General features: G+C 62.8%; 108 protein-coding genes and 1 tRNA gene (2 of these 109 cut by a window edge). 38 read left to right on the top strand and 71 right to left on the bottom strand.

The window, feature by feature from the left end; all coding sequences use genetic code 11:
* Both I3253_RS06105 and I3253_RS06110 read left to right on the top strand, forming a co-directional pair.
* Window positions 1-242, top strand: the 3' portion of a protein-coding gene (locus I3253_RS06105) for an ArnT family glycosyltransferase (RefSeq protein ID WP_197916757.1). Its footprint begins 1,216 nt before the window's first position; the window shows 242 of its 1,458 coding nt (coding positions 1,217-1,458); the start codon falls outside the window, past its left edge; its stop codon occupies window positions 240-242.
* Entirely contained in the window at window positions 239-928 is a 690-nt protein-coding gene (locus tag I3253_RS06110) for a phosphatase PAP2 family protein (RefSeq protein WP_197916758.1), read from the top strand. Before I3253_RS06105 ends, I3253_RS06110 begins: the two co-directional genes overlap by 4 nt.
* Before the next feature lie 9 nt (window positions 929-937).
* Here the strand turns inward: I3253_RS06110 and I3253_RS06115 are convergent, their stop codons facing one another.
* Window positions 938-1,420 (bottom strand): RNA pyrophosphohydrolase, encoded by a 483-nt coding sequence (locus tag I3253_RS06115; protein ID WP_197916759.1) that lies wholly within the window; start codon window positions 1,418-1,420, stop codon window positions 938-940.
* A 121-nt stretch (window positions 1,421-1,541) separates the two neighbouring features.
* On the opposite strand from I3253_RS06115, the gene mutL reads away from it, so the two are divergent.
* The 3 genes from mutL to I3253_RS06130 all read left to right on the top strand — a co-directional run bounded on the left by mutL (window position 1,542) and on the right by I3253_RS06130 (window position 5,145).
* On the top strand, window positions 1,542-3,395 hold the full coding sequence (gene mutL / locus I3253_RS06120; protein ID WP_197916760.1) for a DNA mismatch repair endonuclease MutL: 1,854 nt from the start codon (window positions 1,542-1,544) through the stop codon (window positions 3,393-3,395).
* 84 nt (window positions 3,396-3,479) lie between these two features.
* Window positions 3,480-4,631, top strand: coding sequence for a DNA recombination protein RmuC (locus I3253_RS06125; protein WP_197916761.1), 1,152 nt, complete (start codon window positions 3,480-3,482; stop codon window positions 4,629-4,631).
* 187 nt (window positions 4,632-4,818) lie between these two features.
* Complete coding sequence (locus I3253_RS06130; protein WP_197916762.1) at window positions 4,819-5,145, top strand: DUF3775 domain-containing protein; 327 nt, start codon at window positions 4,819-4,821, stop codon at window positions 5,143-5,145.
* 137 nt (window positions 5,146-5,282) lie between these two features.
* On the opposite strand, the gene I3253_RS06135 is transcribed toward I3253_RS06130, so the two are convergent.
* The gene (locus tag I3253_RS06135) at window positions 5,283-5,861 is read right to left on the bottom strand and encodes a TetR/AcrR family transcriptional regulator (RefSeq protein WP_197916763.1); all 579 of its coding nucleotides are present in this window, start codon (window positions 5,859-5,861) and stop codon (window positions 5,283-5,285) included.
* Window positions 5,862-5,971: 110 nt separating this feature from the next.
* On the opposite strand from I3253_RS06135, the gene I3253_RS06140 reads away from it, so the two are divergent.
* On the top strand, window positions 5,972-6,565 hold the full coding sequence (locus I3253_RS06140; RefSeq protein WP_197916764.1) for an NAD(P)H-dependent oxidoreductase: 594 nt from the start codon (window positions 5,972-5,974) through the stop codon (window positions 6,563-6,565).
* A gap of 98 nt (window positions 6,566-6,663) precedes the next feature.
* Here the strand turns inward: I3253_RS06140 and I3253_RS06145 are convergent, their stop codons facing one another.
* From I3253_RS06145 to chvE, 8 genes are all read right to left on the bottom strand, one after another.
* Window positions 6,664-7,806, bottom strand: coding sequence for a saccharopine dehydrogenase family protein (locus I3253_RS06145; protein WP_197916765.1), 1,143 nt, complete (start codon window positions 7,804-7,806; stop codon window positions 6,664-6,666).
* Between the two features lie 13 nt (window positions 7,807-7,819).
* Window positions 7,820-8,875 (bottom strand): saccharopine dehydrogenase, encoded by a 1,056-nt coding sequence (locus I3253_RS06150; protein WP_197916766.1) that lies wholly within the window; start codon window positions 8,873-8,875, stop codon window positions 7,820-7,822.
* Between the two features lie 128 nt (window positions 8,876-9,003).
* Entirely contained in the window at window positions 9,004-9,921 is a 918-nt protein-coding gene (locus I3253_RS06155) for a dihydrodipicolinate synthase family protein (protein ID WP_197916767.1), read from the bottom strand.
* A gap of 91 nt (window positions 9,922-10,012) precedes the next feature.
* On the bottom strand, window positions 10,013-10,942 hold the full coding sequence (locus I3253_RS06160; RefSeq protein WP_197916768.1) for a Gfo/Idh/MocA family protein: 930 nt from the start codon (window positions 10,940-10,942) through the stop codon (window positions 10,013-10,015).
* Window positions 10,942-12,684, bottom strand: coding sequence for an L-arabinonate dehydratase (araD, locus tag I3253_RS06165; protein WP_197916769.1), 1,743 nt, complete (start codon window positions 12,682-12,684; stop codon window positions 10,942-10,944). Before araD ends, I3253_RS06160 begins: the two co-directional genes overlap by 1 nt.
* Before the next feature lies 1 nt (window position 12,685).
* The gene (mmsB, locus tag I3253_RS06170) at window positions 12,686-13,921 is read right to left on the bottom strand and encodes a multiple monosaccharide ABC transporter permease (RefSeq protein ID WP_197916770.1); all 1,236 of its coding nucleotides are present in this window, start codon (window positions 13,919-13,921) and stop codon (window positions 12,686-12,688) included.
* Between the two features lie 11 nt (window positions 13,922-13,932).
* Entirely contained in the window at window positions 13,933-15,453 is a 1,521-nt protein-coding gene (gene mmsA / locus I3253_RS06175) for a multiple monosaccharide ABC transporter ATP-binding protein (RefSeq protein ID WP_197916771.1), read from the bottom strand.
* 66 nt (window positions 15,454-15,519) lie between these two features.
* On the bottom strand, window positions 15,520-16,572 hold the full coding sequence (chvE, locus tag I3253_RS06180) for a multiple monosaccharide ABC transporter substrate-binding protein (RefSeq protein WP_197916772.1): 1,053 nt from the start codon (window positions 16,570-16,572) through the stop codon (window positions 15,520-15,522).
* Window positions 16,573-16,733: 161 nt separating this feature from the next.
* On the opposite strand from chvE, the gene I3253_RS06185 reads away from it, so the two are divergent.
* On the top strand, window positions 16,734-17,657 hold the full coding sequence (locus I3253_RS06185; protein ID WP_332255674.1) for a LysR family transcriptional regulator: 924 nt from the start codon (window positions 16,734-16,736) through the stop codon (window positions 17,655-17,657).
* 63 nt (window positions 17,658-17,720) lie between these two features.
* Here the strand turns inward: I3253_RS06185 and I3253_RS06190 are convergent, their stop codons facing one another.
* The 7 genes from I3253_RS06190 to I3253_RS06220 form a co-directional block, all read right to left on the bottom strand.
* Complete coding sequence (locus I3253_RS06190) at window positions 17,721-18,467, bottom strand: SDR family NAD(P)-dependent oxidoreductase (protein WP_197916774.1); 747 nt, start codon at window positions 18,465-18,467, stop codon at window positions 17,721-17,723.
* A gap of 329 nt (window positions 18,468-18,796) precedes the next feature.
* Window positions 18,797-19,540, bottom strand: coding sequence for a FadR/GntR family transcriptional regulator (locus tag I3253_RS06195; protein WP_197916775.1), 744 nt, complete (start codon window positions 19,538-19,540; stop codon window positions 18,797-18,799).
* A complete protein-coding gene (locus tag I3253_RS06200; protein ID WP_197916776.1) occupies window positions 19,516-20,232 on the bottom strand; it encodes a ribonuclease activity regulator RraA in 717 nt (238 codons plus the stop codon). Before I3253_RS06200 ends, I3253_RS06195 begins: the two co-directional genes overlap by 25 nt.
* 79 nt (window positions 20,233-20,311) lie before the next feature.
* A complete protein-coding gene (locus tag I3253_RS06205; protein WP_197916777.1) occupies window positions 20,312-21,595 on the bottom strand; it encodes a TRAP transporter large permease in 1,284 nt (427 codons plus the stop codon).
* A gap of 2 nt (window positions 21,596-21,597) precedes the next feature.
* Window positions 21,598-22,128, bottom strand: coding sequence for a TRAP transporter small permease (locus I3253_RS06210; RefSeq protein WP_332255675.1), 531 nt, complete (start codon window positions 22,126-22,128; stop codon window positions 21,598-21,600).
* A gap of 72 nt (window positions 22,129-22,200) precedes the next feature.
* Window positions 22,201-23,196: a TRAP transporter substrate-binding protein gene (locus I3253_RS06215; RefSeq protein ID WP_197916778.1), complete on the bottom strand. Its 996-nt coding sequence runs from the start codon at window positions 23,194-23,196 to the stop codon at window positions 22,201-22,203.
* 330 nt (window positions 23,197-23,526) lie between these two features.
* On the bottom strand, window positions 23,527-24,321 hold the full coding sequence (locus tag I3253_RS06220) for an NAD-dependent epimerase/dehydratase family protein (protein ID WP_197916779.1): 795 nt from the start codon (window positions 24,319-24,321) through the stop codon (window positions 23,527-23,529).
* A gap of 165 nt (window positions 24,322-24,486) precedes the next feature.
* Between I3253_RS06220 and I3253_RS06225 the strand changes: the two genes are divergently transcribed.
* The 4 genes from I3253_RS06225 to I3253_RS06240 all read left to right on the top strand — a co-directional run bounded on the left by I3253_RS06225 (window position 24,487) and on the right by I3253_RS06240 (window position 28,239).
* A complete protein-coding gene (locus tag I3253_RS06225; RefSeq protein WP_197916780.1) occupies window positions 24,487-25,227 on the top strand; it encodes a FadR/GntR family transcriptional regulator in 741 nt (246 codons plus the stop codon).
* A gap of 107 nt (window positions 25,228-25,334) precedes the next feature.
* Entirely contained in the window at window positions 25,335-26,240 is a 906-nt protein-coding gene (kdgD, locus tag I3253_RS06230; RefSeq protein WP_197916781.1) for a 5-dehydro-4-deoxyglucarate dehydratase, read from the top strand.
* On the top strand, window positions 26,237-27,370 hold the full coding sequence (locus I3253_RS06235) for a mandelate racemase/muconate lactonizing enzyme family protein (RefSeq protein WP_197916782.1): 1,134 nt from the start codon (window positions 26,237-26,239) through the stop codon (window positions 27,368-27,370). Before kdgD ends, I3253_RS06235 begins: the two co-directional genes overlap by 4 nt.
* Entirely contained in the window at window positions 27,367-28,239 is an 873-nt protein-coding gene (locus I3253_RS06240; protein ID WP_197916783.1) for an amidohydrolase family protein, read from the top strand. Before I3253_RS06235 ends, I3253_RS06240 begins: the two co-directional genes overlap by 4 nt.
* Before the next feature lie 57 nt (window positions 28,240-28,296).
* Here the strand turns inward: I3253_RS06240 and I3253_RS06245 are convergent, their stop codons facing one another.
* The 3 genes from I3253_RS06245 to I3253_RS06255 all read right to left on the bottom strand — a co-directional run bounded on the left by I3253_RS06245 (window position 28,297) and on the right by I3253_RS06255 (window position 31,347).
* Window positions 28,297-29,811 (bottom strand): tripartite tricarboxylate transporter permease, encoded by a 1,515-nt coding sequence (locus tag I3253_RS06245; RefSeq protein ID WP_197916784.1) that lies wholly within the window; start codon window positions 29,809-29,811, stop codon window positions 28,297-28,299.
* Window positions 29,812-29,815: 4 nt separating this feature from the next.
* The gene (locus tag I3253_RS06250; protein WP_197916785.1) at window positions 29,816-30,298 is read right to left on the bottom strand and encodes a tripartite tricarboxylate transporter TctB family protein; all 483 of its coding nucleotides are present in this window, start codon (window positions 30,296-30,298) and stop codon (window positions 29,816-29,818) included.
* Window positions 30,299-30,363: 65 nt separating this feature from the next.
* Window positions 30,364-31,347, bottom strand: a complete 984-nt coding sequence (locus I3253_RS06255) for a tripartite tricarboxylate transporter substrate binding protein (RefSeq protein ID WP_232236938.1) — start codon at window positions 31,345-31,347, stop codon at window positions 30,364-30,366.
* A 109-nt stretch (window positions 31,348-31,456) separates the two neighbouring features.
* On the opposite strand from I3253_RS06255, the gene I3253_RS06260 reads away from it, so the two are divergent.
* From I3253_RS06260 to I3253_RS06275, 4 genes are all read left to right on the top strand, one after another.
* On the top strand, window positions 31,457-32,122 hold the full coding sequence (locus I3253_RS06260) for a response regulator transcription factor (protein ID WP_197916787.1): 666 nt from the start codon (window positions 31,457-31,459) through the stop codon (window positions 32,120-32,122).
* Window positions 32,115-33,494 carry a sensor histidine kinase gene (locus tag I3253_RS06265; RefSeq protein WP_197916788.1) on the top strand — a complete coding sequence of 460 codons (1,380 nt, stop codon included), beginning with the start codon at window positions 32,115-32,117 and terminating at the stop codon, window positions 33,492-33,494. The genes I3253_RS06260 and I3253_RS06265 overlap by 8 nt, the downstream gene beginning before the upstream one ends.
* Window positions 33,473-34,480 (top strand): ABC transporter substrate-binding protein, encoded by a 1,008-nt coding sequence (locus tag I3253_RS06270; protein WP_197916789.1) that lies wholly within the window; start codon window positions 33,473-33,475, stop codon window positions 34,478-34,480. Before I3253_RS06265 ends, I3253_RS06270 begins: the two co-directional genes overlap by 22 nt.
* Before the next feature lie 197 nt (window positions 34,481-34,677).
* On the top strand, window positions 34,678-35,583 hold the full coding sequence (locus I3253_RS06275) for a LysR family transcriptional regulator (protein WP_197916790.1): 906 nt from the start codon (window positions 34,678-34,680) through the stop codon (window positions 35,581-35,583).
* Between the two features lie 73 nt (window positions 35,584-35,656).
* Here I3253_RS06275 and I3253_RS06280 read toward each other — a convergent pair whose 3' ends face one another.
* The 4 genes from I3253_RS06280 to I3253_RS06295 form a co-directional block, all read right to left on the bottom strand.
* The gene (locus I3253_RS06280; RefSeq protein WP_197916791.1) at window positions 35,657-36,556 is read right to left on the bottom strand and encodes an OmpA family protein; all 900 of its coding nucleotides are present in this window, start codon (window positions 36,554-36,556) and stop codon (window positions 35,657-35,659) included.
* 80 nt (window positions 36,557-36,636) lie between these two features.
* Window positions 36,637-37,209: a peroxidase-related enzyme gene (locus tag I3253_RS06285; RefSeq protein ID WP_197916792.1), complete on the bottom strand. Its 573-nt coding sequence runs from the start codon at window positions 37,207-37,209 to the stop codon at window positions 36,637-36,639.
* An 11-nt stretch (window positions 37,210-37,220) separates the two neighbouring features.
* Entirely contained in the window at window positions 37,221-37,952 is a 732-nt protein-coding gene (locus I3253_RS06290) for a GNAT family N-acetyltransferase (RefSeq protein ID WP_197916793.1), read from the bottom strand.
* Complete coding sequence (locus I3253_RS06295) at window positions 37,949-38,668, bottom strand: competence/damage-inducible protein A (RefSeq protein WP_197916794.1); 720 nt, start codon at window positions 38,666-38,668, stop codon at window positions 37,949-37,951. Before I3253_RS06295 ends, I3253_RS06290 begins: the two co-directional genes overlap by 4 nt.
* Window positions 38,669-38,717: 49 nt before the next feature.
* Between I3253_RS06295 and sfsA the strand changes: the two genes are divergently transcribed.
* Together sfsA and map are read left to right on the top strand one after the other, a co-directional pair.
* A complete protein-coding gene (gene sfsA, locus I3253_RS06300; RefSeq protein ID WP_197916795.1) occupies window positions 38,718-39,428 on the top strand; it encodes a DNA/RNA nuclease SfsA in 711 nt (236 codons plus the stop codon).
* A gap of 142 nt (window positions 39,429-39,570) precedes the next feature.
* Window positions 39,571-40,377 carry a type I methionyl aminopeptidase gene (gene map / locus I3253_RS06305; protein ID WP_197916796.1) on the top strand — a complete coding sequence of 269 codons (807 nt, stop codon included), beginning with the start codon at window positions 39,571-39,573 and terminating at the stop codon, window positions 40,375-40,377.
* A gap of 22 nt (window positions 40,378-40,399) precedes the next feature.
* Here the strand turns inward: map and I3253_RS20580 are convergent, their stop codons facing one another.
* The 3 genes from I3253_RS20580 to I3253_RS06320 all read right to left on the bottom strand — a co-directional run bounded on the left by I3253_RS20580 (window position 40,400) and on the right by I3253_RS06320 (window position 43,221).
* Window positions 40,400-41,260 carry a DUF2189 domain-containing protein gene (locus I3253_RS20580; RefSeq protein ID WP_197916797.1) on the bottom strand — a complete coding sequence of 287 codons (861 nt, stop codon included), beginning with the start codon at window positions 41,258-41,260 and terminating at the stop codon, window positions 40,400-40,402.
* Between the two features lie 192 nt (window positions 41,261-41,452).
* Window positions 41,453-42,016: a 16S rRNA (guanine(966)-N(2))-methyltransferase RsmD gene (rsmD, locus tag I3253_RS06315; RefSeq protein WP_197916798.1), complete on the bottom strand. Its 564-nt coding sequence runs from the start codon at window positions 42,014-42,016 to the stop codon at window positions 41,453-41,455.
* A complete protein-coding gene (locus tag I3253_RS06320; RefSeq protein ID WP_197916799.1) occupies window positions 42,013-43,221 on the bottom strand; it encodes an NAD(P)/FAD-dependent oxidoreductase in 1,209 nt (402 codons plus the stop codon). Before I3253_RS06320 ends, rsmD begins: the two co-directional genes overlap by 4 nt.
* Window positions 43,222-43,309: 88 nt before the next feature.
* Between I3253_RS06320 and I3253_RS06325 the strand changes: the two genes are divergently transcribed.
* Entirely contained in the window at window positions 43,310-43,798 is a 489-nt protein-coding gene (locus I3253_RS06325) for a peroxiredoxin (RefSeq protein WP_197916800.1), read from the top strand.
* A gap of 61 nt (window positions 43,799-43,859) precedes the next feature.
* On the opposite strand, the gene I3253_RS06330 is transcribed toward I3253_RS06325, so the two are convergent.
* From I3253_RS06330 to I3253_RS06355, 6 genes are all read right to left on the bottom strand, one after another.
* Entirely contained in the window at window positions 43,860-44,150 is a 291-nt protein-coding gene (locus tag I3253_RS06330) for a 4a-hydroxytetrahydrobiopterin dehydratase (protein ID WP_197916801.1), read from the bottom strand.
* Window positions 44,147-45,334, bottom strand: a complete 1,188-nt coding sequence (locus I3253_RS06335) for a GNAT family N-acetyltransferase (protein WP_197916802.1) — start codon at window positions 45,332-45,334, stop codon at window positions 44,147-44,149. The genes I3253_RS06330 and I3253_RS06335 overlap by 4 nt, the downstream gene beginning before the upstream one ends.
* A 68-nt stretch (window positions 45,335-45,402) precedes the next feature.
* Complete coding sequence (locus I3253_RS06340; protein ID WP_197916803.1) at window positions 45,403-46,164, bottom strand: glycerophosphodiester phosphodiesterase family protein; 762 nt, start codon at window positions 46,162-46,164, stop codon at window positions 45,403-45,405.
* A 3-nt stretch (window positions 46,165-46,167) separates the two neighbouring features.
* Window positions 46,168-46,629 carry a RidA family protein gene (locus I3253_RS06345; RefSeq protein ID WP_197916804.1) on the bottom strand — a complete coding sequence of 154 codons (462 nt, stop codon included), beginning with the start codon at window positions 46,627-46,629 and terminating at the stop codon, window positions 46,168-46,170.
* 81 nt (window positions 46,630-46,710) lie between these two features.
* Window positions 46,711-48,012: an HlyD family type I secretion periplasmic adaptor subunit gene (locus I3253_RS06350; RefSeq protein WP_197916805.1), complete on the bottom strand. Its 1,302-nt coding sequence runs from the start codon at window positions 48,010-48,012 to the stop codon at window positions 46,711-46,713.
* Window positions 48,009-49,742: a type I secretion system permease/ATPase gene (locus I3253_RS06355; RefSeq protein WP_232236939.1), complete on the bottom strand. Its 1,734-nt coding sequence runs from the start codon at window positions 49,740-49,742 to the stop codon at window positions 48,009-48,011. The genes I3253_RS06350 and I3253_RS06355 overlap by 4 nt, the downstream gene beginning before the upstream one ends.
* 187 nt (window positions 49,743-49,929) lie before the next feature.
* Here I3253_RS06355 and I3253_RS06360 point away from each other — a divergent pair, with 187 nt between their 5' ends.
* Window positions 49,930-50,706: an MlaA family lipoprotein gene (locus tag I3253_RS06360; RefSeq protein ID WP_232236940.1), complete on the top strand. Its 777-nt coding sequence runs from the start codon at window positions 49,930-49,932 to the stop codon at window positions 50,704-50,706.
* Entirely contained in the window at window positions 50,696-51,301 is a 606-nt protein-coding gene (locus tag I3253_RS06365; protein WP_197916956.1) for an MlaC/ttg2D family ABC transporter substrate-binding protein, read from the top strand. Before I3253_RS06360 ends, I3253_RS06365 begins: the two co-directional genes overlap by 11 nt.
* A gap of 63 nt (window positions 51,302-51,364) precedes the next feature.
* On the opposite strand, the gene I3253_RS06370 is transcribed toward I3253_RS06365, so the two are convergent.
* Entirely contained in the window at window positions 51,365-53,527 is a 2,163-nt protein-coding gene (locus I3253_RS06370; protein ID WP_197916806.1) for a transglycosylase domain-containing protein, read from the bottom strand.
* 256 nt (window positions 53,528-53,783) lie between these two features.
* Between I3253_RS06370 and I3253_RS06375 the strand changes: the two genes are divergently transcribed.
* Together I3253_RS06375 and I3253_RS06380 are read left to right on the top strand one after the other, a co-directional pair.
* A complete protein-coding gene (locus I3253_RS06375) occupies window positions 53,784-54,122 on the top strand; it encodes a P-II family nitrogen regulator (RefSeq protein ID WP_197916807.1) in 339 nt (112 codons plus the stop codon).
* 25 nt (window positions 54,123-54,147) lie between these two features.
* A complete protein-coding gene (locus I3253_RS06380; RefSeq protein WP_197916808.1) occupies window positions 54,148-55,488 on the top strand; it encodes an ammonium transporter in 1,341 nt (446 codons plus the stop codon).
* A gap of 58 nt (window positions 55,489-55,546) precedes the next feature.
* Here I3253_RS06380 and I3253_RS06385 read toward each other — a convergent pair whose 3' ends face one another.
* A complete protein-coding gene (locus I3253_RS06385; protein ID WP_197916809.1) occupies window positions 55,547-55,828 on the bottom strand; it encodes a hypothetical protein in 282 nt (93 codons plus the stop codon).
* Window positions 55,829-56,064: 236 nt separating this feature from the next.
* Here I3253_RS06385 and hemP point away from each other — a divergent pair, with 236 nt between their 5' ends.
* Window positions 56,065-56,211: a hemin uptake protein HemP gene (hemP, locus tag I3253_RS06390; protein ID WP_232236941.1), complete on the top strand. Its 147-nt coding sequence runs from the start codon at window positions 56,065-56,067 to the stop codon at window positions 56,209-56,211.
* Window positions 56,212-56,300: 89 nt separating this feature from the next.
* Here the strand turns inward: hemP and I3253_RS06395 are convergent, their stop codons facing one another.
* The 3 genes from I3253_RS06395 to smpB form a co-directional block, all read right to left on the bottom strand.
* The gene (locus I3253_RS06395; RefSeq protein ID WP_197916811.1) at window positions 56,301-57,485 is read right to left on the bottom strand and encodes an amino acid aminotransferase; all 1,185 of its coding nucleotides are present in this window, start codon (window positions 57,483-57,485) and stop codon (window positions 56,301-56,303) included.
* Window positions 57,485-58,342, bottom strand: coding sequence for a 3-mercaptopyruvate sulfurtransferase (gene sseA / locus I3253_RS06400; RefSeq protein ID WP_197916812.1), 858 nt, complete (start codon window positions 58,340-58,342; stop codon window positions 57,485-57,487). Before sseA ends, I3253_RS06395 begins: the two co-directional genes overlap by 1 nt.
* Window positions 58,343-58,434: 92 nt before the next feature.
* Window positions 58,435-58,914 (bottom strand): SsrA-binding protein SmpB, encoded by a 480-nt coding sequence (smpB, locus tag I3253_RS06405; RefSeq protein ID WP_197916957.1) that lies wholly within the window; start codon window positions 58,912-58,914, stop codon window positions 58,435-58,437.
* 130 nt (window positions 58,915-59,044) lie between these two features.
* On the opposite strand from smpB, the gene I3253_RS06410 reads away from it, so the two are divergent.
* A complete protein-coding gene (locus tag I3253_RS06410; protein WP_197916813.1) occupies window positions 59,045-61,978 on the top strand; it encodes an error-prone DNA polymerase in 2,934 nt (977 codons plus the stop codon).
* Between the two features lie 90 nt (window positions 61,979-62,068).
* Here the strand turns inward: I3253_RS06410 and I3253_RS06415 are convergent, their stop codons facing one another.
* A complete protein-coding gene (locus tag I3253_RS06415; protein WP_197916814.1) occupies window positions 62,069-63,175 on the bottom strand; it encodes a THUMP domain-containing class I SAM-dependent RNA methyltransferase in 1,107 nt (368 codons plus the stop codon).
* Between the two features lie 66 nt (window positions 63,176-63,241).
* Window positions 63,242-63,895: an RluA family pseudouridine synthase gene (locus tag I3253_RS06420; protein ID WP_197916815.1), complete on the bottom strand. Its 654-nt coding sequence runs from the start codon at window positions 63,893-63,895 to the stop codon at window positions 63,242-63,244.
* Window positions 63,896-64,003: 108 nt separating this feature from the next.
* Between I3253_RS06420 and I3253_RS06425 the strand changes: the two genes are divergently transcribed.
* Together I3253_RS06425 and I3253_RS06430 are read left to right on the top strand one after the other, a co-directional pair.
* Window positions 64,004-64,414 carry a nuclear transport factor 2 family protein gene (locus I3253_RS06425; RefSeq protein ID WP_197916816.1) on the top strand — a complete coding sequence of 137 codons (411 nt, stop codon included), beginning with the start codon at window positions 64,004-64,006 and terminating at the stop codon, window positions 64,412-64,414.
* Between the two features lie 12 nt (window positions 64,415-64,426).
* Window positions 64,427-65,167, top strand: coding sequence for an SGNH/GDSL hydrolase family protein (locus tag I3253_RS06430; protein WP_197916817.1), 741 nt, complete (start codon window positions 64,427-64,429; stop codon window positions 65,165-65,167).
* Here I3253_RS06430 and rarD read toward each other — a convergent pair whose 3' ends face one another.
* The 13 genes from rarD to I3253_RS06495 all read right to left on the bottom strand — a co-directional run bounded on the left by rarD (window position 65,168) and on the right by I3253_RS06495 (window position 78,913).
* Window positions 65,168-66,073: an EamA family transporter RarD gene (gene rarD, locus I3253_RS06435; protein WP_197916818.1), complete on the bottom strand. Its 906-nt coding sequence runs from the start codon at window positions 66,071-66,073 to the stop codon at window positions 65,168-65,170. It lies immediately after the preceding gene.
* 100 nt (window positions 66,074-66,173) lie between these two features.
* A complete protein-coding gene (locus I3253_RS06440) occupies window positions 66,174-68,624 on the bottom strand; it encodes a GcvT family protein (RefSeq protein ID WP_197916819.1) in 2,451 nt (816 codons plus the stop codon).
* Window positions 68,617-69,696: a zinc-binding dehydrogenase gene (locus I3253_RS06445; RefSeq protein WP_232236942.1), complete on the bottom strand. Its 1,080-nt coding sequence runs from the start codon at window positions 69,694-69,696 to the stop codon at window positions 68,617-68,619. The genes I3253_RS06440 and I3253_RS06445 overlap by 8 nt, the downstream gene beginning before the upstream one ends.
* On the bottom strand, window positions 69,693-72,146 hold the full coding sequence (locus tag I3253_RS06450) for a GcvT family protein (protein ID WP_197916820.1): 2,454 nt from the start codon (window positions 72,144-72,146) through the stop codon (window positions 69,693-69,695). Before I3253_RS06450 ends, I3253_RS06445 begins: the two co-directional genes overlap by 4 nt.
* Before the next feature lie 11 nt (window positions 72,147-72,157).
* A complete protein-coding gene (locus tag I3253_RS06455) occupies window positions 72,158-72,784 on the bottom strand; it encodes a LysE family translocator (RefSeq protein WP_232272121.1) in 627 nt (208 codons plus the stop codon).
* 10 nt (window positions 72,785-72,794) lie between these two features.
* A complete protein-coding gene (locus I3253_RS06460; protein WP_197916821.1) occupies window positions 72,795-73,367 on the bottom strand; it encodes a helix-turn-helix domain-containing protein in 573 nt (190 codons plus the stop codon).
* A 133-nt stretch (window positions 73,368-73,500) separates the two neighbouring features.
* Entirely contained in the window at window positions 73,501-74,388 is an 888-nt protein-coding gene (locus tag I3253_RS06465) for a lysophospholipid acyltransferase family protein (RefSeq protein WP_197916822.1), read from the bottom strand.
* Window positions 74,389-74,423: 35 nt separating this feature from the next.
* On the bottom strand, window positions 74,424-74,702 hold the full coding sequence (locus tag I3253_RS06470) for an HPr family phosphocarrier protein (protein ID WP_197916823.1): 279 nt from the start codon (window positions 74,700-74,702) through the stop codon (window positions 74,424-74,426).
* A 4-nt stretch (window positions 74,703-74,706) separates the two neighbouring features.
* On the bottom strand, window positions 74,707-75,099 hold the full coding sequence (locus I3253_RS06475) for a PTS sugar transporter subunit IIA (protein WP_197916824.1): 393 nt from the start codon (window positions 75,097-75,099) through the stop codon (window positions 74,707-74,709).
* A complete protein-coding gene (gene rapZ / locus I3253_RS06480; protein WP_197916825.1) occupies window positions 75,096-76,034 on the bottom strand; it encodes an RNase adapter RapZ in 939 nt (312 codons plus the stop codon). Before rapZ ends, I3253_RS06475 begins: the two co-directional genes overlap by 4 nt.
* A complete protein-coding gene (locus tag I3253_RS06485) occupies window positions 76,027-76,461 on the bottom strand; it encodes an HPr kinase/phosphorylase (protein ID WP_197916961.1) in 435 nt (144 codons plus the stop codon). Before I3253_RS06485 ends, rapZ begins: the two co-directional genes overlap by 8 nt.
* Before the next feature lie 32 nt (window positions 76,462-76,493).
* The gene (locus I3253_RS06490) at window positions 76,494-78,179 is read right to left on the bottom strand and encodes a sensor histidine kinase (RefSeq protein ID WP_197916960.1); all 1,686 of its coding nucleotides are present in this window, start codon (window positions 78,177-78,179) and stop codon (window positions 76,494-76,496) included.
* A gap of 32 nt (window positions 78,180-78,211) precedes the next feature.
* A complete protein-coding gene (locus tag I3253_RS06495) occupies window positions 78,212-78,913 on the bottom strand; it encodes a response regulator transcription factor (RefSeq protein ID WP_197916826.1) in 702 nt (233 codons plus the stop codon).
* Between the two features lie 372 nt (window positions 78,914-79,285).
* Here I3253_RS06495 and I3253_RS06500 point away from each other — a divergent pair, with 372 nt between their 5' ends.
* The 5 genes from I3253_RS06500 to speB all read left to right on the top strand — a co-directional run bounded on the left by I3253_RS06500 (window position 79,286) and on the right by speB (window position 86,304).
* Window positions 79,286-80,884, top strand: coding sequence for a phosphoenolpyruvate carboxykinase (locus I3253_RS06500; RefSeq protein ID WP_197916827.1), 1,599 nt, complete (start codon window positions 79,286-79,288; stop codon window positions 80,882-80,884).
* 179 nt (window positions 80,885-81,063) lie between these two features.
* A complete protein-coding gene (gene speA, locus I3253_RS06505; RefSeq protein ID WP_197916828.1) occupies window positions 81,064-82,953 on the top strand; it encodes a biosynthetic arginine decarboxylase in 1,890 nt (629 codons plus the stop codon).
* 23 nt (window positions 82,954-82,976) lie between these two features.
* Window positions 82,977-84,188 carry a saccharopine dehydrogenase family protein gene (locus I3253_RS06510; RefSeq protein ID WP_197916829.1) on the top strand — a complete coding sequence of 404 codons (1,212 nt, stop codon included), beginning with the start codon at window positions 82,977-82,979 and terminating at the stop codon, window positions 84,186-84,188.
* A gap of 101 nt (window positions 84,189-84,289) precedes the next feature.
* Window positions 84,290-85,459, top strand: a complete 1,170-nt coding sequence (locus I3253_RS06515; RefSeq protein ID WP_197916830.1) for a carboxynorspermidine decarboxylase — start codon at window positions 84,290-84,292, stop codon at window positions 85,457-85,459.
* On the top strand, window positions 85,456-86,304 hold the full coding sequence (speB, locus tag I3253_RS06520; RefSeq protein ID WP_197916831.1) for an agmatinase: 849 nt from the start codon (window positions 85,456-85,458) through the stop codon (window positions 86,302-86,304). Before I3253_RS06515 ends, speB begins: the two co-directional genes overlap by 4 nt.
* 187 nt (window positions 86,305-86,491) lie before the next feature.
* Here speB and I3253_RS06525 read toward each other — a convergent pair whose 3' ends face one another.
* Window positions 86,492-87,637, bottom strand: a complete 1,146-nt coding sequence (locus I3253_RS06525; protein ID WP_197916832.1) for an alpha-D-ribose 1-methylphosphonate 5-triphosphate diphosphatase — start codon at window positions 87,635-87,637, stop codon at window positions 86,492-86,494.
* 54 nt (window positions 87,638-87,691) lie between these two features.
* Between I3253_RS06525 and I3253_RS06530 the strand changes: the two genes are divergently transcribed.
* Together I3253_RS06530 and I3253_RS06535 are read left to right on the top strand one after the other, a co-directional pair.
* Window positions 87,692-88,378 carry a DUF1045 domain-containing protein gene (locus I3253_RS06530; RefSeq protein ID WP_197916833.1) on the top strand — a complete coding sequence of 229 codons (687 nt, stop codon included), beginning with the start codon at window positions 87,692-87,694 and terminating at the stop codon, window positions 88,376-88,378.
* A 494-nt stretch (window positions 88,379-88,872) separates the two neighbouring features.
* Window positions 88,873-88,949: transfer RNA gene (locus tag I3253_RS06535), tRNA-Met, on the top strand.
* A gap of 55 nt (window positions 88,950-89,004) precedes the next feature.
* On the opposite strand, the gene I3253_RS06540 is transcribed toward I3253_RS06535, so the two are convergent.
* Together I3253_RS06540 and I3253_RS06545 are read right to left on the bottom strand one after the other, a co-directional pair.
* Complete coding sequence (locus I3253_RS06540; protein ID WP_232236943.1) at window positions 89,005-89,514, bottom strand: RidA family protein; 510 nt, start codon at window positions 89,512-89,514, stop codon at window positions 89,005-89,007.
* A gap of 33 nt (window positions 89,515-89,547) precedes the next feature.
* On the bottom strand, window positions 89,548-92,970 hold the full coding sequence (locus tag I3253_RS06545; RefSeq protein ID WP_197916834.1) for an indolepyruvate ferredoxin oxidoreductase family protein: 3,423 nt from the start codon (window positions 92,968-92,970) through the stop codon (window positions 89,548-89,550).
* Between the two features lie 126 nt (window positions 92,971-93,096).
* Between I3253_RS06545 and I3253_RS06550 the strand changes: the two genes are divergently transcribed.
* Together I3253_RS06550 and aroQ are read left to right on the top strand one after the other, a co-directional pair.
* Window positions 93,097-93,540, top strand: coding sequence for an Lrp/AsnC family transcriptional regulator (locus tag I3253_RS06550; protein WP_197916835.1), 444 nt, complete (start codon window positions 93,097-93,099; stop codon window positions 93,538-93,540).
* A gap of 62 nt (window positions 93,541-93,602) precedes the next feature.
* A complete protein-coding gene (aroQ, locus tag I3253_RS06555; RefSeq protein WP_197916836.1) occupies window positions 93,603-94,040 on the top strand; it encodes a type II 3-dehydroquinate dehydratase in 438 nt (145 codons plus the stop codon).
* A gap of 43 nt (window positions 94,041-94,083) precedes the next feature.
* Here aroQ and I3253_RS06560 read toward each other — a convergent pair whose 3' ends face one another.
* From I3253_RS06560 to modA, 4 genes are all read right to left on the bottom strand, one after another.
* Window positions 94,084-96,408 (bottom strand): Tex family protein, encoded by a 2,325-nt coding sequence (locus tag I3253_RS06560; RefSeq protein WP_232236944.1) that lies wholly within the window; start codon window positions 96,406-96,408, stop codon window positions 94,084-94,086.
* A gap of 228 nt (window positions 96,409-96,636) precedes the next feature.
* Window positions 96,637-97,710, bottom strand: coding sequence for a molybdenum ABC transporter ATP-binding protein (modC, locus tag I3253_RS06565; protein ID WP_332262116.1), 1,074 nt, complete (start codon window positions 97,708-97,710; stop codon window positions 96,637-96,639).
* Between the two features lie 8 nt (window positions 97,711-97,718).
* Entirely contained in the window at window positions 97,719-98,414 is a 696-nt protein-coding gene (gene modB, locus I3253_RS06570) for a molybdate ABC transporter permease subunit (protein ID WP_197916839.1), read from the bottom strand.
* Window positions 98,411-99,199 carry a molybdate ABC transporter substrate-binding protein gene (gene modA / locus I3253_RS06575; RefSeq protein WP_197916840.1) on the bottom strand — a complete coding sequence of 263 codons (789 nt, stop codon included), beginning with the start codon at window positions 99,197-99,199 and terminating at the stop codon, window positions 98,411-98,413. Before modA ends, modB begins: the two co-directional genes overlap by 4 nt.
* A gap of 136 nt (window positions 99,200-99,335) precedes the next feature.
* Here modA and I3253_RS06580 point away from each other — a divergent pair, with 136 nt between their 5' ends.
* Window positions 99,336-100,619 carry a flavin-dependent oxidoreductase gene (locus I3253_RS06580; RefSeq protein ID WP_197916841.1) on the top strand — a complete coding sequence of 428 codons (1,284 nt, stop codon included), beginning with the start codon at window positions 99,336-99,338 and terminating at the stop codon, window positions 100,617-100,619.
* On the opposite strand, the gene I3253_RS06585 is transcribed toward I3253_RS06580, so the two are convergent.
* The 5 genes from I3253_RS06585 to I3253_RS06605 form a co-directional block, all read right to left on the bottom strand.
* A complete protein-coding gene (locus I3253_RS06585) occupies window positions 100,616-101,617 on the bottom strand; it encodes an ABC transporter ATP-binding protein (protein WP_197916842.1) in 1,002 nt (333 codons plus the stop codon). The genes I3253_RS06580 and I3253_RS06585 overlap by 4 nt on opposite strands.
* A complete protein-coding gene (locus tag I3253_RS06590) occupies window positions 101,614-102,612 on the bottom strand; it encodes an ABC transporter ATP-binding protein (RefSeq protein WP_197916843.1) in 999 nt (332 codons plus the stop codon). Before I3253_RS06590 ends, I3253_RS06585 begins: the two co-directional genes overlap by 4 nt.
* Window positions 102,609-103,763 carry an ABC transporter permease gene (locus tag I3253_RS06595; protein ID WP_197916844.1) on the bottom strand — a complete coding sequence of 385 codons (1,155 nt, stop codon included), beginning with the start codon at window positions 103,761-103,763 and terminating at the stop codon, window positions 102,609-102,611. Before I3253_RS06595 ends, I3253_RS06590 begins: the two co-directional genes overlap by 4 nt.
* 4 nt (window positions 103,764-103,767) lie before the next feature.
* The gene (locus I3253_RS06600; RefSeq protein WP_197916845.1) at window positions 103,768-104,772 is read right to left on the bottom strand and encodes an ABC transporter permease; all 1,005 of its coding nucleotides are present in this window, start codon (window positions 104,770-104,772) and stop codon (window positions 103,768-103,770) included.
* A 126-nt stretch (window positions 104,773-104,898) separates the two neighbouring features.
* Window positions 104,899-106,938, bottom strand: coding sequence for an ABC transporter substrate-binding protein (locus tag I3253_RS06605; RefSeq protein ID WP_197916846.1), 2,040 nt, complete (start codon window positions 106,936-106,938; stop codon window positions 104,899-104,901).
* 476 nt (window positions 106,939-107,414) lie between these two features.
* Between I3253_RS06605 and I3253_RS06610 the strand changes: the two genes are divergently transcribed.
* Window positions 107,415-108,197 carry a DeoR/GlpR family DNA-binding transcription regulator gene (locus I3253_RS06610; protein WP_197916847.1) on the top strand — a complete coding sequence of 261 codons (783 nt, stop codon included), beginning with the start codon at window positions 107,415-107,417 and terminating at the stop codon, window positions 108,195-108,197.
* Window positions 108,198-108,204: 7 nt separating this feature from the next.
* On the opposite strand, the gene I3253_RS06615 is transcribed toward I3253_RS06610, so the two are convergent.
* Genes I3253_RS06615 through I3253_RS06625 form a run of 3 tightly spaced genes read right to left on the bottom strand, consistent with a single transcriptional unit; the run spans window position 108,205 to window position 111,792 of the window.
* Complete coding sequence (locus tag I3253_RS06615; protein WP_197916848.1) at window positions 108,205-109,740, bottom strand: sulfatase-like hydrolase/transferase; 1,536 nt, start codon at window positions 109,738-109,740, stop codon at window positions 108,205-108,207.
* Between the two features lie 16 nt (window positions 109,741-109,756).
* Window positions 109,757-110,950, bottom strand: a complete 1,194-nt coding sequence (gene kynU / locus I3253_RS06620) for a kynureninase (protein ID WP_197916849.1) — start codon at window positions 110,948-110,950, stop codon at window positions 109,757-109,759.
* 2 nt (window positions 110,951-110,952) lie between these two features.
* Complete coding sequence (locus I3253_RS06625) at window positions 110,953-111,792, bottom strand: tryptophan 2,3-dioxygenase (RefSeq protein WP_197916850.1); 840 nt, start codon at window positions 111,790-111,792, stop codon at window positions 110,953-110,955.
* A 257-nt stretch (window positions 111,793-112,049) separates the two neighbouring features.
* On the opposite strand from I3253_RS06625, the gene I3253_RS06630 reads away from it, so the two are divergent.
* On the top strand, window positions 112,050-113,705 hold the full coding sequence (locus tag I3253_RS06630; protein ID WP_197916851.1) for a U32 family peptidase: 1,656 nt from the start codon (window positions 112,050-112,052) through the stop codon (window positions 113,703-113,705).
* A 39-nt stretch (window positions 113,706-113,744) separates the two neighbouring features.
* Here I3253_RS06630 and I3253_RS06635 read toward each other — a convergent pair whose 3' ends face one another.
* The 3 genes in view from I3253_RS06635 to I3253_RS06645 are tightly spaced (each overlapping or abutting the next) and all read right to left on the bottom strand, a layout consistent with a single transcriptional unit that may run on beyond the window.
* Window positions 113,745-114,221, bottom strand: a complete 477-nt coding sequence (locus I3253_RS06635) for a class I SAM-dependent methyltransferase (RefSeq protein WP_197916852.1) — start codon at window positions 114,219-114,221, stop codon at window positions 113,745-113,747.
* Window positions 114,218-114,973, bottom strand: a complete 756-nt coding sequence (locus I3253_RS06640) for a polysaccharide deacetylase family protein (protein ID WP_197916853.1) — start codon at window positions 114,971-114,973, stop codon at window positions 114,218-114,220. The genes I3253_RS06635 and I3253_RS06640 overlap by 4 nt, the downstream gene beginning before the upstream one ends.
* On the bottom strand, window positions 114,970-115,343 hold the end of the coding sequence (locus I3253_RS06645; protein WP_197916854.1) for a glycosyltransferase family protein. The gene runs 769 nt beyond the window's last position; 374 of the gene's 1,143 nt are visible here — the last part of the coding sequence; its start codon lies off the right edge, out of view; it ends in the stop codon at window positions 114,970-114,972. Before I3253_RS06645 ends, I3253_RS06640 begins: the two co-directional genes overlap by 4 nt.

A 115,343-nucleotide genomic window follows, 5' to 3' on the forward strand; every position in this document is an offset into this window, starting at 1 on the left:
GCGCCGATAGCGGGCTGGCCTTTTACGCCGCCCCGCCCAAGGGCGCGCCTCGGCATTATTACGAACAGGAAAAACCCTTGCCGCCAGATGTGACCGGGCCGGTTCTGTATGTCGGCTACAACGACACGCTGAACTGCGGCGGCACGCCGGTTGTTCCCGTCGCCTCGCTGACCCAAGAGGTTGGCAGCTGGGCCAACAAGGCCCTGCCCGCCTATATCGTCAACGCCGAGTGTCTGCGATGAGCCGCAATCGCAAGGCGCTGCAAGAGGTGATCATTGCCATCGTGGTTCTGGCGATGGTCTTCTCGATCTGGCCGGCGCTGGATATCTATGTGTCGCGCCAGTTCTACGCCGATATTCATGGCTTCTGGCTGAACCGGCAGCCCGCCGTACAGGCCCTGCGCGAGATGATCTGGGCCCTGATCCTGCTTACCTTCCTTGTCGCACTGGCCGGGCTGGTGTTTTCGCGGATCTTCCGCACCACCGCGCCGGCGATGAACAAGGTCTGGGAGGTCATCGTGATGACCTACCTGCTGGGTCCGGCGCTGCTGGTCGATGGGATCCTCAAGGCACAGTGGGGCCGCGCACGCCCGGCCAACATCACGGAATTCGGTGGCCCGCAGGAGTTTTCGCCGGCCCTGCGCCTGTCCGATCAATGCCCGTCGAACTGCTCTTTCGTGTCCGGCGAAGGTGCGGGGGCGACGGCCATGCTGATCGCGGTCATGCTGGTGCTGCGCAACCAGAAATCCGGGCGTTATTCACGGCTGGCCGGGCGGATCGCGATCGCCATAGCCGTGACCGGCCTGGGCCTGCGCATTGTCATGGGGCGGCATTTTCTTTCGGACACATTGTTTGCCGTGCTGTTCGTCACCCTGATCGCGCTGCTGCTGTTGCAGTTGAAACGCTACCGCAACATTCGCCTTTTCTAGGGTCAGGCATCACAGCCTGTCGGCAAACTCTGCCAGCACCTGCTCGTAGACCGCGCGTTTGAACGGCACGATATTGGCCACAAGCCGATCGGCGGGCAACCAGCGCCAGGTCGAAAACTCGGGGTGGTCGCTGTCAATCCGTACCTGATCGTCGCGCCCATGAAACCGCAGCAGGAACCATTTCTGCTCTTGGCCCTTGTAGCGCCCTTTCCAGATGCGCGGCACGATGTCGTGGGGCAGGTCATAGGCGATCCAGCCTTCGGTTTCGGCCTCGACCGTCACCAGATCGCGCGAAACGCCGGTTTCTTCCTCCAACTCGCGCAACGCCGCCTCTTGGGCGGTTTCGCCCTTGTCGATCCCGCCCTGAGGCATCTGCCAGGCGGGTAATTCGGTATCGATCCGCTGCCCGACAAAGGCATGGCCCTCACGGTTGACCAGCATCACACCGACATTGCGGCGATAGGGCAGTTTGGCGATGTCTTCGGGTGTCATGGCGGCTCGCAAATGTTGGAATGTGCCACAGACCTACCCAATGCCGCCGCCCCGCGCAATGCGGCAAAGCCCGCCGGAAGATGGTGGCAGAATCAAACTGGAACGTGCTAGGTTTTGCGCCATGCCACTTACAGACCCCAAGATAAGCCAATCCCACCCCGTCATCCGCCAACTGGATGACGCCGCGATCAACCGCATCGCGGCTGGTGAGGTGATCGAACGCCCGGCCTCTGCCGTCAAGGAATTGATGGAGAACGCCATCGACGCTGGCGCGCGGCGGATTGACGTGGCCGTGGCCGATGGCGGCAAAACCCTGATCCGCGTCACGGATGACGGCTGTGGGATCGAGGCAGACGCGCTGCCGCTGGCGCTGGCGCGTCACGCAACATCCAAGATTGACGGCTCGGACCTGCTGGATATCCACACGTTCGGTTTCCGGGGCGAGGCCCTGCCCAGTCTGGGCGCGGTCGGGCGGCTGACCATCACCTCGCGGGTGCAGGGCACTGACGCGGCCACGATCAAAGTGGAGGGCGGGCGCATGGGGCCTGTCAGGCCGGCCGCGCTTTCCGGCGGCACTATCGTGGAACTGCGCGATTTGTTCTTTGCCACACCCGCGCGGCTGAAATTCATGCGCTCGGACCGGGCCGAGGCGCAGGCGGTGGGCGACGTGGTCAGGCGGCTGGCCATGGCGGAGCCGTTTGTCGGCATTACCCTGCGCGACGTTTCCGGCGGCGGCGAAGGCCGCGTGACATTCCGCGCCGAGGCGGAAAACGGCGATCTGTTTGATGCGCTGCACGGGCGGCTGGGGCGCATCCTGGGCAACGAATTCGCGGAAAACGCCTTGCGCATCGATGCAACCCGCGACGGGCTGCGGCTGATCGGGTATGCCGCGCTGCCAACCTACTCGCGTGGGTCTTCGGTGGCGCAATACCTGTTCGTCAACGGGCGCCCGGTGCGTGACAAGCTGCTTTACGGGGCGCTGCGGGCGGCCTATTTCGATTTCCTTAGCCGCGACCGGCACCCGGCGGCGGCGCTGTTCATCGATTGTGATCCGCATCTGGTGGACGTGAACGTGCACCCCGCCAAATCCGAGGTGCGGTTTCGCGATCCCGGACTGGCGCGTGGCCTGATTGTCAGCGCGCTGCGCCATGCGCTGGCCGAGGCCGGGCACAGGGCCTCTACCACCGTGGCCGGGGCCGCGCTGGGGGCGTTTCGCCCCGAACCGACCGGGCCGGGCCGCGTCTATCAGATGGACCGCCCCTCAGCCGGCGCGCGCATGGCTGCCTATCAGGCCCAGGCCCCCGGCTTTGCCGATTTGTCCGACAGTTACAGCGCCCGCGTGGAACCCGTGACCGGGGACGCGGCGCAATCGGTTGATCCGGCCATGGACCAACACCTGCCGCTGGGCGCCGCGCGGGCGCAAGTGCACGAGAACTATATCATCGCGCAGACGGAAACCGGCATGGTGATCGTCGATCAGCACGCCGCCCATGAACGGCTGGTTTACGAGAAACTCAAGCACCAGATGGCCGAGAACGGCGTGGCCGCGCAGGCGCTTCTGATCCCGGAAATCGTTGATCTGTCCGAGGGAGACTGCACCCGCCTGCTGGCGGTGGCCGGGGAATTGTCGCGGCTGGGCCTGACAATCGAGCCATTCGGCGGCAGCGCCGTGGCGGTTCGCGAAACCCCCGCCGTTCTGGGCGAGGTCAACGCGCGCGCCATGGTGCTGGACATTCTTGACGAACTGGACGACCAGGGCGAAAGCAATCTGGTGCAGGCCCGGATCGAGGCCATTCTGAGCCGCGTGGCCTGTCATGGCTCGATCCGCTCGGGGCGCCGGATGCGGGCGGATGAAATGAACGCCCTGCTGCGCGAGATGGAGGCGACGCCGCATTCCGGCCAGTGCAATCACGGGCGGCCCACCTATGTGGAGCTGAAACTGTCCGATATCGAACGCCTGTTCGGGCGCACATGACACGTGTCCCCTGCCCCCGCGAAGGGGCCGGGGGACACGGCCCGACCAGAGGGCCGGGCGGACACAACGCAGAGGGATCAGCGTATGATCGCAATTGGAGACACAATCCTTGGCCCCCTCGAACTGACCGCGCTTGGCATTGCCGCGCTGGTCCTTGTTCTGTTGCTGATGACCGTGCGTGCGGCGGGGCGATCGGCCCGCATGGCCGAACCGCTGGCGCATCAGATGGGCGCGCTGGGGCAGCGGGTACAGGCGCTGGGGGACGGGCAGCAACAGCTTGCCGGCGGGTTGAATCAGGTGGTCGAAAGCCAGGCCGCCGCACAGGCCAACCTGTTGCAGCACCTGGAAAAACGCCTGGCCCAGGTAAACCAGCAGATGGGAGAGAACCTGCAAGGATCCGCGCGCCGCACCGCCCATTCGCTGGGCGAATTGCAGGAGCGGCTCAAGACCATCGACAAGGCCCAGGAAAACATCACCCGCCTGTCGGGTGACGTGCTGAGCCTGCAAGACATCCTGTCCAACAAACAGACCCGCGGCGCCTTTGGCGAGATCCAGCTGAACGATATCGTGTCCAAGGCGCTGCCCGCTGACAGCTACAAGCTTCAGCATACGCTGTCCAACGGCAAGCGCGCGGATTGCCTGATCCATCTGCCCAACCCGCCGGGACCGATCGTGATCGACAGCAAGTTTCCGCTAGAGGCCTATGAGGCGCTGCGCAATGCCGGGAACCAGGCGCAGCTGAACGAGGCCGCGCGCCTGTTGCGCACATCGGTCAAGAAACACATCAAGGACATCTCGGATCGCTACATCCTGGAAGGCGAAACCGCCGATGGTGCGCTGATGTTCCTGCCCTCCGAGGCGGTTTATGCCGAGCTGCACGCGAATTTTCCCGAGCTGGTACGCGAAGGGTTTGCCGCGCGGGTGTGGATCGTTTCGCCCACCACCTGCATGGCCACGCTGAACACGATGCGGGCGATTCTCAAGGATGCGCGGATGCGCGAACAGGCCGGGGCGATCCGGCGCGAGCTGGGCCTGCTTTATTCCGATGTCGAGCGGCTGGGCACCCGTGTCGAGAATCTTGACCGGCATTTCGGACAGGCGGCAAAGGATATTTCGGATATCAAGATCAGTGCCGACAAGGCCGGGCGCCGGGCGCGGCGGCTGGATAATTTCGATTTCGAGGAACTGGCGCCCGAAGAAAACAAGATCGTCCCGCTGACCAAGCCTGACAGTTAGCCACAGTTACAAATGGCCCTGCGGCGCTTGCGCATGGCCCGTCGGGGCATGTGAGCACGCCTGAGGGGATCGGCGGCGGAGCGCGGTCGGTTTCGGGCTGGTGCAAGATTTGAATTGCGCAAGATCAAGGACGGTGCGCACAATAGCGGATGAGATAGGGCCCGGAATGCAATTTAGGAGGCGCGACATGCTGGAAATCACCCCTTGGAAAGTAGCGCAGGTGGTGTTGATGTCCCGGGAGCTGAACCGGGCCGAAGGCGAGCTGCGCGGGTTCATCGAGCGGCTGAACGAGGATGAACAGGCCAGCCTTGTCGCGATCATGTGGATCGGACGGGATGCGTTCGCAGCGGACGAGCTGGCCGAAGCGATCAACACCGCCAAGACCGAGGCCACCACGCCAACAGCCGATTACCTGTTGGGCACGCCGCACCTGTCGGATCATCTTGAGAACGGCATGGAAGAGCTGGGCATTTCCCTGTCGGATGAAGAGGATGATCTGGTGCGGCGCGGCTAGGGGCGCGAATCACGGTTAACGCCCCGAAATCGCTGAAAAATACCGGATCGGCATTGCGTCGGTATCACGTCGGTATTGCGTCGGTGTAGCAGCGCGGAAATCGCGGGATTAACGGCCCGCGCGCCTGTCGTTGCATTTTATCGCGCCGGCATCAGCCAGGCATCGAGATACTGTGCCAGCCGGGCGCGCAGGTCGGTGTCGTTATGCAGCGCGCAGAACTTCAGCGCCATTGCCTGCACCGCGAAGGCCTGGATACCCTCGGCCAGCAGGTCGCCCGCCACGTCCTTGCGGAACGGGCCGCGTTCCAGCCACGGTATCATGATCTCGATCTGGCGGCCGAACGTGGTGGCGATGGGGCCGATTTCGGCGCGGGCCGCGGCCCCCGAATGGCGCAGGATCACGTCAAACACATAGCGTTCGCAGGTCATGAACCGCAGCAACGGCATCAGCGCATCCGTCACCTGAGCGGCGGTGCGCGGCGGGTCAGAGGTAACCATACGGTCAAGAATGGAATCCATCCGCGCCCCGATCAGCAGGTCCATCAGCGCATCCTTGTCCGGGAAATGCGCAAAGAACGTGCCCTTGGCCACCCCGGCCTGCTGTACCACCTGTTCCACGCGCAGCCCCTCGAAACTGCCCGCATCAATCACCTCTTGCGCCGCGGCGACCAGGCGGGCGCGGGTTTCCAATCTGCGTTTCTGAACGGCTCTGGCCATGCCCCTGACTGGCACAATTTCTGACCGTGGTCAAATTTAATATTGACCGTGGTCACTTTTTGCGTCACTTAAATTGACCACGGTCACTTTAATGAGTCGAGGAGAGAGACATGACCCCCAAACGGATTTTTGTACTGGACGGGCATCCGGCCGCCAGTTCGCTGACGCGCAGTCTTGCCGAAAGCTATGCCAACGCCGCGCGCGGCGCCGGGCATCAGGTTCGGCTGACCCATCTGCATGATCTGGAGTTCGATCCGGATTACGGCTTTGGCGGCTACGTGAACCAGAAGCCGCTGGAACCGGGGCTGGAACAGGTCTTGCAGGATATCGAATGGGCCGAGCATGTGGTGATGGCAACCCCGGTCTGGTGGGGCGGGTTCCCGGCCAAACTCAAGGGGTTGATCGACCGGGCATTCCTGCCGGGGCGGACGTTTGATACCCGAAAAACCACGGCGATCGGCCTGCCTGCTCCGCTATTGACGGGGCGCACGGGACGGGTGCTGATGCTGTCGGACACACCGAACTGGGTGTTCCGGCTGTTCTATCGCAACGCGCTGATGGTGCAGTTGCGCGGTCAGGTGCTGGGCTTTGTCGGGATCAGGCCGCTGAAGATCACCCAGTTCGCGGGCGCCAGTCATCCCAGGGACGGGGTTGTGCAAAAATGGTTGCAAAGGGCCGCGGCGATCGGGGCGATTGCCGGGTGATGCCGCCGGGGGGCGGGCGGCCAGGGACGTACCGATCGCCGCAATCTGGTGCCGGGGCGAACGCGCGCGAAGCCGCGGGCGCTCGTATTCAAGTCCGCTCAGGCGGTGTGATCCACCACCTCAAGATGCTGCGCCAGTTTGGCGACCTCGGCCAGCCAAGCGTTGACCAGCGCCGGATCGCTGGGCGCGGCGTGCACGCCGGGGGCGATGTCGCCGTTCAGCACCGCCTCGACCGCCAGCGAGACAGGCACCGACACCAACCGCGCCATGGCGGTACCGGCCTCGTCGCCCCAGGCATCCATCACGTAGGTCTTGTGCCAGACGCTTGCACCGCCCTTTTCGGCCTTGAGGCCCACGCACAGAACCACGCGGTCCGGCTCGCCCTCGTCATAGGCGTTTTCGGCCCAGAACTGATCGGACATGTCCTTGAGGCGGGCGTCGCCCTGTGGTCCCGACAGGGTTTCGATCTCGCGGAACACGTCGGCCCACGCCCTGGCCCAGCCATTCAGGCGCAGGGTGCCGCGCACGAATTCCTTTACGGTCCAATCGGGGGCGAATTTGTAGTCTTCCATGAAAGGGATCGAATCGCGGTTGGGGTAAACCTCGAAACTTTCGGGCGTGGGCAGCGGGGCCGCATAGCTGCTGATTGCATCCCAGGGGCGGGCCACGTCCAGCGGCTTGTGATCGCGGATCGAGCGCGAGGGCGAGCGCAGCGCCTTGAGCACGCCAAGCGGCGACCAGCTGAACTTGTAGCGGAACGGGTTGGGGTGTTTGGGGATGCCCCCGCAATAAGAGATGAACGACAGGGTGTTGTCCGCCGCGAAAACGCCCGAGGCGCGGTAATCGGCAACCAGCGCGTGGGCCATCAGGTGGTCGATACCCGGATCAAGGCCCACTTCGTTGACACAGGCGACACCGGCGGCGTCTGCCCTGTCGGCAAGCGCCTTCATCTCGGGGGCGATATAGGACGAACTGACAAAATTGGCGCCTCTTGCGATGCACAGCTCGGCCAGCGGCACGTGCCAGTCGCCGGGCAGCATGGACACCACCACGTCGCCCGTGTTCAGCGCCGCGCCCAGCGTGTCGATATCAAAGGCGCGAATGTCATCGGTCAGGTCGCCCACGGTTTCACGGGCCTTTTCGACGGTCCGGTTCCAGACGGTAACGGGGTGGCCCGCCGCGATCAGGCGGCGCAGGCCGGGAATGGCCGAGAGGCCGGTGCCACACCAGTGAATGGTCATATGCGCGTTCCTTTCAGAGGTCTTTGGAGTGCGTGATGAAATCGGCCCTGGCGCGGGTCCAGACGCCCGAGGCGAGGTCATCGAGGCTCAGCAGCGTGTCGAGCAACTGCCCGGCGTAATCCATCGAGGATTCCACCGGCAGCATCGAGGGCAGGTTGTCGATGGCCATGACATCCAGCACCGGATCGGTGGCCACGCGCAGGGCGGGTGCGTCCCAGGTCGTGGCGCGGTCATAAACCGGGACAGGGTTGTAATCGCTGTCCGGGTCACAGGCCACATCGCCAATCGCGCTGAGCGCGCGTGGGGCGGTCAGGGCCTCGCGGGGTACGAAGACAGGCGTGCCGGGGCGGGCAAGGATACAGTTCAGGAACAGGTTGTGATCCAGGATTTCGGGGAACGGGCCACCGGTGGCGGTTTCGGCCATGTCCCATTTGGTGACGGCACAGCCCATGGCGGTCAGCAGGTCGGCGGCGCCGCTGCCCACGCGCCCCAGCGCGCCGATGACGATGGCGTTGGGGCGGGCGGTGTTCAGCGCGTCCAGCTCGGCGCCAAGATCGGCCAGAAGCGCGTCCTTGCCCGCGTAAACCCCGACAGGGCCGCAGATTTCGCCGCGCCGCTGGGCGGCCCATGTCTTGAGCGTGACCGCCGCGCCGGCATAGCCCGCCCAATAGCCAAAGGCCGCAACGCGCCGCCCGGTTTCGTCAACGAGATATTCGAGATCGTAAAGCGTGCCGCCGCCGGCCCTGAAACGCGCAAGCAGCGCCTTGCCGGAATGCTGACCCTTGAAGGCATGGCCGAACATGATGTGGCGATGGGGCAGCGGGGTGCCGTCCTCGGGCAGTTCCTTGAGGCCGAAGATGATCGCGTCGCGCGGCGCATCGGGCCAGCTGTTTTCCGGCGCGATGGCACAGCCGGCATCGCGATAGCCGTCAATCGGGATCGCTCGCACCGCGCTTTGCTCGACCGTGACGCGGATGCCCTTGTCCAGCAGCGCCCTGGCGCCTTGCGGGGTCAGCCCCACGCGCTCTTCGTTGGGCCGTTGTTCGGCCCGCACCCACAAATGTGTCATCCGCCTGTCCCCGACTGATTTCGCGCCCACCGGTAGACCAGCCGCGCAGCCGGAAGGCAAGACCCTGGCATGGCCAGAAGCATCGGGTCTGGCGCGGATGTCTTCCGCGCCAGACGGGGCGTCTTGGGCTATTTGCCCCAGCGCAGCGCGATCAGGTCAAGCTCGCCAGCCAGTTGCAGCAATCTGTCCCGGGTGCGCGCGGTCATCGGTTTCAGAGGATGGCGCACATGGTCCGACCCGATGACCCCCCCGGCCATCATCACGGCTTTGGCCGCGCGCAGGCCGCATTGCCGGTTTTCGTGGTTGATCAGCGGCAGGCACAGCTTCCATTGCGTCAGCGCGCCGTCATGATCGCCCGCCAGATACCGGGTCACGATGGGCCTGATCCGCTCGGGTTGCAGCGCCGAGGTCATGGTTCCGGTTGCCCCGGCATCGAGATCGGCCAACAGTGTCGCCGCCTCTTCGCCGTCGAAAGGGCCGACGATATCGTCGCCCCCCGCCGCGATCAACGCGGCCAGCTTGTCGGCGGCGAACGGTGTTTCGATCTTGAAATAGCTCAGGTTCTCGATGTCGCGCGCCATTTTCACCAGCGTGGGCACCGGCAATGCCACGCCCGAGAGCGGCGCGTCCTGCACCATGATCGGGATGGTGATCGCATCGGACACGGCCTGAAAATGCTCCAGGATACCGGCCTCGTTCGGGACCAGCCCGACCCCGTGATAGGGCGGCATCATCATCACCATCGCGGCGCCCATTGCCTGCGCCTGCCGCGCGCGCGCCACCACGATTTCGGTTGCGAAATGGCTGATCGTCACGATTACCGGAACCCGTCCGGCCACATGTTCCAGGCTGATCCGGGTCAGCGCGGCACGCTCGTCATCCGACAAAAGGAACTGTTCGGAATAATTGGCAAGGATACAGATCGCATCGACCCCCTGATCGATCATGCAATCAAGAACACGGCGCATGCCGTCCTCGTCAACCCGCCCATCGGCATGGAACGGTGTGGGGGCAACTGGCAAGATACCGGTCAGTCGGCCTTTCATTTCAGGTCTCCTTGTGCGTCCTTCTGGGACATGGGGGATGCACGACTCCGGTCGCGATCTCGTCAGGGTCTGTGCGGCTGTCGGATCGCCGTCACTCGATAAAGGGCGCGGTATTTACCCGCCGACCCAGGCAAAGCGCATCAAAGACATGGCGCATGGGCGACAAATCCACATCCATGGCCCCGTCTTTCACAAGCCGGGCCATCCTGGCGTACAGGCGCGGATATTCACCGGTCAGGGTCAGCCCGGCATCCTGAGCAACCTCTTGCCCATCGATCCAGAGCTGCGCGCCGCCACCGGTCAGCACCAGCATGCCCTGATCGGTCTCCGCGGAGATGGTCCAGGTTTGTTCGCCTTCTTGCCGGAAATCCAGCTCTGCCGATATCTCCGCGCCACCGGGATGATGGAATGCGACCGATGCCGCGATCGGTGTCTGGCAGTTTTCAGGAATCTCAAGCCGGGCGCTGCTGACGTGAATCGGATCTGGCAGAATGTCCGTGACGATGGAAAGTGCATTGATGCCCGGATCGAAAACACCCATCCCGCCCGGCTGCCAGATCCAGTCCTGTCCGGGATGCCAGCGACGCACGTCTTCTTTCCATGTCACGCTCAGACGACGCAGGGTCTTGTCCGCCAGCCACGCCCGGGCACCGGCCACGCCCGCCGCCTCGCGCGAGTGCCAGGTGGCGAACAGCGAGACGCGGTGTTTGCGGGCCAGAGTTTCCAGCGCATGGCATTCGGACAGCGTTGCGCCCGGTGGCTTTTCCAGCATGACGTGGCGCCCGGCCCGGATGGCCCTGGCGGCCGCCTCATAGCGCGGCACCGGCGGCAGGCAGAAGGACACAACGCGGATATCGCTGCGCTGTGCCAGCATGTCGTCGATATCAGTAAAGGCCTGAACCCCGTCGACCGTGCCATGGCGCGATGTTGTCGCAGCCAGTTCCCAATCCGGCGACGCAATGATCGCCGGCACATGTTGATCCAGGGCGATCTTGCCGATGCCCACAAGTGCCACCTTCATCAATGTGAATCCTTTCCGACCGGCGCCCCGCGGCACCCTTTGAGAAAATCGAGGTCCGCGCCGGTATCGGCGCCTTCGACATGGGCCTGGTGAAGCCAGGCATAGCCGCTTTCCGGCGTTTCGACCGAGGGGCGCCATTCCTTCAGGCGTGCGTCCAGCTCGTGATCCGGGATATCCAGGTGAAGCCGGCGGTTTGGCACGTCAAGTTCGATCATGTCCCCGTTGCGGACCACCGCCAATGGCCCGCCGGCGGCGGCCTCGGGCGACGTGTGCAATACCACGGTGCCATAGGCCGTGCCCGACATGCGCGCATCGGAAATGCGGATCATGTCGGTGATGCCCTTTTTCAGCACCTTGGGGGGCAGGCCCATGTTCCCGACCTCGGCCATGCCGGGATAGCCCCTGGGGCCGCAATTCTTCAGCACCATGACGCAGGTCTCGTCGATGTCGAGCGCATCGTCGTTGATGCGCGCCTTGTAGTCGTCGATATCCTCGAACACCACGGCCCGGCCGCGATGCGACAACAGATGCGGCGAGGCAGCTGACGGCTTGAGCACCGCCCCGTTCGGGGCAAGGTTGCCTTTGACCACAGCGATGCCACCCTGTTGGGTCAGCGCCCGATCGACCGGCAGAATGACATCGGTATTGTGGTTCACGGCATTGCGCACCTCGTCCCAGATCGCGGTACCCGACACGGTCAGCGCATCCTTGTGCAGCAATCCCGCGTCGCCCAGATGCCGCAGCACCACCGGCAGCCCGCCAGCATAGAAGAATTCTTCCATCAGGTATTTTCCGGACGGCATCAGATTGACGATGGTCGCCACGTCACGGCCGCAGCGATCCCAGTCATCCAGCGTGAAATCCACCCCCACCCGTCCGGCGATGGCCAGAAGATGCACGACTGCATTGGTTGACCCGCCGATGGCTCCGTTGGTGCGGACCGCGTTTTCAAACGCATGCCGTGTCATGATGTCGGACGGTTTCAGATCATCCTTGACCATCTGCACAATGCGCCGCCCCGAAAGCTGTGCCATGACCCGGCGCCGGCTGTCCACCGCCGGAATCGCGGCATTGCCCGACAACGCCATGCCCAGCGCCTCGGCCATTGACGCCATGGACGAGGCCGTTCCCATCGTGTTGCACGAGCCCGAAGAGCGCGACATGGATTGTTCGGCTTCGAGAAAGTCTTCCTGGGTCATGTCCCCGGCTTTCACCGCCTCGGAGAACTTCCACAGATGGGTGCCCGACCCGATCCGCTCGCCGTGGAAATAGCCGTTCAGCATCGGCCCGCCTGTCACCACGATGGACGGCAGGTCGGTAGAGGCGGCGGCCATCAACAGGCTGGGCGTGGTCTTGTCGCAGCCCACGAGCAGCACCGCGCCGTCAATCGGCTGGCCACGCATCTGCTCTTCGATCGACAGCGCCGCAAGGTTGCGGAACATCATCGCCGTGGGCCGGAACGTATTTTCGGAGGCCGAGAAAACCGGCACTTCGACAGGGAAGCCGCCTGCCTCCCAGATCCCGGCCTTCACCTTTTCGGCCAGTTCCCGCAGGTGGCCGTTGCAGGGGGTCAGATCGGACCAGGTATTGAGGATGCCAATCACCGGGCGACCGTCGAACAGATCATCGGGATAGCCCTGGTTCTTCATCCAGCCGCGATGGTAGATCGTGTCGCGCGACGTGCCGGCATACCATTCCTGGCTGCGCAGCCTGCGAGGCCAAGTTGCGGGTTTGAAGCTCATCTCAGGCCTGCTTTGATTTGTTGTAGACATCGAAGATCACGGCCGCGAGCAGCACCAGGCCCTTGATGACCTGCTGATAATCGATGCCGATCCCCATGATCGACATGCCGTTGTTCAACACCCCCATCAGGAAGGCGCCGACCACGGCGCCGACGATCTTGCCGACCCCGCCGGACATGGACGCGCCGCCGATGAACACCGCCGCGATCACGTCCAGTTCCAGGGCAAACCCGGCCTTGGGCGTTGCCGAGTTCAGGCGAGCGGCGAACACCATGCCCGCCACTGCCGCCAGCACACCCATATTGGCGAAGGCAAGGAAGGTCAGGCGCTCGGTCTTGATGCCCGACAGTTTGGCCGCCTTTTCATTGCCCCCAAGCGCATAGATGCGCCGCCCCATGACCGTGCGCTCGGTGAAGAACGCGTAGATGATCGCCAGAACGCCCATGGTCAGCAGGACATTGGGCAATCCCCGGAATGTGGACAGCTTGTAGAAGATGAAGATCAGTGCCAGCGAGGTGATCCCGATCCGGGCATAGAAAAACGCCAGCGGTTCGAGATCCATGCCATAGGCGCGGTTCTGTGCCCGCGATTTCATCCCCATCCATGTGATCAGCCCGGCCGCGACCAGCCCGGTGGACAGGGACAGCATGTTCACCCGCCTGGCCCCCAGAAGATCGGCCACGCCCTGAGACAGGCCGGAGGGAAAGATGTCCGGCACGAACCCGTTGGCGATCATCTGGAATTCGCGCGGAAACGGGCCAAGCGACTGCCCTTCAAGCAACCAGAGCGACAGGCCGCGAAACACCAGCATCCCCGCCAGCGTGACGATGAAGGACGGGATCTTCCAATAGGCGATCCAATACCCCTGGGCGGCGCCGATCAGGCCGCCGGCAACAAGGCAAGTCACCACGGTCACGGCGATCGATTGCTCCCACTCCACGATCATGACCGCCGCCAGGGCCCCGACAAAGCCCATGACGGACCCGACCGAAAGATCGATGTTGCCGCTGACGATGACGATCAGCATCCCCAGGGCCATGATGATGATATAACTGTTCTGCAACAGCAGGTTGGTCACATTGACCGGCTTGAGCAGCGTGCCATTGGTGACGATCTGAAAGAACACCATGATCGTGATCAACGCGAACAGCAGGCCGTATTCCCGCAGGTGGCGCACAAGGTATTCGCCAATGCCCAGCCTTTTGGGGGCCTCTGCGCCGTGTTCTGCAAATTCCATCCCGATCTCTCCTATTCGGTCACGATGAGCGACATGATGCGCTCCTGGCTGGCCTCTTGGGCGGTCAGTTCGCCGACAAAAGTGCCTTCGTTCATTACGTAGATGCGATCGCACATGCCCAGAAGCTCGGGCATTTCGGACGAGATCATGACGACCCCCTTGTCCTGTGCCGACAGGTCATTGATGATCCCGTAGATCTCGAACTTGGCGCCCACGTCGATCCCGCGCGTAGGCTCGTCAAGGATCAGAACCTCGGGATGGGCGAAAAGCCATTTGGACAGGACAACCTTTTGCTGGTTGCCCCCCGAAAGATTCATCACCTTCTGGAACACGCCGGGCGAACGGATGTTCAGCGCCTTGCGGTAGTCCTGGGCGACGCGGGTCTCTTTGGCCTCGTTCAGGATCGCATTGCGTGAAACGTCCTTGAGATTGGCCAACGTTATGTTGCGCTGAATGGATTCCTCCAGAATCAGACCCAGCGACTTGCGGTCCTCGGTGACATAGGCCAACCCGGCATCGATCGCCTTGCTGACCGAACTGACATCCACCGCCCGCCCGCGCATTTCGATGCTGCCGCTGATGTTGCGGCCATAGGAGCGCCCGAAAATGCTCATCGCCAATTCGGTGCGCCCTGCCCCCATCAGCCCGGCAATACCCACCACTTCGCCCGCGCGCACGGTCAGGCTTATGTCGTTGATGACCTGCCGCTCGGTGTGCAGCGGATGCCAGACATTCCAGTTCCTGACCTCCATCAGCATGCCGCCCGCGCGACGATCCCGTTCGGGATACCGGTCGGCCATGTCGCGGCCCACCATGTCGCGCACGATGCGGTCTTCGGTGATTTCGTCGGTTTCGGCGTCCATCGTGGATACGGTGGTGCCGTCGCGGATCACGGTGACGGTGTCCGCCACGCGCCGCACCTCGTTCAGCTTGTGGCTGATGATGATCTGCGTCACGCCCCGGGTTTTCAGCTCCAGCATCAGGTCCAGCAACGCCTGGCTGTCGGATTCCGACAGCGCCGCGGTCGGTTCGTCCAGGATAAGCAGGCGCACTTCCTTGGACAGGGCCTTGGCGATCTCGACCAGTTGCTGTTTGCCCACGCCCAGCTTGTCAACCATGGTGCTGGGCGGTTCGGACAAACCGACCTTACGCAAGAGCGACTCGGTGCGCTGGTTGGTCTGGCGCCAGTCGATTATGCCGCCAATCGCCCGCTCGTTGCCCAGAAACAGGTTTTCGGCAATCGACAACAGCGGCACAAGCGCCAGTTCCTGGTGGATGATGATGATCCCGCGCGCCTCGGATTCGGCGATATTGGCAAATTCGGCCAGCGCGCCGTCATAATGGATTTCGCCGTCATAGGTTCCGGCCGGATAAACACCGGACAATACTTTCATCAGGGTGGATTTGCCCGCGCCGTTTTCGCCGACAAGCGCATGTATCTCGCCCTGTTTCACCGCCAGGTTTACCGTGTCGAGCGCCTTGACTCCGGGGAACTCCTTGGTGATCGAGCGCATTTCGAGTAGCGCGGTCATGCCCCTGCCTCCTGGGATATTTGGGCCCGCCCGCCCGAAGGCGGACGGACCCGGGGAGAATCCGGATTACTGGACCTGATCCCGGGTGTAGTACCCGGAGCCAAGGATCACGTCTTCCCAGTTGGACATGTCGACAGACACCGGTTCCAGAAGGTAGCTTGGAACGATCTTGACGCCATTGTTGTAGGTCTTGGTGTCGTTGATCTCGGGCTCGCTTCCGGCCAGAAGCGCGTCTGCCATGCCGACAGTGACGCGCGCCAGTTCGCGGGTGTCCTTGAACACGGTCGAGTATTGTTCGCCCGCCAGCATCGACTTGATCGACCGCAATTCCGCATCCTGACCGGTCACGATCGGCATTTTCAGATCGCCCGACCCATAGCCGACACCTTTCAGCGACGAGATAATGCCGATGGACAGCCCGTCATAGGGCGACAGAACACCCTGAACCTGGGCGTCCGTGTAATGCGCCGACAGCAGGTTATCCATGCGGGCCTGCGCCACCGCGCCGTCCCAGCGCAGGGTTCCGACGGTTTCCATGCCCATCTGGCCGGAGACGATGTTGACCTTGCCGGCATCGATCAGGGGCTGCAACACCGACATGGCGCCGTCATAGAAGAAATAGGCGTTGTTGTCGTCGGGCGAGCCGCCGAACAATTCGACATTGTAGGGACCGTCGCCATACCGTTCCTTCAGGCCATCCACCAGCGACGTGGCCTGCTGTACGCCAACCTTGAAATTGTCGAAGGTCGCATAATAATCGACATATTCGCTGTCGCGGATCAGCCGGTCATAGGCAATGACGCGGATATCCGCGAAACTCGCGTTTTCCAGCGCGTTTGACAGGGTGGTGCCGTCGATTGCCGCAATCACCAGAATGTCGACGCCATTGGTGATCATGTTCTCGATCTGGGCCAGCTGGTTGGGGATGTCATCCTCGGCATATTGCAGAATGGTCTTGTAGCCGGCGGCTTCGAACTGTTCGACCATCGAATTGCCGTCCGAAATCCAGCGCGACGAGGATTGCGTCGGCATTGCGATGCCGACGGTTCCCTGGGCGTAAGCTGCAACCGATACCAGCGCAGCCGCCGCCGTTGAAAAAAGCAGGCGGGTGAGTTTCATGGTTTCCTCCCAAAATATGCGCGCTGCTTGATTGCAACTGCGCACGAGTCTCAGTCCCGAGTCCGGCCGTCATTCGTTTGCGGCTGGCTCCTCTTGTCGAATAGTGCATGTTTACATAACAGTAAAATGTCGTTACGTGCGACTTATATATCAAAACTGGTATGCCCATGTCCTTGCTGCGCCGCCTCAAGCCTGTTCATCTGCGCCTTGCCCTGCGGATTGCGGAGACTGGCAAGCTGCAATCGGCCGCGAGCGATGTCGCCATGTCGCAACCGGCCGCGTCGCGGATGCTGTCGGACATCGAGGCCCATATCGGTGCGCCCCTGTTCGAGCGGCACCCGAAAGGGATGGAGCCAACGGAAATCGGGCATACCGTCCTGCGTCATGCCCGGCAGATTCTGCGCGGGTTCGACAGCCTGGACACCGAAGTCAGCCAGGTGATTTCCGGGCGCGCCGGCACGGTTCGCATCGGATCGGTCACCGGGCCGGCGGTGGAGATGGTGGTTCCGGCCATCCGCGCGATCAGGGCCGGATCGCCTGACGTGGAATTCACCGTCGAGGTCGCCCCGTCGACCACGCTGATGCGCGGGCTGGAAGAGGGTGTTTTCGATTTCATCATCGCCCGTCCACCACCACAATATAACAGCCGCCTTTATCGCCTGTATCCCGCCCGGCGCGAGGTGGTCTCACTCATGGTGTGCCGCGACCACCCCATGGCCGGGCGTCCGAATGTGCGCCTGAAAGAGCTGACCGGTTTCGAATGGGTGATCCAGGAGCGCGGCACACCGATCCGGACCGCGGTGGAAGGCGCATTCCATTCTCACGGTGTCGCGATGCCACCGCAGGTGACGAACACGTCATCCCTGCTTGTGGCGCTTGCCCTTCTGGAGAATTCGACAACGATTTCGCCGCATTCTCACGAGGTTGTGCAATTGTTGTCGGCCACGGCGATTGGCGCGCATGTCACAAGGCTGAACCTGTTGGAGGATATTCTGGTGTCGCCGTTTTTCGTTATCACGCAGAAAGACCGGCAATTGTCGGCAATCGCGGACCGCGTGGTACAGGAAACGCTTGCCCGCCTATAGGCGGGCGGCGCAGATCGGATCGGGGTCGGGTTGCGCCAGCCGCACAATCCGACCCCGGCAGGCTCAGGAGAACAGCATCCCGCCGTTGATGTCGACATTGGCGCCGGTGATGAAGGCGGCGTCGTCGGAGGCCAGGAACACGGCCAGCTTGGCGACATCCTGTGATGTGCCTTCGCGCTTCAGCGGCGTGATATTGGCAACATGCGTGCGCACCTCGGGCTTGGTGAAGATATTGTGGAAATCCGTGTCGATCATGCCCGGGCAGATCCCGTTGACCCGGATTTTCGGACCCAGTTCCTTGGACAGGCCGCGCACCAGGGTCATCAAGGCACCCTTGGATGCACCATAGGCCGCCGCGCCCGGGCCGCCGCCATCGCGACCAGCCTGCGACGCCAGACCGACAATCGACGATCCCTCAGGCATATGCGGCAGACATTCACGCACCATCAGGACAAAGGAAGTCAGGTTGACATCCATGACCGCCTGCCAATGGTCCAGTGTCATCTCGGCCATTGGCACCCGCGCCAGGATCCCGCCGGTCACATGCACCAGCGTATCGACGCCGCCGAATTCGGCAACAGCAGCAGCAACCAATGCACGGGCATCGGCCTCTTTCGTAAGATCGCCCTGCATCGCGATGGCCCGGCCACCCGCCGCCACAATTTCGGCGACGGCACTGTCGGCACCTTTTGAACTGGCATGGTAGTTGATCACGATATTGGCCCCCTGCGCGGCCAGTTCCATGACGCAGGCGCGTCCGATGTCACGGCCACCGCCGGTCACAATTGCGGTTTTTCCGGTCAAGTCCATTGTCATCTCCTGTTTCAGATAAAGCGAGAGGGCCCTGATCGGCACCCATATTCCCGACCATCCCTACCGGGAAACAGAAGGCAAAACAATACAAATTTTTACAAATAATTTCCGCCGACTCCCGCGCATCCAGAGCGGGAAGCCCGCGAAACCTTCAGAAAGCGGTTCCTGAAATAATATTCAAAAACATTGCCTTAATTCACTCCCCCAGGTTTGCAAGGCTTGCAGAAGCGCGCGTTTCGCCGACTGGAGCAATCAACCGCGCCAGAGCACCGGAGGACATAATTTACAAATCCCCCGTACAGGCGCGATCTTCGGGCCCGTCGGGGCTATCCTTCGAACACCCGGTTGCGGGCGTTTTCGACATGCGCACGCATCGCCGCCCTCGCGGCCTCCTGGTCCTGGTTTTCGATCGCCTCGAAGATCACGTAATGCTCTTGCTGAACCATCTCCATCCGTTCGTGCGGCTTGGTCAGCGACAGGCTGCGGGTGAGGTTCAGGCCGGTCAGGATATTGGCCTTCATTGAAGAGCGCGCCGACGCAAAATACTGGTTGTCCGACGCGGCGCAAATCGCTTCGTGGAACATCTCGTCCGCGTCAACCCCAAGGTCGCCCTCTGCAATGCAGCGGTCGAGTTCGACCAATATCTTGCGCATCGCCTCAAGATCCGCGGCCGTGCGGCGCTTGGCCGCGAGAAAGGCGGCCTCGGCCTCGACAGCCGCCCGAAATTCAAAGGTGCGCTGAATATCGGCAATAGAGCCTACCGGCGCGAAATCCAGCACGGCGCCTTCGGGGCGGCGCTGGACAAACGATCCCGATCCCTGGCGCGACACGATAACCCCGTCTTCTCGCAGCTGGCGCAGCGCCTGACGCAACACCGGGCGCGATACCTCAAGCTGTTCGCTCAGCACATGTTCTGTCGGTAACTTGGCACCAACAGGAATTTCGCCACTTACGATCAGGGCAAAGATCTTTTCATAAACCTGATCCGAAAGCGTTCGGTCGCCGCGGGCTTTCTCGGCCCGCACGCCCGCCTTGTTTACGTTCGCTACCTGCCGTTTTGCTGTCGCCATGTTGCAAACTCGTCCATCGTATTTGGGTCAGTTGGGGGATACAGCCCAAAGGTCGATGACCCGTTCTGCACCCTTTCCAACACGAAATCTTCGAAGACGGTCATTTCAACGGCTTCTTCCGCCACTTCCTCCACCAGATGCAAAGGAATGCACACCACCCCTTCGTTATCACCCACCAGGATGTCGCCGGGAAAAACCGAAACGCCTCCACATGCTATCGGATCATTGATCGCAACGGCGTGGTGTTTTGTCAAATTGGTCGGTGCGCTGGGACGCGAGTGATAGGCTGGCATGGACAGGGCCGAGATCTCGGGTGTGTCGCGGAATCCGCCATCCGTGACGATACCATGGCAGCCCAATGCCTGAAGCCGCGTGACCAGGATACACCCGGCGGATGCGGCCGTGGCATCCTGGCGCGAGTCGATCACGAACACCGCGCCCGGCGGGCATTCCTCGACCCCCTTGCGTTGCGGGTTTTCCCGATCGGCGAAGGATTCAAGCTGATCCAGATCTTCGCGGGCCGGGATATAGCGCAGCGTATAGGCCGGACCGACCATGTTCGCGCCGGGGTTCATGCGCTGCGGCCCCTGGATGAAGATATTTCTGAAACCGCGCCGGAACAGGGCCGTTGTCAATGTTGCGGTACTGACACGCATCAGCCGGTCGTGGGTTTGGGGAGACAAGGATGTCATGGCTTGTACCTTCCTGTATTTCGGGTGAGGCGGCACCCGCGGATTGCAGCGCCGCCCCGGCGATTTTTTGCTGACCGGTCTACGGCACCAACAAGGATGGCAGCCAAAGCGACACGGCCGGAACATATGTGACCAGGATCAATGCCATAAGGATCGCGATATAGAAGGGCCAGATTGTCCGAAGCGCCGACTCGATCTTGATCTTCCCGACGGCGCAGCCGACAAACAGGCAGGATCCGACGGGCGGTGTACAAAGCCCGAGGCCAAGGTTGACCAAGAGCATGATACCGAACTGGGTGGGATCCATGCCAAGGTCTTTGACGATGGGCAGGAAGATCGGCGTGGTGATCAGGATCAGCGCCGCCATGTCCATGATCATGCCCAGCACCAGCAGCATGAGGTTGATCATCAGAAGAACAAAGATCTTTTCTTCAGAGATCCCAAGCATGAACCCGCTCAGCTTTGCAGGTACCTGGTACAGCGCAAGAAGATAGGCGAACGAGCTGGCGAACCCGATCAGAACCATCACCATCGCGGTTGTCTTCACCGCAGACACCACCGCTGTCTTGAAGCCGTTCCAATCCAGCGAGCGGTAGACAAAGAAGGTCAGCAAAAGGGCATAGATCGCACCGAACGCCCCGGATTCCGTCACCGTGAACACGCCCGACAGTACCCCGCCAACGATGATCACCGCGGTGATCAGGCCGGGAATGGCCGCCAGCGACGCCACCCAGACCGCACCCCAACCGGGGAATTTCTCGGACGGGTAATTGTGCTTGATCGCGATGATATAGGCCGCAATCGCCAGGCTGACGCACATCAGAATGCCGGGGATCACGCCGGCCAGGAACAGTTTGGAGATGGAAATCCCCCCGCCCGCGGCAACGGCAAAGATGATCATGTTGTGGCTGGGCGGGATCACGATCCCGGCGATGGACGAGGTGACGGTGACGTTCACCGCATAGTCGGCCCGATAGCCGCGTTCTTTCATAACCGGGATCAGGATCGACCCCAGCGCGGAAATATCGGCCACGGCCGAGCCGGAAATGCCGCCAAACAGCATTGACGAGAAGATATTGACCGACGCCAACCCCCCGCGCACATGCCCCACCAGCGCCGATGCGAACCGGACCAGGCGAATGGCAATCCCGCCATGCAGCATCAGTTCGCCGGCAAAGACAAAGAACGGAATGGCCAGAAGCGAGAACACCGAGATCCCCGAGATCGACCGTTGAAAGGTGATGAGCAGCGGAAAGCCTTCGTACCAGAAGGTGGCCGCCGCCGCGATTCCCATGGCGAACGCGACGGGCAAGCCCATAACGACGGCGCCGCCAAAAATCCCCAGAAGTAATGCCAAGCCCATGTTCAGATCTCGCCTTTGTCTTGATAGCGCACACCCTGCACCATGCAGGTCACGCGGAATACGGCGCGCAGGCCGGCAAACAGAAAGACCAGGCCACCGCACAGAAGGGCTGACAAGGTCCGGAAACTTTCAGGAATATCGAGCATCGGCAAAAGGGTGCCCCAGCCGAATTTGAACAGCTCGATGCTGGCAAGGAACATGACCAGACCGAACACTGAAAGGATGACATCATTCACAAGCCGAAGGGCGCCGCTTACCTTTGGGCCCAGGGCATCACGGAAGAGTGTTACGCCCAGATGGGTTTGTTCGTGAATTCCCGCCGCGGCCCCAAGATAGGCAATGTAGGCGACCAGCAGTAGCGCAAGCTGTTCTACCCATGTTGGGGTGGCGTTCAAAACGTAGCGGCCAAAGACCAGCCAACCGAAAGTGGCAACCAGGATAACCAGAGCGACAGAGGCAACGAGAATGCAAAGTCCGCTCAGACGGTCCAGTGCGCGCTCCATTCGGGTCATCCAGCGAGGGGCTTGTTCCACGCACCTGCTCCTTTGAATGGAAGTGGGAAACGCCCGGCCCAAAGCAGGGCGTTTCCGGTTTGAGATCGTGGATTATTCCGCGTTCTGGAACAGGGCGACCAGATCCGACATATCGGGATTGGCGGACAGGAACTGTTCATAGACCGGTGCCATCGCAGCCTGGAAGGCGGATTTGTCGGCGATTTCATTCACCTGCACGCCGCCTGCCTTGACGATTTCCATCGATTTGGCTTCGCGTTCCTGCCACAGCTTGCGCTGGAGCATGGTCGAGTTCTTGCCAGCTTCGCGCACGATATCCTGTTGTTCTGGGGTCAGTTTGTCGAAGGATTTCTTGCTCATGCACAGACACTCGGGGATGATCAGGTGCTGGGAGAGCGAGTAGTATTTCGCAACTTCAAAGTGGCTGGTCGATTCATAGGACGGCGGGTTGTTCTCGGCCCCGTCCACAACGCCGGTCTTGATCGACTGGTAGACCTCGGCAAAGGCCATCGGCGTTGCGTTGCCGCCCATCGATTCGATCATGCCCACAAACAGGTCGTTGTTCATCACGCGAACCTTCATGCCCGCGACATCCTCGGGGGTCTGGATCGGCTTGATGGAGTTGTAAAAAGACCGTGCGCCGGCATCGTAATAGCCCAGCGGTACGATCCCCTTGGCTTCAAGACCCTTGGCCAGCGCGGCGCCACCTTCGCCATCCATCACGCGATACATCTGTTCGACGCTCTTGAAGATGAAGGGCAGCGAAACCACGTTCGCTTCCGGCACGGCCTGACCCATCGGCCCCAGGCTGAAGACGCCAAAATCGATGATGCCCAGACGCACCTGTTCGATCGCGTCGGGCTGCGAGCCCAGAACACCGGCGTGGAAGACCTTGCCGCTGATGTCGCCACCGGTCTTTTCCTCGACCTCGGCCATGAAGGATTCCATGCCGATCGACACGGGGTAATCCTCGACGTGGATGTTCCAGCCACGCCATTCCTGAGCTTCGGCGCCCAAAGGTGCCAGCGCCAGCGTCGCTGCGGCAGCAACGGCAAACGCGCCCTGCCCGATCATTGCGGTAATCTTCATTGTCTTTTCCTCCTCTAGACAATTTGTCACAAAACACTTCACACGGATTACAAGTTTTTACAACTTTAATTTTCCGATTTCCAGATTTTGACGCCTTGAATTCTTTGACCGCCCTCACATATAGCCGTCTAACTCACTGATATTTATAGATACACTCTGCGAACCGCCCGCCGGCGCCCGACCATGCAGATGCCAGTACGTCCTGACAAATCCGACCCGCTCGCTCCACCAACGGATTTGACAAATCGCAATCCTCACCTGAATCACCCGACTCGGACAGGGCGTGCAGCAACGCCCGGACACGGCCGCGCCAACGGCCCGCCCCCCTTCTCAGTCCTCGAAATGTCCGGCTGCCGCAAAGCCGCCGCCCTGGAACATGACTGCCGGATCGGTCGGCGCGTTCACGGCCCCGGCAATTGCGGGATCATCGGAAAACTGCTGTGAACTGTCCTGCGGCACCCAGCCAATATGCCCGGCAAGGCGGTTGTCCCACCATTTTTCGGCGTTGTCCGAAGCGCCATACACGACAGAGTACCCAACCCGGTCGGCATCGATGACACACTCCACAAGGGCCGCGAAATCGCGAAAGCTCAGCCAGGTGGCCATCATCCGCCGGTCGCGCGGCTTTTCGAAACAGGATCCGATCCGAACGCTGGCGGTCTCGATCCCGTACTTGTCGAAATAATACCGCGCCAGCAACTCGCCGAACCCCTTGGAGACACCATACATGCTGTCGGGTCGCATTTCCGACCGGGCATCCAGCTGGGTTTCGCGCGTATGAAACCCGATCGCGTGATTGGAACTGGCGAACAGGATACGGCGGACACCCTGTTTGCGGGCCGCTTCATAGATGTTGTACGTTCCGCGGATGTTGGCATCGAGAATCACGTCGAAAGTGTTTTCCACCGACATGCCGCCCAGGTGAATGATCGCATCGCACCCGTCGACCAACGCCTGTACGGCCCTGGCATTCGCCAGGTCACACTTGACCACTTCTTCACCCGGCCCGGCGGGGTCCATGTCGCCGACATCGGACAGCCGAAGCGTGTCATATTTCCCGGCAAGAGAGGCCCGCAGAACCTTGCCAAGATTGCCGGCTGCACCGGTTATCAAGATCCGAGACATATGTCCCCTCCCAATCAGATCATTGCCAATCTGTTGCATGAGCAATCCGATTCTGTCAAATGTCATCATACAAATTTTTGAAATTCGTGACACTCAGGGGGATATACATTGCCTCCCCCCCATAATTCGCGGCATACTGAGGTCAAACGGCCAGAAGGTGATGAAATGCCTGAAAATACACGAGAAATCGCCCAGTCTGCCGGAAAGAACCTGACCCAGGTCGTTGCAGGACAGCTGAAGCGGCGCATTCTGGAAGGCGGATTGCGCGCCGGAGAAAAACTGCCCACCGAAAAACAGCTGACGCAGGAATTCGGGGTCAGCCGCACGGTGATCCGAGAGGCGATTTCGGGCCTGAAGCAGGATGGGCTTGTTGCCTCGCGGCAGGGATCCGGTGTCTTTGTGCTCGACCCGCCCCAGAACACCGAAACCCTGACTTTCCTGAGCCAGAACCCCCGCACCATTGCCAATGTGATCGAGGCGCTGGAACTGCGCGCCTCGGTCGAGATCGGCGCCGCGGAACTGGCCGCGCAACGCTGCTCTCCCGCGCAGGAGGCAAAGATATTCACTTGTTTTCAAAAGTTTAAGGAATGCGTGTTGAAGGGGGAAATTTCCGAAGACGCCGATTTTGCCTTTCATGTCGCCATCGCCGAAGCGGCCAATAACCCACGGTTTTCGGAGTTTCTGACACTTTTGGGGCGCAATACCATTCCGCGCTCGGAACTTCGCAAGAAGGCCGGGCTGACAACCGATCCCGAAGTGGAGCGCCAGATTCTGCAAGAACACCTTGCCCTGCTTGACGCCATCACAGCCCGCGATTCCCAGGCCGCCGGCGCAGCGATGCGCGCGCATCTGATCAAGGGCGCGGAACGCTACCGGGCGATTGCCCGTATCGCCCAGATGTCCTGAGGCGCGCTCGACAAGTTATCATACAAATATTGACTCCTATTCCAGGGTTGGTATGAAAAGACAAAATGCGGTGCGCCGCTCGTCTTGACCAATCAGGAATAATCGCCATGACCCCACAAGAGCTTCAACACATCATCGGATCCGGTCTCTTGTCCTTTCCGGTCACACATTTCGACACCGCGCTGGAATTTGACAAACCCGCCTATCAGGATCACGTGGGCTGGTTGTCCCAGTATGACGCGGCGGCCCTGTTTGCCGCGGGCGGCACGGGCGAGATGTTTTCCCTGTCGCCGGCCGAAATCGGCGAGGTTCTGTCTGCCGCCAAGGCCGTATCGGGCGACATGCCGATCATCGCCGGCTGCGGCTATGGAACGCGCATGGCAATCGACATCGCGCGCGATGTCCAGGCCCGCGGCGCCGACGGCATCCTGCTGTTGCCGCATTACCTGACCGGCGCCACCCAGGACGGGCTGTACCACCACATCAGGGCCGTCTGTGAGTCCATCAGCATCGGGGTAATCATCTATAACCGGGCCAACTCGGTTGTTCATGCCGACACGCTCGCGGCGCTGGCCGAGGCGTGCCCGAACCTCATCGGTTTCAAGGATGGCACCGGTGACATCAACCTGGTGCGCCGCATCGTGGCCACTTGCGGCGACCGGCTGGCCTATGTCGGCGGGATGCCGACGCATGAAATGTTTGCCGAGGCCTATGACGCGATGGGCGTATCCACCTATTCTTCTGCCGTGTTCAATTTCGTCCCCGAGCTTGCGCTGGAGTTCTACGCAGCCATGCGCAAGCGCGACCGCGCGACGATGAACCGGATTCTGGTCGATTTCTTCTATCCGTTTCTGGAAATACGTGACCGCGCGCCGGGCTATGCTGTATCCATCATCAAGGCCGGGCTGGACGCGACGGGCCGGCATGGCGGCCCCGTGCGCCCACCACTGTCCAACCTGACAACCGACGAAGTGACCCGCCTGGCAGAGATCATCAAAGGAGCCAGATCGTGAAGATCACGAATATCCGCACTTATACCCTGCATCACGATCTGGATCGCCCGTTCCAGTCGTCCTTTTCGGTGTTCCGGGCCCGCCGCCACTGTCTGGTCGAAATCGAAACCGATGCGGGGTTTTCCGGCTGGGGCGAATGCCTGGGGCCGGCGGATATCAACGCGGCGGTCGTGCGCTCTATGGCGCCAATGCTGATGGGGCGCGATCCGCTGGATATCGAACCGATCTGGCTTGATGTCTACAACCAGTTCCGCGATCAGGGCCAGCGCGGCGTCATCCACACCGCGCTCAGCGGCCTGGACATTGCGTTATGGGACATTGCCGGCAAACATCATGGCGCGCCGGTCTGGCAATTGATGGGCGGCGCCTGGCGGCGCGAGATCCCGGCCTATGCAACCGGCGGTTTTCGCCCCGAGGGCGGCGATCACGCATCGGCCTGTGCCGTGGAAATGGCGCAATACGTGGCCGAGGGCTTTGGCGCGGTGAAGATCAAGATCGGCTATGGCATTGCCAGCGACCTGCGCACCATAGCCGCCGTCCGCGAGGCCATTGGCCCGGATACAGAACTGATGATCGATGCCAACCACGGCTATGATGCCGTTGACGCGATCGAGATCGGACGACGCGCACAGGGCTACGACATTGCCTGGTTCGAAGAACCCGTGCTGCCCGAGGCCCTGCGGGCCTACCGGCAGGTCCGCGATGGCCAGCCGATCGCGGTGGCCGGGGGCGAAACCTGGCATGGCCGCTGGGCGATCGACGAGGCGCTGCAACAGAAGGCGGTGCAGATCCTGCAACCGGACGTGTGCGGGGTGGGTGGCCTGAGCGAGGCGCGCAAGATCATCACCCTGGCCGACATTCACCAGGTACGGCTGGTGCCGCATGTCTGGGGCACGGCCGTGGCGCTGGCCGCCGGTCTGCATTTTCACGCCATTCTGCCGCCATCCCCGCCGTCTCATGAACAACGCTCGCCCAGGCTGGAGTTCGACCGCACGCATAACCCGTTCCGCCAGGCCATTGTCGATCAGCCGATCGAACATGCCGGCGGAGTCGTGCGGGTGCCGGACGGGCCGGGGCTGGGAATATCGGTCAACCGGGAGGCGCTGATGCGCTTTTGTGTGTCGTCATGAGCCGCGAGACCTTTCGAACCCTGAGCGGGCGCGCGCCGATGCAGGCTTTGCCCGCAGGCGCCACGGATTGTCACATGCACCTGTTTGACAGCGCAAGATACGGGGCACATCCCGGTGGCCCGCCCGCCCCGGCGGATGCGTTGATCGAACATTATGAACAAGTGCAGGCCTGGCTTGGGCTGGAGCGTGTCGTTGTCGTGCAGGGCAACGCCTATCAGACGGACAATCGCGTCGTGCTGGATGCGCTGGGCCATTTTGGCGACACGGCCAGGGGGGTTGTTGCGGTCAAGCCCGACATTGCGGAAGACGTTCTGGACGCCATGACGGAGGCCGGCGTGCGCGGCGCGCGGATCATGAACATCCTGCAAGGCGCGGTCGGGCTGGATCAGATGCTGGCGGTCAACGCAAGGGTGCACCCGTTTGGCTGGTCGATGATCGTTCAGTTCGACGGGCGCGAGATGGCGGAACACGCATCCGCCCTTGAGAAGATCAAGGGCGACTACGTCATTGATCACATGGGGAAATTCCTTGAACCGGTGACGCCGGACAGCGCGGCGTTCGCCGCCCTGTTGCGGCTTGTGGACAGGGGCAATTGCTATGTGAAGGTGGCGGGGTGCTACGAAACCTCCAGAACCGGCGCCCCCGGATATGACGATGTGGCGGCCCTGTCCAAGGCGATGATCCGGCATGCGCCCGACCGGGTGATCTGGGGTACGAACTGGCCGCACAATTCATCAAACGGGCCCGAAACCTACCCCGACGAGGTTCAATTGCTTGATTGCGCGATGGCGTGGGCGGGCGGTTCCGAGAACATCAGGAAGATTTTCGTGGACAACCCCGACACCCTGTACGGATTTGCAACATCCTGAAACCGTTCGGCGCCGCACCACTGGCACGGCGCCGACCATTTGTCATCAGACGCAGCGTCAATCCCCGTCGGCCACACCCTGTGCGCGCAGGCGCGCACGGCGGGCGCGATAGCTTGGCAGGACCACCAGCAATCCGGCAATCACCAGCAGGCCAAGCGTCATCGGACGCTCCCAGATAAACCCGATGCCGTCGTAAAGCTGCATGGAGCGGGCGAAATTATCCTCCAGCATCCCACCCAGGATGAACCCGATCAGCAAGGGTGCAAGCGGATAGTCCGCAAAGCGCAGCGCCGTCGCGCAGATCCCGAACGCCACCAGAAGCAAAAGCTCGGTCGCGTTGTTCTGACCGATATAGGCCCCCATCAGCGTGAAGAAAAGGATAAACGGAATCAAATAGTTACGCGGAATCGACAGTACCTTGGCGATATAGGGGATCAGCGGCAGGTTCAGAACCAGCAGCACCAGATTGCCGATGAACATCGACATGATGACGGCCCAGAAGATCTGAGGCTCGTCCAGCATCAGCCGCGGCCCCGGTGTGACATTGAGCGCGATCAGCGCGCCCAACAGAATCGCGGTTGTCCCCGATCCGGGAATCCCCAGGGTCAGCAGCGGCACGAACGACCCCGTACAGGCCGCGTTGTTGGCGGTTTCCGGCGCGGCCAGCCCCTTGATCGAGCCCTTGCCGAATTCTTCCTGTTCTTCCTTGGTGGCAATGTTGCGTTCGACAGCGTAGCCCAGAAAGCTGGCGATCGTGGCGCCGGCCCCCGGCAGGACACCGATGAAGAAACCCTGCAACGACTGACGCCCAATGACCGGGGCAATGGCTCTGGCCTCCTGGCGGGTTATGCGCAGATCCGTTATCTTGCCGCTCTCGTCGTCACGCGTCGTCCTGGGTTTCAGCACCAGGAACAGGGCTTCGGGCAGCGCGAACATGGCCATGGCCAGAGTGATGAAGCCAAAGCCGGATTGCAAATCCATGATCCCCATCGTGAAGCGCGGCAGGTTGAACAAGGCGCCCTCGCCCACGGTGGCCATGATCAGCCCGACAATTGTCATCAACAGCGCCTTGGCCACCTGCCCGGTGCCCGCAAAGGCAGCAATGGCCGACAGGCCGACAACCATCAGGGCAAAATATTCGGCCGAGTGGAACAGCAACGCAACCGAGGACAGGGCCGGGGCAAAGACCATCAAGAGGATCGCGCCGATACTGCCGCCCGCGAAACTGGCGATGGCCGCAATGGTCAGCGCCTTGCCGGCCTTGCCCTGTTTGGCCATGGGATACCCGTCAAAACTTGACGCCACAGTGCCCGCCACCCCCGGAGCGTTCAACAGGATGGACGAGGTAGATCCGCCGAAAATCGCGCCGTAATACACCCCGGCCAGCAGGATCAGCGCCGCGGACGGATCGCCCATGGAAATGGCGACCGGAATCATGATGGCGATGATCGACATCGGGCCAAGCCCCGGCAACATGCCGATGAACGTGCCGATCAGACAGCCACCGATGACCATAAGAATGTTCTGGAACGACAGAGCCGTTTGCAGGCCGATCAATAGTCCTTCGAGCATGGCATCACCCTCCTATGAAACCGGGCAGCGGGCGCAGATAGATGCCCAGCACCTGCTGCACGAGATACCAGACAATGAATGTCGCGATCAGGGAGACAGGCAGCATCACCACCCATCGTCTTTCGCCCAGGAAAAACGATCCCAGTATCAGGAATGCGGCGGTGGAAAAAAGGAACCCCAGCGGGCGCAGGCCAAGCGCATAGGCAACCATCAGCGCCAGCAGCAAAAGCGCCTGACCAAGATTGTATTGGCCCAGCCGCCGGTAATCGATGTCTGGTTCACTGGATTCGGATTTTTCCAGTCCCAGCAGAATGACAAGCGACGCCAACAGGCCGATCACCGACAGAACCTTGGGGAAGGTGCTGGGCCAGATCGGATTGCGTTTCATGAAGGGTGCCAAAGACCCGTCCATCGTGAACCAGGCTGTATAGCCATAGGCCAGGCATATCCCGGCCAGAATTAGCGCGATCCAGCGATCGAGTGCCATGTTCCCCTCCCGTTATCTGAAATTGGCAGAGCGGCGCACCGCCGCCCTGCCGGTCTGTGCTGGCTTCAGAGGAAGCCCAGTTTCTTCATCAGGTCGCCGATGACTTTTTCCTGACCTTCGAGGAAGGTTTTGAAATCATCGCCTGAATTATGGATGTTGACCCACCCGTTGCGGGCGCGCACGGCTTCCCATTCGGGGGTTTCATACATCTTGGCCAGCGCCTTTTGATACTTGGCCAGGTCCTCCTCGGGCAGGCCTGGTGCGCCAAAGAAGCCACGCCAGTTCACGAAGGAGGTGTCGATGCCCTGTTCCTTCATCGTCTTCGCATCAGGCGCCGCGGGAACGCGCTCGTCCGAGGTTACACCGATGATCTTGACTTCGCCGGCCTTGGCCAGGTCAACGGCTTCGGAAAAGCCGGTCGAAAGAGCTGCGATCTCGCCCGAAAGCAGCGCCGCCATGGCTTTGCCACCGGCGTCATAGGGGATGTATTTGACCGCCAGCGCATCCTTGCCCGCCGCTTCGAACACCATCGCCGCGACAAGGTGATCCATGCCGCCGGGCACCGAACCGCCGCCAATCGCCGTGGCGCGCGGATCGGCGTCAAAGGCCGCGATCAGATCCGCCATCGAGTTGATGGGGCTGTCCTTGCCCACCACGATCGCGGCATAATCCCCGATCGTACCGGCAACCAGGGTCAGATCGCGGAAATTATAGGGAAACACACCGGTCAGCGACCGGATCACGATCGGCGTGGAATTCACCATCAACGTACCGTAATTGCTTTGCGCGTTTTCGATCAGATAGCCAATGGCCTTGCCGCCGCCGCCACCGGACATGTTTTCGTAAGATGCGGTGCCGACGATACCGGCATTGGTCAGGGCCTCGCCCGTGCCGCGCGCGGTACCATCCCATCCGCCACCGGCGCCGCCGGGGATCAGAAAGTGGATGCTGTCAAGAACCTTGTCGGCGTTGGCCACGACGGGCGACGCAAACGCGATTGCAGCGGCGGCGGTTGCGATCAGGGCGCGGCGGCCCAGCGAAAATGTCATCATGATCTCCTCCAAATTTGACAACTGTCCGAAAGGCGGCTCAGTTAACCGAGATAACCACGGCAACCTGACATGGACCTGTCATGGCGCCGCAAACCGAACCGGGCCCATGAAATTCCTTTTGATCGAAGACAATGACGAACTGGCGCACGCAATCTGCGCCCGGATGCAGTTTGATGGCCATGTCATTGATCACGCGTCCAGAATTCAGGACGCGTTCGCCTTTGGAGAGACCGGCGACTACGATCTGATCCTGTTGGACATCATGCTGCCCGACGGGGACGGGCGCACGTTTCTGAAACGGCATCGCGCCGGGAACAAGGACACACCTGTCATCGTTCTGACCGCCCGGTCCCAGGTCTCGGACCGAATCAGCATGTTGGACCTTGGCGCGGATGACTATGTCACCAAACCCTTTGACCACGAGGAACTGCAAGCCAGATGCCGCGCTGTGTTACGGCGAAAGGCGGGCGCGGCTCAGACGACAACGCGCCTGGGCAACGTTGCCTTCGATCCCGTGGCGGGCAGCCTGACAATCGATGGCCAGGTGATCAGCCTGCGCAACCGCGAACTGCGGCTGCTGGAATTGCTGATCAACGCGCCGGGCCAGATTTTCCCCAAGCACAAGCTGTTCGACCGGCTGTTTTCCTATGACGAGGACGTTTCCGAGAACGCGATCGAGGTTTATATCGGGCGGCTGCGCAAACATCTGGAGCCTTCGGATTTGCGCATAACCACCCTGCGCGGCCTTGGCTACAGGCTTGACCATGGCTGAGGTTTCGCACGAGTCGGTCAACGTCGCGGGATCGCTTCGGTTTCGCCTGACGCTGACGCTGATCGGCGGGGCGGCGGCGCTGGCCATTCTTTTGTTCGTGGTGGTGCGGGGCTATGCAACGCAGATCGCCCAGCAGGGACAGGACAGTATTCTGAAGGCGTCGGTGACATCGATTCTGGATGCCGCGATTCTTCGTGATGGGGTGGTTGAGGTGGATTTTCCCTATGCGGCCCTGCTGATGCTGAGCACCGATTCCGATGACCGCGTGTTCTACGCGATCTACCAGGATGAAACGCTTTTGTCAGGCTACGGCGCCCTGCCTCGGGCAACAACGGGGGCCTCTGGCGGCGCCGCGCACCGAACCGCCCGGTTCGACGACGCCACAATCCGTATGGCAACCGCCTCGCGCACCCTGGTCGGTGCCGATACGCGGACGGTCATCACCGTCGCGGTCGCCCAGACCCAGGATGCCATGCAGGTGACGCTGGCCCGGATTTCGCGCAATGTCGGCCTGTACGGGCTGGTGTTCTTCCTGCTCTCGGTGCTGCTGTCGTTCTGGGCGACGACAACCACCATACGGCCCTTGCAGCGCCTGACCGATTCGATCACAAGGCGCGGCCCCAAGGATCTGAGCCCCGTCGCCAGCCCCGTCCCGGTGGAAATGGCCTCTCTGGTGGCGTCGCTCAATCGTTTCATGGCAAGGCTCGACACGTCACTCCGGCAATCCGAGGATTTCATCGCCGAGGCGGCGCACCGGGTCCGCACACCGCTGGCCACCGTGCGCTCTCATGCCGAAGCGACGTTGCAGCGTGTCGATCGCGACGAAAACAGGCAGGCCCTGCGTTCCATGATACGCGCCATTGACGAAAGCTCTCGCGCGGCGGGGCAGTTGCTGGATCATGCCATGATCACGTTCCGCGCCGATCATCTGGAGCGGTCCGAGGTGGATCTGGTGGACCTGCTGCGCGATCTGGTTCTGCGCTTCGCGCCGGTCGCCGAGATGAAAGACATCGAACTGGACATCGACGGGGACGCGCGGGTTGTAGTCGCCGGGGACAGCATTCTTTTGCAAAACGGCATTCGCAACCTGCTGGATAACGCGCTCAAGTATTCGCCGGTGGAAAGCCGCATCGCCATCCGGGTGACATCGGCCCCCGCCCCGACCATCGAGATCCGCGATCAGGGGCCCGGGTTCCCGAAAAACAACATGGACGCGCTGATTGCGCGGTTTTCCCGCGGCGACAACGCCAAGGGGATCATCGGTTCGGGCCTGGGGCTGACCATCGCCAATGATGTGGCGCTGGTCCATGGCGGCAAACTGACCTTGTCCAACCATCCCGGAGGCGGCGCGTGCGTTATCTTTTCACTTTGATCTTCGCCTTCTGGCCGCTTGTCACGGGGGCGCAGGACTGGGAAGACCAGCGGTTTTTCCCGGGGGGCGACGAGGCGCGGACGCTGCGCATCCTGTCAAGCACGGACACCTCGTTCTTTGCGCCGATCATCGAGCGATTTCAGCTCGAATATCCGGCGTGGTCCGTCCAATACCTGGTCACGACCACTTCGGAAATCGATCAGGTGTTCCGCGCCGCGCCGGATGCCTATGACATCGTCATTTCCAGCGCGATGGACCTGCAACTGAAACTGGTCAATGACGGGTTCGCGCTGGAACTTGTCGGCATGGATCACCCGGATTGGGCGCAATGGCGCCAGCGCCTGTTTGCCTTCACATCGGAACCGGCCACGATCGTCGTCAACAGCGCGGCGTTCCAGGGCAAGCCCATTCCCCGCACGCGGCAGGAAATGATCAACGCATTGCGCCAACAGCCCGATCTGTTTCGCGGCAAGATCGGCACCTACGATGTGCGCCAGTCCGGGCTTGGCTACCTGTTCGCGACCCAGGATGCACGCGCGTCGGAAACCTATTGGCGCCTGATGGAGGTCATGGGCAGCCTGGATGCGCGGCTGTACTGCTGTTCGGGACAGATGATCGACGATGTCGCCTCGGGCAGGCTGTTGGTCGCCTATAACGTACTGGGCAGCTATGCCGCGGTGCGCAGGAAAGAGGATACGCGGTTCGAGATCATCCTGCCATCCGATTTCCCGACCACGATGATGCGCACCGGTTTCGTGTCACGCAAAACCCTTCACCCGGTCGCGGCGGAAAACTTTATCCGGCAGATGATCCGGATCCAGGGCGCCGGACAGGACAGCCCGATATCGCCATTGCCACCCCTTGGCCCTTCGCCGGAGGAAACCAACCCGTCGGTCATTTCTCTGGAACCCGCCCTGTTGACCTATCTTGACCAGCTGAAAAGGCGGACTTTCATCAAGGAATGGATGAGCGCCGTCATCCAGTAGGCCACATCGCGCCATACCGCGCATGGCGCCCTTGCCCACCATCAAATGACCGGCGAACGCCGCCGGAAACGACTGTTTCGCTGTTTCCCCGCCGCAAACGATGCGTGACAAATCCCTGATATTGTCTGCCCCCCGCCCTCATCCTGCCCGATTTCAGCGCGATATCTGGGCCTGAGAATGATTGCAGAGGTATTGGAATGGATCGCCTGACCGAAATGGAAGCGTTTGCCACCGTGGTGGATCAAGGCGGCTTTACGGATGCTGCCAAGAAAATGGGTATCTCGAAATCCGCTGTGTCCAAGCACGTTTCCAGCCTTGAGGCCCGGCTTGGTGCCCGCCTGCTGAACCGCACCACGCGCCGTGTCAGCCCGACCGAGATCGGACTTGCCTATTACGACCGTGCCCGCCGCGTGCTGAATGACGCGGGCGAGGCCGACGCGCTGGTCACATCGATGCAATCAGCGCCTTCCGGCCTGTTGCGCATTTCCGTGGCCACGGATTTCGGGGTCAACCACCTGTCGCCGGTATTGGGTGAGTTCCTCAATGAATTCCCTGATATCACCGTCAACATGGTGCTCAATAACCGCTATGTCGAACTGATCTCGGAGGGTTTCGACATGGCCATTCGCATCGGCGAACTGGAAGACAGCACCCTGCGCGCCCGCAAGCTGACGGAAACCACCAAACGCATGATCGCCAGCCCCGGCTATTTCCAGCGCTACGGGCGCCCGCAAAAGATTGACGATCTGAACGATCACAAGCTGCTGCACTATTCCAGCCAGTCCAATGGCGCCGTCTGGAAGCTGACCGCGCCCTCGGGCGAAAAACGCCAGGTGCGCACCGCCGGCTGGTTGTCGGTGAATGACGGTCAATCCCTTCTGAACGCGGCCGTCGCGGGGCTTGGCATCGCCTATCTGCCCAGTTTTCTTTATGCGGACGCCCTGGAACAGGGCCTTGTCGAAGACGCGATCCCGGACCTGCCCGTCGAAACCCAGGGCATCTATGCGGTCTACCCGCCGGGCCGCTTCACCCAGCCCAAGGTGCGCGCGTTCATCGATTTCCTGGTGCACGCCTTTGCCGACAAGGGCCCGACAGACTGGTAATTTCTTCCCCTGGCTTTCCAATGTGAAAGCAAACCTGACCCGGACCAGATTGGCCCGGGTCTTTTTTTGCCCGCTACCGCGTGCTGAGCAAGACCGCCTCGACCCGCCGATTGGCATTGCGCCCCTCTTCGGTCAGGTTGGAGGCAATCGGAGACAGGAAGCCAACGCCTTGCGCCTCCAGTTGCGCAATATCCACGCCAAGCACCTCCACAAGCCGCTGCCGCACCGCCTCGGCGCGTTTGCGCGACAGTTCGATATTCTGCTCCAGCGAGCCTTCGCTGTCGGTATGCCCGACAAGCGCAATGCGCCGCGCCGGGTTGGTCTTCAGATAATCCGCCAGGGCGCGGAGCGATTGAAACGGCCCAGGCCCCAGACGCGACGACCCGGTTTCAAATTCCAGATCCGACAGCACGATATGCCCGGTCCGCTCCAGCCATTGCGGTATGTTTTCCGCCGCTACAACATCGGGACGCAAGCTGTCGGTTTCAGTTGGCGGCGAAAGCGTCCCGTCATCGGTTGCCTGGGCCCCTGTTCCATCATGTCCGGCATTCCCGGCCAGACCGGGCACGTCCGGCCCGACGGCGATCACCTGCACCATGCCGGCCTGCGCCGTCCGGCTGACAAGCACCCCGGCACCAGACATCCCGTCCGGACCGTCCTTCAGCGCGGACAGGTACCGAAAATCGGACAGGTCCACGAACATTTCCGGCGGCGGCAGCACCTCTGTGTTGAAACGAAAGTCGAACCCGCCGCACAGTTCCGCGTCACATTCGAAAATGATCCTGTACCCCTGAGCCGACAACTGCGCGCTCAGTTCTTCGGTCAGGGCCTCTGTGTTGGTGAACCCGGCCATCACCCGCCAGCTTCGCCGCGATATGGCGCCGGACAACCGTTCCCCCGGCACATTGCCATTCGCGAACACGCCGGTAGGCAAGGTGAAATGCCCCCGTTCCGTGACAAAATCTCCGGTCAATTGCGCTGCCTCGGGCAAAGCCGGTTCAAACGCCCACCCCAGGCCTGGCCAAAACGCCAACGATATGGCCAGCGCCCGGTTCATCTGGCTAGCGCGTGATACTCTTCATTGGGCCGCATATCCGTGGCCGAAGCCACACGGTTGGACATGTTGTAGAACCCGGCAACATTGGCAATGTCCCAGATATCCCGGTCACTGAACCCGGCATCGCGCAACGCCTGGCGGTCCGGCTCCTGGATCGTGTAGCTGGCGATGGTCATCTTCTCGGCAAAGGCCAGCATGGCGCTCTGGCGCGCATCCAGATCGGCCACCCGCCAGTTCATCACCATCATCTCGCCCAGCGCCGGATTGCCCGACAGCTGGCGCACCGCCGCGCCATGCGCGACAAGACAGTAAAAGCATTTGTTGACCGAACTGACCACCACCGCGATCATCTCGCGCTCCAGCTTGCTCAGCCCGCTCGCGCCCAGCATCAGGTCATTGTAAAGCGCGGTAAAGGCATCAAGCTTGGCCACATCGAACGCATAGGCCTTCAGGACGTTGGGCACCATGCCCAGCTTTTCCACACAGATGTCGAAATAGCGCTGCGTGTCCTGCGGCAAGGGATCCAGCATCGGGATGTCCAGCGCCGTGGGCCGATCGTTCTTGGTCATGACAGTCTCCTTCAGGCGGATTGTTTCTGCCTGTAATGATACTCTCCCACAACCTTCATCCCGAGGGAAGAATAGAGCGCGTTCGCCCCCTGGTTGCGGCTTGTGCAGATCACGGCAAGCGTGTGCCCACCCTGATCCAGAATCCAGAAGGCCGCCTTGCGCATCAACCAGCGCGCCACACCCTGGCGCCTCTGACCGGGCAGAATCTCAAGCGCATGGACCATGCCGATCCCGTCGCACATCGCCAGGAACGACGTGCCCGCGGGCTTGTCGCGCCAGCGCGACACAAAACCAGTCTTCGGCCCTTGCGCGCGATGCATCACGGCAATCCGGTCCGGGCCTATTCCGCCCGCCGCCCAGATTTCTTCCATGATCCTCAACGGCTCCCACCCGGGTATGGCCGCCGTGCGGGGCGGGCGCTCACAGGCGATCTCGCTGGCCGGCGCGGCGTACATCGTCACCGGATCGACCACCTCGTAACCGCGCGTTTCCAGCGCCGCATCCAGCGCCGCGTCCCCCTCGCGGATCTGAAACAAAAGCCCCTGCCCCAGCGCCCGCATCGCCGCCTCCGCCGCCTCTATGTCGGACATGTCAAACGCGCCCTCGACCGTCGCCGCCGATACCCGCTTGCCGCCGCCACGCCCTTCACGAATCGTGAACGGGCCGCAATCCTGCCGGGCAAATGGCGGCCAGGTGGCCTCGACCACATCATACAGCTTGCGCGCATCGGGCAGGCCGGTCATGCAAATACCTCTGCCAATCGTGTCATCGCCGCGTCCACCCGCGCCCCGTCCGAACCGCGGATCACCACATTGGCGCCGAACACCCCATCCTTCTGGAACGGGTAGGACCCGATCGACAGATCCGCGAATTCCTCGGCCAACAGGCGCAGCGGCCCGGCAATGTCCCCCTCGCCCCGCATGATCCGAAGCGATTGCGACAACAGCGGCGCGCCACCGGTCAGCGTGGGCAACACGCTGGCCACCATCGCCTGGAAAACCGACGGCACCCCGGCCATCACATGCACGTTTTCCACCGTGAAACCAGGCGCCACCGACACCGGGTTGTCGATCAGCGCCGCGCCGTCCGGGATACGCGCCATGCGCAGCCGCGCCGTGTTCAGCTCCAGCCCGGAATTGTCATAATGCGCCTGCAACAGCGCGCGCGCATCATCGCGCACGTCGATCGCCCGGCCAAAGGCAGCGGCAATGCAATCGGCCGTGATGTCGTCATGCGTCGGTCCAATTCCACCACTGGTGAACACCGTGTCATAGGCACCGGCCAGCGCCGTGACCGCCTCGACAATCATCTCGTGATCATCCGAAACGATCCTTACCTCCCGCAGGTCGATACCGTGCTTGGTCAACTCGCCAGCCAGAAAATGCATGTTGGCATCACGTGTCCGGCCCGAAAGGATCTCGTCTCCGATCACCAGCATCGCGGCGGTGGGATTGGTCATGGCGCAGCGCTCCTTGTCAGAAGGTCTACGCAGGTATAGGGCGGGGTTCATGCGCTTTCAAACCCCTCTTTTGCCCGCCGTGCTGATCCGCCGCTACAAGCGCTTCCTCGCCGATGCCCGCCTTGAGGACGGTACCGAGATCACCGCCCATTGCGCCAACCCCGGCTCGATGATGGGCCTCGCCGAACCGGGCAGCCGGATCTGGCTGGAACCCAACGACGACCCCAAGAAAAAGCTGAAATACGGCTGGCGGCTGGTGGAACACGAAAACGGTCATTTCACCGGGGTCGACACCTCTGTTCCCAATCGCGCGCTCAAGGCCGCGCTGCTGGCCCGCACAGTACCGGGGCTGAAAGACTACCCCCTGATGCGCCCCGAGGTGAAATACGGCGAAAACAGCCGCATCGATTTTCTGCTCTCCGGCGCCCACAAGCCCGATCTGTATATCGAGGTCAAATCCGTCACCCTCTCGCGCCGCCCCGGCCTGGCCGAATTCCCCGACAGCGTCACCGCGCGCGGCACCAAACACCTGCATGAGCTGCAAAAGGTGGTGGACGGCGGCGGGCGCGCGATGATGTTCTATCTTGTCCAGCGCACCGACGCCCGACAGGTCACGCTCGCCGCAGATATCGATCCGGCCTATGCCGCCGCCTTCGCCAGCGCCCGCGCCGCCGGCGTCGAAACCATGGCGCATCGCTGCGTCATCACGCCTTTCGAAATCACACTCGGCCCCGCGCTCCCCTTTGCCGTCACAGCCTGACCGCCGGCTTCTTTTGGCCCGAAATATCCCGGGGGAGTCGCCGCCGCGCGGCGACGGGGGCAGCGCCCCCTTTTGCCCCTCTGGTCCTTTGCGCCAAATGACACTAAATACGGACAAACACTGACCCGATGGAGCAGCTTCGATGATCGGCAAACCGCGCCAGACCCGAGATGGCATTCGCCTGTATGACCCGGCGGATCACGCCGGAATGCACGTTGCCGGCGCGCTGGCCGCGCGCATTCTCGACGAGGTCGCGGAACTGGTGGAACCCGGCCAGACAACCGGCGAAATCGATCGGGTGATCGAGGCCAAGGTTAACGCCGCCGGCGCCCAATCCGCCACGATCGGCTATCGCGGCTACCAGCACGCCTCCTGTATCAGCGTCAACCACGTGGTCTGCCACGGCATTCCCGGCGACAAGAAACTCAAGGACGGCGATATTTTGAATATTGACGTAACAGTCATCGTGGATGGCTGGTACGGCGACACCAGCCGCATGTACGTGGCCGGGCGTCTGGGGCGCAAGGCCGAGCGGCTGATCCAGGTCACGCATGATTCGCTGATGAAGGGGATCGAGGCGGTCAAACCCGGCAACACTTTCGGCGATATCGGCCATGCCATCCAGTCTTATGCCGAAAGCCACCGCATGTCTGTCGTGCGCGATTTCTGCGGCCACGGGCTGGGCCGTGTGTTCCACGCCCCGCCAAACGTGCTGCATTATGGCCGCCCCGGAACCGGGCCGGTTCTTCAGGAAGGCATGTTCTTCACCATCGAGCCGATGATCAATCTTGGCCGCCCGGAAACCAAGGTTCTGGCCGATGACTGGACCGCCGTAACCCGCGACAAATCTCTGTCGGCCCAGTTCGAACACTCCGTCGGCGTTACGGCCGACGGCGCCGATATCTTTACCCTGTCCCCGGCGGGCCGGTTCCACCCCACCTGGGGTTGATCACCCCCGGATCAGGCGCGGCTCAGTCAAAGCTGATCGCCATGCGATACAGATGCCATGTGGCGTGGCCCAGAACCGGCAGCACCACCACCAGCCCGACAAACATCGGCACGGACCCGATCACCAGCAACGCCGCCACGGTCAACCCCCAGCCTGTCACAACAAGCGGGTTCTTGGCCGCCACGCGCAACGAGGCCGCCACCGCCACCGGCAAGCCCACCGGCAGGTCCACCAGCATCGGCACGCTCACCATGGTCGTCACCAGAACCAGCGCGGCAAACACAAACCCCACCCCGCAGCCGATCCAGATCAGCGACCAGCCTGCCGGAGTCGTGAACAGGTCGCGCACGAAACCCGCCATGCTCTCCGGCATCGCCGGGCCAAGCGTGGCACCATAGATTTCCAGCGCCACGACGATCCAGATCGCATACACAGCCAGCATATAGACGCCAAGCACCATCACCGGCCCCATGACCCGCATGCGCAATCCCTTCAGCGCCGCGCCCCAACTGCTCGCCTGCCCCTGCTCCTGTTGTCGGCTCATTTCATACAATCCGACCGCCGCCAGCGGACCGATCAGCGCAAACCCGGCCACCATGGGAAAGATCAGGGGTATCATGGCCTGATCAAAAGCCAGCGCCGTCAATGCAAGCCCGATCAGCGGATAGACAATCACCAGCATCAGAACGTCGCTGCGGCTGCGCCGCAGATCGGCCAGCCCCATGCGCAAAGCCTTGCCGATATCACCCGGATCCAGCCGATGCACGCGCGGCGACACGCGCGTGTCACTTGCCATGCCATCGGCCACATCTTCCGCCCCATGCCAGATCCCGCCCAACAGGCGGGCGCCCCAACTCAGCGGATTACCGATAGTCTCAACCATTGCGTCCTCCTCCATCTCAGAAGGCAGGCCGCGATCAGCCATCACAATGCCGGATGCTCAAACCCGAATTGGCAGGGCCCGACCTATCAGGCGGCCTGCATCATCCCCGACAGTCTAGCACAGTTTCGCGCCGCCACCGCGCATATTCGCGCAACATTGCCGGTATTCCCAGATGGTTCATCCGGCTCGCCGCTATTGGGAACGCTCCAGAAACGTCACATGCGTGGCGCCGTATTTTCGCTGATCAAGCATCACGAACCCCTCCGGCGCAATCTGCGGGCTGTTTTCTTCCCACATGATCAAGGCCCCCGGCGCGATCCAGCCTCCCGTGACCGCTCCCGCCAGCGCCCGCTCGCCCATGGCCTTGCCGTAAGGGGGATCCAGGAACACAAGGTCAAACCCGTCGCCGTCATGCCCCGGCAGCCGCGTCGCATCGCGCATCACAAGCCGCGCCGCCGCCGTGCTGCGGGTCAGCCGGATATTCTCGCGGATCAACGCGCCGGCCTTGCGCCCGTCATCCACGAAACACACCTCGCGCGCGCCGCGCGACAGCGCCTCCAGCCCCAAGGCCCCTGTTCCGGCGAACAGGTCCAGAACCCGCGCCCCGGTGATCGGATCGCCAAACCTGCCCCCCATCAGTACGTTGAACAGGCTTTCGCGCACGCGGTCTGTCGTGGGTCGCAAATGCGCCCCCGCATCGCCCTTGCCCACGCTGGCCAGCGCCGTGCCGCGAAACTGTCCGGCAATGATCCTCACTGCCGCATCAGCGCCTTCAGGTTGGTTTCCGGGTTCGCCACCTCCTCGGGCGTGGGCGAAATGCCGCTTTCGATCAACCGTTTGCCAATCATGTAATCGCGCGCCGCGTTCATGGCATCCACCGCCAGCAGCGTCTTGCCCCGGTAATACCAGAACGAACAGGACATCCGATCGCCAACCCGCGATACCACCCGATCATATCCGGTGTTCAACCCCGCAATCTGCAATTTCACGTCATACTGATCCGACCAGAACCAGGGGGCGGCCACATACGCCTTGTCCGCGCCCATGATGTTTTCGGCCACCAGCTCGGCCTGATCGATGGCGTTGGGCACGCTTTCCAGCCGGATGCGCGTTCCGCGATAGGGGAACGAGGCGCAATCGCCCGCCGCCCAGATCGCCGGGTCCGAGCTGCGGCCCAGCGCATCGGTCCTGATCCCGTTTTCCAGCTCCAGCCCGGCAGCCTCTGCCAGCGCCGTAGCCGGTGTGATACCCACGCCCACGATCACGAAATCCAGCGCGACGTTGCGCCCGTCCGTCAGAATGGCGCCGTCCACCCGGCCCGCGCCTGTCAGACGCTCCAGCCCCACCCCCTCGTCGATCTTCACGCCATGAGACCGGTGCAGTTCGCGAAAGAAATCACTGGTTTCCGGCGCGGCCACGCGTTGCAGGATACGGTCCGCCATTTCAACCAGAGTCACATCCAGCCCCCGGGACGCGGCCACCGCCGCGGCCTCCAGCCCGATATAGCCCCCGCCCACGATCAGCACGCGCCGGCCCGCCACGAATTCCGGCGCCATGGCATCCACGTCCTTCAGCCCGCGCACGGTATAAACACCCTCCAGCGCGCCACCGATGGCCGCCGGCAACCGGCGCGGCACCGATCCCGTCGTCAGCACCAACTGGTCATAGCCCAGCACGCCGCCGGACGTGATCACCGTCTTGCCAGCCCGGTCTATCGAACGCACCGTTTCATCAAGGCGCAAATCAATCCCGTTTTCGCCGTAAAAACTCTTGGGGCGCAAATACAGCCGCTCCTGCGTCATGTCGCCCAACAGGTACTTCTTGCTCAGCGGAGGGCGCTGATAGGGCGGTACGTGCTCCTCACCGATCAGCGTGATCCGCCCGTCAAACCCCAGGCTGCGCAGCCTGGCCGCACACGAGGCGCCGGCCTGCCCGGCTCCGATCACAACTACGTGGGTCAAGAAGCCCCCCTCTCATTTGCATTTGCGCAATATCGGCATGATCCTATATCGCGGGTTCAGGGAAACACAATGAAAGAGAGGCTCTTGGATGACAATCTCAGTTGGCGACAAACTGCCCACGGGCACGTTGACAAAACTGGGCGCGAACGGCCCGGAAACCGTAGATGTCGAGGGCCTGACCAAGGGCCGCAAGGTGGTCTTTTTTGGCCTGCCCGGCGCATTCACCAGCACCTGTAGCGCGGCCCATTTGCCCAGCTTCATTCGTACGGCCGAGGCATTCCGCGCCAAAGGCGTGGACGAGATCATCTGCATGTCGGTCAACGATCCCTGGGTCATGGATGCCTGGGACAAGTCTGCGGGCGCCTCTAAGGCAGGCATCACCATGCTGACAGACCCGGCCGGGGACCTGACATTGGCCATGGGGCTGGACTTCTCGATTCCCGCCGTGGGCTTCGTCAACCGTGCCCGCCGATTTGCCGCCATTGTCGATGACGGTGTCGTGACGCTTCTGAACGAAGAAACCGAACGTGGCGTGTGCAATTTCACCGCCGGCGAAACCCTGCTCGACGCGCTTTGACACACGCGCCCGGAATTCGATCCGAATTCCGGGACGTTTTCCGTATCGGAAAACGAACGGGCTACAACGTGTCCATCTTGCGGGCCAACTTGGCGTCCAACGACGATATTCCGTCCACGTCATGCGTGGTCAGAACCACCTCCACCCGGTTGTAGACATTGCGCCACTCCGGGTGGTGGTCCCATTTCTCGGCCCACAGCGCCGCCCGGCTCATCCAGCCGAACGCATCGACAAAGCTTTTGAACTCAAAGGTCTTGGTGATCGCGTCGCGCCCCTCGACCAGCGTCCATCCATTGGCAAACAGCGGGCCCAGAACCGCATCGCGGGCTGCCTCGCTCAAGAGTTCCGTCATTCCTTTTCCTCTCTCGTTTCCTTGCGAAACGGCCCCCAGGCCGTCATCACTTCGATCTCTTGCGAAACCGCCGCCCGCTCTGCCGTCAGGTAGCGGTCCACCGCTTCGGCAAACCCCGGATCCGCGATCCAGTGCAAGGACCGCGTTTCAACCGGCACATAGCCCCGCGCCAGCTTGTGCTCGCCCTGCGCCCCGGCCTCCACGCGCTTCAGCCCGTGGCCGATCGCCCAATCCATCGCCTGATAATAGCACAGTTCGAAATGCAGACAGGGGTGATCCTCGACACAGCCCCAGTACCGGCCATACAGGCAGTCCCGGCCGATCAGGTTCATCGCCCCGGCCACCGGCACCCCGTCGCGCAGCGCAAATATCAACAGAATGTCATCGCGCAGCCGCTCTTGCGCGATGTCGAAAAACGCCCGCGTCAGATAGGGCGTGCCCCATTTTCGCGCACCGGTATCCTGATAGAACCGCCACATGGCATCCCAATGCCCGGGGCGGATGGCATCGCCGGTCAGATGCACGATCTCCCCTCCGAATCCCTGCGCGCGCTGCCGCTCCTTGCGCAACGACTTGCGCTTGCGCGAAGACAGCGAAGCCAGGAATTCGTCAAAATCCCCGTAGCCGCGATTTTCCCAGTGATATTGCTGTCCGGTGCGCAGCATCAGCCCCATCGCGGCGCCCGCTTCGGCCTCTGCCACGTCGCAAAACGTGACATGCAGCGACGACAGGCGGTTCTCGGAAGCCACCTGGACCGCCCCCTGCACCAACGCCGATTGCCCGGTGGCCCCGAACCCCGGGCGCACCAGAAGGCGGCGGCCCGTCACCGGGGTGAAGGGCACGGCAATCTGCAATTTCGGATAGTACTGCCCGCCCGCGCGCTCATAGGCGTGGGCCCAGTTGTGATCGAACACATACTCGCCCTGACTATGCGATTTTGCATACATCGGCGCGACGGCAATGATCTGCCCGCTCAGCCGCGCCGTCAGATACCGCGGCTGCCATCCGGTGCCCGGCCCGACAGAACCGCTGTCTTCCAATGCTTTCAGGAAACGATAGGTGGTAAAGGGATCTGTGGGCCGACCGCCCTGTGCGACCTCGGGGCAGGCACAGGCATCCCACTCTGCCATGGGCACGCTGTCCAGCGATGCGTGCAATTCGATCTCGACCTGTCCGCCATCCATGCGCCGTGCCTCCCAACTTCTAGATTGGCACCCGCACCGGCAGGTTCAACCCGGGGCCGAACCGTTGTTCAGCGCCCCGGCTTGGCCAGGTAGCCCTCGAATGTCACGTTGTCCGCCACCTTGCGCGCCTCGGCCTCTTCTTGCGGCGAACGCACGGTCCAGCACAAAACCGACGCGCCAGCGGCCTTCAACCCGGCCACCCGCGCCCGCCCCAGATCACTTGCATGATGGCTGATGAAGGATGCGCCGACCCGGTCGTAATCGGGTATTTCCCGCAACCGATCCCGCGTTTCGGCCCGAAGCTGTGGCCATTCCCCGGCGCTGTATTCCTCGGTCACGATCCCGCGCGGAACCCCGGGCGCAAGCCGCGACATGGCCGCGACGCTTTCGGGATTGAACGACATGAAGGCAAGCGGGCCGCCATAGCCGCGCACCGCCTCTGCCGCTGCCGCTTCCAGAGTACCGACATTCGGCCCCAGCGCCCCATCCTGATCCTTGATCTCGACCAGCAGAGGCACCTGCCCCGCCACCAGCGCCAGCACCTCGGCAAAGCGGGGGACGCCCTCCTTGCCGCCACTCAGCACGATCCCGGCCAGTTCCGCCGCCGTTTTTTGCCGCACAGGCCCCACCGCGCCGGTCAGCCGGTCAAGCCGATCGTCATGAAACACCATCGCCTGCCCGTCACGGGACAATTGCAGGTCGATCTCGATGCCATATCCCCGTGCCATCGCAGCCCGAATCGCGGCCAGGCTATTCTCGGGGCGCCCGTCCCGCACATCGTGCAGGGCACGATGCGCCAGCGGCGTGCTCAGAAATTCGTCTGCCAGCATGAGTCAAACGATCTCGAAAATGCCTTCGATCTCGACGGCGACGCCCAATGGCAACGCCACAGCCGACACCGCCGAACGCGCATGGCGCCCCTTGTCGCCCAGGGCGGCCACCAGGAAATCCGACGCGCCGTTCACCACCTGCGGCTGTTGGGTGAAATCCGCCGTCGAATTCACGAATCCAGTCAGCTTGACCACACGGACCAGCCGGTCCAGATCACCGTCACAGGCCGCCTTGAGCTGCGCCAGCAGGCCGATGGCACAGGTTTTTGCCGCCGCGGCCCCTTCTTCCACCGACATGCCGGCGCCCAGCTTGCCAGTGATGAACCCGTCCGGTCCCATGGACACCTGGCCCGAAACATACACCATGTTGCCCGACCGGACGAAAGGCACATAATTCGCCGCCGGCGCCGGGGCTGTTGGCAGGGTAACGCCCAGTTCAGTCAGCTTCTTTTCGATTGCACTCATGCGTTTGCTCCGTGGCTTGCAGTTTCCGTTGCGACGCTAGCCTGTGACCGCAAGCCGCGAAAGCCCTATTGCACCCCGGGATCAGCCTTCGCGGAACGCCTTGGAAAAATAGTCCGTCAGCGGTTTGAGCAGATAGGCCATAGGTGTGCGATCTCTGGTGCGCAGGAACGCATCCACCGGCATTCCCGGAATCAGCACGGCGTTGCCGGGCAGCTTGTCAATCTCTCCCTCCGCCAGAACAACCTCGACCCTGTAATAGGATTCGCTGAACTCGCTGTCCTGGAAAACATCCGCCGAAATCTGGGTGACATTGCCCACAAGTTCCGGCGTGGTCCGTTGATCGAACGCCGCGAAACGCAACGATACCTCCTGGCCGGGGAAAACCTGATCGACATGAATCGACGGAACCCGCGCCGCCACCACAAGCGGACGATCCTGGGGAACGATGTACAAAAGCGGGTCGGCAGGGCGAATGACCGAGCGCAAGGCGAAAACCTGCATCCCGTAGACGATGCCGGATACGGGCGCACGAATTTCCAAACGCGACAGACGCTCGATCAGGGACCGGCGGCGTTCATTCAGTTCCACCTCTCCCGCGCGCAAATCCCTCAGCCGCGTAATGGCATCTTCGCGACGGGACGAGGTGAGTTTCAGCTTTTCAAGCTCGATCTCGCTCTGGCGGCCTTCGGCCTGGGCGCGCTGCGCTGTAAGCTCGCCCACACGCCCGGCCAACCCGGCCTCTTCCCTGCGCAGGGCCAGAACGCGTGTCGCTTGCGCCAACCCCTTGTCCAGAAGGGATTGCTGATCCTTCAATTCGTCCCTGATCAAGTCCAACTGCGTGCTCAGGGCGCTGCGCTGGGCATCGATGCCAACGATCTGGCTGGCGATCTGTTCCTGCTGCCTGCCCAGCTGTTCCCTGGCTTGTGCAATCGTATCGCGCCGGGCCTCGAACAGCCTTGTCTGGCCTTCCATCAAACCCTTGATCTTGGGATCTATGGCGGCGCGGTCGATCAATTCCTGATCATAGTCGATCTGGTCGCGCTGGTCGCGCTCGGCCTCATACCGGCCCCTTCGCGCCATCCACTCGAACAACTGCCCCTCGACAACCGTCAGGTCCGAAGACAGCAGCGTATCATCCAGCCGCATCAATAGCTGCTCTGCCGCGACAACGTCGCCCTCGTCCACCAGAAGTTCGACAACGATGCCGCCATCCAGATGCTGAACCACCTGACGATTGCGATCCACCTCGACACGCCCCGAGGCAACAATCGCTCCGGCGATCTGGGTTTGCAGCGACCAGGCGCCAAATCCGCCAATCAGAATAGCCAGCGCGAAAACCCCGATGAAAAGCGGGCCGCGTACGGACCAGATTCCAGGCTTCATTGCACCCCTCCCGGCCCCGGCGACGCCTTGAGTGTTTCGTAATTCTGCAAGACTTCCCGCATGACATCTTCCCGCGGTCCGAACGCACGGCGCGCGCCGTTTTCCAGCACCAGCAGCAGGTCGCATTCCTGAATGGCCGCCGGCCGGTGTGCCATGATCAACACGGATCGGCCGTCTTCCTTGGTGGCGCGAATTGCCTTGTTCAACGCAATGGAACCCTCGTTGTCCAGATTGGAATTGGGTTCATCCAACACCAGCAAGACAGGATCGTCATACATGGCGCGGGCCAGGCCGATGCGCTGGATCTGGCCTCCGGACAGACGCCCGCCATGGGCCGTGACCTGCGTGTCATAGCCTTGCGGCAGCCTCAGAATCATATCATGGGCATCGGCGAGCCTTGCAGCCGCCACGATCTTTTCCGGGTCGGCATCGCTCCGCATCCGGGCAATGTTTTCGGCAATCGTTCCGTCAAACAATTCGACGCGCTGAGGCAGATACCCGATATAGCGGCCAAGATCGTCCGGATCATACTGATCCAGGGCCGCGCTATCCAGCCGTACCTTGCCGCCGGCGGCGCGCCACACGCCGGTCAAGGCGCGCGCCAGGGTCGATTTTCCTGCCCCCGAAGGGCCAATCACCCCGATCGCCTGACCGGGGGCCGCCGAAAAACTGATCATGCGCAGCGCCGCTTGCGACTCTCCGGGCGGAACCACCGTCAGTTGCTGGACATCCAGACGGGCCCTTGGCGGCGGCAATTTCGTGCGCGGCTGTTCAGGCGGCACCTCGCCAAGCAACTGCCCCAGGCTGTCCCAGCCTCTGCGCGCGCGCTGCACCAGGGGCCACTGATTGACAGCGATTTCAATCGGGGCCAATGCCCGCCCCATCAGGATAGACCCGGCAATCATGGCGCCCGGGGTGACTTCGCCCTTGAGGGCAAGATAGGCGCCAAGCCCCAGCATGGCGGATTGCAGGAACAACCGGAATGTCTTGGTGGCAACGGCGAAGGCCCCGCCAACATCCGACGCCAGCACCGTCGCTTCCAGCGATTCGGCGCGGACGGTCTGCCAGCGGTCATAGGCCGCCCGCTGCATTCCAATGGCCCGCACCATCTCGGCCTCGTTCTGCAACTGGTCCGACATTCTGGACGCGTTGTGAGACACGGTCGCAGCGCGGGCGACCGGGCGTCTGGTGGCCAGCTGGTTCACCACCGTCGCGGCGATCAATATGCTTCCGCCGACCACGGCGAGCATTCCCAGCCAGGGATGGAACAGCGAAATGCCGAGCAGGAAAAACGGTGTCCAGGGAATGTCAAAGACCGCCATCAGGACCGGGGATGTCATCAGGCGCTGAATGGATTCCAGATCAGACAATCCGGTCTGGGCCTGCGCCGATTGTCCGACCGAGGCCCGCCGCTGAACGGCATCAAAGACCCGCGCGTCCAAACGCGACTGAAACCGCGCCCCGACACGTGCCATGACCCGGCCGCGCGCGAAATCCAGCAATCCCATCATCCCGAACAGGAAAGCCACCAGCAGGGCCAGGGCAAACAGCGTTTCCTCCGACCGGCTGCCAAGCACGCGGTCATATACCTGCAACATGAACAGCGGACCTGTGAGCATGAGCATGTTCACGAAAAAGCTGAAGATGCCGACAGCCCAATACAGCGCCCGGCTTTGTCGGCGGGCCTGGCGCAACTCTTCGAAACCACCGCGCGTCTGCATGATTGCCATCAAATACCCTCTTGCGGGCCGCAACCCGCCCCCTGGTGCCATTGCGGCACTTGACGGCGGGGGCCTGAAGCCCGAACCTGTTTCCAATCTGCCACAGCCTTTCCCGAAACCGATGGTTCGGTTGGGGTACAGCTTTGAATACTCTAAATGAACCTTTGTTGATTAATAGTAGAGAAGACCAGTGCCATTGTCTCGCTCATCTTCGCCGGCGCGCCGCCTGATTGTTCCACTGCTGCTTGGCGCGGCGCTTTTTCTGTCTGCCTGTGCCTCCAAAGACACGGTCAGCCGCTCTGGAATCTACGACCCGCATGAAGAAGCCAACCGCGGCACCCATGAATTCAACAAATCCGTCGATCGGCTGCTGCTGTCGCCCGCGGCCAACGGTTACGGGACAATCTTCCCGCGCCCCGTTCGCACCGGCTTTTCCAATTTTGCAGATCACCTGTCCTTGCCCAACGATGTCATCAACCACACCCTTCAGGGTGACATTGACGCGGCGGCCGGCACGACCATCCGGTTCATCGTCAACACGGTGTTCGGGCTGGCCGGGTTTGTCGATACGGCCACGCTGTTTGACATCCCGCGCGAAGACACCGATTTCGGCGAGACATTGTATGTCTGGGGCGCCGAGGAAGGCCCCTATGTCGAACTGCCCTTCTTCGGGCCGTCCACCCAGCGCGATTCCGTTGGTTTGATTACCGATCTCATATTGAATCCCTTCATCGTCGTGTTCCGCGATCCCACCCGCTATATCGGTGCCGCGGCCTATGTCGTTGATGCGATGGGCAACCGGTATGACTATGACGCGACCATCGACTCGATCCTCTATGAAAGCGCCGACAGCTATGCCCAGGCACGGATTCTTTATTTGCAGAATCGCAGGTACCAGCTTGGAATAGCGGCCGAAGATGTTTACCTCGATTCCGATTTCGACCCTTACGAGGATCCGTATGATGATTTCTGAGTTTTCCCGCCGCGCATTTGTCTCATTCTTTTCTGCCGCCGCACTGGCCGCAGCCCTGCCAACACCGGGCTTTGCGCTGAATGTCGCGCAGGCGGAGGCGCTGATCGACAGGGCCGTGGCGGACATCAATCAGGTGATCAAGTCGGGTAAGCCGCTGAACGGCATGATCCGGGATTTTGAACGGATCTTCGTCAAATACGGCGACGTGCCGATCATCGCCCGCTCTGCGCTTGGCCCTGATGCACGCAGTCTCAGCAATGCCCAGCTGTCGGCCTACACCAAGGCATTTCAGGGCTATATGGCCCGCAAATACGGCAAGCGGTTCAACGAATTTGTCGGTGGACAGATCGATGTTCAGAGCAGCCGCAAGGTCAAGAGCTTTTTCGAGGTGACAACCTCTGTCAAGCTGCGTGGCGAGGCCCCTTTCGAGGTCAACTTTCTTGTTTCGAACAGATCGGGCCAGGACAAGTTCTTTGACATGATCATCGAAGGCATCAGCCTGCGCCTGTCCGAAAAGGCAGAGATCGGCGCCATGCTTGACCGCCGCAAGGGTGACATCAACGCCCTGATCGCAGATCTGAACAACGCGGGCTGAGGCCCGGTTACGCCCCGCGCCTTGCCGCAAGGCCCTGCCCGCACGGGCGCGGCTTTCGCCTGGTCAGTTCCCGCCAAGAATATCCCGGATGATGCCGTTCAACACGTCATCCAGCCCTTTCCTTGCGGGCTTTGGCTTGGGTTTCGGTTTGGCGGCGACAGGCGTAAACGCCGGCAGCGGTGTCGGCTCCAGACCATCATGGACACGCTGCATCACCTCGCTCCAGATCGCTGCGGGCAACCCGCCGCCGGTCACGCCCTTCAGCGGCGTGTTGTCGTCATAGCCCATCCAGACACCGGCAACATATTCGTTGGTGAACCCGATGAACCAGGCATCGCGCGCGGCCTGGGTTGTTCCGGTCTTGCCCGCCACCTGCCAACCGGGCAGATTCGCCCTCTTGCCTGATCCTTCGCTGACCACCTTCTGCATCATCCAGATCAACTCGCGCGCCGCTGCATCGGAAATGACACGCTCGCCTATTCCGCCGCCCGCGCCCATCAGGGGCTGATCTTCGCCCAGCAGTCGCAGCTCGATCAGCCCATATGGCGTTACCGATGACCCGCCATTGAGGATTCCGGCATAGGCCCCGGTCATTTCCAGAAGCGAGCTCTCCGAAGCTCCCAGCGCCAGCGCCGGTCCGGCCGCAAGATCGCTTTGGATACCGAACATGCTGGCTACTGTACGCACGTTTTCGCGCCCCACCGCCTCGGATACCTTGACTGCCGGCACGTTCAGCGAATTCTTGAGAGCAAATTCCAGCGGCACTTCGCCATAATGCTTGCCGGTATAGTTCTTGGGGCACCACTGACCCGAACCCGGTATTTTCAGGCAATAGGGCGCGTCGACAACCGTGTCACTGGAACGCCAGCCCAGATCAAGCGCGGTTGCGTAGACAAACGGCTTGAACGCCGATCCGGTCTGGCGCTTGGCGTGGGTGGCGCGGTTGAACGCCCCCGACACCTTGGTGCGCCGGCCGCCAACCATGGCGCGCACGGCGCCATCCGCGCTCATCACCACGATCGCGGCCTGTGCCTCGGACCCGTCGCGCACCCGGTCTTCGAACACCCATTTCAATCCGTCTTCGGCGGCTTTCTGGATACGCGAATCCAGCGTGGTCTTGAGAATCACGTCCTCGGTGGTGTTGCGGGTAAAGAACTCTGGCCCCGTGCTCATCACCCAGTCGGCAAAATATCCGCCCGCCTTGGCGTCCGCCGCGTCTGACAGTTCCGCCGGGTTCTCCTGCCAGTATGCCGTTTCCTCGTCCGTCAGAAATCCCTGTTCGTTCATCAGGCGCAGCACGGTCGCGGCGCGATCCTGTGAGCGTTGCAGATTCGCAGTGGGCGCCAGCGTGGACGGGGCCGTCAGCAAACCGACCAGCATCGCGCTTTCCGCCGGTGTCAGATTTGCCGCCGGTTTGCCGAAATACCGTTGCGCCGCCGCTTCGGCCCCATAGGCGCCGGCCCCCATATAGGCCCGGTTCAGATAGACCGAAAGGATCTCGTCCTTGGTGTATTTGGCCTCCATCGAGATCGCATAGATGGCCTCCTTGGCCTTGCGCCACAAACTCCCCTGCCGGCAATCGTTCACATAATCCGATTCGCTTTCCCAATCCTTGGGATCATAGTCCACGCCCAGGCACATCAGCTTGGCCGTTTGCTGAGTGATGGTCGATCCGCCATGGCCGTTCAACGGCCCCCGCCCTTCACTCAGGTTGATGCGGATCGCGCTGGCGATCCCGCGCGGGCTGACCCCGAAATGCTGGTAGAACCGCCTGTCCTCGGTGGCGATCAGCGCATTCTTGAGATGCTTGCTGACCGTATCGGCCGTAACCACACCGCCGAACTGATCCCCGCGCCACGCAAACACCTGATCGTTGCGGTCCAGCAATGTCACGGATCCGCGGGCGCGCCCGTCAAGCAGTTCGGTCACGTCCGGCAAGGTCGTGTAGACATATCCGACCGCCAGGCCGAGAAGCAGAAGGAACACCACCGTCACGCGCCAGGTCAGCGCCCAGATGATGCCCCAGATCCATCGCAGCAGCCGATAGAAAAGCGCCGCCACGGGATTGCGCTTTTTCACCGGCTTGCGCCTTGCCGTGCGTTTCCGGGGGGCGGGTTTTGCCTTGGACGGTCGCCGTTTCACAGCCGCCTTGGACGCCGGCCTTGACGGTTTGCCATAGCGTTTCTCGGCCACCAGAGGTGGCTTCCTGCGTCCTGAATCACTCATCCTGCTGCTCTGCCCGGCACATTCTTTGCAATCAGTTTAACCGTATTCCATCGGGATGTAGAGACGTGACGCGCACCGATTGCGTTTTGCACACGCCTATTTTTTGGGCGTCAACGACATTTCGCCCAATATTTAATCATACACATTGATTTTCGCGGCATTTTAGGGCGCAAAGCCTTCGATTCTTCGTCCTCACCGCGCTTTTCTGCACCTGCAAATACGCGGGGCCTGCCTCGCCATGTGAAAGGGGAACAAGGTGAAACTCATTATCGCAACGATCAAGCCGTTCAAGCTCGAGGAGGTCCGCGAGGCGCTGACCGGAATCGGCGTGCGCGGCATGATGGTCACCGAGATCAAGGGGTTCGGATCGCAGTCCGGCCATACTGAAATCTATCGCGGCGCCGAATACGCCGTGAACTTCGTGCCCAAGGTCAAGCTCGAACTGGTCGTGCCCGCGGCCATGGTTGACCAGGTCATCGAAACCATCACCAGCACCGCCCAGACCGGCAAGATCGGCGACGGAAAAATCTTTGTGCTCGACGTGCAGCAGGCCATTCGCGTGCGCACCGGCGAAACGGATGCAGACGCGCTCTGAGCGTCCAAAGGGAAGGAAGACACTCATGAATACCCTGACGAAACTGGCCCTGCCCGCCGCGCTGATCGCGCTGCCGGCGATCGGCTTTGCCCAAGCAGACGGCCCGACGCCCGGCGTGAACGCCTCGACGGACAGCGTTTTCATCTTCAACTCACTCCTGTTTCTGATCGGCGGGATGCTGGTGTTCTGGATGTCGGCGGGCTTTGCCATGCTGGAATCCGGCCTGGTGCGCTCCAAGAACGTGACCATGCAGCTGACCAAGAATGTCGCGCTGTTCTCGTTGGCCGCCATCTTCTATTACCTGATCGGCTATAACCTGATGTACCCGCTGGGCACCTGGTCGGTTGACGGCATCCTGTCGGGTGTGTGGGGGCCGGGCGTGCTTGAAGCCGTGGGCGTCACCGCCGACGCGGCCGACGACTATTCCTATGCCTCCACCGGCTCGGATTTCTTCTTCCAGCTGATGTTTGCCGCCACCACCGCCTCGATCGTGTCCGGGACGCTTGCCGAACGCATCAAGCTGTGGCCCTTCCTGATCTTCGTGATCGTCCTGACCGCCTTCATCTATCCGTTGCAGGCTTCGTGGAAATGGGGCGGTGGCTTTCTGGACGCGGCTGGTTTCCAGGATTTCGCCGGCTCGACCGTGGTGCACTCCGTCGGTGGCTGGGCGGCTCTGACCGGCGCGCTGATCCTTGGTCCGCGTATCGGCAAGTATAACAAGGACGGCAAGACCGTTCCGATCCCGGGCTCGAACCTGACACTGGCAACCTTGGGCACGTTCATCCTGTGGCTGGGCTGGTTCGGCTTCAACGGCGCCTCGCAGCTGGCCATGGGCACCATCAGCGATGTCGCCGACGTGTCGCGCATCTTCGCCAACACCAACGCGGCGGCGGCCGGTGGCGCGATTGCGGCCCTGATCGTATCGCAGCTGATGTTCAAGAAGCCTGACCTGACGATGACTCTGAACGGCGCGCTGGCGGGCCTGGTCTCGATCACCGCCGAACCGCTGACCCCCAGCCTGGGCGCCGCAACCCTGATCGGCATGGCCGGTGGCGTGATCGTGGTCTTCGCGATCCCGATGATGGACAAGCTCAAGATCGATGACGTGGTTGGCGCCATTCCGGTGCACCTGATCTGCGGCATCTGGGGCACCATCGCCGTGGTCTTCACCAACCCTGACGCCTCCTTTGGCACCCAGCTTTACGGCATCATCGTGGTGGGGATCTTCACTGTGGTGGTCTCGGGCATTGCCTGGCTGATCCTGAATGCCGTCATGGGCCTTCGGGTGGACGAAGAGACCGAAATCAACGGTCTGGACATGGCTGAACTGGGCATGGAAGCCTATCCCGAGTTCACCAACGGCTGATCGCCGGTCCTGGACAACACAATCCGAACCCGGGCGGCAACGCCCGGGTTTTTTCATGTCAGACAAGCGACGGGCCACCCGCCATCTCGCGGTCCAGATGCTTCTGCAATTCACCGATCAGGCGCATCTGGGCGCGGCGTTCGGCGCAATCTTGCATTCCCCTCAGCCGCAGTTGCGCATCGGCGATCTGCCGGTTGAGCAGGCTGGCAAGCGAATCGCCGCGTGGTGAAATCGCACCCCGCGCATCGCGCCTGGCAAGTGGCGCCAGGCTGTGCCATCCGTCCGGGCGTTCCGCGGATTTCAGGGCGGCGACAAGTGCATGATGCAGGCGTTTGACCATGACAAGGCTCCTCAGGCTGGCGCGTGGGCGCATGTCCTGAATATGGGGGCGCCGCACCGGTTTTCACGCCGCGCCGCACCCGTTGGCGGAAAGTCGCAAGACTTTGTCGCCTTTGCCAAAACCCGTCGCCCTTGACATACCCAAGTACTTTAGTCAGATTAATCCTGTCGCCAGCCACCCGCCACCGGGAAGCCAAGGGAATATGCCAGATATCCGAGGGTCAAATGACGGTCCAAATGCCACTTTCCACCCAGATAAACGCCACCCCGCTGCACGATGCCACCCGGCTGACAGGCGATAACGGGCTGGCCCATATCCGGCTGGGAGATCAGCTTTACACGTTGCGCATCACCCGCGCCGGAAAGCTGATCCTGACCAAATAGCGCGTACCGAAAGGCCCGGACAACACGCCCGGGCCTTTATGCCGTCCTGCCGTTGCGCGCCCTGCGCCCGGCCCCTGCGGGTGCGTCGCTCAGATTCCAACCTCGATGATCGCCCTGGCCAGCACCGGCACGCTTTGCGCGTTCAGCCCGGCCACGTTCATCCGGCTGTCGCTCACCATGTAGATCGCATGTTCCGCGCGCAGGTTTTCCACCATGTCCGGCGTGGTGCCGATCTGGCTGAACATGCCGCGATGCTGGGCGATGAACCCGAACCGGTCCGATCCGCTCAGCCGCTGCAATTCGTCCGCCAGCTGCTGGCGCAACGCCAGCATCCCCAGCCGCATGTCTTCCAGCTCGGCCATCCAATCGGCCTTCAGCTCGGGATCGGTCAGGATTTCCGTCACCACCCGCGCGCCGTGATCCGGCGGAAAGGAATAGTTCTGCCGGTTCAGGTGGTTCAGATTGCCCTGGGTAATGGCGGTGGTGTCCGCTTTCTCGCCCATCGCGATCAACAGCCCGGTCCGCTCGCGGTAGATGCCGAAATTCTTCGAACAGCTTGCCGCGATCAACAGCTCGGGCACCGAAGACGCCACCAGCCGCGTCGCCGCCGCATCCTCTTCCAGCCCGTCGCCAAAGCCCTGATAGGCAATGTCGATCATCGGCAGACAGCCCTTTTCGTTGATCAGGTCGATCACCGCCTGCCATTGGGTCAGGTTTAGGTTCGCGCCGGTCGGATTGTGACAGCACCCATGCAGCAACACCACGTCATCCGATGTCACATCGGCCAGGTCTTCCATCATGCCTTCGAAATCCACGGCGCGGGTTTCGCTGTCGAAATAGCGGTACTTGACCACCGGAATGCCCAGATAGCCCAGGATGCTGACATGGTTGGGCCAGGTGGGATCAGACACGAACACGCGCACGTCCGGGTTGGCCAGCCGTACCAGCTCGAATGCCTGGCGCACGGCCCCGGTGCCGCCCGGCGTTGCCACCGCCGCCAGCCGCTCGCGCGCGACGCTGTCGGCCAGCAGAAGATCGGTCATCGCCGTGCCATAGGCCGGATCCCCGGCCAGCCCGACATAGGCCTTGGATGTCTGCTGCTGGACCAGCCGCGCCTCGGCCGCCTTGACCGCACGCATCACCGGGGTCACGCCCTCGGCGTTCTTGTACACCCCCACGCCCAGATCAATCTTGGTCGGGCGCGGATCCTCGCGATACATGGACATCAGGCCCAGAATCTTGTCCTTGGGCTGTTCTTTCAGATTGGTCAGCATCATGCTTCTCCGGTGGCAATGGGAAGAGTGGGAAAGGCGCCCCACTCGGTCCAGGAACCGTCATAGACGGCATAATCGGTCTTGCCGAAACGCTCCATCGCCAGCGCCAGCACACAGGCCGTCACGCCCGATCCACAGCTGGTGATCGCCGGCTTCGCAAGATCAACCCCCGCCGCCTCGAACACGGCCTTCAGCACGTCGGGCGCCTTCATGGTGGCGTCGTCGTTCAGCAACGCGGTATAGGGCACGTTTTTCGATCCGGGGATATGCCCCGAACGCAGGCCCGCGCGCGGCTCTTCCGCTTCGCCACAAAAACGCGGCGCGGCGCGCGCGTCGATGATCTCGTGATCGCCCAGCTTGCTGGCGGCGGCCACTTGCGTGACATCGCGCACCAGATGGTTCTGGCGGCGCACCGTCATATGCCGGTCGCGCACCACAGGCGGCAGATCTTCCAGCGGGCGGCCTTCGGTCTTCCACTTTTCCAGCCCGCCATCCAGAACGGCCACGTCATTCTGCCCCATCAGCCGGAACAGCCACCACACCCGCGCCGCCGAAAACGCGCCGTTGGTGCCATACACCACCACCTGATGTCCGTCGCCCACGCCCATGGCGCGCATCCGGCTCATGAATTTTTCCACCGGCGGCGCCATATGGGGCAGATCGCTGCGCAGATCGCTGATCTCGTCAATGTCAAAGAACCGCGCGCCGGGGATATGCCCGGCGTCATACTCGGCCCTGGCATCGCGATTTTCCGCCGGCATGTGCCAGCTGGCGTCAATCACCCGCAGGTCCGGGTCTTTCAGATGCGCCGCCAGCCAGGCGGTGGAAACCAGCGTCTTGGGATCGTCCTGTGCCATCAATACCCCCGGGTCAGAGTCGATCCCCTGCCTACTACCGGGCGCCCCGCGAGGCAAGGCCGCAACCCCGCCTGGGCGGCATGAACCGGGTGTCAGTCGCCGTGCCGCAGCAGGCGCTGTTTCTGACGGCCCCAGTCCCGCTTGGCCTCGGTGGCGCGCTTGTCATGTATCTTCTTGCCCCGGGCGATGCCGATCTTCAGCTTGGCCAGCCCCTTGTGGTTGAAATACATCACCAGCGGCACCAGCGTCATGCCCTTGCGCTGGGTCGCGTTCCACAGGTTGGCCAGTTCCTTGCGGCTGACCAGCAACTTGCGCCTGCGCCGCTCGGTATGTGGAAACATGGCGCGCTCGTAGGGGGCAATATAGGAATTCACCAGCCACAATTCGCCATTTTCCACCGCCGCATAGCTTTCGGCGATATTGGCGGATTTTTCCCGCAGGCTTTTCACCTCGGACCCCGACAGAAGGATCCCGCATTCCAGATCGTCCTCGATCGCATAATCGAAACGTGCCCGCCGGTTCTCGGCGATCACCTTGTAGTTCGGATCGGTTTTTTGCTTTTTGCTGGCCATGACCGCAGAGAAATAGCGCGCGGCTTGGCCGGTGTCCATGGGGTTCGAACCCACAGCTTCACCGCGGCGCAAAAACCGTCACGCCGGGACTCGCAATAAGAACAAAAGGTGAATATCATACAGAATCGCCATGGTTGCCGAACTTTGCATCACGTCGAACTTCACCTTTCTCACCGGGGCCTCCCACCCCGAGGAGTATATGCGCCGTGCGGCCATGGCCGGGCTCGGCGCGATTGCGATTGCCGATGTGAACAGCGTGGCCGGAATCGTGCGCGCCCATACCGAGGCGCGCGAAATTGCCCGCAAGGTGCACGAGCGCCAGCGGTTTGATGCCGAAACCGGGCTGATCGGCCCGCCCTGCCCCGATGGGCTGGACCGTCCCGAAAGCGCGCCGATCTACGCGGTGCCCCGGCTGATGCCGGCGGCGCGGCTGGAATTCACCGATGCCCCGCCCGTGACCGTTCTGCCCGAAACGCGGCGCGGCTGGGCCAGCCTGTGCCGCGTCGTGTCCAGGGGGCGGCTGCGGGCCGAAAAGGGGCGCTGCCTGCTGACCCTGTCGGACCTGCTGGATTTTGCCGAAGGGGTACAGCTGATCCTGCACCCGGCAAGCCGGGGGCTGGCGGGGCCGTGTGGCGAAAGCGGCTGGGCGGCGCATCTGCCCCGGCTGGCGCGCCGCTTTGCCGGGCGGATGCAGCTGGCGCTGACCCCCGGCTATGATGGCCAGGACGTGGCCCGCTTCGCCGCCCGCGCAAGGGAAGCCGCGCGCCTGGGGCTGCCGCTGGTGGCCACCGCCGCGCCGCTCATGCATCACGGGCGCCGCCGCCGGCTGGCGGATGTGCTGGGCGCGGTGCGGCTGGGGGTGCGCGTGGATGCGCTGGGGCGCGAGGCGCTGGCCAATGCCGAACAACGGCTGCGCAGCGCCCCCGAAATGGCGCGGATTTTCGCGGGCTACGAAACGGCGCTGGCCCGCACGGACTGGCTGGCGGCCACCTGCACCTTTTCGCTGGACGAACTGCGCTATGAATATCCCGGCGAGGTGGCACAGGACGAAACCGCCGGCGAACGGCTGCGGCGGCTGGCCCATGAAGGGCTGCGCTGGCGCTATCCGCATGGCGCGTCGGAAAGGGTGCGCGCCATGCTGGAACATGAACTGGCCCTGATCTCCAGGTTGAATTACGAGCCCTATTTCCTGACCGTGCGCGACGTGGTGGCCTTTGCCCGCGCGCGCGGCATCCTGTGCCAGGGGCGGGGCAGCGCGGCCAACTCGGTGGTGTGCTACTGCCTTGGCGTGACCTCGGTGTCCCCCGAAATCGGCACCATGGTCTTTGAACGCTTCGTCAGCGAGGCCCGCGACGAACCGCCCGATATCGATGTCGATTTCGAACATGAACGGCGCGAAGAGGTGATCCAGTGGATTTACGAACGCTACGGGCGCCATCGGGCCGGCCTGTGCGCCACGGTGGTGCATTACCGGGGCAAGCGCGCCATCCGCGAGGTGGGCCGCGCCATGGGGCTGACCGAAGACACCATTTCCGCGCTCAGCTCACAACTCTGGGGGTTTTTTTCCGCCGCCGGGCTGGAAGACGCCCGGATGCGCGAAATCGGGCTGGATCCGACCGACCGGCGCATGCGGCAGACCATGGAGCTGGTGCACGAGATTATCGGCTTTCCGCGCCACCTGTCCCAGCATGTGGGCGGCTTCATCATGACCGAGGGGCGGCTGGACGAACTGGTGCCGATCGAAAACGCCACGATGGAAGACCGCACCGTGATCTGCTGGGACAAGGACGATATCGACAGCCTGGGCATCCTGAAGGTGGATGTGCTGTCCCTGGGGATGCTGACCTGCATCCGCAAGGCATTTGACCTTTTGCATCACCACCACCGGCAGGATCTGACCCTGTCCACCATCCCGCCCGAGGATCCCGCCGTCTATGACATGCTGTGCAAGGCCGACAGCATTGGCGTGTTCCAGGTGGAAAGCCGCGCACAGATGAATTTCCTGCCCCGGATGCGGCCGCGCAATTTCTATGACCTGGTGATCGAGGTGGCCATCATCCGCCCGGGGCCGATCCAGGGCGATATGGTGCATCCCTATATCCGGCGCCGCAATGGCGAAGAACAGGTGACGTTCCCCTCGGATGCGCTGGGCGAGGTGCTGGGCAAGACGCTGGGCGTGCCGCTGTTCCAGGAACAGGCGATGCAGATCGCCATCATCGGCGCGGGGTTCTCTCCCGAAGAGGCAGACCGGCTGCGCCGCTCCCTGGCCACGTTCAAGAAACACGGCAGCGTCAGCACGTTCCAGAACCGCTTCATGCGCGGCATGAAGGCCAACGGCTATGACGCGGAATTCGCCGCGCGCTGCTTTTCCCAGATCGAGGGGTTCGGCTCCTATGGCTTTCCCGAAAGCCACGCGGCCTCTTTCGCGCTGCTGGTCTATGCCAGCGCCTGGATCAAATGCCACCACCCGGGCATCTTTGCCTGTGCCCTGCTGAATTCCCAGCCGATGGGGTTCTACGCGCCCGCCCAGATCGTGCGCGATGCGCGTGATCACGGGGTCATTGTGCGGCCCGTCGACATCAACGAAAGCTACTGGGACAACGTGATGGAACCGGACGGGCATGGCGGGCTGGCGCTGCGGCTGGGCTTCCGGCAGATACGTCGCCTGCGCGAAGAGGACGCGGCCTGGATCACGGCGGCGCGCGGCAATGGCTATCTCACGGTCGAAGATGTCTGGCGCCGCGCCGGGGTGGCGCCGCATGTGCTGACGCGGCTGGCCGAGGCCGATGCCTTTGCCGGGCTGGGGCTGCAACGGCGCGCGGCCCTGTGGGAGGCCAAGGCGATCACCGCCGAAAAGCCGCTGCCCCTGTTTGCCGGGGACATGGATGGCGAGGGCATCATCGAACCGCCCCCCCAACTGCCCGGGATGAGCGAGGGCGAACAGGTGGTCGAGGATTACGTGGCAATGCGCCTGACCCTGCGCAAACACCCGGTGGCACTGTTGCGGCATCTGCTGACCCCGGATCGGACGGGCGCGGCCAACACAACCGCAGCCGCCGGTTGAGAGGGGGGAATGAGTATTTTTGGAACAATGAAAGCGAAAAGGCCCTTTCATTGTTCTTCAAATACTCAAAAACACCGGCGCCCCACGCGCTCAGGCCAAGGGGAGTGTGCGATAAAGCTTTACCCTCAGGCCGCCATGCGCCACTGGCGGCCCCGGCTCCACAAAGGGCAGGTCCGTCGCCTTTGCCAGCCCCGGCTCGGACGTGACGATTCCAACGCGCCAGCCCGAAAACCGCGCCTTCAGCGCGGCACCCAGCCCGGCATGCAGCCCGTAAAGCCCCTTCTTGTCGCCGATACGCGCGCCATAGGGCGGGTTCACGATCACCAGCCCCGGCACATCCACCGGCGGGGCGATGTCGCTGGCCGGTTTCACCCCGAACCCTGTCCAGTCTGCCACCCCGGCGCGGGCCGCGTTGGCGCGGGCCATCCCGATCGCCCCGGAATCGCGGTCCGATCCGAAACAGCGACGCTGCGCCGGCAGGGCCGGTGTCGGCGCGCGCATCGCCTCCCATGCGTCGGCATCGAATGTGGCCAGGTGTTCGAAGGCAAAGCGACGCGACCGCCCGGGGCGCAGTCCCGCCGCGATCTCGGCCGCCTCGATCACAAAGGTGCCCGCGCCGCACATCGGATCGAACACCGGCCCGGATCCGTCATACCCCATCTGTCGCAGGAACAGCGCCGCCATGGTTTCTCGCATCGGCGCCTTGGCCACGGCCTCCTTGTGGCCACGCTTGTGCAGGCTCTCACCCGAGCAATCCAGGCTCAGCGTGACCATGTTGTCCTCGATCCGCACCTTCAGCACCACCGGCGCATCGGGCGCGGTGACAATGCCCGCCTCCTGGAACAGCGCCCGTTCGATCCGTTCCGCCGCGGCGCCCTGATGGTAGATCTTCGACTTGCGCGAGGTTGCATCCACCTTCACCGGCACATCCGCACTCAGGAACTGCCCCCAGGGGAAGGCGCGCGCGCGGGTCTCCAATGCGCCAAGGCTCATCGCCTGGAACGCGCCGATCCGCGCCAGCACCCGCACCGCACCACGCAGATCCAGGTTGGCCCGCCAGACATCGTGCCAATTGCCCCGAAACCGCACGCCGCCGGGCATCATCTTGGGCTTGGCAAACCCGGCGTCACGCACCTCTTCCACCAGGGCTTTCTCAAGTCCCGGCGGGGCAACAAGGAATATCTCAAACTTCTTCATGCCCCGTCTCTCCCCTGTTACCGGACCTTCGGCGACCCAATTGAGTGCGCGCGCCGGACTACGCTTCTAAAACGGCACCCGGGCCCGAAACCCGATGCCCCTGCCACTTTCGGGGTGGTTCAGGCGCAGTTCCTGGGAATGCAACATAAGCCGCGGATACTCCGCCGCCGCCCCTTCGGCATAAAGCGGATCGCCCAGGATCGGGTGCCCCATTGCCAGCATATGCACCCGCAGTTGATGGCTGCGCCCGGTCTTGGGCATCAGCCGCACCCGGCTCTCGCCATCTCCCTGGCGCAGCACGCGCCAATCCGTTTCCGCCGGCTTGCCATTGTCATGGTCCACCATCTGGCGGGGCCGGTTGGGCCAATCCACGATCAGCGGCAGGTCGACCGTGCCGGTCCTGGGCGCCAGATGCCCCGCCACCCGCGCCACATAGGTCTTTTTCGTCTTGCGTTGCTCGAACTGCATCGACAGCGTGCGCTGTGCATGTGCGGTCAGGGCAAATACCATCACGCCCGATGTATCCCGGTCCAGCCGATGCACCAGCAACGCGGTCGGGAAAACCGCCTGCACCCGGCTCAGCAGGCAATCCGCCAGATGCGCCCCGCGCCCGGGCACCGACAACAGCCCGGCCGGTTTGTCCACGACCACAATGTCGCTGTCCTCGTGCAGGATCACCAGCGGATCCATCGGTGGGGTATAGGCGCTACTCAGGGTCATGGCGCTCCTGATAGGGCCAATGCCCGGCGCCCACAACCCAACGTCAGCCTTGCCATGCGCGCCCGATGCACCACTTTGGGGTCACGCAGCCACAACAGGACCAGCCACATGCACCCCACCATCACCACCTTGCAGGACGTCGTGGCCAAGGGCCGCGAAGAGGACATCCACCCGCTTCTGGCCAGGGATGTGGCCTTCATGCCGCCCACCTACTGGGCCACCTGGACCGGGCGTGAACCGGTCGCCGCCGTGCTGGGGCATGTCGGGCAGGTGTTTTCCGATTTCCGCTATCGGCGCGTGATGGGCGCGGGCAAGGACTGGGCGCTGGAATTCCAGTGCAGGATCGGCGATCTCGACGCGGTTGGCGTGGACCTGATCACGCTCAACGATGACGGGCTGATCCAGGTTTTCGAAGTGGTCATGCGCCCGCATAAATCGGTCGGCGCCCTGCGCGATGCCATGAACAAGCGCGTCATGAGCGATGCGCGCTTTCTCAAATTCCGCGAGGCGCTGAGCTAGGGAAGGGCCGCCATGCCACGGATCCCGCACCGGGGCCGCGCCCTCTCCCGGGCCGATCTTCTTGCCCGCCTGCCTCTGGCCCCCATCCTGGCGGCGCAGGCGATTGGCGTGCGCCGTCGCGCCCGGCTCTTGCCGGAACCGCCCGGTCCGCGCCAGGGCACTGCCGGCGCTGGGCCCCGGCTGCGCCTGCTGATGATCGGCGACAGTTCCGCCGCCGGGGTCGGGGCCGCAACACAGGAAACCGCACTGGCCGGACGGCTGGTGGCGGATCTGTCGCGCGATCACCGGGTCGAATGGCGCCTGCTGGCCACCACCGGGGCCACCACGCGCGATACCCTGTTGCGCCTGTCCACGACACCGCTGCCGCAATGCGATGTCGTTGTCAGCGCGCTGGGCGTGAACGACACGACCCGCGCCCGTTCGGCGCGGCGCTGGCGCGCCGAGCAGGCCGCGCTGTTCCGGCATGTCTCGCAAACCCTTGGTGCCGGGCTGATGATCGCCTCGGGCCTGCCGCCCATGGGTCAATACCCGATGCTGCCCCAGCCCCTGCGCTGGATCGTTGGCAGCCACGCGCGGCGGCTGGATCTCGCGCTGGCGGGGCTTGCGGCGCAAACACCCGGCCTGCGCCACCTGCCCATCGACATCCCGTTCGAGCCGCGCTTCATGGCCGAAGACGGCTATCACCCCAGCCCCGAGGCCCATGCGCTTTGGGCCGGGCTGATCGCAAAGGCAATCCGCGACTCGCTTGCCTGATCAGGCCGGACGGCGCAACTGGCGCAGCATCGACACCGAATAAATCACCAGCGCGCCCCAGATCATCGGAAAGGCGATCATTCGGGCCTGCCCGAACGGCTCGTCGAACACCAGCACCGCGATCAGGAAAATCATCGTGGGCGCGACATATTGCAGAACGCCAATGGTCGACAGCCGCAACAGCTTGGCCCCGTTGGCATAAAACAGCAGCGGCACCGCCGTGACCACGCCACTGCCCATAAGCAGCGCCGAATTGCGCGGATCCGTGCCGAAATGGCCCTGGCCGTTGACGGCCAGCCAGATCAGATAGCCCAGCGCGGGAATGGTCAGGATCAGAACCTCCAGCAGAAACCCCTGGTTGGGGCCGATCGGCAGGGATTTCTTGAACAATGCGTAAAATCCCCAGCTCAGCGTCAGGCCCAGCGCCGGCCAGGGCAGGCTCCCGGCATCCACCCAAAGCACCGCCACCGCCCCCGCCGCAAGCGCCACCGCGACAAGCTGTGCCCGCGTCAGCCGCTCTCCCAGCAACAGCGCGCCCAGCGCCACGCTGAACAGCGGGTTGATGTAATAGCCCAGCGCGGCGTCCAGCGCCCGGTCATTGGCGATCGACCAGACATAGATTCCCCAATTGACCGTGATCAGCGCCGCGGTCACACACCCCATCGCCAATGTGCGCGGGCTGCGCAACGCCGCGATCAGATCGCCCGTGCGGCGCAGGATCAACAGAACCGCCCCCGCGATCGGCACGGACCACAGCACGCGATGCACCACCACTTCGGGCGCCGGGATATGCGCCACCAGCTTCATGTAGAACGGCAGGACCCCCCAGATCAGATAGGCGGTCATCGCCAATACCAGTCCCTGGGACGTGTCCTTGTTCTCGGGCCTGGTTGTGTGGTTTGCCATGCGACGCCTCTTTGCCAACCCGGCCAGATAATTCAGATCGGGCGCGATTGAAAACCACGGTTTTTGTGCGCCGTGTCATCACTGTTCGTGATGCGTGCGCCTATGCCCGTACCCGCTCTGCGCCGGGATCATACATCGGGCGCAGCGAAACCTCGGCCCGCACCCGTGTCCCCATCACGTCGATCTCGTAATCCGAACCCAGCACATCCGCGGCGCTTTCCCCCTCGCAGGGCACATATCCCATGCCGATCGCAACACCCAAAGTGTGCCCGTAATTGCCCGAGCTCAGATAGCCCACGATCTCGCCATCCCGGATCACCGGCTCGTTGTGATACAAAAGCGGCTCGGGATCGGTCAGCCGGAACTGCACCATCCGCGCCTTCGGTCCGGTTTCCCTGCGGGCCAGCACCGCTGCCCTGCCGATGAAATCCGCCTTGTCGGTCTTCACCGCAAAGCCCAGCCCGGCGTCGATCACATGATCCTCGCAGGTGATGTCATGTCCGAAATGCCGAAACCCTTTTTCGATGCGGCAACTGTCCATCATGTGCATCCCGCACAGCTTCAGCCCGATCTCCTGTCCGGCCTGCATCAGTGTTTCAAACGCGTGCCCGGCCATGTCGGACGAAACATACAGCTCCCAGCCCAGCTCGCCCACGTAAGACACCCGATGCGCCCGCGCCAAACCCATGCCAAGCTCGATCTCCTGCGCCGTGCCAAACGGGTTCACCGCATTGGAAAAATCATTGGGTGACACTTTCGCCATCAGCGCCCGCGCATTCGGCCCCATCACCGCCAACACGCCTTCGCCCGCCGTCACATCGGTGATCACCACACGGAAATCGCCCACGTGACGCTGCATCCAGACCTGATCCGCCTGCCGCGTCGCCGCCGGTGTCACCACCAGATAGGCCGTTTCCGACAGCCGCGTCACCGTGACATCCGCCTCGATCCCGCCGCGCGCATTCAGGAACTGCGTATAGACGATCTTGCCCACCGGCACCGAGAAATCCCCGCCGCCGACGTAATTCAGAAACGCCTCGGCATCCGGCCCCTCGACCCGGATCTTGCCGAAAGACGACATGTCATACATGCCCACATTCCCGCGCACCGCGCGATGCTCGGCAGCGGCATTGTCAAACCAGTTTTGCCGTTTCCAGCTATAGCGATACTCCCGCGCCTGCCCTTCATCGGCAAACCAGTTCGCCCGCTCCCACCCGGCGATCTCGCCGAACACGGCACCGTTTTCCTTCAGATGATGATGGAACGGCGTGCGCCGTACCCCGCGCGCCGTGGCTTTCTGGCGATAGGGAAAATGGTCCGCGTACAAAAGCCCCAACGTTTCTTTGGATCGTTCGTACAGGTAGGTCTTGTTGCCCTGAAACGGCTGCATCCGCCCTACATCCACATCGCCCAGATCAAACGGCTTTGCCCCATCCTCCATCCATTGCGCCAGCGCCATGCCGGCGCCGCCCGCCGACTGGATGCCGATCGAATTGAACCCGGCGGCCACCCACACATTGTCCATCTCGGGCGCCAGCCCAAGGTGATAGGCATCATCCGGCGTGAAACTCTCCGGTCCGTTGAAGAACGTATGAATCCCCGCCGTCCCCAGCATCGGCATCCGGTTCACCGCCCATTCAAGGATCGGCTCGAAATGGTCGAAATCCTCGGGCAGCTGGTCAAACTCGAACGCCTCGGGAATGCCATTCATCGCCCAGGGCTTGGCATTGGGCTCAAACGCCCCCAGCATCATCTTGCCGGCGTCTTCCTTGTAATAGGCGCATTCATCCGGCACCCGCAGCACCGGCATCTGGCTTAGCCCGGCAATCGGTTCGGACACGATATAGAAATGCTCACAGGCATGAAGCGGCACGTTCACACCCGCCATCCGGCCCACTTCATGCCCCCACATGCCCGCGCAGTTCACGATCATGTCGCAGGCGATATGCCCCTGCGCCTTTCCGTCATCGCTGCACCAGTCCACCCCCGTTACCCGGCGGTCCGCGCGCGCGATCCCGGTCACTTTCACGCGCTCCTTCACCAGCGCGCCACGCTGGCGCGCACCCTTGGCCAGCGCCAGCGCGATATTGGCCGGGTCGGCCTGCCCATCCGTGGGCAACCACACGCCCCCGGTCACATTCTCAAGGCTGATATGCTCATAGCGCGCCTTGACCTCGGCGGGCGACAATTCCTCGACCGGCACACCAAAGGCGCGCGCCATCGCCGCATTGCGGTACAATTCTTCCAGCCGCTCGCCGGTCAGCGCCACCGAAACCGATCCCACCTGCCGCATCCCCGTGGCCACGCCGGTTTCCGCCTCCAGCCCCATGTACAATTCGGCCGAATAGCGCGCCAGCTTGGTCATGTTGGAACTGGCGCGCAGCTGCCCGATCAGACCGGCGGCGTGCCAGGTCGTACCACTTGTCAGCTGTTTGCGTTCCAACAGAACCACGTCCTGCCAGCCCAGTTTCGTCAGGTGATAAGCCACCGAACAGCCCACAACGCCACCACCGATGATGACCACACGGGCCTTGCCTGGAAGATCAGCCATCGCGCACCTCCTTGCCCGGCGGGATCAGAACCAGCTTGCCGGGATATGTCTTGGCCATGAATTCCGCCTGCGCGGCGTGAATGTCGCTCAGCGGATAGGACCTGGAAACCAGCGGCTTCAGCCGCCCCTCATTGATCAGGCGCGCCAGTTTCTCAAACACGGCCGGCGGCTGATAGGTTGATCCGGCCAGGGTCAGGTCTTTCAGATAGACCTTGCGCAGATCGATCTCGACAATCGGCCCGGCAATCGCCCCGGCCACGGCATAATGCCCGCCCCGCTTGAGGGCCTCGATCAGCCGCGCACAGCCCGGCCCGCCCACAACATCGACAACGCAATCCACGGTCTCGGCGCCCATCCCGGCGTCGCGATCCACGGTTTCGCGCGCACCGGCGGCGCGTACCGCCGCCGCCTTGGCCGGGGATGTCATGCCGATCACATGCGCACCGCGCAACGCGGCCAGTTCCACCGCCGCCAGGCCAACCCCGCCGGATGCCCCCGTGATCAGAACCCGCTTTCGCTCTGCGACCTGCGCGCGATCCAGAAGCGCCTCGGCCGTGCCATAGGCGCAGGGAATCGCGCCGATCTCGATATCGCTCAGGGGCGATTCGGTCACATCGAACAGGTCGCGCACCTCAAGACAGCAATACTGCGCGAACGCGCCATCCATCTCCGAGCCGATCACCGTCAGCCCCACCGGGTCCGCAACGCTCGGGCGCGGCAGGCAAAGCGGCGCGGTCACACGCCGCCCGATCAGGCCCGTGTCCGCCGCGCTGCCAACGGCGACAACCTCGCCACACAGATCGCCCCCCTGGATCAACGGGAATTTCAGCGCCCCGGACCAGCCGCCATCATCGCCACCGGTCGAGTCGCCCTCGTTCGTGGCACCGGTCACATCGTCGGAATACCACCCCAGCCGGGTATTGATGTCGGTGTTGTTCATCCCCGCGGCATGCACGCGGATCAGCGCCTCGCCCGGCTGTGGCGCCGGCACCGGCAGGTCATCGCGCCATTGCAACATCTCCGGCCCGCCATGCCCGATCAGCACGACACCGCTCATCCTGTCAGGGATCATGCGCGCAGCCTTTCATTCCCGGGATCCCAAAGCGGCCCGTCCGGCTGCACCACGGCCCGGCACATCTCGCCGTAGATATCCACGTCCAGCTCGGTACCCGGCTCTGCCAGATCGGCCCGCACCATGCCCAGCGCGATCGACGCATTCACCCTGTAGCCCCAGGCGCCCGAGGTGGTTTCGCCCACGATCTCGTCGCCGTGCCGGATACAGGACATATACGGCGCGTCCGCCTCGCCCGCCTCCACGATCAACGTGACAAACCGCTTCTTCACACCCTGCTGTTTCTCGGCCAGGATCGCCGCCTTGCCGGGGAAATCCTGTGGCTTGTCCAGCTTCACGAACCGATCCAGCCCGCCTTCAAGCAGCGAATAATCCGTGCTCAGGTCGCCCTTCCAGGTGCGATAGCCCTTCTCGATCCGCAAGCTGTTCAGCGCATACATGCCGAACGGCCTGGCCCCCGCCGCCAGCACCGCATCATAAATTGCGGGCATATCAGCGTTTTCCGCGTGGATTTCCCAACCAAGCTCGCCTGCAAATGACAACCGAACCAGCGCCGCCCAACGCCCGGCAACCTCGGTCTCCTGCATACTCAGCCACGACAGCGACAGGTCCGCCGGGGTCAGCCCCGCCAGCACATCGCGCGATGTCGGGCCGGTCACGATCAGCGTGGACATCCGCGTTGTCCAGTCCTCGAATGTCAGGCGTCCATCCGCGGGCAAGCGCGATTTCAGCAGCTCGGCATCATGCCACTGCGCGGTTGCGGCCGTGATCAGGATGAAATTGTCCGCCCCTTCGCGCGCCACGGTCATCTCGGTCAGAATGCGCCCCCTTTCATCGGAGAAATAGATCAACCCGCCACGCCCCAGTTTGGGAAGCGCGCCGGTGATCTGGCCCCGCAGCCATTCATCCGCGCCCTGGCCCCTGATCTTGAACCGCGAAAATCCGGGCAGGTCCAGCACCCCGCAGGCATCGCGCACCGCCTCGCATTCCTCACGAATGCGTTGCTCCCATGGCCCCGCGCGGCCCCAGGTATGCGTGGCCTGCTGGCTCACGTCATCGCCCGGTTGCGCGAACCAGTTGGCCCGTTCCCAACCATTATAGGCGCCCATTACCCCGCCCAGCGCCTTGACGCGGTCATGCACCGGCGACAGCTTCTTGTCGCGCCCGGCGGGCCATTCGTGCCAGGGGAAATGCATGGCGTATTCGTTGCCATACACTTCCATCCCCTTGGCGTTGCAATAGTCCTGATCGGTGTAATCCGTGTACCGTCGCGGATCGACCGCCCACATGTCCCACTCTGTCGCGCCATCCACGATCCACTCGGCCAGCACCTTGCCGGCCCCGCCGCCCTGCGCGATCCCGAACGTAAAGACACAGTTCTCGAACGCGTTCTTCACCCCCGGCATCGGCCCGATCAGCGGCAGCCCGTCGGGCGCATAGGGGATCGGCCCGTTGATGATCCGGCTTACCCCGGCCTCGCCCGACACAGGCACCCGCTCCATCGCGTCGGCCACGATATCGGCAATCCGGTCAAGGTCGTCCGACCACAGCTGAAAGCTGAAATCCTCCGGCATCGGATCGCCCGGATCCACCCAATGCGCGCGGCAATTCGGCTCGTAAGGGCCGATATTGATGCCGTTCTTCTCCTGCCGCAGATAATAGGACACGTCCACATCGCGCAAAAGCGGCAGCTTGCGCCCGTTTTCCTGCGACCATGACTCCAGTTCGGCAATCTGTTCGGTTAGCAGATACTGGTGGCTCATCACCATCATCGGCACCGTGCGCCCGCCATAGGGCTTGAACCATTCGCCCACGCGCTGCGCATAATATCCGGCGGCGTTCACCACATAGTCACAGGCAATATCGCCCTTCCCGGTATGCACGATCCAGCTGTCATCGGGCTGCTGCGTCACGCCGGTCGCGGGACAAAAGCGAATGATCTTCGCGCCCATGTCCCGCGCGCCCTTGGCCAAGGCCTGCGTCAGCTGCGCCGGGTCGATATCCCCGTCCGATGGATCAAACAACGCGCCTTCCAGGTCATGGGTTTCCAGAAACGGATAACGCGCCTGCGCCTCCTGCGGGGTCAGCATCTCCATGCCGATGCCCTGATACCGCCCCATCGCACAGGCGCGCCGGAACTCCTGCATCCGCGCCTTGCCATGCGCCAGCCGGATCGATCCGGTCTGATGATAGTTCATCGGGTAATCCACCTCGTCGCCCAGGCGCGCATAAAGCTCGGTGGAATAGCGCTGCATGTTCATGATCGCCCAGCTGGTGGAAAACGTGGGCACATTGCCCGCAGCGTGCCACGTGCTGCCGGCCGTCAGCTCGTTCTTTTCCAACAGGACACAATCCGTCCATCCCTTCTTGGCCAGGTGATACAGGCTCGACGCCCCCACCACGCCGCCGCCAATGATCACCACACGGGCCTTGCCTGGAAAATCGGCCATCTCGCTCTCCTTCAGTCCATCAACAACCGGGCCGCCAGCCCGCCGAAAATGATTGCCGTTACCTTGTTCATCACACCCGACACCCGCCGCAGCGAGGCGCCAAACAGGCCCGCCGCCGCGCCATACCCCGCCGTCACGGCGAATGCCGTCGCCGAAAACATTACCCCCAGGATCAGGATCTGCTGCCAGACCGGTCCGGCCTGCGCCTGAGTGAATTGCGGCAGAAAGGCCAACACGAACAGCGCCACCTTGGGGTTAAGCATATTGGTCAGGAACCCCCGGATCGCAGCCCGGCGCAGGCTGGTTGCGCCCTTCGCCTGCCCAATCTCGCCCGGTCCGCGCCACGCCCTGAAAGCCAGGAACAACAGATAGGCCGCACCGGCATACCGGATCGCGTCATAGGCCCATGGCATCGCCATCAATGCGGCCGAAATACCGATCGCCGCCAACACCGAATGGCCAAAAGCCCCAAGCGCTATGCCCGCCGATGCCGCAACGCCACCACGCCAGCCCCCCGATACTCCGCAGGCCGTGGCAAACATCACGTCCGCCCCCGGTGTCAGGTTCAGCAGCACTCCGGCCGACACGAATGTCAGGATCAGCGCCAGGTCCATGGCCAGCAAGGTGTCCAGCATCATCCGATCCCCCTCAATAAACCGGCGGTGCGATCACCCAGATCGCCACCGCCGGTTCGTCATAGGGGTTGGCCCAGTGGTGCATCTCGCCCCGAATGCGGAAACTGTCGCCCGGTCCCACCGTGAACCTGTGCGCACCGATGGTCAGATCCAGCCGGCCCGACACCACATAGCCCAACTCCTGTGTCGGGCGCATCTGCGGCGCCAGCATCCGCGCGCCGGGCTGAAACGTGGAATGCACCACTTCGAAATCATCGGTCAGATCCGGCGACAACAACTCTTCCAAAAGCCCATCTTCGTCTGATCCCATGCGGCGGCGCGCGCCCGCGCGCACCACATGGCCCGCCTCGTCTGACGGGGCCGCCGACTGCCCGAACAGCATCGACATCGGCACGTCCAGGACACGGGCGATCAGGCGCAGATCGGAAATCGAAGGTTCGGACTTGTCGCGCTCTACCTGGCTCAGCCATCCCACAGACCGCCCCAACTGCGCCGCCATCCCGGCCAGCGTCAACCCGCGGGACTTGCGCAGCGCCCGGATATCGGCGCCCAAGGTTTCCAGGTTCTCCAGCAGACTGTGCAGCATCCCCGCTCCCCGTGAAAATTCGTAACTGTTTTTCACGATGACAGCAGATCATGAAAATTCAAAGCGATTTTTCACACCGGCGCGCTGCGCGCCGACGCGACCTGCCCGTTCAGATTTCAATGGAATCGGGCGCTCAGCCCATATCGCCCAGCGCCAGCGTATGCGCGCGCAGCCAGGTCATGAACCCGCGCGGGTCCGTGGACAGCTTGGCCATCTGCTCTTGGGTCAGCGGTTTGCCGACAATCGGCGCCTGCGGCTTGTTGCAGGACCGCACGATCTCGTGCAGCAGCAGGCCCTGGCGCAGGATCGGCGAAAACTGACAGGCGATCTGGTAGGCGCGCGAATTGTGCCCCGGGAAAAAGATCGGCACCACCCGAGCACCGGATTTGCGAATCATCTTGGCGGTGAACACGTTCCATTCTCGCTCGACGGGCGGGCCCCACCAACTGTCCGACGACATCACCACACCCGACGGGAACAGCGCCACAACGCCGTCTTCGGCCAGATGCGCCATCGCCTTGGCGCGCATCTCCACCATCTTGCGCTGCGCTTCGGGATCGTGCGGGAACGGCACCGGGATCATGAACGATGTCGCCGCCTCATCCAGCCCGGTCAGCACCGAACGCGTCAGGATGCGGTAATCTTCGCGCACCCGCCCGATCAGATCGGCAAAGATCATGCCATCCACCATGCCGTGCGGGTGGTTGGCCACCACGATGACGGGGCCTTCCTTGGGGATATTGGCCAGCTGCTCTGCCGGGGTCTGCAGCTCGATTCCCATAGTATTCAACGCCCCGCGCCAGAATTTCTGGCCCCGGTACTGTGCATTGTTCTTCTCGAACTTGTTGACCATCCGAAGGATCTTCAACTTGCCGGTAAACCATTCGATGGCACGAATGGCGAAACTGGTCCAGGGGTCGTCGAACGAATTGGCATAGGTCAGGGTGCGCCGGTCATAGATCTGACCTTCGCCCTGTCTCTTTGCGTGCGCCCTGCGCGGCTCTGGCAACGTGTCCACCAAGTCTCAACTTCCCGCCCTGACGCACATGACTGGCGTCAGAACCCTTCTCCGAACTTGTCGGCAACCAGCGCTTCGATCGCATCCGCCAACGGCGCGGCATCCGGGCCGCTGGTCAAAACGTCGATCGATGATCCTTTCGACGCCGCCAACATCAGCAATCCCATAATACTGTCACCGCTTGCGCTCAACCCATCCTTTGAAACTTCGGCCGAGGCATCGAATCCCTCCACCACCTCGACAAGCTTGGCCGAGGCGCGGGCATGCAGCCCTTTTTCATTCACAATCTTCAACGCGCGGGTAATGGTCTCGGACATTCAGTCAATCCGTATGTATGTTCTGACTATCAATATATTTGCGCCCCGCCTCCAGCGACGCGCGCACGGCATCGGGCACGGAAAGGTGGCGGCTTTTCGCCAATTTGATCAGCATCGGCAAATTGGCGCCGTACAGAATGCGGCGGTTGTCCGGGGCACAGGCCAGCAGGCTAAGGTTCGACGGCGATCCACCGAACATGTCGGTCACGACCACAACGCCTTGCCCCGTATCCACCGAATCGGCGGCGGCGCAGATTTCCGTCTGCTTGCCGGACCGGTCATGATCCGCTTCGATGGTGATGGCGCGCACGCCCTTCTGCGATCCCACGACATGCTCCATCGCCGCCAGGTATTCCCTGGCCAGCCCGCCATGTGCCACGATCACAATTCCGATCACGCTTCGTCATCTCCATTCGCGGTGTCGCCGGGTCGCCGCCCGGGCAATGTCGCAAACCTGTCAAGTTCGCGATGCCTTATTGACACTTGCCAGCCCCGATACGCAAGGGCTTGCGCGACGCTTTCGGCCATGAAAACCGACCGGTGCTTGCCGCCGGTACAGCCGAACCCGATCACCAGGTGGCCACGCCCCTCGGTCAGATAGGCCGGCAGCAACAGATCGATCATGTCCATCAATTTCCCGAAAAACGGATCGAAATTCTTGTCGGCCGCCACATAGTCAGCCACTTCCGGATCGGCGCCGGTCAATGGGCGCAGGTCGTCCACCCAATGCGGATTGCGCAGGAACCGGCAATCAAACACCAGGTCGGCCACTTGCGGCAAGGCGCGTTTGTAGCTGAACGATTGTACCGTCAGCGCCAGCGCCTGCCGGTCCTCTGGGGCGAACCATTTCTCGACCGCGGCGCGCAACTCGTGCGGGCTGAGCGACGATGTGTCGATCAGAACATCCGCCGCATCGCGCACCGTTTCCAGCATGGCGAACTCGCGCGCGATGCCCTCGCGCGGGCCCAGATCGGGCGCCATCGGGTGGCGGCGGCGGGTTTCATTGTAGCGGCGCTCCAGAATGTCGGCCCGGCAATCCAGGTACAGCAGCTCCGGCGACGGGCCGGGCAGGCCGCGCAGCAGGTCCAGAGCCTCCAGCAATGCATGAGACGAGAAATCCCGGTTGCGCGTGCCCAGTCCCAATGCCATCGGCCGCGCCGGGGGTGGCCCCGAGAACAACCGCTCCAACAGGCCAAGCGGCAGGTTGTCGATGGTTTCGTAACCAGCGTCCTCCAGCGCCCGGATCGCCGTGGATCGCCCGGCCCCGGACGGTCCCGTCACAAGAACAAGCCGGGGGTCGGGATGGGTGGGGGGGCGGGTCAGCTCAGGCATGGCGTCCTTTGCGCAGATATTGCATCAGGGCTGGCGCAAAATGTGGGGCCTGCACCCGAAAAAGCAAGGGAACAGGACACCCCAGAAGATGAATTTCGCGTGGGTGAGGCATCCGGTCCGTTTCCTCGCGATCCATGTCAACGGCCAGAACCAGCCGCGCCTCGGGCATCGGATCGGCCCGCAGGATGCCCACCCCCCGCGCCTCGATCAGCCCGGCAATCGTATCCGGCGCGCTGGCGACCAGAGCACTGCCGCGCAGCGTTACACAGGTCTTGTCATCCGCCACCAGCCGCGCGCCCAGCGCGATGAGCTGCAAGGCCAGCGCCGATTTCCCGCTGCCGGATGCGCCGGTGATCACAATCGCGCGGTCCCTGTCCAGGGCAACACAACTGCCGTGCAGGATGGTGTGTGCGGCGGGATCCGGCATGTCAGAAGTCGCGCCCACGCCCCGCGCCCGGCTCAGACCGGCAGGCCCACGACAAACCGCGCGCCCAGCGGTTCCGATGTCACATCGGCCTCTGTGGGGCGGATATTCTCGGCCCAGATCACCCCGCCATGCGCCTCGACGATCTGTTTCGAAATCGCCAGGCCCAGCCCCGAATTATTGCCGAACTGGCTCTCGGGACGATGCGAATAGAACCGGTTGAAAATCTTGTTCAGCGCCTGTTCCGGAATGCCGGGGCCGGTATCCTCGACCACCACCAGCACCCGGTTTTCACGCTTGCGGACCCAGACGCGGATTGCGTCGCCATCTTCGCAAAAGCTGATCGCATTGGTGATCAGGTTCACGAAAACCTGCGCCAGCCGCGCCTCCAGCCCGTTGATCTCGATCGGCGTTTCCGGCAGGTCGGCGATAAAATCGATGCCCTTGCCCTTGGCGTCCTCGCCCAGGTATTGCGACAGATTATTGACCATTTCCAGAAGGTTGAACTGCTCTTCCTCTTCCTTGACCAGTTCGCTGTCCAGCCGCGACGCGTTGGAAATGTCGCTCACCAGCCTGTCCAGACGGCGCACATCATGCTCGATCACGTCCAGCAGCTTTGCCCGTTGTTCTTCTTTCTTCACCAGGCGCAAAGACCCCACGGCCGATCGCAGGCTGGCCAGCGGGTTCTTGATTTCATGCGCCACATCGGCGGCGAATTGTTCGTTGCTGTCGATGCGTTCATACAGCGCCGATACCATGCCTCGCAGCGCGCCGGACAGGCGCCCGATCTCATCGGGACGCGCCGTCAGGTCCGGAATACGCACCCGGCCCGGATTTACCTTGCGGCTGTCGGTATCGCGCCCGATTTCCGCCGCCGCCGCCAGATCCGACAGCGGGTTGGAAATGGTCGAGGCCAGCACCATCGACAATCCCACCGACACCACGGTGGCAATCAGGAACATCTGCAACACGCGCTCGCGCTCGCCGCGGACCATCTGATCCAGCTCTCCGGCGGCGCTGGTCAGCACCACCGCCCCCACGGCCCGGCCGTTCTGCACAATCGGGACCGCAACCGCGAATACCGTGGCACCGGTCGGATCCTGAAGCGAGGTCAGCACTTCCTGCCCGTCGATCGCTGTCGACGACAAGTCGCGCGCCTGGGTCTCGACCGAGGGGCGCTGCGGCCCCACCGCGTCGTCGCCACCGCCAAACAGCCGCCAGACCCAGTTGAGCGCCGAGGTCAGCGGCGTGCCCTTCGGGCGCTCCGCCAGAACCGCGGCGGCATTGGCCGATGCTTCGCCCGCCTTGCGGCCGACTTCGGCGGCGCCCGTGTCAAAAACAAACACATTCGTGCCCAACCGCAGCGGCAGCTTGTCCAGCGTGCCGCCCACGTCGATCCCGTCGCCGGTGGCCATGTTCACCGGGGCGCCGCTGGGCATCTGCGCCCCGAACGCGCCCGCGATCAGCCGCGCCTCGGTCATCAGCCCATCGGCGCGTTGCACCGCGAAACTGTCCCGCGCGGAATTCAGATACAGGATACCGGCGACCAGAACGCTCAGCGCGATCAGGTTGAAGGTGATGATCTTGCGTGTCAGGGGGGACTTGCTCAGCGGCAGCAGGCGGCGGCGCTCGCGCCGGCCCCGCAATTCCCGCTCGACATTGGCCTCGGGCGCGACCCAGTCATCGCCCAAAACAACGTCCCCGTCCCGCCCCTGGGCCATGTCGCGCACTTCAGTCCTTTCGGCTGCCGCTTTTACTCTTCGTTGTACCTATAGCCGATGCCATAGAGGGTCTCAATCGCCGAGAAATCAGGATCGGCGGTCCGCATCTTCTTGCGCAGGCGCTTGATGTGGCTGTCAATGGTGCGATCATCCACATAGACCTGATCGTCATAGGCCACGTCCATCAGCTGATCCCGGCTCTTGACGAAACCGGGGCGCTGGGCCAGCGCCTGCAACAGCAGGAATTCGGTCACGGTCAGGGTCACGTCCTTGCCCTTCCAGCTGACCGAGTGGCGCAGCGGGTCCATCACCAGTTCGCCGCGGTTCATCACCTTGGTTTCCTCGGTGTCCCCCACAAGATCGCCGTCCACCGCCTCCTGGCGGCGCAGCAATGCGCGGATGCGTTCCACCAGAAGCCGCTGCGAGAACGGCTTCTTGACATAATCATCGGCCCCCATGCGCAGCCCCAGCACCTCGTCGATCTCGTCATCCTTCGAGGTCAGGAATATTACCGGCATGCTGGTTTTCTGCCGCAGCCGCTGCAACAGGTCCATCCCGTCCATGCGCGGCATCTTGATGTCCAGCACCGCCATATCCGGCAATTTCTTGTTGAAAGCGTCCAGCGCCTGCTGGCCGTCATTATAGGTTTCTACTTCAAACCCTTCTGCCTCAAGGGTCATGGAAACGGACGTCAGGATATTCCTGTCGTCGTCCACAAGGGCAATCTTCGACATTGGTCGGGTCCTTATGCTGCTCGTTTTTATGCCTGTTTTTTGCGGTATTATGCGCAATTACCGCTCAGGCAATCAATCCAAAAGTGCGATTCGGGTCACAAACCGGACTTATTTGACCCTGTTTTTGCTAAGCAATGGCTAATATGCCTCACCTTTTGAATCCAATTTGGGCGGAATGCCTCCGATCGGCAGGGCTGGTTGCGCTAACCTGTAAGTGGTTGCGCTAACTGCGCTATTGCGTCCTGTTCTTTTGCGGAACCGGCATGTTAAGCAGCGCTCATCAGCCAGAAACCGGGCTGATCGGGGGCGCGAGAATTTCCCCGTGAATCAAGGACTGCCGCCTCAATTCAGGTCGGCTACAGGAGTTTGACGATGACATTTGGACGGGTAAACCCGCAATTCCGCCTCGAAGATCAAGGGATCCAGGGGCTGGGCAATGTCTATTACAATCTTATGGAGCCCGCCCTGGTCGAGGCCGCGCTGAAGAACGGCGAAGGCAGGCTTGGCAATGGCGGCGCCTTTCTGGTCAGCACCGGAGAATACACCGGCCGTTCGCCCAAGGACAAATTCACCGTGCGCACCCCGACCACGGAAAACACCATCTGGTGGGACAATAACGCCCCGATGGCGGCCGACGCCTTTGATCGCCTGCACGCCGACATGCTGGAGCACATGAAGGGCCGCACCTACTTTGTGCAGGATCTGTTTGCCGGGGCCGATCCCGCCCACCGCCTGAACGTGCGCGTGATCAACGAACTGGCCTGGCACAACCTGTTCATCCGCCACCTGCTGCGCCGCCCCGGCCAGGACGAGCTGGACGGCTTCACCTCGGATTTCACGATCATCAACTGCCCCAGCTTCAAGGCCGACCCGGCGCGCCACGGCTGCCGCACCGAAACCGTGATCGCGGTGAATTTCGACAAGAAGCTGATCCTGATCGGCAACACCGAATACGCGGGCGAAAACAAGAAATCCGTCTTTGGCGTGCTGAACTACCTGCTGCCCGAAAAGGGCATCATGCCGATGCATTGTTCGGCCAACCACGCCGATGGCAACCCGGTGGATGCCGCCGTGTTCTTTGGCCTGTCGGGCACCGGCAAGACCACCCTGTCGGCCGATCCCAACCGCACCCTGATCGGCGACGACGAACATGGCTGGTCGGATCGCGGCACCTTCAATTTCGAAGGCGGCTGCTATGCCAAGACGATCGGGCTGAACCCCGAGGCAGAGCCGGAAATCTTTGCCACCACCGGCATGTTCGGCACCGTGATCGAGAACATGATCTTCGACGAACAGACCAAGGCGCTGGATTTCGAAGACAGCAGCCTGACCGAGAACATGCGGTGCGCCTATCCGCTCGATTACATCCCCAACGCCTCCGGCAACGGGCTGGGCGGCCACCCCAAGAACGTGATCATGCTCACCTGTGACGCATTCGGCGTTCTGCCCCCGATTGCGCGGCTGACCCCGGCACAGGCCGAATATCACTTCCTGTCCGGCTTTACCGCCAAGATGGCCGGCACCGAACGCGGCGTGACCGAGCCGAAACCGGCCTTCTCCACCTGCTTTGGCGCCCCCTTCATGCCGCGCCGCCCCGAGGTCTACGGCGCCCTGCTGCGCCAGAAGATCGCCGATCACGGCACCACCTGCTGGCTGGTCAATACCGGCTGGACCGGCGGCGCCTATGGCGTGGGCAACCGGATGCCGATCAAGGCCACCCGCGCCCTGCTCACCGCAGCGCTGGACGGCTCGCTGAATTCGGCGACCTTCCGCAAGGATCCCAATTTCGGCTTCGAAGTGCCTGTCACCGTGCCCGGTGTCGATGCCGGCCTGCTCGACCCGCGCTCGACCTGGGAGGACAAGGGCGCCTATGATGCGCAGGCCGCGAAACTGGTCAGGATGTTCGCCGAGAATTTCGAACAGTACCTGCCCTATATCGATGCCGACGTAAAAGCCGCCGCCATCGGCTGAGCCACGGCACATTTTCCATGCCTCAAGGCCCCGGCGCGTCCTGCTCCGGGGCTTTTTGGTTGCGAATCCCGGACCCGCCCCAAATACTGGCGGCCTGACGCAAATACCGCTTGGAATATTCGCCTCCCGGCCCTATTGGGCGATTCCCGGCACGCGGCCACTTTTTGGGGGATACCTGATTGACGCATTCCGTCGACGCGCCACACGATATCTACGGCATTGAGAAATGGGGCAAAGGCCTGATCGTTGCGCTGGACTCCGGCGAGATCGGCCTGAAGAATCCGCTTGCCCCGGACGCGCCGGCCGTCAGCCTGCCCTCCATCCTGTCCGATCTCGAAGAGCGCGGCATCCACGTGCCCATGCTGGTGCGCATTTCCAGCTATCTCGAAAACGAAATCCGCCACATCAATACCAGCTTTCGCGATGCCATTGCCCGCGCCGGGTATCAGGGCACCTATCGCGGCGTCTTCCCGATCAAGGTCAATCAACAGGCCCAGGTGATCGACCGGATCGTCGAATTTGGCCAATCCTTCGATTACGGGCTCGAAGCCGGGTCCAAGCCCGAACTGGTCATCGCCCTGGCCCACAAGCTGGCGCGCAACGCGCTGATCGTGTGCAACGGGGTCAAGGACGCGGAATTCGTCGCCCTCGCCACCCTGTCGCGCAAGCTGGGCTTCAACACCGTGATCGTGCTGGAAAGCCCGAAAGAGGCGGATACCGTCATCGCCGTCTACAGGGAACTGGGGGTCGCGCCGCTTTTGGGCGTACGCGTCAAGCTGACCAACCAGATCAGCGGCAAATGGCAGGAAAGCTCGGGCGACCGCTCCACCTTTGGCATGAACACCGATCAGCTGGTCGCCGTGCTGGACAAGCTGCGCGATGCCGGGCTGCTGCACTGCCTGAAACTGCAACACTCCCACCTGGGCAGCCAGGTGCCCGATGTCAACGACGTGCGCCGCGCCGCGGGCGAGGCGTGCCGCTATTTCACCGAACTCACCCGCGAGGGCGCGCCGCTCACTCATCTCGATCTGGGCGGTGGCCTGGGCGTGGACTATACCGGTGAAAAACGCGCCACCGAGAACTCGATCAACTACACCGTCGAGGAATACGCCTCCAACGTGGTCGAAACCGTCGGCTATGCGATGGACGAGGCGGGCATTCCCCACCCCACGCTTGTCACCGAAAGCGGGCGCGCCGTGGTGGCAACCTCGTCGATGCTGGTGTTCAACGTGTTGGAAAGCACGCTGTACGATGCCCCCACCGCCCCCGAAACCGGACCCGAAGATCACCACCTCCTGACCGATCTAGCCGCCGTCGCCGATTATCTTGATGCCGACCGCGTTCAGGAATGCTGGAACGACGCCTCCTTTTACCGCAACGAATTGCGCGCCCTGTTCCGGCGCGGCTATATCGACCTGCGCCAGATGGCCCGCGCCGAACGCGTCTACCTGCACCTGATGTCCCGCATCAAGGCGCTGGTCGCGGCAATGGACGATTTCACCGATGTCGACAATCAGCTGGAAAAGGCCGCCGACATCTATCACTGCAACTTTTCCCTGTTCCAGTCGCTGCCCGATGTCTGGGCGATCGATCAACTGCACCCGATCGTGCCGCTGCAAATGCTGAACCAGCCCCCCGACCGGCGCGCGGTGCTTTCCGACATCACCTGCGACAGTGACGGCAAGGTCAGCCAGTTCATCCTCGCCGATGGCGTGTCCCCTTCGCTTCCGGTCCACTCCCTGCCCACGGACCAGCCCTATTATCTTGGCGTATTCTTCGTTGGCGCCTATCAGGAAACGCTGGGTGATCTGCACAACCTGTTTGGCGACACCAATGTCGTTACCCTTGATCTGCGCGCCGATGGCGGCTTTGACCTGCTGCATGAACAAGAGGGCGACACCATCTCCGAAGTCCTCAGCTATGTCGAATACGATCCCGCCGATTGCATCGCCGCCTTCCGCAAGATGGTGGATGGCGCAATTTCCGCCGGCGCCCTCAAGACATCCGACCGCAAGCTGATCATGGGCGCCTATCGCGACTCGATCAACGGCTATACCTATTACGAATAACCACCTCCAAAGGAGACATGACCATGGGCAAGACACTCGTCGTGGGCGCCGGGGGCGTCAGCCACGCCGCCGTGCACAAGATGGCAATGAACAGCGACATCTTCACCCGGATCACCCTGGCCAGCCGCACCAAATCCAAATGCGACGCCATAGCCGCCAGCGTGAAGGAACGCACCGGGGTGACAATCGCCACCGCCGCGCTGGATGCCTACAAGGTCGCGGATACCGTCGCCCTGATCCGCGAAACCGGCGCCGAGATTCTTGTCAACCTGGCCCTGCCCTATCAGGATCTGGTGCTGATGGATGCCTGCCTCCAGGCAGGCTGCCACTATATCGACACCGCCAATTACGAACCCGAGGACGAAGCCAAATTCGAATATCACTGGCAATGGGCCTATCACGACAAGTTCAGGGACGCCGGCCTGACCGCCATCCTCGGCTCGGGCTTTGATCCGGGCGTGACCAGCGTGTTCGCCAAATGGCTCAAGAAACACAAGCTGGACACAATCCGCCAGATCGATGTGCTGGACGCCAATGGCGGCTCCAACGACCAGGAATTCGCCACCAATTTCAACCCCGAAATCAACCTGCGCGAAGTGCTGGCCGAAGCCCGCCATTGGGAAAACGGCACCTGGAAAACCACCCCCGCCATGACCCACAAGGTCAATTTCGACTTCCCCGCCATCGGGCCGAAAAACATGTACCTGATGTATCACGAGGAACTGGAATCCCTGTCCACCCACTTCCCCGAAATCGAACGCGCCCGCTTCTGGATGACCTTTGGCGATGCCTATATCATGCACGCCAAAGTGCTGGAAAATGTCGGCATGACCCGGATCGACCCGGTGCTGCATGACGGCAAGGAAATCATTCCCATCCAGTTCCTGAAAACCCTGCTGCCCGATCCCGGCGATCTGGGCGCCGAAACCAAGGGCAAGGCCTGCATCGGCGATATCGCCACCGGCCAGGCCAAGGACGGCTCGGGCGAGAAAACCTATTACATCTACAATATCTGCGACCACCAGGAATGCTACGCCGAGGTGGGTTCCCAGGCCGTGTCCTACACCACCGGCGTGCCGGCCATGATCGGCGCCGCGCAACTGCTCAAAGGCAACTGGCGCGCGCCCGGCGTGTGGAACATGGAACAGCTCGACCCGGATGATTTCATGGACATGCTGAACACCCACGGCCTGCCATGGCAGGTGCACGAACTCGACGGTCCGGTCGCCTTCTGAATGCAGGGACAGGCGCCACCCCGCGCCCTTCATTGTTCCGAAAATACTCCGGGGGTCCGGGGGCAGCGCCCCCGGCCTCGCCACACCAAGGACCGCCCGATATGCCCGACATGATGCAAACCCAGGCCGGCGACGCAGGCGCCTTTCGCAACTTCGATCTCGCACGCGTCCCCTCGCCCTGCTTCGTCGTCGACGAGGCCGCCGTAGAGCGCAACCTCGCGATCCTCCGGGACATCGCCGACCGCTCCGGCGCGCATGTCCTGTCGGCCCTCAAGGCGTTCTCCATGTTCGCCCTCGCGCCATTACAGCGCCAGTACCTCCGCGGCACCTGCGCCTCCGGCATCCACGAAGCGCGTCTGGGGCGCGAGGAATACGGCGGCGAGGTCGCCACCTTCTGCGCCGCCTACAAGGACAGCGACATCGACGAAATCCTGTCCCTGTCCGACCATGTGATCTTCAACAGCCCCGCCCAGAAGGATCGTTTCCTTGCCAGGGCACAGGCGGCTGGCGTGCAAATCGGCCTGCGCATCAACCCGGAACATTCCGAAGGCGAGATCCCGAAATACGATCCCTGCGCCCCCGGCTCGCGCCTCGGCACGCCCGTCAGCCAGCTCAACGCGCACGCCCTGACAGGCGTCAACGGGCTGCATATGCACACGCTCTGCGAACAGGGTTTCGCACCGCTCCAGCGCACGTGGGACGCAGTGGCGCCTAAACTCGCCCCCTACCTTCCCGGCCTCAAATGGCTCAATTTCGGCGGTGGCCACCACATCACCCGCGCCGACTATGACCGCGAGGCGCTCATCGACTTCATCAAGTCTCTTCGCGCCGCACACAACCTCGACATCTACCTTGAACCCGGCGAGGCCGTGGCACTGGATGCTGGCATCCTTGTGGGCGAAATCCTGGACCTGCCCCACAATGGCAGGAACCTTGCCATCACCGACATCTCCGCCACCTGCCACATGCCCGACGTGATCGAAGCACCCTACCGCCCGGCCCTTCTGGACGAGGCCGGCCAGGGCCACACCTACCGGCTTGGCGGCCCGTCCTGTCTCGCGGGTGACGTGATCGGCGATTACACCTGGGACAAGCCACTGACCATCGGCCAGCGCTTTGCCTTTCTCGATCAGGCGCATTACTCGATGGTCAAGACCAACACGTTCAACGGCGTCCCCCTGCCCGCCATCGCCCTGTGGAACAGCCAGACCGACGCGCTGAAAATCATCCGGCAATTCGGCTATGACGACTTCAAGACGAGGCTTTCATGACCATCTTCCTGAACAGCGAACTTCAACCCGGTGAACGCACCCAGGACGCCCGCTTTCGCATCATCCCGGTGCCGCTGGAACGCACGGTGTCCTATGGATCCGGCACCGCCAACGGCCCCGCCGCCATCATCGCAGCCTCCAATGAACTGGAGCGCATCACCAACGCCATCGAACCCTGCGCCCACGGCATCGTCACCGAATCGCCGCTGGACTGCACCGGCCCCCTGCCCGACGTGATGGAAAGGCTGGCGCAGCGCACCCGGGCCGCCACCGCCGCCGGCAAGATCCCTGTCACCCTGGGCGGCGAACATTCGCTGTCATATGGTGCCGTCACCGGCGTCGCGCGCGCCCTTGGCAGGCCCCTCGGCCTGATCCAGATCGACGCCCACGCCGACCTGCGCATCGCCTATCAGGGCGAAAAACACTCCCATGCCAGCGTCATGCACCTGCTCGCCGAAACCGGCATCCGCCTTGCCCAGTTCGGCGTGCGCGCGCTCTGCCAACAGGAAATCGACAACCGCACCAGACATGACGTGTTCTACAAGGACGCCGAAGACCTTGTCACCGGCAACATACACGCCATCGACCTGCCCGACGACTTTCCCGAACACGTCTATGTCAGCTTTGATGTCGACGGGCTCGATCCCTCGCAAATGCCTGCCACCGGCACGCCGGTCCCCGGCGGGCTGGGCTACTATCAGGCGCTGCACCTCGTCGAACACGCGCTCAAGGGGCGCAAATGTGTTGGCCTTGATGTGGTGGAACTGGCGCCCGACGGCAACGCCGCCTGGGATTTCACCGCTGCCCAGATCACCTATCGCCTGATGGCCGCCTGCCTGGGTTGAGCGTGCCGGGCATCGCGCGGCCCGGGATCGAAGATCCTGTCCTCTTTCAACCCGCTTTATCGCACCGGGCCCGTCCCACGCGGAATTCGCCACACCGCGGCAAAATCACCCCGCATGGCAGAATGGGGGCGATGCCCGTCGGCAGGCACGGCGCGCCTTGAAACCGGGCAAGGCCTTGTACCAACCCTCACGCCACACGCGCGCCCTTGCTCCAGACCGCGCGCAGGGCCGGAACCCCCTCGGTCAGCCAGAACCGGATCAGATCGGCCGATTTGCCGATGTCCAGCTGCCCGCGATCCTCCAGCCCGGTATATCGCGCCGGCGCCGCCGTCACCGTGTGCAGCCCCCGGGCCATGTCGCCCCAATGCTGCCCCAGCTGCACCGCCGCCAACAACAACGACGCAGGCACGTAATCGGACGAAATGATGTCCAGCAGCCCCGCCTCGGCCAGATCAATCGCCGCCACGTTCCCCGAATGCGATCCACCCCGCACAAGGTTCGGCCCGCCCATGATATTGGCAATCCGGTGGCCATGATTGGCCCGCGCCGCCGCGACGGTCGTGGGAAACTCTGCAAGCCGCACCCCGTGATGCGCCGAGACCGCCACCTGACCGGCGGTCGTGTCATCATGGCTTGCCAAGACCGCGCCGTAACGCCTGGCCGCCGCCACCGCCGCCGCCTCGTGCCGATCTCCCAGGCTGGCCCGCAAATCCAACAGAAACGCCACATGGCGCGCAAACTCTTCGGCCTCCATCGAATACTTGCCGCGCACATACCCTTCGTATTTCTTCAGATCGGTGAATTGCCGCTGCCCCGGCGTGTGATCCATCAGGCTCACGATCCCGATCCGGTCTTCGGGTCCGAACTCGGCCAGTTCCTCGATCAGGGTCTCCGAACAGGTCTCGGCCCGCAAGTGAAGATGATGGCTGATCCGCAAGCCGCCGCTGGCGCGCATCGACAGGATCTCGCTGGCAATGGCGCGCGCATACCTGCCGTATTTCCTGTTCGGGTCGGACACGATCGATCCAACCCGGATCGCATCGAACACCGTCGTGATCCCGGCGCCGGCCAATTCCGCATCATGCGCCAAAATCGCCGCCTGGTGCGGCCAGTCCACCCTGGGGCGCGGATGGATATGACGCTCCAGATTGTCGGTATGCAGCTCGATCAGCCCCGGCGCCACGAAATCTCCCGCGCAATCCACCGCACCGGCCGGCACCGCCGCGCCGCTGTCCATCCCGGCAATCTTGCCGCCCCGCACCACGATGCTGCCCGTTACCGTTTCCTGCGGCAGCACCAGCGAGGCATTGGCAAGAATCAAGTCCTGTGTCATCCCGGCGTTACATCCTGTTGTCATCGGCCCCCCGGCATCCTATCCCACATTCTCATGCAATTCCAAAGATACGGCATATTCCACACCCCGCCCCCCGGCGCACTGGCCCGGTTCGGCGCACAGTGGCTGGGCTGGGACGCGGCCATGGGCCAGACCTGCCCCCATCCCGACATTCCCGACCTGCCTGCGCCCATCCCCGACATCACCGCCACGCCGCGCAAATACGGGCTGCACGGCACGATCAAGCCGCCCTTCTTCCTGGCGGCGGACACCACCGCCCCCGACCTGCACGACGCGTTCGAAACGCTCTGCGCCTCCCTGTCGCCGGTCCGCCTGGACGGGCTGCGCATCACACGCCTTGGCCGCTTTCTTGCCCTCAAGGTCAAGGGCGACCAATCCCTGCTGGCCAAACACGCCGCCATTGTTGTCCAAAGGCTCGATCCGTTCCGCGCGCCGCCAACCAGCGCGGAACTGGCCCGCCGCCGCAGATCCCGGCTCAGCCCCCGGCAAGAGGCGCTGCTGGCGCAATGGGGCTACCCCTATGTGATGGAGGAATTCCGCTTTCACATCACGCTGACCGGCCCTCTCTCACCCGATCAGGCCGATCAGGTCCAACAGGTGCTCACCCCGCGCCTTGCGCCTCTCCTGCCCGTTCCGTTCGACGTTACCGATCTCACCCTCGTGGGCGAGGACGCCGCCGGCATGTTTCACGAAATCCACCGCTGCGCCCTCACCGGCTGAATTGCCAACGGCACCGGCGCGGTCGGGGACCACGTGCCGCCGCGCCAACCGGGCGGCGCGGTCGGACAGCCGTCATTGCAATCTGGCAATTCGGTGGCCATTTCCGACGCAACTTCCCACAAATCATCCATCAATTCGCCGCTTTTACGCGCTAGGTGAGGCACGCGACCCACCCCAACCGAAAGGACCAAACCCCATGTTTACCGTTATTCAAGCCCTGCTTGTCGTCTTCTCCCTGGCGCTCGTCGCCAAGGTGATCCACGCCCGCAAATCGAAAGAAGACCCGCAGGCCTGATCTGCCGGTTCCGGCCATTCCGCATTCCTCACTTCGGGCGGCGGAATGGCCCGCTGGCACCGCGTCGGTCGCAAGACGGACCGGGGACACGTTTCAGACCCCAGCCCACAACCGGGCGTGAATTTTCGTGGCCCGGAAAAACCACCTGATTTCTCTCTTGACGATGCCCGCCAATGGCCCTAAATCGCACCCCACTTATGGCGGTATAGCTCAGTTGGTTAGAGCAGCGGAATCATAATCCGCGTGTCCGGGGTTCAAGTCCCTGTACCGCCACCAGAATTCCAGAAACCCGGATGCCTTTGCGTCCGGGTTTCGCTTTTCTCGCGGGCCATCAGCCTTCCGACAATTCCAGCTCCGCCTCGATCTCGATCGCGAAATTCATTGGCAATCCCGCGACGCCAATCGCCGAGCGGGCGTGGCCGCCGATATCCGGCCCGAACACCTCCAGCACAAGGTCACTGAACCCGTTGATCACAAGATGCTGGTCCGTGAATCCAGGGGCTGAATTGACCATGCCAAACACCCGGGCCCACCCGGAAACACGGGACAAATTACCGATTTCCGCCTGCACATTGGCCAGAACAGCCAGCGCAATTTCACGCGAGGCATCGTATCCGTCCTTGGTGGTCAGATCCGTGCCAAGTTGGCCGAACGGCCCGGCGATCCGGCCATCCGCATGGGACTTGGGATGTCCCGAGATCATCACCCTGCGCCCGCGCACCCGCACTAGATCGAACGGAATATGTACGCCGGCCGGAATTCGGGTGGGCGCCGGCAAGGACAATCCAAGCGCCTGCAATCTTGCGGTGACATCGACCATTTCATGCTCCTGAATATTCATAGAGGCAACCCTGGCACCCCCCCGGTTCCAAGGCTATCCCGCGTCGCCTTGTATCGTCAAACCGGCCAGCCAGGTATCAGCGGTTCGCAAAACCTTCTCCGACGCTTTCTCTCGCACAGGCCCATAGCCGCGTATATCCTGGGGCGCTTTCACCAGAGCGGCGCACGCCTCCTCCGTGTCTGGCGCGTATCCGGCGGCCACTTGATCCAGCACGCCCTCAAACCACGTCAGCAGCGCGCGATCCAGCTTGCGATCGATGCTGAACCGGAACGGGTCGAACGGCCCGTTGCGCAGGCCCTTCATCCACGCCAGTACCCTGAGCACCGGGCGCAGCCACGGCCCCATCCGCATCTTCCGGGGCCGTCCGCGCCCGTCCCGGCCCAATGGCAGGATCGGTGGCGCCATGTGGTAATTCACCTTGAAATCGCCTTCGAACTCCCGGCGCAGCACCTCGTCAAACCCTGTCTCCATGTGCAGCCGCGCAACCTCGTATTCGTCTTTCACCGCCATCAGCCGGAACAGTGATTTGGCCGCCTCGATCACCAACGCATCGGGCAACACGCCCCGCAACCCTTCGATCCGCGCCCGGTACCGCGCGCCATAGGCAGCATCCTGATACCCGGTCAGAAACGCCGCCCGCCGCGCGATGATCTCATCAAGCCCTTCCTGCGTCGGGCTTTCCTCGATGTCAAACGTCGCCGGGTCATGCGCCAGCACCCGGCCCAGATCAAAGGCGCGCGCATTCTTTTCCACGGCCACCCCGTTCAACAGGATCGCCTGTTTCAGCGCCCCTTCGCTGACCGGCACCAGCCCCGTCTGCCAGGCAAAGCCCAGCATCATCACATTGGCGAACACCGCATCCCCCATCAGCCGCTCTGCCAGCGCATTGGCATCCAGCGCGCGCAGGTTCTCTGCCCCCACCGCATCCCGGATCACCCGTTCGCGCAGCCCGATCTTCAGGTCCGCATCCCGGTTCAGCACCAGATCGCCGGTCGGCATCGCCGCCGTGTTCAGCACCACACGGCTGCCCTTGCGGTAATGCACGCTGGCCTTGGGGGCCGAAGACACCACCACGTCACAACCAATCACCGCATCCGCCGCGCCCGCCTCGGTGCGCACCTGATGCAAGTCGCCGGGCGACGCGCCCAGCCGGATATAGCTCAGCACCGTGCCGAACTTCTGCGCAAACCCGGTGAAATCCAGCACGCTCGCACCGGACCCTTCCAGATGCGCCCCCATGGTGATCAGCGCGCCCACCGTCACAACGCCGGTGCCACCCACCCCCGTGACCAGCAAGTCATAAGGCTCCGCGAGTGATGGCACCGCGGGGGTGGGCAACCCGGCCATCAAACCGGCCAGATCGATATCGGTCCCGTCCCGTTTGCGCCGCTTCGCCCCGGTCACGGTCACAAAGCTGGGGCAGAACCCGTTCACACAAGAGAAGTCCTTGTTACAGGAGGACAGGTTGATTTTTCGTTTACGCCCGAATTCGGTCTCCACCGGCTCGACGCTCAGACAGTTGCTCTCTACCGAACAATCGCCGCACCCCTCGCAAACCAGCTCGTTGATGAATACGAACCTGTCGGGGTCTTCCAACGTGCCCCGCTTGCGCCGGCGGCGTTTTTCCGTCGCGCAGGTCTGTTCAAAGATCAGCAGCGTCACGCCCCTGATCTCGCGCATTTCCCGCTGCACCGCGTCCAGATCGCGGCGATCCCGAAACGTGGTGCCCGGCGGGAATTCGCCATGGCTGAACTTGCCGATGTCATCACTGACCAGCGCGATGCGTTCCACACCCTCGGCGCGCGCGTTCCATGCGATCCCCTGCACGGAAACCGGCCCGTCCACCGGCTGACCGCCCGTCATTGCCACCGCATCGTTGAACAGCACCTTGTAGGTGATGTTGGCCCCCACCGCGACTGCCTGCCGGATCGCCAGCGAGCCCGAATGATACCACGTCCCCTCGCCCAGGTTCTGGAACACATGCCGTCCGCCATTGAACTTCTGCGCCACGGCCACCGGTACGCCTTCGCCCCCCATCTGGGCATATCCACCTGTGTTGCGCCCCATCCAGCTTGCCATCACATGACACCCGATCCCGCTCATCGCGCGGCTGCCCTCGGGCACTTTGGTCGAGGTATTGTGCGGGCAGCCCGAACAGAAATAGGGCGTGCGCGTCGCCCCCGGCACGTTCAGCACCGGCGGCTTTTCCGCCAGCAGCGCGCGCGCCTTTTCTTCCAGCCTCTCATGCGGGAAAAACCGCGCCAAACGCTCGGCCACCACCGGCACCAGCATCAAGGGGCTCAACTCGCCCGTCCACGGCAACAGCGGCTCACCCACCGCGCGATACTTGCCCACCATCTTCTCGGGCTTGGCGCCGGGCCAGTCATAGAAATACTCCTTGAACTGGCTCTCGATGATGCCGCGCTTTTCCTCGACCACCAGCACCTCGCGCTTGCCGGTGACGAAGGCCAGCGCATCGCGCCGCGCCAGCGGCCAGACCATGCCGACCTTGTAAATGTCGATCCCCAGCCGCCGACAGGCCGCTTCGTCCAGCTCCAGCAGGCGCAGCGCCTCCATCAGGTCCAGATGCCCCTTGCCCGTGGTGACAAACCCGTAAACCGCATCCTCGATGTCATAGATGCGCCGGTCAATCGGGTTCGCCTCGACAAAGGCTTCCACCGCGCGCAGCTTGTGCCCGATCCGGGTTTCGATCTCGGGGCTGGGCAGGTCGCTGGGCCGCACATGCAGCCCGCCGGGGGGCATGTCGAACTCCGGGGTCACGAACTTTCGGTCGGGCTGCAATTCCACCGACCGCCCCGATTCCACCGTTTCCGAGATCGCCTTGAACCCCACCCATGTCCCGGAAAACCGCGACAAGGCAAAGCCGTATTCGCCAAACGCCAGGTATTCTTCCACGCTGGCCGGGTTCAGCGTTGGCATGAACCACGCCATGAACGCCACATCCGACTGATGCGGCATCGACGAACTCACGCACCCGTGGTCATCCCCCGCCACAACCAGCACGCCGCCCCTGGGCGACGCGCCATAGGCATTGCCATGTTTAAGAGCATCACCAGACCGGTCCACCCCCGGCCCCTTGCCGTACCACATGGAAAACAGGCCGTCATACGCGCAATCCGGGTCCAGCACCGCCTGCTGCGCACCCAGAACCGCCGTCGCCCCCAGATCCTCGTTCACCGCGGGCAGAAAGGTGATCTTCTCCTTCTTGGTGCGCGCCTTCTCGCGCCAGAACTCCAGATCCAGCGCCCCAAGCGGCGAGCCGCGATAGCCCGACACGAAACCGCCCGTGTTCAGCCCCGCGGCCCGATCCCGGCGCGCCTGATCAAACATGATCCGCGCCAAAGCTTGCGTTCCGGTTAAAAACACCCGGCCGTCCCCGCGATCATAGCGATCGGACAGGGCATAGCTTTGAAAATCATGGCTGGCTTTGGTCATGGCGCATCTCCTTCGGGCAGACAAGTGTCGCACGAAATCGCTGGAATTCTGTTCCGATTTGCGCGCAAGATCGGCCAGAATCGAAAACCCATGCCAAAAATGACCCAATCAGTGATATGAAAAACCATGCAACTCGATGACAAAGACCGCCGCCTTCTCGCCCTTCTGGAACGCGATTGCCGCCTCTCCAACGCAGACCTTGCCGCACAGATCGGCATGTCCACCTCCGCCTGCTGGCGCCGCATCAGGGCCTTCGAAGAGGCCGGGCTGATCGACAGCTACGGCGCCCGCCTGCGCGCCGACCGGCTTGGCCTGGCCTTCCACGCCATCGTGCATGTCCAGCTGACCCGCCACGACAAACCCGCCCTCAGGCGCTTTATCGAGGTCATCCCCAACCGCCCCGAAGTGCGCGACTGCTACGCCACCACGGGCGCGGCCGATTACCACCTGCGCATCCGCTGCACCGATATCGACGCCTATAACCGCTTTCTCGAAGACGTGCTGTTTACCCTTCCCGCTGTACGCTCGGCCCAGACCAACGTGATCCTGCGCGACCTCAAGACGCGCTAACCCCTTGCCCCGCCCCCCCTTTCACGGCTACTCCATGGATCAGACAGCAAGGCAGATCGCACATGACCCGCACCGTCACCATCCTGAACGGCCCCAATCTCAACCTGCTTGGCAAGCGTGAGCCAAAGATCTATGGCCCGGACACGCTCGACGATGTCGCCACCAGCTGCGCCGCGCTGGGCAAGGATCTCGGCATCCGGACAACCCTTCTGCAATCCAATCACGAAGGCCAGTTGATCGATTGGATCCACGCGGCCCGCGACACGGCGGACGGTATCATCATCAACCCGGCCGCCTTCACCCACACCTCGGTGGCCATCCTTGACGCGCTCAACACCTTCGACGGCCCGGTGCTCGAGGTGCACATCTCCAACGTGCACCAGCGCGAAAGCTTCCGGCACCACTCCTATGTCTCGGCCCGCGCCAACGGCGTGATCGCCGGCTTTGGCGTGCAAGGCTACGAACTGGCCCTGCGCCGCATGGCGACGCTGCTCGCCTGACCCCTCGCGAAGACGCCCGCAAGGGCGGATAAGCCCCGCCGCTCTACCGCTTCCTCATCGCGTCCCGCAATGCCGCCCCCATCGCGCCATTGCCGCTGTCCCGGCTCTGCCCCCGCGACGGCGCCTTGCCGCCATGCGGCCCTTTCCCCGGCCCGCGCCCCTGCGGTCCGCCACGCTCGTTGCGCGCCTCGCGCGCCGACACGCCGCCATCCTTCTTCATGCTCAGCCCGATCCGCTTGCGCGCCACATCCACTTCCGTCACGCGCACCGTCACCACGTCCCCGGCCCTGACCACCTCATGCGGGTCTTTCACAAACCGGTCCGCCAACTGGCTGACATGCACCAGCCCGTCCTGATGCACCCCCACATCCACAAACGCGCCAAAGGCCGCCACGTTCGTCACCGTCCCTTCCAGCGTCATCCCCGGCTTCAGGTCGGTGATCGTTTCCACCCCGTCGGCAAAACTGGCCGTCCTGAATGTCGGCCTCGGATCGCGCCCCGGCTTTTCCAACTCGCTCAGAATGTCGCGCACCGTCGGCAACCCGAACCGCGCGTCCACGAACTCTTCCGCCCGCACCCGCTTCAACGCCGCCGCGTCGCCCATCAACGCACGCACATCCCGCCCACAGGCCTTCACGATCCGCCGCGCCACGTCATAGGCCTCGGGGTGCACCGCGCTGGCATCCAGCGGCTCCCTCCCGTCACGTATCCGCAGGAACCCCGCGCATTGCTCGAACGCCACCGGCCCCAGCCGCGCCACCTTCAACAAGTCCCTGCGCGCCGCAAACGCGCCATTGGCATCGCGATGCGCCACGATCGCCTCGGCCAAACCCGGCCCAAGCCCCGACACATGCGCCAACAAAGGCGCCGACGCCATGTTCAGATCCACCCCAACCGCGTTCACCGCATCCTCCACAACCGCTTCCAGCGATTTGCCAAGGCGGAACTGATCCACGTCATGCTGATACTGGCCCACGCCGATGGATTTCGGCTCGATCTTGACCAGTTCCGCCAACGGATCCTGCAAACGCCGCGCAATCGACACCGCCCCGCGCAAGGACACATCCAGATCGGGAAATTCCCGCGCCGCCAACTCGCTGGCCGAATAAACCGAGGCCCCCGCCTCGCTCACCACTACCCTGGTCGGCACCGGCACGCCCTTGGGCAACAGCTTCAGCACATCGCCCACAAGCCGCTCGCTCTCGCGGCTGGCCGTCCCGTTGCCAATCGCGATCAACTCCACGCCATGTCTGGCAATCATCCCCAGCAAAACGGCCTCAGCCCCACGCACATCATTCCTGGGCTGGAACGGATAAATCGTCGCCGTGTCCAACAGCTTTCCGGTGGCATCCACCACCGCCACCTTACAGCCCGTCCGAATGCCCGGATCAAGCCCCAGTGTCGCCTTGGCCCCGGCCGGGGCCGCCAACAGCAGATCCTTCAGGTTGCGCGCAAACACGGCGATCGCCTCTTCCTGCGCCCGGCCGCGCAACTCGCCCATCAACTCCACGGTCATCGTCAGGCTCAGCTTCACCCGCCAGGTCCAGCCCGCCACCTTGCGCAGCCACTGATCCCCCGGCCCCGCGCCACGCGTTTCCAACCGCGCGGCCACCATGCTCTCGGCACGTTCCCTGCCGCCCTCGGGATCCGGCCCGATATCCATCGAGATCACGCCTTCCTTGCTGGCCCGCATCATCGCCAGCGCCCGGTGGCCGGGCACCTTCGCCCAGGGTTCGGAATGTTCGAAATAGTCCGAGAATTTGGCCCCCGCCTGCTCCTGCCCCGCAATCACCCGCGCGCTGACAATCGCGTCTTTCTGCAAAAAGGCGCGCAGCTGCCCCAGCAATCCGGCATCCTCGCACAGCCCCTCGGCAATGATGTCCCGCGCCCCCTCCAGCGCCGCCTTCACATCCGCGACCGCCTCGCTGACATAGGCTTTGGCGAGGACCTCCGGATCGGCGCTCCGATCCGCCAATATCGCCCCGGCCAGCGGCTCCAGCCCGTTTTCCCGCGCAATCATCGCCCGGGTGCGCCGCTTGGGTTTGTAAGGCAGGTAAATATCCTCCAGCGCCGCCTTGGTGTCCGCCCCGGCAATCGCCCTGGCAAGATCATCGGTCATCCTGCCCTGCTCGCTGATCGATGCGGCGACGGTCTCGCGCCGCGCTTCCAGCTCCCGCAGATAGATCAGACGGTCTGACAGCGTGCGCAGCTGCGTATCATCCAGCCCGCCCGTCACCTCCTTGCGATAGCGCGCCACAAAGGGCACCGTCGCGCCCTCGTCCAGCAGCCTGACAGCGGCTCCCACCTGCTCGGGCCGGGCTCCGATCTCGGTTGCAATGGTCCGTGAAATGCGCGCGCTCGTATCCAAGTCTGTGCCTCCTGTGTGTGCCGGGAGGCTCTTCATACCGCCCCCGTATTTCGCGGCCAAGGCGTTTTGAAACGCCATGCCATCTATTTCGAATTCGCCTGTCGTCCGACCGCCGCGTTAACCCCGCGATTTCCCGAAATCGGGCCGACGCAATACCGACGTGATACCGACGCTCTGCCGATACGGGTTTTCCTGTCAGATCAGTGCGTTAACCGTGATTCGCGCGCCTTACCGCCCGCCCACGTCTTCCGGCGCGATCGACACGGTCTTGACCACCGCGAAACAGCGTACCCCCGGCACCAATCCCAGCGCCGCAGCCGAGCGCCGCGTCACCCGCGCCAGCACCGGCCCCGCCGCTGTCCTGACCGACACGATCGCTCCCGGTCCGTCGCCTGCGCGCACGGCGTCAATCTCGCCCGGCAACACGTTCAGCGCCGACAAACCCCTGGGTTCCTCGCGGCTCAGGATCACGTCATGCGCCGCGATCCGCACCCGCATGACCTTGCCCAACTCCTGCGGAATCCTTGGCAAAAACAACGGGATACCGCCCGCTTCCAGCTCACTCAACCCATCCGCGTGATGCTGCACCACCCGCGCGTCCAGCACCGCGCCCACGGCCCGCACCCCTGCCGGCGTGAACCCCGGATCGCCCAGCACCTCGGCCGCCGGCCCCGCCCGGCTCACCCGTCCGTTTTCCAGCGCCACAACCGTGGTCGCCAGCCGCGCCACTTCGCCCATCGAATGGCTGACATACAGGATCGGCACTTCGGATTCATCTCTAAGCCGTTCGAAATACGGCATAATTTCGGCCTTGCGCGCCTCATCCAGCGCTGCCAGAGGCTCATCCGCAAGGATCAGCCGGGGGCGCGCCAACAACGCGCGGCCGATCGCCACCCGCTGCTTTTCACCACCGGACAAGGCGCCCGGACGCCGCTCCAACAGCGGTCCGATCCCCAGCATCTCCACCACTTTCCCAAGCTCGCCCGCCCCGCTGCGCTTGCGGGCAAACCACTGACCATAAAGCAAATTCTGCCTCACACTCAGGTGTGGAAACAGCCGCCCCTCCTGAAACACATAGCCCAGCCGCCGCTTGTGTGGCGCCAGCCAGACCCCCGCCGCGCTGTCCTGCAACACCCAGCCATCCACCGCCACGCGCCCCACGCTGCCGCGCGACAGCCCGGCCACCGCGTTGATCAGCGTCGTCTTGCCCGATCCGGACGCCCCGAACAGCACGGTCGCCCCTTTGGGCGCCTGAAATTGCGCGTCCAGCGTGAACTGCGCAAGCTCTTGTTTTATGGACACAAAAAGGCTCACCCGCCGGCCACCCGGCGCGCCAGATAGCGCCCTATGAACTCGCTCAGCAACAGCGCGCCCATGGCCACGAACACCGACACCAGCACCAGCCGCATCGCCGCCGTTTCCCCGCCCGGAACCTGAAGGAAACTGTAGATCGCCGAGGGCAAGGTCCGCGTTTGCCCCGGTATGTTGGACACAAAGGTGATCGTCGCTCCGAATTCCCCCATCGCCTTGGCGAATGCCAGCACCGCGCCCGCCAGAATACCCGGCAAAATCAAGGGCATGGTCACGGTCAGGAACACCCAGCCGCGTGGCGCCCCCAGGGTCGATGCCGCCTGTTCCAGCCTGGGGTCCACCGCCTCGATCGACAGGCGCACGGCGCGCACCAGCAGTGGAAAGGCCATCACCGCCGCCGCCAGCGCCGCCCCCGTCCAGCGAAACGCGAACACGATGCCCAACTCCTTGAGGAAACTGCCAAAAACCCCCTGCGTGCCAAATCCGATCAACAGCAGATACCCCGTCGCAACCGGCGGCAGGATCAGCGGAAGATGCACCAGCCCGTTGACGATCTGCTTGCCCGGAAACGACCAACGCGCCAACGCATAAGCCACGAAAATCCCGGGGCCCAGCGCGCCCAGCGTGGCCCACAAAGCCACCTTCAGCGACAGCGCCACCGCGCTCCATTCCTCCGGGCCAAGCCAGCCCGTCATCGACCCGGCCCCGGCAACACAACAAACCCCTGCGCCCTGAATGCGGCGCGCGCCTGCGGACCGGTGAGATAGGCCATGAAGGCGCTCGTTTCGGCGCGCTGCCGCCCTTTGGGCACGGCCACCGAATAGACGATATCAGGCACCGTGCCCGGCGGGAAAATCCCCACGATATCAACGGCATCGCTGGCCAATGCGTCGGTGCGATAGACGATGCCCAAAGGCGCCTCTCCCAGCGCCACCAGCGCCAGCGCCGCGCGCACATTGTCCACCTGCGCCACCCGGTCGCGCAACACGTCCCAAATCCCCAAAGCCTCCAGCCCGGCCTTGCCATATTGCCCGGCGGGCACCGCGTCGACCAGCGCCATCGCCAACCGCCCATCGCCCAGCAACGCACGGATCGCAGCGCCGTCCACCGTGCTTTCGGACGCCGCCCGCCCCTTGGGCGCCACCAGAACCAACTGGTTGCCCAACAGATCGATCCGGCTCGCGGTTTCGATCAACCCCTTGTTTTCAAGGTAATCCATCCACTGAACATTGGCCGACAGGAACACATCCGCAGGCGCGCCGTAGTCGATCTGGCGCGCCAGGGCGGACGAGCCGGCCAACGAGACCACCACCCGCTGTCCCTGGCTGGCTTCGTACCCCTGCGCGATCTGATCCATCGCATCCTTCAGGCTGGCGGCGGCAAACACCGTCACCTCTCCGGCCCGCGCGCCGGACGCGGCCACACCCCAGAGCAGGGCCAGCACAGCCACAAGGCCTATCAGTTCACGGCGCCTGACCATCATTCTCCCGGGGTGGAACGCTTTCTATTTCAACGGGATACCGAATTCCCTACTGTGTCGCAACAAATGCCTTCGGGCCAGAGCCAACCGCCCGGTTTGCGACAAGTGCAGACCAAGACCGCAAAGGAGCCCCGCAATGGCCCAATCTCCCGTCCTGATCGCCGGAGGCGGCATCGGCGGCCTTGCCACCGCCCTGACCCTGCACCAGATCGGCGTGCCTTGTGTGGTGTTTGAATCCGTGCCCGAACTTCGCCCGCTGGGCGTGGGCATCAACCTGCAACCCAACGCGGTGCGCGAGTTGCTGGACCTGGGATTTGATCGCGCCCAGCTGGATGCGGTCGGCGTTCCGGCCCGCGAATGGGCACTGGTCGGCCTGAACGGCAACGACATATACGCCGAACCGCGGGGGGAACTGGCGGGCTATAAGTGGCCCCAATACGCCGTGCACCGGGGCAAGTTTCACATGATGCTCTATCACGCCCTGATCGATCGCGCCGGGCCGGGCTCTGTGCAATTGGGCGCACGGGTCACGGGCTATGAAACCAATGCCGACGGCAGCGTCACCGCCATGATCGAAAACCCGGACGGCCACATCAGGCAGGAAACCGGCGCCCTTCTGATCGGGGCCGATGGGATCCATTCGGCCATCCGCGCGCAGATGTATCCGGACCAGCCGCCGATCCACTGGGGCGGCGCCCTGATGTGGCGCGGCACCACCCGCTGCAAGCCGATCCGCACCGGGTCGTCCTTTGTCGGGCTGGGCACGCATCGCCACCGGATGGTGATCTACCCGATCTCGCACCCCGACGCGAACGGGGAATGCGATGTGAACTGGATTGCCGAAATCACCGTGGACGATCCTGCGAACTGGCCGCAAAGCGGCTGGTTCCGGCAGGTCGACATTGATGATTTCGTGCACCATTTCAACAGCTTCACCTATGGCTGGCTGGATGTGCCCGCAATGATCCGGGGCGCCGATATTGCCTTTGAAAACCCGATGATCGACCGTGATCCGATCCCCTCATGGCGTGACGGGCCGGTGGCGCTGATGGGGGACGCGGCCCATGCCATGTATCCCACCGGCTCGAACGGCGCCAGCCAGGCGGTGATCGACGCGCGCACGTTGGGCGCGTCCATGCTCGAACACGGCGTCACCGCACAGGCCCTGACCGCCTATGACACCCGGTTGTGCGGCCCGGTCTCGGACCTGATCCTGCGCAACCGGGGCGCGGGGCCGTTCGGCCTTCTTGACATGGTGGATGAACGCTGCGGCGGGGTATTCGACACAATCGACGAGGTGATCCCGGCCCGGGAGCGGGCCGATTTCATGGCCGGATACAAGGCGGCGGCAGGTTTTGCCATCGACACGCTGAACGCGGCGCCACCCACCATTGCGGCGGGCGCCAGGCTGCCCGGTTAATCCGCGCCGAACAACTCCCGCCACCTGTGGCAGGCAACGTCATGACCTTGCGCATCCGCGTGTTCCAGCACCGGCTCCTCGGCCTTGCAGCGATCTACCGCATAGGGGCAACGGGTGTGAAACTTGCAGCCGGCCGGCTGGTTCGTGGGCGACGGAATCTCGCCCTCCAGCTTTTGCGCCTTGCCCCTGTCATCCGGGTCCAGCGACGGGATCGCGGAAAACAGGGCCTTGGTATAAGGATGCTTTGGCGCGTGAAACAAGGTGCGCGTCGGCGCGGTTTCCACCAGCCGTCCCAGATACATCACCGCCACATGGTCGCAGGTATGGGCCACCACCGACAGATCGTGGCTGATGAACATGAAGGTCAGCCCAAGGTCGCGCTGCAATTCCTTCAGCAGGTTCAGTACATCCGCCTGAATCGACACGTCCAGCGCCGCGACGCTTTCATCCGCGACCACGAATTTCGGATCGCTCACCAGCGCCCGCGCAATGGAAATCCGCTGCCGCTGGCCACCTGAAAACGCATGTGGAAAACGGCGCAGATGCTCCAGGTTCAACCGGCACCTGGCGGCGATCTCGCGCACCCGTTCGTCGGTTTCGGCGCGCGATCCGGTCAGGCCCATCACCTCCAGCGGTTCGGCAATGATGTCCCGCACCGTCATCCGGGGGCTGAGCGCCGCGTAGGGATCCTGAAAGATCAGCTGCGCGCGCTTGCGGTAATCCTTGAGCTGCGGCCCGGCCAGTTCGGCAAGATCATACTGCACCTCGCCATCGTCGTACCGCGCGTGGCCACCGGTGATCGGCACAGCCTTCAGAAACGCGCGGCCCAGCGTTGTCTTGCCCGATCCGCTCTCGCCCACCAGCCCAAAGAACGAGCCCTTCTCGATCTCGACAGAGACCCCGTCAACGGCCTTGAGAATCTGTTTATTGAACAGCCCCTTGCCGATCTGGAAACCAACCGAAAGCTGGTCGGCGCGGATCAGGATATCACCGCTCATGCGCCTTCTCCTTCGGGGTAAAGATGACAGGACACCGAATGGCTGGCGTCCAGATCATACCGCCCGGGAAGGTCTGTCCAACACCGTTCCCCGATCACCCGCGCACATCGGGTATGGAACACACAGCCCGAAGGGCGTTCCAACGGCGACGGGATGTCACCCGGCACCGGGGTCAGCGGCGCGCCCAGATCGTCCAGCTTCGGCAAGGCCGCCAACAGCCCCTGAGTATAAGGGTGCGCCGGTGTGCGGATCACCTCGCGCACGGGGCCTTCCTCGACCAATTCGCCCAGATACATGACCGACACCTTGTCAGCCGTCTGGGCCACCACGCCCAGATCATGGGTGATAAAGACGATGCCCATGTGGAACTCGTCCACCAGGTCTTTCATCAGGTCAAGAACCTGCGCCTGGATGGTCACGTCCAGCGCCGTGGTTGGTTCGTCCGCGATCAACAGCCTGGGTTGCGTTGACAGCGCCATGGCGATCATCGCCCGCTGGCGCATCCCGCCGGACAGTTCGAACGCATATTGATCGAACCGCTTGTGCGCATCGGATATTCCCACCCTGTCCAGCATCTCGACCGAGATTTCCCTGGCCCTTGCCTTGGACATGTTCCCGTGCAGCATCAGCTGTTCGGCCATCTGCTTGCCGATGGTGATCGCCGGGGCAAAGCTGGCCATCGGCTCCTGAAATATCATCGAGATCGCGCCGCCGCGCACCACCTGCAATTCCGAAGGTTTTTGCAGCGACAGAACATCGACCTCGCGGTCATCCAGATGCAGGGTGATCTTGCTTTCGGGGCCATAGACCGCGTTGCGCGGGTTCAGATGCATCAGCGATTTCGCCGTGACCGACTTGCCCGAACCGGATTCCCCGACCAGCCCCATGACCTCGCCCTTTTTCAGCGAGAAACTCACATTATTCACCGCCGTGATCAGGCCCTCGTCGGTCCTGAATTGCAGCGTCAGGTTTTCCACGTCGATCAGACTGCTCATTTGTGGGTATCCGAATAGGGGTCGGCGGCATCCCGCAGGCCATCGCCCACGAACACAAAGGCCATCACCAGCACGATGAAAAAGATCACCGGGATGAAATACCACTGATAGTTCAGCATCACATCGGCGCTGGTGGCCTTTTGCAGCAACACGCCCAGCGAACTGACCGGATCCTTCAGGCCCAGCCCGATGAACGAAAGCGCGGTTTCGCTCAGCACCATATAGGGGAACGAGATCACCAGATCGACGATGATATAGCTGGTGAAACTGGGCAACAGGTGACGCCGGATCACGTGGCTGGACGACGCGCCGCACAGCTGTGCCGCCAGCACGTATTCCTGGTTGCGTTCGGTCAGCAGATGGGTGCGCACACGCCTGGCCAGTGTCGGCCAGCCGATAAAGCCAAGGATCAGGGATATGTAGAAAAACCTGGCCTCGGCGGAGGTTTCCGGCGGCATGAAGGCCGCCACCGCCATGAACAGCGGAATGGCCGGCACCACGCGCACCGAATCCGTGACCATCTGTATGAACCCGTCGATCGCCCCCCCGTAATAGCCCGCGACTCCGCCTATGATCAGAGCCAGCACGAAGGCGATCAGCACTCCGATCGTACCCACCTGCAAGGACGTCCAGACCGCATGCAGCGTGCGGCTGAATATGTCCTGGCCATCCTCGTCAGTGCCGAAAAGATGAATCTTGCCACCTTCCACGCCAAACAGGTGCAGATTGCCGGGGATGACGCCGAACAGCTTGTATTTGTCGCCGCTTACGAACCACTGCACATACAGGCGCTTGTCTTCGTTGATCGTTGTCACCCAGCGGAAATTGGTCTTGATCGACCTTTCCCGCTCGACCGCATGAATGAAGGGCCGCGCCGAGCACCCGTTCGAGTCACAGAATTGCGGGATCTGCGGCGCGCCGTTGGTGTAATTCTTGTCGCGCCCGGCAATCGTGGGATCGTAGGGCGACAGGAATGGCGCGAACAGCCCCGACAGCACCAGCGCCAGAAGAACGGCCGCGGCAACAAGCGCCGTGCGCTGTTTCTTGAACCGCGCCCAGATCAGCTGTCGCTGAGAGGCGGTGAAATAGGCTTCCTTCGCCTTCTGTTCGTCCGCCGAAACCGGCACATCGGGTTGCGCTTGGCTGGTCATTGGCTCACCTCAGGATGCTCTTGCGAACGCGCGGATCCAGCACCGCCAGCATCACGTCCGTCACGAAATTCAGCGTCACGATGGACGCGGTCAGCAGGAAGATGATCGCGCCCGCCAATTGCTGATCGTTCGACCGCGCCAGCGCGTCGATCAGCAGCGCGCCCGCCTCGGTCAAGGTCAGGATCAGCGCGACAATGGGCAATTCGTTGAAAATGCGGTTCAGGTCAAACCCCAGCGAATTGACGATCGGCCCCAGCGCGTGCCGCGCCGGGTAGTTCCACAAAAGCTTGCGCCCGAACACCCCGCGCGCGCTGGCGGCGGTGACATAGAGCTTGCCAATCTCGTCCGACATGAGCGCCCGCACGGTCTGCAAGGCAAAGGCCGTGGCCGACCACCCCAGGATAAAGATCGGCAGCCAGGCGTGTTTGAGCAGGTCGACGAATTTCGCCCAACTCCAGTCCGCATCCCGGAATTCCTTGGAAAATAGCCCGGTCAGCGTTTCTCCGAACCAGACGGTTGATAACAACATGATCACCAGCGCCAACAGGAAATTCGGCATGGCAAGGCCGAAATAGCTGATGAATTTCAGCGTGTTGTTCAGCGTGGCGTTGTTAGAGGCCACTGCGACGATTCCGACGGGAACCGCAATGGTATAGGCCAGCGCCAGCGACGCCAGGCAGATGCCCAGCGACAACCAGAATTTCTGCCCCAGCAGATTGGCGATACTCACCCGAAGGATACAGCTGTCACCAAATTCGCCCTGAAAGGCGTTTGTGATCCAAACCGCCCACCGGGCAAAAAACGGCTTGTCCAGCCCCAGTCTTTGCCGCTCGACCTCGATATCGGCAACCGAAATGCCCGAACCCTGGGTGTTCTTGAAGGCCAGATACCGTTCGGCGCAATCGCCCGGCACCAGTTCCATCAGCGAAAACACCACCAGCGACACCACGATCAGCGTCGTCAGCGCCATGATGGCGCGTGTCAGAACGAAGCGTGCAAATTGCAGCATCTGTCCGGCCCCCTGTCCCGCAGCTTTTTCTTCGCAGCCAGTCGGGATGTTTCTTGTGGATCCGGGGGCAGCGCATGCCACCCCCGGAAACGTGCTTGCACAGGCCCGGTCAGGCCCGGACCCGGATCACTCGTCCAGCCACCACTGGGACGCGCGATAGGGGTAAGTCCGGTAATACTCATAGGAATGAGTCTTGAACTCGACAAAGTTCTGCACCCGGTTCGACTGATAGATCGGTGCCGGAGCGTTGACCGTGCCGATGAACATCAGCTGTTTGGTCATCGTGTCCACCATGCGCGCACCGACCTCGTTGAATTCATCCGAACCCTGAGCGGCCGATTGCAGCGCGTTGATGTCGTCGATCATCCCCTTGGCCCATGCCGGCGGCTCGACGCCTGCGCTGCCACCCGAGGAAATCCATTCGGCCCACAGCATCGCGTTGCGTACACCGAAATAGTTTTCGTAGGGCGGAACCCACAATTCGTTGTTGCCCAACACAATGGCCAGCGGCTGGCCCTTGCGCCACATCGCAACATCCAGCTGATTTGAGGATTGTGCCGACCGGTATTCATCCGGCGTCACTTCCTTGACAACCGACTGGATACCCACTTCGGCCCAGTATTGCGCCACCAGTTCAACGGTCTGGCCTGCAATACCCTGGGTCGAGAAGTTCATGTTCAGAACCAGCTTGTCGCCATTGGGCAATTCGCGGAACCCGTCACCATCGGTGTCCATCATGCCAACCTCGTCCAAAAGCGCGCGGGCGGCATCGGGATCATAGTTGGCCTTGTAGGCCTTCAGTTCGGCATCGGCGAATTCCGGCAGCGGCGAGAACCCGACATATTGTTGCGGCGTGCCAAGGCCGAAGAAACCCACCTCGTTCAGCTCGTCGCGATTGATGGCCAGCGACATCGCCTCGCGGAATCGCAGGTCGGAAAAGGCCGCGCGTTTACCCTCTTCCGGGTGCGTGACGTTAAAGCCAAACACGCCCATGGTAATCTCGGGACGCAGATGGATCGTGTAATTGCCGCTTTCCTGGTTCTCCAGAAGGATCGGCGCCGAGGCCAGCTGGATCGACTGCGACTTGTAGTCGACTTCGCCATTGACCAGCTTCAGAATGCGCACCTCGTTGTCGTTGATATAGACTTCGTCCTGCTCCGAGATGTACGGCAGCTGATTGCCGGCGGTGTCCACCTGAAAGAAATAGGGGTTCGCAACCAGCTGACGCCCCTCGGGCGTTTCGTTGGTCACGAAATGGCTCTCCAGCGTCGGCACGGCGGCCTTGGGCAGGCTGGGCACGCGATCCGGGATCGACAGCATCGGGCTGGGCGTGTCGGTCCAGTCAGAGTTGCCGTAATACGCCTTGATCGCCTCATACCCGTTCTCGAATCCCAGCGCCTGTGCATTGGCATCCGCATTCGGATCGATCGCGGGGTGGAACTGACCCAGGAAATGCTTGGGCTGGAAACCCTGCGCAAAAGAGGTGGCAAAATGCGCCAGCAATCCCGGCTTGGGCGCGGGCAGGTTGAACACCACGGTCTGGGGATCCGGTGTTTCCACGGTCATCGGCTCTCCGCCAACCAGCACATAGTCTTTTGGCTCGGAGAAGACATTGGTGTCCAGCATCAGGTTGTCATGCCAGAATTTCACGTCGGCCGAGGTGAACGGCGCACCGTCCGACCATTTGTGACCCTTGCGCAGCTTCATGGTCAGCTGGGTGAAATCGTCGTTCCATTCCCAGGACTTGGCAACGTTGGGTACGATGGTCTGAAGATCGTCCGAATAGCGCACCAGGTTCACGTGGCGCACCGACAGGAAATCCGATGTGCCCGCTTCGGGCGCGTTCGACAGAACGTCCAGCGAACCGCCGTATTTCCCGATCGACGTATAAGGCACCACGACAAGCGGTTCTTCCGGCAGGCGCTCGGCCAGCGGTGGCAGATCGGGGTTGCCCTGAATCTTGCCGTTCAGCATCGCTGCATCCGGGTTTCCGGCAAATTCCATTTGGCAATCCGCGGCTGCCTGGAATTCGGACAGCTCGTATTGCTGCGGAAAGGCGCCGGGCGCGACGCCTTGCATGTCGGCAAGAGTGATCGCCGGGCAATTCGCCAGCGCGGCGACGGGCAAAAGCGCAAGCGCCGCCCCTGATAGTAGAATGCGTTTCATGTGACCTCCGGTTGTTGTTCATTCTGGCAGTTGGATCCGCCTTGAGTTTTTGGCTGGCGCCCGTCGCCGGGCACAAAAAATGCTCGATTTCTCATGGTGTCAGGTGGCAATCCTGGCGCCTGGCATAGTCGGGCGGTTCCGACGTGACGCTACATTTCGATTGTAACCTTGTTGTGAAATTTTCGAGGGCAGGCAATCGATGCCCGAACGTCCAGCAAAATCCACAAACATACCCCGCCCGACCAAAAGGCCAAAACGTGGTTTCCCGATCTTCTGTTACCCCCTGTGTTGTCTTGACACAGAAGAGCCGGAAAATCCGCTCGGATCAAGGGCTTTGTCCTTCACGCCAGTTCCGGCGACATATTTTTTCCGGCCTGCCTGTTGTGTCGTCAGGCACCAAAACACCCCACAGCGGCGGAGAACCCGGAATGGACAAGCCCTGCAAGTGCTGCCAGAACAATGCGCAGGAGATTGAAATGCAGGACGCCCCCGAACCCCGCGCGACCCATCGAGAGGTCGAGTTGCTCGAGACATTGCGCGCGCATGGCGGTTCAGCGCGCACGGCGCGGCTCGCTGAAATTTTGGGCGTTAGCGAGGAGACCGTGCGCCGCGCGGTCAAGGCTTTGGCCAAGTCCGGCCTGGTCGAACGGGTCCACGGCGGCGTCTACCTGTCCAACTCCGAGGCACTCAGCCCGGTTGGAATGCGCCTGGGAACGCGCACGCAGGAAAAACTGCGCATCGCCGCCGAAGTGGCCCGCCTGATCCCGCCCGGTTCTTCCGTGTTTCTGGACGTGGGCAGCACGACGGCCTTTGTTGCCGAAGCCCTGATTGCCCATGACGACCTGACGATCATTACCAACGGATTGCACGCGGCCCACGCGTTGGCCGGCAAAACAGACGGCCGGGTGTTCCTCGCCGGGGGCGAAATGATGGCCGATGTGGGCGGAACCTTTGGGCAGAGCACCATCGCCTTTATTCAACACTTCAACATTGACACGGCGGTGTTCTCTACGGATGCCGTGGATCTTCAGGCCGGCTTCCTGCTCAGTTCCCCGGCCGAGGCCGATCTTGCACGCAGCGTGGCCGCTCTTGCGCGCCGCACCGTCGTTGTCGCGGATGGCGCCAAGTTCGGCAAAAGCGCACCCATCGTCGCCTTTCCCCCCGAAGCCGCCGATCTGGTGGTCACTGACCATGCCCCCAAGCCCGCGTTCCGCGCCCAACTGGATGCCTGGGAAATCGAAACCGTCGTGGCCCGCTGATCCGTGTCTACCGGTGCCTGGACACGCGAACCGGCCCATTGCCGGTGATCTGATCCAGCGACAGCGTGTGATCCATGTTGCGCATCCGGTGGCGCAGCATCGCCCGCGTCAAACGCGCCATGTCGGCAGCATGTTCCGGCTTTTCGGCCACATTCGCGAACTCGCCCCGCCCTGCGTGATCAAACAGGATCGGCGGCAGGTCACAGGCAAATTCGATCAAGGTGAACCGTCCGTCGCGCAGGATCCCAAGACACGATTCGCTGATCCCCGTCCCGAAAGCCTCTTGCCAGACAGACGGCGCCCCAATGCCGGAAAAATCCAGTTCCGAAAAGCTCGAACGCCGCCACCCCGGCACAGGATCGCCCCGCAAAACCGGCAATAACGAATGCCCATCCACCGGGTTCGGTATGTCAACCCCGATCCAGTCAAGCACCGTGGGCATCACGTCAATCGATTCGGTCGGCACCTGCACCCGCGCGCCGGCCTGCGCGCCATTGCCCGGCAAACGCACGATCAGCGGAATGTGATAGGCCGCGTCGAAAACCGCCATCTTGCCCCAGGCAAAGTGATCGCCCAGCATCTCGCCGTGGTCGGCGGTGACAATCAACAGGGTGTCGTCATAAATGCCCGCCTGTTTCAACCACGCCACGATACGCCCGACATGGTGATCCACCTCGGTCGCCAGACCCAGATACACCGCCCGCGCCGCCTGGGTATTGGCGTCATTCACCTCGAATCCCGGAAACCCCAGAAACGCCTTGGCCGGAGTTTCCCTGAGCTGGGCGGGCCCCATGAACGGATGCAGTGCCGCGGCGTCGCGGGCTGACGCTGCCCGCGCCGGAACAGGCACGTTTGACGGATCGTACATGCGGTTATACGGCTCTGGCGCGATCAGCGGCCAATGCGGGCGGATATATGTCAGATGCGCAAACCAGCTTTCGGTTTCATAACCGGGCATGGTGGCCAGGAACCGGTCGGTCAGAAAGGCCGTGTCGCTGTCCTCGGCCCGGTAAAACGCCGGGTCGCCCAGGCGCGGCGCCCGCCCCTCGGGGCTGACCGGGCGATAGACGTTGTCATACCCGCCAAAATCATACCCCCTGCCACGCAGATGCGCACGCCAGGGAAATGACATCTCCATGCGCATTTCCAGCATCTCATGAAACCCGTGCATGGGGTATTCATAGGTTTTCAGCGCCGGATCATTGCGATCATGAACCCTGGGGTCGGCCGCCGTATCGGTATAACCGAACAGCATCGGCACATAGCCGGCCCTGCGCATTTCAGTGGCAATATTGGGAGTGTCGTGACGCAGCGGTGTGCCGTTGCGCACCGACCGGTGGTTCATCGCGTATTGCCCGGTCAAAAGCGACACCCGCGCCGGACCACAGGGGCAGGTCACGGTATAGTGTTGCTCGAACGTGACCGCCTCCTGCATCAGCGCGCGCAGGTTGGGCAAATCCACATGCGCCGCCAGCGCACCGGTCAGGCAATCCGCGCGCAGCTGGTCAATTGTTATCAACAAGACATTCCTGCGGTGCTGCATCGCCGGCTCCTTCCCCTCAGGTCACACGCGATTTCACCTGGTATTTCGGATCCAGGTACACGCCCTGCCCGATCACCTCTTCCATCACCTCTGCCGCCGAAATCACATCCGCCTCGTCCAGGTAAAGCGGCGTAAAACCGAACCGCATGATGTCCGGTGCGCGGAAATCCCCGATCACCCCGCGCGCGATCAACGCCTGCATCGCGGCGTAACCATGTTCAAAAGCAAATGAGACCTGCGAACCCCGCATCCTGGACTCTCGTGGCGACGCCAGCCTCAACTGCGGGCAACGCGCCTCGACCTCGGCGATGAACAGCTCCGACAGGCGCACCGACGCCTCTCTCAGATCCGCCATGTCCACACCGTCCCAAACCTTCAGCGCCTCCTCAAGAACCGCCAGTTGCAGGATCGGCGGCGTGCCCACCCGCATCCGCTCGGTCGACATGGCCGGGCGATAGTGACGCTCCATGGCAAAGGGAGCATCATGACCCAGCCACCCCGACAACGCCGGCTGCACGGCATCAACCAGATCGGGACGCACATAGATGAAGGCCGGCGCGCCCGGCCCGCCATTGAGATACTTGTAGGTACAGCCTATGGCGAACTCGGCATTGCTGCCCGCAAGATCAACCGGAACCGCGCCCGCACTATGGGCCAGATCCCAGATCATCACCGCGCCCGCCTCATGGGCACGCGCCGTGATCGCCGCCATGTCGTGCATCCGTCCCGACCGGTAATCCACCTGGGTCAGCATCACCGCCGCCACATCCTCGGTTATCGCCCCCATCACCGCCTCCGGGGCGGGCGTGCGCAGCTCGTACCCCTTGTCGATCGTCCCGATCAGCCCTTCGGCCATGTACAGGTCGGACGGGAAATTCCCCGCATCCGACAGGATCACCCGCCGCTCCGGGCGCATTTTCAACGCCGCCGCCAATGCCTGGTAAACCTTGATCGACAACGTATCGCCCGTGGCCACGGATCCCGCCGGCGCCCCCAACATCGCGGCAAGCCGATCGCCCACAACCTGCGGCAACGCCATCCAGCCAGCCGTGTTCCACGCCCGGATCAGCTGTTGCCCCCATTCCTGGCTGATAACCTCTGTCACCCGTGCCGCCGCCCCCCTGGGCAACACCCCCAGCGAATTGCCGTCCAGATAGATCACTCCTTCAGGAATATCGAAAAGCGCTTTTCTCGGCAGCGTCACACCCATGCTCACAAGTCTCCCCGCAGATGCCAAAGTTCCGGAAACAATTCCACGCTTAGCATCCTGCGCAGATATTGCACCCCCGACGTTCCCCCCGTGCCCCGCTTGAACCCGATGACCCGCTCAACAGTCGTCACGTGATTGAACCGCCAGCGCCGGAAATAGTCTTCCAGGTCCACCAGCTTTTCGCCCAGCTCGTACAGCGTCCAGTGTCGGTCGACATCCTCGTAAACCTGCTTCCAGCGTGCCTGCACCTCGGGCAGCGCGTGGTGCGGTGTGGTCAATTGTGGTGCGGGAACCCGCGCATCCGGGCCGTCCAGCGAGCGATACAGGAACCCGATCACCTCGTCATAAAAGCTCGGGCGCGCCAGTTCCGCCTCCAGCCGCGCGCGAATGTCGGGCACGTGATCATGTGGCCTGAGCATGTTCGGGTTCCGATTGCCCAGCACGAATTCGATCATCCGGTATTGCCACGACTGAAACCCGCTGGACGGCCCCAACGCCTCGCGAAACCGCGTGTAGTCCGCCGGTGTCATCGTGCGCAGCACGTCCCAGGCATTGTTGAGCTGCTCGAAAATCCGGCTGACCCGCGCCAGCATCTTGAACATATGCGCCATGTCTCCTTCGCGCAGCGCATCGCGCGCCGCCCCCAGCTCGTGAATGGCCAGCTTCATCCACAACTCGCTGGTCTGATGCTGAATGATGAACAACAACTCATCATGCGCGCCCGATTGCGGATGCTGCTGAGCCAACAAGCCATCCAGCCCAAGGTAATCGCCATAAGACATCGCCCCGGCAAACGACATCCGGGCCCCCTCCTTGCCGGGATCATAAGCGTCGTCGGTCATCCTCAAATTCTCCCTGAATCCGCGCCCCCACCCCCCGACATGGCCCGCCTCTTCTTTTGGCCCGAAATATCCCGGGGGGAGTCGCCAGGGGCGACGGGGGGCTGGCCCCCCGACTGCGTCACGGACAGTGATGACGGCAAGATCGCACCGACGCAATACCGACGTAATACCGACGCGATGCCGACACGCCGAAATCCGTGATTTGCGCCACTGTGCGATCCCGTGTATGACGGCGCCCTGATCAGGAAAACGCACCCATGACACCAGCCCAATCCGAACTCCTCATGCCCGCGGGCAACCTGCGCAAACTCAAGATGGCGGTGCTTTACGGCGCCGATGCCGTCTATCTCGGCACGCCCGACCTGTCGCTGCGCACCAAATCGGAATTCACGCTGGAAGACGTGATAGACGGCGTCAGGTTCTGCCACGCCCATGGCCGCCGCGCCTATCTGACACTAAATTTGTTCAGCCATAACAAAGATATACCAAAGCTCGACGAGTATATTGAAACGGTGCGCAAGGTACGGCCTGACGGGCTGATCATCTCCGATCCCGGCGTGTTCCAATATGTCCGCAACCGCGCGCCCGAAATCCCGCTGCATGTCTCGACCCAGGCCAATATCGCGTCGTGGCTGACAACGCAGTTCTGGCAGTCCCAGGGGGCGGACCTGGTGGTCCTGGCCCGCGAAGTCTCCTTCCCGGAACTCGCGGATATCCGCGAAAAATGCCCCGATATCAAGCTCGAAGCCTTCATTCACGGCGCCATGTGCATGACCTATTCAGGCCGTTGCCTGCTGTCGAATTTCATGGCCGAACGCGGCGCGAACCAGGGCAATTGTGCCAATTCCTGCCGCTGGAACTACAAGTTCCACATGCGGCTAAAGGACGGCACTGTTCAGGAACTGATCATCGACGAAGACAACCTGCACATGTTCGAATTCCTGCTCGAAGAAGGCGTGCGCCCCGGTGAGTTCCTGCCGATCCAGGAAGACGAGCGCGGAAGTTATATCCTTAATTCCAAGGACTTGTGCCTGATGCCCAAGCTTGACGACTATCTGCGCATCGGCGTCGACAGTCTCAAGGTCGAAGGCCGAGGCAAGTCCGAATACTACGCCGCCATCGTCGCCCGCGCCTATCGCATGGCGATCGACGACTACTATGCCGATCCGGAAAACTGGGACGCGGCCCCCTATATGGAAGAATTGGAAACCGTCGGAAACCGCGGCTACACGCTGGCCTTTCACAAGGGCCGCCTGACCAAACTTGCGCATGGATACGAACACACCCAGGCCATCGCACAATGGGAATATGCCGGTGTCGTGACCGAGGTGAAGGACGACGCGTTCTTCGTCGAGGTCAAGAACAAACTGGAGCCGGGCGATGTGATCGAGATCGTGTCTCCGGTGGCGCGCAATACCATCCTGTTGCGCGGCTACAGCTATGAAGTTGCGGACACGGGCGAGATGAAAGACGTGATCCATGGCTCGACAAAGACGGTGATCCGGCTGCCATTTTCGCTATTCGAACATGAGGATATCGACGATCTGCGCCGCAACTTCCCGCCCTTTACGGTTCTGCGCAAGGAGCGTGCGCTCAGTGAAGAACAGTGGAAGCGCCTGCAACTGGACAAAACCGCGCTGGCGATGGAGGTGAAGGATTCCACCAATGAAACCGCCTACCGGCGGCGGCGCGACGCGCTGGTTCAGGCCATCGACGCCGATACCAACACCCGCCGCTTCAAGACCAATCGCAAAGGCACCGAAGGATGCTGTGGCAAGGGGTGCAATGGCTGCATGATCTTCTGGCAGGACGACATGTACGCACATGCCCGCGACGTTCTGCGCCAGCGCAAACAGGGCGCCATGCTCAGCAAGGCGGAAGCCGCCGACCTGAAATTGCCGGCCGCGCAATAACGGGCACCGGCCGTATCACTGCCCCACCCGGCCCTGCCCTCAGGTCAGATAGAAGAAATACCGGTCCGGCGCCACGGTTTCCGGCCCGCGCACCTGCTTGAAACCCACCAAAGGCTGGCCCGAGACCAGCACCCCGCCAGGCGCCATGCAGGCTGCGATCAGGGGCGAAAGTCGCGCGGCTTCGGCGACATCCTTCTCCTTGACGCCAAAGCCGAAATCGTAATGCCCCAAAACCACCTTGGCCCCTGTTCCGGCCAGCTTGCGCAGCATGTCTTCCGCCTCTCCTTCCAGATAATCGCGTTCTGGCGGGACGCAGGACGGATGACAATTCAGCGCCCGGTCGATCACCCAGATGCGACGTTCGGGGGCGATCTCGCGCAGGTGATCATAGGTGCGCCCGTTGCCCAGCCCCATATCCAGGCAATCCCCGGCGATGCCGTCAACCCGCGCCTTGCCCCATTCCAACCCGTCGCGTTGCGCGGCAAGGCGGCGCATCATGCTGTCCAAACGGCTCATTTCAAATCCTTTTCATCATGGCGATACAGGTCGACCGGCCCATTGCCCAGCTCGGTCAGGAACTGGCGCGAGAACTCCCAGATATCGGCGTCATGTACAAGATGGTGCGTGAGATACCCCAGCGGTTCGTCCCTGTCGGCCCGTCCCTGCCTGCGGTCCCGCAACAAGGACACGGTTTGCGCGACAAGCGTGTCGGGCGGCACCAGACCGCGCGTGCCGCGCCAGAAAATCGGATCGATATGCGTGTTGATTTGCACAAGACCGGGCACAGGCATCGGGGATTTGCGCGGCAAGTAGGTGGATACGGCATCAAACCCCGCCAACCCGACAACCGGGAGCGCGCCTGGCCCAAGCCGGTTCCACGGCGGTACGAACATCGGGGCCAGCGCGGCGCCGAACAGCGTGCGCATCCGCGCCATCGCCGCCATCAGATCCGCCCTGAGGTCGGCCTCTGCGCGGCCTGCCGCGAACTCGGCTTTCTTCTGCCCATGTGGCGCGTGATTATGATGCGCCCAGCCATGCACGACCGGAATGAACCGTGGCGACAAACCCCGGGCCAAGGCCCTTGTCGCCCCTTGCGGAATGATCGCCAGATGCACCGGAACTCCGGTGTCGCGCGACAGCGCTTCTAGCCGTTCCAACTCTGGCGTCGGCGCGATTGCGTCGTCGTCGCGCCACCATATCGGCAAGCTCAGCCCGGACTTTCGCCATTGGGCAAGCTCGCGCCGCAGCGGTGTCCAGTCCGGGGTCATGCGCGGCGCTCCGCAACCAATCGCCGGGTGATATCGACCGAACAGGCGGCCCCGTCATCGGCCAGCCCGGCAGGGTCTCGACGCCCCTGGGCCACGACGTTCGCGACCGCGCGCGCCATGGACGCGGGCGTCATCTCTGCCGTGGACAGCACCTCGAACGCGGGCTGGTGCGCCAGCGCCCGCGCGCGCAACGTCTGTTCAACCTCGCCGCCATCGTCAAACGGCACCAGAACCGAGGGCAATCCGGTTTGCAACAGGTCCAGCGCGGTATTGTAGCCGCACATGCTGACCGACGCCGCCGCGCCTGTCAGCATCTGCCGGAAATCCGGCCGCACTGTTTCGATTGTGATCTTCGGGTCCTTTACGCGTT

This window comes from Thiosulfatihalobacter marinus, assembly GCF_016019955.1.
In the GTDB taxonomy this organism is placed as follows: Bacteria; Pseudomonadota; Alphaproteobacteria; order Rhodobacterales; family Rhodobacteraceae; genus Shimia; species Shimia marinus_A.

Coding starts and splice junctions, on each gene's coding strand:
- I3253_RS06110 (WP_197916758.1), top strand. CDS start 239: ATGAGCCGCAATCGCAAGGCGCTGCAAGAGGTGATCATTGCCATCGTG.
- I3253_RS06115 (WP_197916759.1), bottom strand. CDS start 1,420: ATGACACCCGAAGACATCGCCAAACTGCCCTATCGCCGCAATGTCGGT.
- mutL (WP_197916760.1), top strand. CDS start 1,542: ATGCCACTTACAGACCCCAAGATAAGCCAATCCCACCCCGTCATCCGC.
- I3253_RS06125 (WP_197916761.1), top strand. CDS start 3,480: ATGATCGCAATTGGAGACACAATCCTTGGCCCCCTCGAACTGACCGCG.
- I3253_RS06130 (WP_197916762.1), top strand. CDS start 4,819: ATGCTGGAAATCACCCCTTGGAAAGTAGCGCAGGTGGTGTTGATGTCC.
- I3253_RS06135 (WP_197916763.1), bottom strand. CDS start 5,861: ATGGCCAGAGCCGTTCAGAAACGCAGATTGGAAACCCGCGCCCGCCTG.
- I3253_RS06140 (WP_197916764.1), top strand. CDS start 5,972: ATGACCCCCAAACGGATTTTTGTACTGGACGGGCATCCGGCCGCCAGT.
- I3253_RS06145 (WP_197916765.1), bottom strand. CDS start 7,806: ATGACCATTCACTGGTGTGGCACCGGCCTCTCGGCCATTCCCGGCCTG.
- I3253_RS06150 (WP_197916766.1), bottom strand. CDS start 8,875: ATGACACATTTGTGGGTGCGGGCCGAACAACGGCCCAACGAAGAGCGC.
- I3253_RS06155 (WP_197916767.1), bottom strand. CDS start 9,921: ATGAAAGGCCGACTGACCGGTATCTTGCCAGTTGCCCCCACACCGTTC.
- I3253_RS06160 (WP_197916768.1), bottom strand. CDS start 10,942: ATGAAGGTGGCACTTGTGGGCATCGGCAAGATCGCCCTGGATCAACAT.
- araD (WP_197916769.1), bottom strand. CDS start 12,684: ATGAGCTTCAAACCCGCAACTTGGCCTCGCAGGCTGCGCAGCCAGGAA.
- mmsB (WP_197916770.1), bottom strand. CDS start 13,921: ATGGAATTTGCAGAACACGGCGCAGAGGCCCCCAAAAGGCTGGGCATT.
- mmsA (WP_197916771.1), bottom strand. CDS start 15,453: ATGACCGCGCTACTCGAAATGCGCTCGATCACCAAGGAGTTCCCCGGA.
- chvE (WP_197916772.1), bottom strand. CDS start 16,572: ATGAAACTCACCCGCCTGCTTTTTTCAACGGCGGCGGCTGCGCTGGTA.
- I3253_RS06185 (WP_332255674.1), top strand. CDS start 16,734: ATGCCCATGTCCTTGCTGCGCCGCCTCAAGCCTGTTCATCTGCGCCTT.
- I3253_RS06190 (WP_197916774.1), bottom strand. CDS start 18,467: ATGGACTTGACCGGAAAAACCGCAATTGTGACCGGCGGTGGCCGTGAC.
- I3253_RS06195 (WP_197916775.1), bottom strand. CDS start 19,540: ATGGCGACAGCAAAACGGCAGGTAGCGAACGTAAACAAGGCGGGCGTG.
- I3253_RS06200 (WP_197916776.1), bottom strand. CDS start 20,232: ATGACATCCTTGTCTCCCCAAACCCACGACCGGCTGATGCGTGTCAGT.
- I3253_RS06205 (WP_197916777.1), bottom strand. CDS start 21,595: ATGGGCTTGGCATTACTTCTGGGGATTTTTGGCGGCGCCGTCGTTATG.
- I3253_RS06215 (WP_197916778.1), bottom strand. CDS start 23,196: ATGAAGATTACCGCAATGATCGGGCAGGGCGCGTTTGCCGTTGCTGCC.
- I3253_RS06220 (WP_197916779.1), bottom strand. CDS start 24,321: ATGTCTCGGATCTTGATAACCGGTGCAGCCGGCAATCTTGGCAAGGTT.
- I3253_RS06225 (WP_197916780.1), top strand. CDS start 24,487: ATGCCTGAAAATACACGAGAAATCGCCCAGTCTGCCGGAAAGAACCTG.
- kdgD (WP_197916781.1), top strand. CDS start 25,335: ATGACCCCACAAGAGCTTCAACACATCATCGGATCCGGTCTCTTGTCC.
- I3253_RS06240 (WP_197916783.1), top strand. CDS start 27,367: ATGAGCCGCGAGACCTTTCGAACCCTGAGCGGGCGCGCGCCGATGCAG.
- I3253_RS06245 (WP_197916784.1), bottom strand. CDS start 29,811: ATGCTCGAAGGACTATTGATCGGCCTGCAAACGGCTCTGTCGTTCCAG.
- I3253_RS06250 (WP_197916785.1), bottom strand. CDS start 30,298: ATGGCACTCGATCGCTGGATCGCGCTAATTCTGGCCGGGATATGCCTG.
- I3253_RS06255 (WP_232236938.1), bottom strand. CDS start 31,347: ATGACATTTTCGCTGGGCCGCCGCGCCCTGATCGCAACCGCCGCCGCT.
- I3253_RS06260 (WP_197916787.1), top strand. CDS start 31,457: ATGAAATTCCTTTTGATCGAAGACAATGACGAACTGGCGCACGCAATC.
- I3253_RS06265 (WP_197916788.1), top strand. CDS start 32,115: ATGGCTGAGGTTTCGCACGAGTCGGTCAACGTCGCGGGATCGCTTCGG.
- I3253_RS06275 (WP_197916790.1), top strand. CDS start 34,678: ATGGATCGCCTGACCGAAATGGAAGCGTTTGCCACCGTGGTGGATCAA.
- I3253_RS06285 (WP_197916792.1), bottom strand. CDS start 37,209: ATGACCAAGAACGATCGGCCCACGGCGCTGGACATCCCGATGCTGGAT.
- I3253_RS06290 (WP_197916793.1), bottom strand. CDS start 37,952: ATGACCGGCCTGCCCGATGCGCGCAAGCTGTATGATGTGGTCGAGGCC.
- I3253_RS06295 (WP_197916794.1), bottom strand. CDS start 38,668: ATGACCAATCCCACCGCCGCGATGCTGGTGATCGGAGACGAGATCCTT.
- sfsA (WP_197916795.1), top strand. CDS start 38,718: ATGCGCTTTCAAACCCCTCTTTTGCCCGCCGTGCTGATCCGCCGCTAC.
- map (WP_197916796.1), top strand. CDS start 39,571: ATGATCGGCAAACCGCGCCAGACCCGAGATGGCATTCGCCTGTATGAC.
- I3253_RS20580 (WP_197916797.1), bottom strand. CDS start 41,260: ATGGTTGAGACTATCGGTAATCCGCTGAGTTGGGGCGCCCGCCTGTTG.
- I3253_RS06325 (WP_197916800.1), top strand. CDS start 43,310: ATGACAATCTCAGTTGGCGACAAACTGCCCACGGGCACGTTGACAAAA.
- I3253_RS06330 (WP_197916801.1), bottom strand. CDS start 44,150: ATGACGGAACTCTTGAGCGAGGCAGCCCGCGATGCGGTTCTGGGCCCG.
- I3253_RS06335 (WP_197916802.1), bottom strand. CDS start 45,334: ATGGATGGCGGACAGGTCGAGATCGAATTGCACGCATCGCTGGACAGC.
- I3253_RS06340 (WP_197916803.1), bottom strand. CDS start 46,164: ATGCTGGCAGACGAATTTCTGAGCACGCCGCTGGCGCATCGTGCCCTG.
- I3253_RS06345 (WP_197916804.1), bottom strand. CDS start 46,629: ATGAGTGCAATCGAAAAGAAGCTGACTGAACTGGGCGTTACCCTGCCA.
- I3253_RS06350 (WP_197916805.1), bottom strand. CDS start 48,012: ATGAAGCCTGGAATCTGGTCCGTACGCGGCCCGCTTTTCATCGGGGTT.
- I3253_RS06355 (WP_232236939.1), bottom strand. CDS start 49,742: ATGGCAATCATGCAGACGCGCGGTGGTTTCGAAGAGTTGCGCCAGGCC.
- I3253_RS06365 (WP_197916956.1), top strand. CDS start 50,696: ATGATTTCTGAGTTTTCCCGCCGCGCATTTGTCTCATTCTTTTCTGCC.
- I3253_RS06370 (WP_197916806.1), bottom strand. CDS start 53,527: ATGAGTGATTCAGGACGCAGGAAGCCACCTCTGGTGGCCGAGAAACGC.
- I3253_RS06380 (WP_197916808.1), top strand. CDS start 54,148: ATGAATACCCTGACGAAACTGGCCCTGCCCGCCGCGCTGATCGCGCTG.
- I3253_RS06385 (WP_197916809.1), bottom strand. CDS start 55,828: ATGGTCAAACGCCTGCATCATGCACTTGTCGCCGCCCTGAAATCCGCG.
- hemP (WP_232236941.1), top strand. CDS start 56,065: ATGCCACTTTCCACCCAGATAAACGCCACCCCGCTGCACGATGCCACC.
- I3253_RS06395 (WP_197916811.1), bottom strand. CDS start 57,485: ATGCTGACCAATCTGAAAGAACAGCCCAAGGACAAGATTCTGGGCCTG.
- sseA (WP_197916812.1), bottom strand. CDS start 58,342: ATGGCACAGGACGATCCCAAGACGCTGGTTTCCACCGCCTGGCTGGCG.
- smpB (WP_197916957.1), bottom strand. CDS start 58,914: ATGGCCAGCAAAAAGCAAAAAACCGATCCGAACTACAAGGTGATCGCC.
- I3253_RS06410 (WP_197916813.1), top strand. CDS start 59,045: ATGGTTGCCGAACTTTGCATCACGTCGAACTTCACCTTTCTCACCGGG.
- I3253_RS06415 (WP_197916814.1), bottom strand. CDS start 63,175: ATGAAGAAGTTTGAGATATTCCTTGTTGCCCCGCCGGGACTTGAGAAA.
- I3253_RS06420 (WP_197916815.1), bottom strand. CDS start 63,895: ATGACCCTGAGTAGCGCCTATACCCCACCGATGGATCCGCTGGTGATC.
- I3253_RS06425 (WP_197916816.1), top strand. CDS start 64,004: ATGCACCCCACCATCACCACCTTGCAGGACGTCGTGGCCAAGGGCCGC.
- I3253_RS06430 (WP_197916817.1), top strand. CDS start 64,427: ATGCCACGGATCCCGCACCGGGGCCGCGCCCTCTCCCGGGCCGATCTT.
- rarD (WP_197916818.1), bottom strand. CDS start 66,073: ATGGCAAACCACACAACCAGGCCCGAGAACAAGGACACGTCCCAGGGA.
- I3253_RS06440 (WP_197916819.1), bottom strand. CDS start 68,624: ATGGCTGATCTTCCAGGCAAGGCCCGTGTGGTCATCATCGGTGGTGGC.
- I3253_RS06445 (WP_232236942.1), bottom strand. CDS start 69,696: ATGATCCCTGACAGGATGAGCGGTGTCGTGCTGATCGGGCATGGCGGG.
- I3253_RS06450 (WP_197916820.1), bottom strand. CDS start 72,146: ATGGCCGATTTTCCAGGCAAGGCCCGTGTGGTGATCATTGGCGGCGGC.
- I3253_RS06455 (WP_232272121.1), bottom strand. CDS start 72,784: ATGATGCTGGACACCTTGCTGGCCATGGACCTGGCGCTGATCCTGACA.
- I3253_RS06460 (WP_197916821.1), bottom strand. CDS start 73,367: ATGCTGCACAGTCTGCTGGAGAACCTGGAAACCTTGGGCGCCGATATC.
- I3253_RS06470 (WP_197916823.1), bottom strand. CDS start 74,702: ATGTCCGAGACCATTACCCGCGCGTTGAAGATTGTGAATGAAAAAGGG.
- rapZ (WP_197916825.1), bottom strand. CDS start 76,034: ATGCCTGAGCTGACCCGCCCCCCCACCCATCCCGACCCCCGGCTTGTT.
- I3253_RS06485 (WP_197916961.1), bottom strand. CDS start 76,461: ATGCCGGATCCCGCCGCACACACCATCCTGCACGGCAGTTGTGTTGCC.
- I3253_RS06490 (WP_197916960.1), bottom strand. CDS start 78,179: ATGGCCCAGGGGCGGGACGGGGACGTTGTTTTGGGCGATGACTGGGTC.
- I3253_RS06495 (WP_197916826.1), bottom strand. CDS start 78,913: ATGTCGAAGATTGCCCTTGTGGACGACGACAGGAATATCCTGACGTCC.
- I3253_RS06500 (WP_197916827.1), top strand. CDS start 79,286: ATGACATTTGGACGGGTAAACCCGCAATTCCGCCTCGAAGATCAAGGG.
- I3253_RS06510 (WP_197916829.1), top strand. CDS start 82,977: ATGGGCAAGACACTCGTCGTGGGCGCCGGGGGCGTCAGCCACGCCGCC.
- I3253_RS06515 (WP_197916830.1), top strand. CDS start 84,290: ATGCCCGACATGATGCAAACCCAGGCCGGCGACGCAGGCGCCTTTCGC.
- speB (WP_197916831.1), top strand. CDS start 85,456: ATGACCATCTTCCTGAACAGCGAACTTCAACCCGGTGAACGCACCCAG.
- I3253_RS06525 (WP_197916832.1), bottom strand. CDS start 87,637: ATGACACAGGACTTGATTCTTGCCAATGCCTCGCTGGTGCTGCCGCAG.
- I3253_RS06530 (WP_197916833.1), top strand. CDS start 87,692: ATGCAATTCCAAAGATACGGCATATTCCACACCCCGCCCCCCGGCGCA.
- I3253_RS06540 (WP_232236943.1), bottom strand. CDS start 89,514: ATGAATATTCAGGAGCATGAAATGGTCGATGTCACCGCAAGATTGCAG.
- I3253_RS06545 (WP_197916834.1), bottom strand. CDS start 92,970: ATGACCAAAGCCAGCCATGATTTTCAAAGCTATGCCCTGTCCGATCGC.
- I3253_RS06550 (WP_197916835.1), top strand. CDS start 93,097: ATGCAACTCGATGACAAAGACCGCCGCCTTCTCGCCCTTCTGGAACGC.
- aroQ (WP_197916836.1), top strand. CDS start 93,603: ATGACCCGCACCGTCACCATCCTGAACGGCCCCAATCTCAACCTGCTT.
- modB (WP_197916839.1), bottom strand. CDS start 98,414: ATGACGGGCTGGCTTGGCCCGGAGGAATGGAGCGCGGTGGCGCTGTCG.
- modA (WP_197916840.1), bottom strand. CDS start 99,199: ATGGTCAGGCGCCGTGAACTGATAGGCCTTGTGGCTGTGCTGGCCCTG.
- I3253_RS06580 (WP_197916841.1), top strand. CDS start 99,336: ATGGCCCAATCTCCCGTCCTGATCGCCGGAGGCGGCATCGGCGGCCTT.
- I3253_RS06585 (WP_197916842.1), bottom strand. CDS start 101,617: ATGAGCGGTGATATCCTGATCCGCGCCGACCAGCTTTCGGTTGGTTTC.
- I3253_RS06590 (WP_197916843.1), bottom strand. CDS start 102,612: ATGAGCAGTCTGATCGACGTGGAAAACCTGACGCTGCAATTCAGGACC.
- I3253_RS06595 (WP_197916844.1), bottom strand. CDS start 103,763: ATGACCAGCCAAGCGCAACCCGATGTGCCGGTTTCGGCGGACGAACAG.
- I3253_RS06600 (WP_197916845.1), bottom strand. CDS start 104,772: ATGCTGCAATTTGCACGCTTCGTTCTGACACGCGCCATCATGGCGCTG.
- I3253_RS06605 (WP_197916846.1), bottom strand. CDS start 106,938: ATGAAACGCATTCTACTATCAGGGGCGGCGCTTGCGCTTTTGCCCGTC.
- I3253_RS06610 (WP_197916847.1), top strand. CDS start 107,415: ATGCAGGACGCCCCCGAACCCCGCGCGACCCATCGAGAGGTCGAGTTG.
- I3253_RS06615 (WP_197916848.1), bottom strand. CDS start 109,740: ATGCAGCACCGCAGGAATGTCTTGTTGATAACAATTGACCAGCTGCGC.
- kynU (WP_197916849.1), bottom strand. CDS start 110,950: ATGGGTGTGACGCTGCCGAGAAAAGCGCTTTTCGATATTCCTGAAGGA.
- I3253_RS06625 (WP_197916850.1), bottom strand. CDS start 111,792: ATGACCGACGACGCTTATGATCCCGGCAAGGAGGGGGCCCGGATGTCG.
- I3253_RS06630 (WP_197916851.1), top strand. CDS start 112,050: ATGACACCAGCCCAATCCGAACTCCTCATGCCCGCGGGCAACCTGCGC.
- I3253_RS06635 (WP_197916852.1), bottom strand. CDS start 114,221: ATGAGCCGTTTGGACAGCATGATGCGCCGCCTTGCCGCGCAACGCGAC.
- I3253_RS06640 (WP_197916853.1), bottom strand. CDS start 114,973: ATGACCCCGGACTGGACACCGCTGCGGCGCGAGCTTGCCCAATGGCGA.